We start from the raw sequence: 113,235 nt of genomic DNA, 5'->3' as shown, positions 1-113,235 counted from the left end.
TAATTGCAATCGCTAATTTGGATAGCTTAATGCGTTATTTACAGCAATCAAATGATCAGCAATTACAAACACATCTACCCGCAGTTCAAAATTACCGCGCTCGATACGGAATTTAAAGCGTATTTAAATCAATTTCGCCCTGATACACGGTTTGAGTGGGTCCGCGCATCAAAACAGGGGCATGGGGATTCTGAAAGCCATCCCACAAAATTTCGAGCTCCCCGCCACGGGTGCTTACCTTCACGGGGGAATCTAGCAGTCCGCGTCGAATGCTCGATACTGCTGCAGCACACGCTCCGGTGCCGCACGATAGGGTCTCGCCTACCCCACGTTCATAAACTCGTAATCGAATTGAATGGCGATCAATCACCTGCATGAAGCCAGCGTTGACTCGATTTGGAAAAGCAGGGTGTGACTCAATGAGAGCACCATCCGTTAATACTGGTGCGCTATCAATATCTTCGACCACTTGAACGGCATGAGGGTTACCCATTGATACAGCAGCAATCCAATCGGCATGTGCACCGCTATTGCGGCTAAGTGGAAGCGCATAAAGAGTTTCGTGTAATTCTTGTTTGCTTGTAAGGCCCGAGGGATCAAATGGAATATCGTGAGGGGCAAAGACGGGGCTGCCCATATCAACTTCTACATATCCGTTCGTTAAGCGTTTAAGCGTTAGAAGACCATTGCGCACCTCAACCCGGATTTGGTCTTTAGTGCTGAGGCCTTCTTCATGAACAAAGCGAACAAAGCATCTCGAACCATTGCCGCATTGCTCCACTTCACCGCCGTCTGCATTCAAGATGCGGTATTTAAAATCAACATCCGGCAGGTTACTTTGCTCCACGAGCAAGATTTGATCGGCCCCGATACCAAGTTGGCGATGTGCTAGCTTGCGCCAAATGCTTGGGGTTATCGATCGAATGTCTTGGCGAGTCGCGTCAATCACAATAAAGTCATTGCCGGCGCCATGCATTTTGGTAAAACGTAATCGACTCATAACATGCGTTCAGTGTATGTGACTAATCATACAAGCTTATCTCCCCTGGAGGGCGATATTTGAAGCGCTTATGAACCCAATAGTATTCAGCAGGCCGTTTACGAATTTCTTCTTCAAAGTATTGATTTAACCGAGCAGTGTCAGATACCGGGTCATCGCTTGGAAAATCGGGTAGCGCTTTATGGATTTTGCAAATGTATTTACTCTTATCCGCATTCAGTGTTGTGATCATCAAACATACTTCCGCATCACATGCTTTTGCTAGACGCGATATTGCAGTGATTGTATTGGTTGGTATGCCAAAAAAGGGTACAAAAACCGAGTCTTTAGGACCAAGATCAATATCGGGGGCAATGACGACAAAATTACCTTTACGAATTTCTCGAATTAAGTCAAAAAGTCTATTTTGTCGATTAATAGACTTCGCACCGAAGCGATTACGCCATTCAATAATTTTTTGATTGAAAAATGGGTTCTTCATATTTTGATAAAAGCCAGCACCACGCTGCCAGCCATTTTTTTCCCCAAGGGCGGAGAGCGCCATGAATCCACATTCAAAGCCGACAAAGTGGGGGATCACCAAAATCCGAGGTTTGTTATCTCCCAAAGGAATTTCGGTCTCAATGTCGACCATCGAGAAAATTTGTTCTGCACTGCCAAGCCAAACACGGCTGCGCTCAATCACTGCACGACCCAATAGGCGCCAGTGCTCATTAGCTAAGGTTTGTAGTTGATCGGTGGCGAGATTTGGAAAACACAGTTCTAAATTACGAAGAACAACATATTTACGTTGGTGAGGCAGTCGCCCAAATAGTGATCCGAGGCTGTACCCAATTTGAACGGTCCATGCGTAGGGCAGGAAAGCAAAAAGCTTAAGAATGCTCAGGCCAATGTAATTGAGGAGGGTATGTAGCCAGCTCATCGAGTGATTAGTCTTGGGGCGGAAGCTCGGCGCCCTCGGGGTGTTTATAACGGTTGTACGACCAAATAAATTGCTCTGGAGCCTCAAGAATAACTACTTCAATCGCCTCGTTCATTTGAGTGGCCGCCTGATAGGGATCTTCTGAAAATGCCTTTAGGCGTTGCGTTTTAATGATCCAGCCTTGGCCAAGCGATTTGCGAATGGCTGAAAACAAGATGACAGGGGTTTGATTGCGATTCGCTAACCGAGCGGGCAGTGGGGTCGTGTAAGCATAGCGATTAAAAAACTTTACCCACACCCCATCGCCGCCACTGGGCACCTGATCTGGAAGAATGCCAATCGCCTCGCCCTCTTGAAGGGCTTTGACCATTTTTCGCACTCCTTGCAGATTGGTGGGTACAAAGTGCATATTGGGATAGGCGCGCTGCTCTTCGATCAGATGATTTAACCATTCTTGACGGGCCGGCCGATACAAGATGGTGGCCGGGAAATGATTTGCCAATATGCGGGGAATGATTTCAAAGCCGCCAAGATGGGGTGTGAGCATCACCAAGCCCTTGCCCTCCTGAACTGCTTGATCGACTGGGCTCCAGTCTTGAATATGAGCGCGTGAAAGTGCTTTTTGGGGGTTATGCCAGATCCAAAGGCTATCGATAAAAAGCATGCCAGAGGCTGCAGCCGCTTTCCATGGATGAGTTGTCTTGCCATGAAGTTGCATCGCATAGCGATAGTTTTCTTGAAATAAGCCACGAAAATGAGAGGAAAAGGCATAGGCCATCATTCCGCCCAAGCCACCCAGAATCTGAGCCAAACTCAAGGGGAGACTGGCGATACCTTTTAGAATGAAATTCAAAGCCCACTGTGACATTTGCTAATGATATTCAATTCACTATGCGATTTGGCGGCCAGTCCATAGATGCGATAGAATTTAGTTATTCGCCGAGTTAAAGACAACTTGCGGGGCGAATTAAAAAAATCTGCTAAAGCGTCGCCGTTGTATTCCCCGGCACGTGGTGTTGTCAGTGCTTAATTAAATGGAGAATAGAATGGCTAATGATTATTTCTTTACCTCAGAATCGGTTTCTGAGGGACATCCCGATAAAGTTGCAGACCAAATCTCAGATTCAATTTTAGATGCGATCTTGGCACAAGATCCAAAGGCACGTGTTGCCGCTGAGACACTTTGTAATACTGGCTTAGTAGTTCTCGCTGGTGAAATTACCACCAATGCTAATGTTGATTACATTCAAGTCGCACGCAATACCCTGCGCGAGATTGGCTATGACAACACTGAATACGGCATCGATTACAAAGGCTGCGCAGTTTTGGTGGCTTATGACAAACAAAGTCCAGACATTGCGCAAGGTGTTGATAAAGCGCACGATGATGGCTTAGATCAAGGTGCAGGCGATCAAGGATTAATGTTTGGTTATGCCTGCGATGAGACCCCTGAGTTAATGCCCCTTCCAATTTATTTGTCGCACCGTCTAGTCGAGCGCCAATCTCAATTGCGTCGCGATGGGCGTCTAAATTGGCTACGCCCCGATGCAAAATCCCAAGTGACCTTGCGCTATGTCAATGGAAAGCCTGACTCGATTGATACGGTAGTGCTATCGACACAGCATGCTGCGGATATTCCTTTGGAGAAATTACGTGAAGCAGTGATTGAAGAAATTATCAAACCCGTTTTACCCAAGCATTTAATCAAGGGCGATATTAAATATTTAGTAAACCCAACCGGTCGTTTTGTGATTGGCGGCCCCCAAGGCGATTGCGGTCTCACCGGACGCAAAATTATTGTGGATACTTACGGTGGCGCAGCTCCTCACGGTGGCGGTGCATTTTCTGGGAAAGATCCATCCAAGGTGGATCGATCGGCTGCCTATGCTGGCCGCTATGTAGCCAAGAATGTGGTCGCTGCAGGTCTGGCAAGTAAATGCCTCATTCAGATCTCGTATGCGATTGGTGTGGCACGTCCTACATCGGTCATGGTTAGCACCTTTGGTACTGGCAAGATTGCGGATGAGCAGATTGCAAAACTTGTATCTGAGCATTTTGATCTGCGTCCGAAGGGTATTGTGAAAATGCTTGATCTCTTGCGGCCTATTTATAAAAAGACCGCTGCATATGGCCATTTTGGCCGCGAGGAGCCGGAATTCACATGGGAGCGCAAGGACAAGGCGGCTGCTTTGAAGGCTGCCGCAGGCCTCTAGTCCAAAATTGATTACAATTTAGGCAATTCCTTCAAGGAGCGTTGCAAGGGACGCATCGTCGCCCCCCAGGCTTGAAGGGGAGTTACTTAGTAACTTCATTGCAACTGCGCTCGCTAACCCGAATGCTGGCGGTTAGCGAGTCACTATTGGCTCCGCTGGCGTTCTTTAGCTGGAGCTATTCATGAATACCGTTGCTGATTTAAAGTTAAATGGCGATTTTGCAATTGCCGATATTGGCTTAGCCGACTTTGGCCGTAAAGAAATCAAAATTGCTGAAACCGAGATGCCTGGTTTGATGGCGATTCGTGAAGAGTTTGCCGCCAAGCAGCCATTGCGCGGCGCGCGCATCACCGGATCGCTACACATGACCATTCAAACTGCGGTTCTGATTGAAACGCTTGAGGCCTTGGGTGCCGAAGTGCGCTGGGCATCATGCAATATTTTTTCAACACAAGACCATGCTGCTGCCGCGATCGCTGCGAATGGCACCCCAGTATTTGCGATTAAAGGTGAGACCCTCGAGCAGTATTGGGATTTCACTCATAAGATCTTTGAGTGGGCCGATGGTGGATACAGCAATATGATCTTGGATGACGGTGGTGACGCAACCCTGTTGCTACACCTAGGCAGTAAGGCTGAAAAAGACCAAGCCGTTCTGAACCATCCAACGAGCGAAGAGGAACGTATTCTCTTTGCGGCGATTAAGAGTAAATTGGCGATCGACCCCACATGGTACTCAACCCGGTTAGCGAAGATTAACGGCGTTACCGAAGAAACCACAACGGGTGTGCATCGTCTTTATCAAATGCACGCCAAAGGCGAATTGCATTTCCCAGCCATTAACGTCAATGACTCAGTTACTAAGAGCAAATTTGATAATTTGTACGGCTGCCGCGAATCCTTAGTCGATGCGATCAAGCGCGCAACTGACGTGATGATTGCCGGCAAAATTGCTGTTGTCGCTGGCTATGGTGATGTGGGTAAAGGCTCAGCTCAAGCATTGCGAGCTCTCTCAGCTCAAGTATGGGTTACAGAGGTTGATCCAATCTGTGCGCTTCAGGCCGCGATGGAAGGATATCGCGTAGTCACAATGGAGTATGCTGCCGATAAAGCCGATATTTTTGTGACCGCGACCGGCAATTACCATGTCATCACACACGATCACATGAAGAAGATGAAAGACCAGGCGATTGTGTGCAATATCGGTCACTTTGATAACGAAATTGATATTGCTAGTATTGAAAAATACCAATGGGAAGAAATTAAGCCACAGGTTGATCACGTGATCTTCCCAGCAGCCAATGGCCTTCCAGAAAAGCGTCTCATTATTTTGGCCAAGGGCCGCTTAGTAAACTTGGGCTGCGGCACTGGACACCCCTCATATGTCATGAGTTCTTCGTTTGCTAATCAAGTGATTGCGCAGATTGAGCTCTGGGGTGCGGCAGGGACGAATAAATATCCTGTTGGGGTCTATACCTTGCCTAAGCATTTAGATGAAAAGGTTGCTCGTTTGCAATTGAAGAAGTTGAACGCACAGTTAACGGAGCTTTCGGATCAACAAGCGGCTTACATTGGCGTTAAGAAAGAAGGCCCATTTAAGCCCGAAACTTATCGTTATTAAAAAGCTAAAGGGTTTGCTATGGAATTAAGCGTCGAGTTCTTCCCCCCCAAAACCCCGGAGGGGGAGGCACGCTTGTTGCAAACGCGAGAGCGAATCACAGCGGCACTGCAGCCCGCCTTTTATTCGGTGACTTTTGGTGCGGGTGGTTCGACTCAATCGGGAACTTTGCAGACCGTTGAGGCAATTCATCGGGCGGGGGAGGTGGTAGCTCCTCATTTATCGTGTGTGGGTAGCTCTAAGGAATTAATTGGGAAACTTCTTGCACAATACAAGGTGTTGGGTATCAAACGAATTGTGGCCTTACGTGGTGATTTACCTTCTGGTATGGGGCAATACGGTGAGCTGCAGCATGCCAATCAGTTAGTGGAATTTATTCGCCAAGAGACCGGTGACTGGTTTCATATTGAGGTAGCCGCTTATCCCGAGACCCATCCGCAGGCGCAGTCGCCCAGCAAGGATGTCGCCTACTTTGCCCAAAAAATTAAGGCGGGCGCTAACTCAGCAATTACCCAATACTTTTTTAACAGCGATGCGTATTTTCGGTTTGTAGATGACGCTTATCAATTAGGTGTTGATGTACCTGTGGTTGCCGGCATTATGCCGATTACCAGTAGTACCCAATTGCTACGTTTTTCAGATGCATGCGGCGCAGAAATACCGCGCTGGATTCGTCTGCGTCTTTTGGCATACGGCGATGACAGCGCTTCGATTAAAGCCTTTGGCGAGGATGTGGTGAGCGCATTGTGCGAGCAACTTATCGTTGCTGGAGTGCCTGGACTACATTTTTACTCGCTAAACCAAGCAGAGCCCGTGATTCGTATTGCTCAGAATCTACAATTGGACCAAGCATCTAAGACTTAATCGAGCTTCGATAGATACCAGAGTTTGTGACCACCAAATCAAGCGCCTGATCATGAACCTCGGGGGTCCAGCGATCAAGATCTAGTGCCTGCCAGTCAAATGCGATGCCAATCGTTGTGAATCGATGCCCCGCCTGCTTCAAAGAAGCAATGGTACGATCAAAATAACCTCCTCCATAGCCAAGCCGCCAGTATTGGTTCTGATAATTGAGCCACCCAACACAGGGAATCAGGATGCAGTCGGGGGTCTTACTTTCCACACCGCTTGCAGTCGGATCGGGTTCCGCAATCCCATAGGTATTGAGAATCAGGGGGTCAGAGTCCGACCAGGTATAAAAGCTTAATTGCCGATCGGGTCTAACTTTGGGTAATAGGAGGTATCGATTCGGGTTTGAGGATCGCCATTCACGCAGGGGCTCGCGTAGATCAAGTTCGTCACGATAAGGCCAGCAAAATGCAATGGATTGATATGCCCCTGCTTCTTGAAGTAGAAATTGACTGAAATACGATAAAAAATGGGCATGTGCAGGATCAAATTCGGGGGATTGAGCAAATGATGCGCGCCGCCTCAAAAGATCCTGTCGAATTTGATGAATAGGGGTATGCATAGCACTTATTATCGGGTGAAAATAACAAAATGACCCAAAATTTTGCTTTTATGCCAAAACCTCCGATCAAGCATTTTCTTCTTTTTGCAATCCTAGTACTTTGCTTGGGAGGCTGGGAAAGTGGCTTTGCTAAAAAGCCAAATCTCAACAAATCTTCCCAAGGTCAGCCAACTCCTTTTGAGATCACAGAAGCTGATAAATTATTTATTGAGCTACGCGATGCTGCACGGCGTAATGATGTACCAAAAACCCAACAGCTCTCAGCGCAATTAAGTAACTATCCGGATACGGATTATGTGAGGTATTTTCGAATCAAACCCCAAATGTTTGATAGGGGAAATGAGGCGCGGGCAGATTCCTCGGTCGACGAAGAGGTTGGGGCTTTTCTAAAAACCTATGAGGGGACTGCGATTGGTGATCGCATGCGTAACGATTGGCTACTAGTTCTTGGCAAGCGAAAAGATTGGACCCAATTTGATCGAGAGTATCCAAAGTTTGTTTTGGATGACGATACGAATGTGAAGTGTTATGCGCTTCATTCACGGCTGATAAAGCAAGAGGACGCAAAGCGTGTTGGTCAAGATACACTCAAAATCATGGTTGATCCTCGCCAGTTTGGGTCTGCTTGCCAAGAGTTGGTGCCTGCATTAGTCCAGGCAAATGGCCTATCCAACTCTCAGGCAAGAGCGCTTGGTCGCGCTGCTGCTGAAATGAATTTTGAAACCGCAGGGCGACGCATCGGCGGAGAGGATCCGATTGCTAGCATAGTGCGTAGCGCAAGAGCAGACTCAACTAAAACGTATCGTGACTTCTTGCAAACTAGCTTGCGCTATAGCAAAGAAGATCAAGCGATGGCATGGGGTGTGATTGGGCAATTTTTAGCAAAGCGCTTAGATCGCAACGCATACGATGCCTATCGGCGTCAACAGCAATTAGGCTTTAATTCTTTACTATCCGCAGAAACTCAGGAATGGAAAGTTCGTACGGCTTTACGGGCTCACGATTGGCAGCTGGTGCGCGAGTCGATTGAATCCATGAATACGGTCGTTCGCGAACGCGATCCAGCTTGGACTTATTGGTACGGCAGATCATTAAAAGAGTTGGGCGATCCCGAGAAAGCCAATGTGCAGTTTCAGTTGCTGGAAGACCAATTTAATTTTTATGGACAGTTAGCCCGCGAGGAGTTGGGTAAGCCTATTGTGATTCCGCCCAAAGTGAAAGTTAGCGACGGGGAAATTAAGGAGATGGGTAAGCGCCCTGGGTTTACTCGGGCTGAGCGTTTTTACGCCATGAATCTTCGCTTTGAAGGAAATCGTGAATGGAACTGGGAGTTACGTGGCATGAGCGATCGCCAGTTATTAGCCGCTGCAGAATATGCCAAACGCATCCATTTATATGATCGTACGGTCAATACGGCCGATCGTACCAAAGGCGAGCATGATTTTGCCCTGCGTTATCCAATGCCCTTTAAAGATCAACTCAGTCCAATTGCTAAAAACATCGACTTGAACTTAGCCTGGGCTTATGGTTTGATCCGTCAAGAGTCTCGGTTCATTACCAACGCCTCATCATCAGTGGGCGCTTCGGGTTTGATGCAGGTGATGCCCAATACCGCCAAGTATGTTGCTAAGAAAATCGGTATGAATTCCTATACCAATGAACGTCTCAAAGAAACGCAAACAAATTTGACCTTGGGAAGCCATTACTTAAATATGGTTTTAAAAGACCTTGATGACTCTTGGGTATTGGCGTCTGCCGCCTACAATGCCGGCCCATCACGGCCAAAATCGTGGCGAGAGAGATTAAACCAATCCACTGAAGGAGCAATTTTTGTGGAATCGATTCCCTTTAATGAGACACGTACTTATGTGAAGAATGTACTCGCCAATGCGAGCTACTATTCACTTTTAATGGATGGACAAACCACTCCCATGAAACAACGCCTGGGAGTGATTGCTCCTAAAACTGCCGTATTGAGTGAACTACCATGAAACATGACATTTTATTAATTGGCGGGAGCGGCTTTGTTGGCAAGGCAATTAGCCAGAAGCTGCAAAGTAAAGGCTACTCCGTATTGATTCCATCGCGGCGTTATAGCGCTATGCGAGACCTACGGCTATTACCTAGTGTGACCTTAGTTGAAGCAGATGTAAATCAGCCTGGGGTTATTGAACGATTGTGCGGACACGTAAAGCCACACGGAGCGGTTATCAACCTAGTTGGTATCTTGCAAGATCAAGTAGCAAAACCATATGGCCCTGGTTTTAAAAGAGCTCATGTGGATTTACCTCAGATGATCATTGAGGCCATGAAAGCCAAAAAGCTCAGACGCTATTTGCACATGAGCGCTTTGGGTGCCGACTCGAATGGCCCTTCCATGTATCAACGCAGTAAGGGCGACGGTGAAAATCGGGTGCTAGCCAGCGGTTTAGATTGGACCATTTTTAGACCATCGGTCATTTTTGGAGAGCATGATCAGTTCATTAATACATTTGCTAATCTAGCGAAGGTATTCCCAGTGATTCCATTGGCATATTCACATGCCAAGTTTCAGCCGGTAAGCGTAAACGATGTTGCCAGTGCATTTGTCATGGCATTAACTCACCCTAATACCATTCATCAGACCTATGATTTGGTCGGTCCTGAAGTGTTCACGATGAAACAATTGGTTGAATTTGCGGCTCGCAAAGCGGGTAAGGATCGTCTCATTGTTTCATTGCCAAATTGGGTTGGATACCTTCAGGCATTGGCATTTGAGTTTGGCCCAGGCCCCACTTTAATGTCCCGTGACAATATTGCCTCCATGAGTATCCCCAATATATTGCCTGCGGGTGGAAAAGACGCTTTGGTTGATGAGTTTAGGATTGCCAAACAGCGTATTGAGAGTTTGCTGACTTGAAGATTTATCAAGTCGGCGGGGCAGTACGGGACCGTTTGCTTGGAAGAGCGGTTCATGATGTCGATTACGTGGTGGTTGGCGGAACTGCCGATGAAATGATGCAAAAAGGATTTCGGCCGGTGGGGAGTCATTTCCCAGTATTTTTGCATCCCATCACCAATGCAGAATACGCACTAGCTAGGACGGAGCGCAAGACAGCGCCGGGTCACCAGGGCTTTACTTTTCATGCAGATCCAAGCGTGACCCTAGAGGAGGATCTGCAACGGCGCGACTTGACCATCAATGCCATGGCCGAAGCAGTCAATGATGTCGGTGAGCCGGTCGGAGAGATCGTTGATCCCTATGGCGGTCAGGTTGATCTGAGGGCGGGCATATTGCGACATGTCTCAAATGCCTTTTTAGAGGACCCTTTAAGGGTATTACGCGTTGCCCGATTTGCAGCACGTTTTCCAGATTTTCATATCGCGCCCGAGACACTCGTTTTCATGGGGCGAATGGTTCGCACGCGTGAGTTAGAAACCTTATCAAAGGAGCGCATCTGGCAAGAGCTAGCGCGTGCCATGGAAGAAACAGATCCACTCCGCTTTATCGAAACACTTAATCAGTGCAATGCCCTATCGGATGTGTTGCCAGCTAGCTTTGAGAAACAGTGGCATCAGGAAGCTGCTCAAAAGAGCATTCGGCATTCAATGCATTTAGTTGTCGCGGCGCGCCCCGAGCTAAATCAGCGTATCGCCTGTTTATCAAGAACCATTCCTCCAGCCGAAATCCAGGAGTGGGCTCGTGGGTCGAAGGTGCCAAATGAGATTGCCGAATATTGCCAGATTGCGGCGGATTTTGAGTCAGTGCACTCCAAATTAATTCCAAACGATATTCTGGCATTTTTTAATCGGGCTGACTTATGGAGAAAGCCTCACCGTATCATGGAACTACTTAGTCTTTTTGAGGTGCTAGGGATTGATATAGCAGTTTGGCAAAAGCTGGTTAGCAAATTGATAGGTATTGATGCCGGACAAATTGCGAAGTCTGTAAGCCAACGCTCAGATGTCAATGAGTTAGGTAAAGCAATTCATACGGAGCTTGAGAGGGTGCGCCTCTTCACCATTCAAGAAGCGCTGTCTTAATAAACTCGGTTACGGCCCCCAAAGCCGGGGAGTGCATAGAGATCCAAATCAAGAGCTTTTAGGTGTTTACCGAAAGCCAATACTTTGAAGAGCTCTCCCATTTCAGCTTCTGAAATTAATTTCTGTATTCCATTCGATATGGCGATCATCTGCTGAGGGTCGCTTGGATCAGATTGCTGCAATACTAAATCGGTAATGCCAGCATCCAACAAGTACGATGCTTGGCTAGAAAAAAATGACTGTGAGTTTTCTTTGTTCTCTATTGAATGCAAAAGCTTCGAGAAATTGATGTGGCAGGTGATATCCGAGATACCGGGTAAGGCTAGCACATTGCTTAGTGCTTGATGATGGAAGTGCGCCATGAGTGTGCCGGTATTTCGTTGGGGGTGGTAATACTCGCGATCGTGAAAGCCATAGTCAATTATCAGCAATAAACCCTCATCGAGCCGATCAATCACTTTTGCAAACCAAGCCTCGGCCTGAGGGTGGATTTCAGTCATATACCCATTGCTCGCGCAGTTGATCAATGGTTGGACCTCTAGTTTTTCTCCGGGTACAGATATAAGAAATTGATCAGGCTCTGTTCCAAGCCCAACCCCAGCATAGTGCCAAGCATGGTCTTGATACACAATACGTTCACAGGGAATTGCATCGAGTACTTCATTGGCCAGAACGACGCCATGAAAAGAAGGCAATACCTCTGAATGCCACTGACAATGCGTTTCAATCCCATGACTGCGACATATGTCTAGCAGTAATTTTTGTTGACGTTCAGTTAAATTCGGTGACACATCAATGATGTGATATTCATCGAGCTTAAAGCCGCGTCGGTGCAGATCCAATAGGATCGTCTTGGCAAGCTGCCCTGTCCCCGCGCCGATTTCAATGATGCGGGTCTGTTGCCCCTGCTTTCTTAATCCTTCTAGTACGGGCAGAATCGTATTAACAATGGTTTGGCCAAAAAATGGGCTGATTTCTGGAGCGGTTATGAAATCACCAGAGCGTCCAAATTTTTCTAGGGCGCTGGTGTAGTAACCCAGGCTAGGCTGATACAGGGCGAGCTCCATGTAGCGTGAAAAGGGGATCCAACCACCCTTTTCCTGAATTTCTTGCGAAATTTTGGTTAGGATGGCCTCTAAATGTTCCGCTTGCGCCCGTGTCAGGTTAATATCCATAGCTCGCTAGTCTAAGTGAGTTTTTTCTACAGCACATGAAAACAATGGCAGATCGGACAGTTTTGGTCACCGGCGCAGCCAAGCGCCTTGGTCGAGAAATCGCCCTGTATTTTGCTCGCGAAGGCTGGAATGTCATTGTTCATTATGGCCAATCTACCCAAGAGGCAAAAGCCGTGGTTGCTGAGATTCATGGATTGGGAGTGAAGGCGATTGCGCTGCAGGCAAATTTGTCGCATCAAGCAGAAGTCGAATCTTTGATCGAAAAAAGCATCAATCAATTTTCAAGAATTGATTGTCTAATTAATAGTGCTGCAATTTTCGAATACGATCGACCCAGCCAGGACGATCATTTGGTGACTGCGGACTTAATTGAGCGCCATGCACAAATTAATCTTGCAGCCCCAATTCTGATGGCTCAAGCAATGTTTCATCATCTTAAGACTCAGCCAATCAGCAAAGACTTTGTTCCCGCAACCATTCAATTATTAGATCAAAAGTTAATCAATTTAAATCCGGATTATTTTTCGTATACGCTTTCTAAAAGTGCCTTATTAACCGCTACCGAAATGATGGCTCGCGATTTCGCCCCATATATGCGCTCTGTTGGTTTGGCCCCAGGGATTACCTTGCCATCGGGTGATCAAAATCAATCCGAGTTTGAGAAAGCCCACCAAGTTACTCCGCTGGGGCAATCATCTACCGCACACGACATTGCGAGCGCCGCATTTTTCTTAGCCAATGCTAAGTCGATTACGGGGACTACGCTGTATGTTGATGGCGGACAACATTTACTTGCATCCGATCGGGATGTGATGTTCAAAATTAAATAACAGCTTTTATGCACTCATTACTATCTCATCCAAGCCTGATTCATTGTCGACGTCTCTTTTTGAAAGACTACGAGGTTTATATCAATATTGGCGTTCATGATTTTGAGAAGCGCGCTGAGCAGAGGGTGATCTTCAATGTCGAGATTTATGTTCCCCTGGAACTAAATACCCCGAAGCAAGATCTTTTAGAAGAGGTACTTGATTATGATTTCATTCGAAAGACCATCGTAGAGCGTGTTAAACGCGGCCATATTCATTTACAAGAAACCCTCTGCGATGAGATCGTGGCAGCAATTCTTGAGCATCCAAATGTGATGGCGGTACGAGTTAGTACTGCAAAGCCCGATGTCTATCCGGATTGTGAAGCGGTTGGTGTTGAAGTCTTTAAGATGAAGCAAGCATCTGACTAATGGGAGCCGCCGATGGTAGACCCTCGTAAGCAAGCATTTGAAGAGAATAAGCTAGATAAAAAACTATGTCGCCTGGTTGGCCAAGCGATCGGTGATTTTGGCATGATTGCCGATGGTGATAAGGTGATGGTGTGTCTGTCTGGCGGTAAGGATAGCTATACCTTACTTGATATTTTATTGAAGTTACGTGAGCGGGCGCCGATTTCATTTGATCTGGTTGCTGTGAACTTAGATCAAAAACAACCTAACTTTCCCAGTGACACGCTACCTAATTATTTACGCGAACTCAATATCCCTTTTCATATTGAAGAGCAAGATACCTATAGCATTGTGAAGCGGGTGATTCCTGAGGGGAAAACAACCTGCGGATTATGTTCTCGTTTACGTCGTGGGATTTTGTATCGAGTTGCCGATGAGCTGGGGGCAACTAAGATCGCATTAGGTCACCACCGCGATGACATCTTAGAAACATTACTACTCAATATGTTTTATGGAGGCAAGTTAAAAGCAATGCCGCCTAAATTGCGCTCTGATGATGGACGTCATTTGGTCATTCGGCCTTTAGCGTATGTTCCTGAAAAATTAATCGAGCGCTATGCACAATCGATGCAGTTTCCAATTATTCCTTGTGATTTATGTGGCAGTCAGCCCAATTTGCAAAGGGCTGCCATGAAAAAATTACTACGGGAGTGGGAGAAGGAGTTTCCTGGTCGGATTGAAAACCTGTTTCGTTCCTTACATCACATTGTTCCATCTCACCTTTTAGACCAAGACGCTTTTGATTTTCAGAATCTATCCATTCACTCGGATTTGACCCATTTCGTTAAATCGTATGAGGGTGATCGTGCAATCGATGAGGGTATTGATGTGTGTGTCGCAACAGAGCCCGCTTGGTCATCGCTAACCTGGATCCATAAGGACTAAAGTACGTCCATCTGCATCACTAGCTTGCTTCTAAGCCCTATAATTAATCCCATGAATATCGTCATCTTGGCTGCTGGGCAAGGCAAGCGTATGAAATCCGCTTTGCCAAAGGTATTGCAGCCTCTAGCGGGAAAACCGTTACTACAGCATGTGCTTGAAACCGCATTAGCGCTTGTGCCCAAGGCCCAGCCGCTTGTTGTGATTGGGCATGGTGCACAACAGGTTCAAACATTCTTAGGCCATTTAGCTGATTTTGATCAGCGCTTTAATAAGGTCAAGACCGTTTTGCAAAAAGAGCAAAAAGGAACGGGCCATGCACTATTGCAAGCTTTGCCAAAATTAAATCCTGCGTTGCCCACACTCGTGTTGTATGGCGATGTACCTCTATGTTCTAAAGAAACCTTAAATAAGCTTGCCCGCTTAAGCGATGGAGCAGTTGGTTTACTAACTCACCGCATGCAAAATCCATTTGGTTATGGTCGTATTGTGCGCGACCTTGATGGCAATGTGCAAGCCATTGTTGAGGAAAGGGATGCTAATTCGACCATTCGCTCGATTTCAGAAATTAATACCGGCATCATGGTTTTGCCCACTAAGCAATTGGGCAAGTGGCTTAAAGGGATTAAAGCTAAAAATGCGCAAGGTGAATATTACTTAACGGATGTCATCGCCATGGCGGTTAAGGCGGGTGTGCCAGTGCGATCTGCCCAAGCGATCGATGATTATGAGATTCTGGGGGTAAACGACCGCATACAATTAGCGGAGTTAGAGCGCGTGTTGCAGCGTCAGATCGCTCAAGCGCTTTTAGAGAATGGTGTCACGCTTTTTGATCCTAATCGAATCGATGTTCGCGGTGAGTTGCGCTGTGGCAAGGATGTATGGATTGATGTCGGTTGTGTTTTTGAAGGAATCGTAACCCTAGCTGATCAGGTTCGCATCGGACCCTATTGCGTCTTAAAAGATACGAACATTGGAGAGGGCACCACGATCGAAGCATTTAGCCATCTTGACGGCGCTAGGATTGGCCCTGCTAATCGAATAGGACCCTATGCACGGATTCGGCCGGGCGCTGAATTGGCAAGCGATGTTCATATTGGCAATTTTGTAGAAGTTAAAAATAGCAAAATTGCATCACAGAGCAAAGCCAATCACTTAGCGTATGTGGGTGATTCGATTGTTGGATCACGCGTCAACATTGGCGCAGGCACGATTACTTGCAATTACGATGGAGTTAATAAGCACCAAACAGTGATTGAAGACGATGTATTTATTGGCTCGGATACGCAGTTGGTTGCCCCTGTAAAGGTAGGCAAAGGCGCCACGCTAGGCGCAGGCACTACACTCACCAAGGATGCACCTGCAGGAAAATTAACGGTATCGCGGGCAAAGCAAATTTCGATTGAATGGCAACGTCCCACGAAATTGAAAAGTGCGTCGCCAAAAACAAAAAAGATTGCTCGAAAGTAAATCCTTTTTATGTGTGGAATCGTTGGGGCAGTTGCCAAAACAAATGTAGTCGATACCCTAATCGAGGGATTGCGACGCTTAGAGTATCGTGGGTATGATTCCTGCGGATTCGCCGTGATTGATAGTCAGCAACCGGGCCATCCGATCGAGCGAGCTAGAACTACTGCGCGTGTGGCTGATTTGGCAAAGCAAGCACAGGAGTTTTGTGGTCAGGTTGGGATCGCGCACACGCGTTGGGCGACGCACGGCAGACCCGATACGCATAATGCGCACCCACATATTTCGAATGGTCAAATAGCGGTTGTGCATAACGGCATCATTGAAAATTATGAAGTATTGCGCGATCAGCTAAAAGCATCTGGCTATGTGTTTGAATCGGAAACTGATACCGAGGTCATTGCCCATTTAGTTCATCAGGAATTTATTAAGCTTGCTAAGCCAGATCTAAAGAACGCAGTTGCGCAAGCGATCGAACAATTAAAAGGTGCTTATGCGATTGCCGTCATTGCTCAAGCCGAGCCCCATCTCTTAGTGGGCGCTCGTGCCGGCTCACCGCTCATTATTGCAATCGGTGATGATGGCCACTACTTATCTTCAGATGCGCTTGCTTTAGCCGGTAAGGCCAAAACCATGGCTTATTTAGAAGAGGGCGATCTGGTTGCTATGACTATTAATGGATTTGAGGTTTGGGATCGAACCGGTCAGGCTATGAAGCGTGAAATTACACCGATGCCCGTTCAGGCGCAAGCAGTTGAATTGGGGCCCTATCAGCACTTCATGCAAAAGGAGATATTTGAGCAAGCCCGTGCGGTCTCCGACACGATTGCTAATATTGCTGAACTTGGCCCGGCTTTATTTGCTGCGGATCCGCAAGAGTGGCAGGAATTTGATCAGGTATTGATCCTTGCCTGCGGAACAAGTTATTACTCAGCCTGCGTCGCTAAATATTGGTTTGAAGACATTGCAAAGATTCCGACGCAGGTTGAAATTGCTAGCGAATACCGGTATCGACAATCGATTCCAAATCCAAGAACCTTGATTGTGGTTGTCTCCCAATCTGGAGAAACAGCAGACACCTTAGCCGCCTTACGTCATGCCAAAGAGCTAGGTCACCCACTAAGCTTATCAATTTGCAATGTAGCGTCGAGCGCGATGGTGCGAGAAACGAAATGGCACTTTTTGACACACGCCGGTACTGAAGTTGGAGTAGCATCTACTAAGGCCTTCACTACTCAATTAGTTGCTCTTTACCTGTTGGCTAATGCGATTGCCAAACGCTCGGGGCATTTATCACTTCTGGCCGAGAAGAAAGTATTCGATGATTTGCGCCATTTGCCACAAGCCATTCATGCTGTATTGGCATTAGAGCCACAAATCATTGCCTGGAGCCAGGCATTCGCGAATTGTCAAAATGCGCTTTTCTTAGGGCGCGGCTTGCATTTCCCGATCGCACTTGAGGGCGCCCTAAAGTTAAAAGAGATTTCTTATATCCATGCGGAAGCTTATCCAGCTGGTGAGCTCAAGCACGGACCGCTTGCTTTAGTGACTGAGGCGATGCCGGTTGTTACCGTAGCGCCTAATGACTTGTTGCTCGAAAAACTGAAATCGAATATGCAAGAGGTCAAAGCTCGCGGAGGTCGCCTTTATGTCTTCGCTGACCAGGGTACCGAAATTAGAAGTGAAGATGGTATTCAGGTGATTCGCTTACCAGAGCATTACGGTAATTTATCCCCGCTATTACACGTTATTCCGCTCCAGCTCTTGGCTTATCACACCGCAGTAGCCCTTGGTACAGATGTTGATAAACCACGTAATTTAGCTAAAAGCGTTACGGTCGAGTAATTCATCCAAAACTAAGCTCGTTGTGGTCAAATAATAGGTGTGAAGAGCCTTTTCGATTTTCAATATTCTCTTTGTCATTCCATTTCGCTAAATCCACTCAAGCATGGCTTTAGTCTTTTGGTTTGCCTTGGCTTAACGGCCTGCGCTGTGGGTCCAGACTTTAAAAAACCCGATGCTCCAAAAGTTGCTTCTTATACAGAAAAACCCGTTTCCTCAGAGTTGGCAACTGCACCAAGTATTGGTGGAACAAAACAGTCCTTAGATCCTGCTGCTGATATTCCAGCGGAGTGGTGGTCTCTGTATCGTTCCCCTGAATTAGATGCACTCATCAAGCAAGCTTTAAAGCGGAATCCAACCCTAGCCTCAGCTGATGCAACTTTGCGAGCTGCTCAAGAGAATGCGAACGCAGCCTTTGGATCTTTATTGTTTCCAAGTATTGGTTTGGGAGCATCAGCAACGCGCCAACAAATTACGCCGTCGACCTTTGGGCTCAGCTCAGGCAATCCAAACATATTCAATCTTTACAATACCTCGGTTTCCGTAAATTACAACTTGGATGTATTTGGAGGGGCGCGACGTGCCGTGCAGAGCGCCCAGGCTCAAGCAGAAATCACCGGATTTCAATTAGAAGGTGCTTACCTAAGTTTGACAGCCAATATTGTCACGACGGCAATTCGCGAGGCTGCACTTCGTGCTCAATATCAATCCAATTTAGAGATCTACGAGTCCCAGAAAAATCTGGCTGATCTAATTAGTAAGCAGTTAGAAATAGGAACAGCATCGCGCGTTGATCTAACTTCACAGGTTTCGCTTGCAGCCAGCTCACAAATTGATTTATTGAATATTGATAAGAATCTTTCGTTCACCCGAAATCAATTGGCAGTTTATGTGGGCGATTTTCCTGGTAATGCACAGTTGGCTAAGTTTGATCTAGCTAAACTGAACCTACCGGAGCGCATCCCACTTTCAATCCCATCGGATCTGGTTCGCCAACGTCCTGATATTCGTGCCGCCGAGGCATATATCAAGTCAACGAATGCGTTAGTAGGTGTTGCAACTGCTAACCTCTTGCCTCAAATCACCTTAAGTGGCGCGATGGGCTCGCAGGCTTTGACGACTGGCGCCTTATTTGGACCAAATGCTGCTATTTGGTCTGTGGCTGGCGGGGTATTTCAGCCTTTATTTCAAGGGGGTGCATTGCTAGCTCAACGGCGTGGCGCTATTGCAACCTATGAGGCTGCAGTATTTCAGTATCAAGCAACGGTATTGAATGCATTTCAAGAAGTAGCAAATGCGCTGCAAGCCCTTGAGAGTGACGCTCTTGCACTGCGGGCTGCTTCAGAGGCAGAGCGCAATGCCTTGGAGTACCTCAATTTATTAGAGGAACAATATAAACTCGGTACTGGTAGTTATCTCGCAGTATTAATTGCTCAGCGACAGTATCAGCAAACTAAATTCCGCTTGATTGATGTGCAAGCAAGTCGGTTTGCGAATACTGCCGCATTATTTGCTGCACTGGGTGGTGGCTGGTGGAATCGCAGTGGCCCCGCTTTTCAGGCCCAAGCCAGTGAGCAAGTTAATCCGCCTAAACAAAGTCATTAAGAGATCGATTCATGAATCTAGTTCATCAACTCATCGTATGGATAAAAAATTCGCTTCTCACTGAGAAAACCCTAAGGCTGATCTGGGCACCATTTGCTTGGATTGGGGCTCGTCTGCGCCCGCGTGAGCGTTTTGAAAAGACCAAAGCATACGCCGCTTTAATGCAAATGCCCCCCTTAAAGCGTCGCATGATAGTGATGCTGGTTGGGGTATTTATTTTGTTAGGTCTAATCTTCGGATTTAACCAATTAAAAACATTCATGTTTAATCGGTTTATGGCGGGCATGGGGATTCCTCCTGCGACGGTGACCACTACTGTTATTGAAAAACAAGAATGGCAACCCCGCATGAACAGTGTCGGTAATGTGCGCGCATTCCGGGGCGTTGATCTAAGTACTGAAGTTGGCGGATTGGTTGTAAAAGTTCCGGTAAAGTCCGGAGTGGATGTTAAAGAAGGTTCATTGCTTATCAAACTCAATGACTCCGCGGATGTCGCCCAACTGAACTCTTTAAAAGCGATGGCTGATTTAGCGAAGGTGATTAATGAGCGTGATAAGGCTCAATTAGCGATTCAGGCGATCAGTAAGAATGTCTATGACACCAGCACTGCGGATATGAAGGCAAAGCAAGCGCAGGTAGAACAGCAAATTGCTTTAATTGCCAAAAAGAATCTCAAGGCTCCATTTAGCGGTCGCGTTGGCATCGTCACGATTAATCCTGGCCAGTACGTCAATCCTGGTGACAAACTATTAACTTTGCAGACCATTGATCCTATTTTTGTGGATTTCACCTTGCCACAAAGCTCCGCCGGTATTATCGAGGTGGGTCAAACCATTGAGTTGCAGACCGATGCATTTAAAGAAACGCCATTTATTGGAAAAATTACGGCCGTTAGTCCCAAGGTGGAGCTCAATACTCGCAATATTCAGATTGAGGCTCAAATTAGTAATCCAGACAAGAAGCTCTTGCCTGGTATGTTTGCGAATGTCAACATTAATTTGGGCGATAAAGTTGAGTTGCTAACCTTGCCCCAAACCGCTGTTACCTACAATCCGTATGGCAGCACCGTATTTATCGCTAAGAAAACCAATCGCCTAGATAAAAAAGGCGCTCCTGTTCTTGAGGCGCAGCAGGTCTTTGTCACCACTGGACCCACCCGAGGCGACCAGGTTGCTATTCTTAAAGGTTTAGAGCCTGGTATGACCGTTGTCACCAGCGGACAGTTGAAATTGAAAAACGGTACCCCTTTAATCGTGAATAACAGCGTTTTACCAGCTAATTCACCGGATCCAAAACCACAAGAGCAATGAGCGAAGATTTTCAGCGCCATCAATGGACGGATTTATTTATCCGTCGCCCTGTCCTTGCTATCGTGGTCAGCTTACTGATTTTGCTATTGGGCCTCAAAGCAGTTGGTTCATTGCCTGTTAATCAGTATCCCCAAACCCAAAATGCAGTAGTCACGATCACGACGACCTATTTTGGTGCGGATCCAGAGACGATTGCTGGATTTATTACGCAGCCTCTGGAGGGAGCCATTGCTCAAGCTCAGGGTATTGATTATTTATCCTCTATCAGTATCAGTGGCGTCTCTACTATCACCGCTACTCTGCGCCTCAATTACGATGCTAATCAGGCGCTCACTCAGATCAATACACAGATTAGTTCGGTACGCAATCAATTACCGCCCCAAGCACAACAACCCATTTTGACTGTGCAGGTGGGGCAAACGACCGCGGCAATGTATATGGGCTTTTATAGCGACGACATTGCTAATAACAGCATTACCGATTATTTATTACGTGTTGTTAAGCCTAAATTGGATTCAATTAACGGCGTGCAAAATGCCGAGATCCTAGGTGGTCGTAAATTTGCCCTGCGAGCTTGGCTTGATCGTGACCGAATGGCAGGCCTTGGCGTTGCTCCAGACGATGTATATGCGGCACTGGCAGCCAATAATTATTTGGCTCCCGTAGGAAGTACTAAAGGGCAAATGGTTTCGGTGGATTTAGTGGCCAATACTGATCTCCATTCCTTAGATGAATTCCGTAAATTGATTATTAAGCGCAATGGCGCGGATATTGTGTATTTGGACCAAGTTGCAACAGTCACCTTGGGCTCTGAAGACTACAACAATAATGTCGCGTTTAATGGCAAGCAGTCGGTCTTCATTGGTATTAAGGTCGCACCCGATGCAAATCTTTTGGATGTGGCTAAGCGGGTTCGGGATACGTTCCCCGATATTCAGAAGCAATTGCCAACTGGATTAAATGCCAAGATTGTGTATGACTCAACCGACTTTATTAATACTTCCATTGAAGAGGTCGTTCAAACGCTCTTAGAAGCTTTGATTATTGTGACGGTCGTGATCTACCTATTTTTGGGTAGCTACCGTGCGGTTGCAGTACCTGTACTTGCCATGCCATTGTCATTGATTGGCACCTTTTTCATGATGCAAGTCCTTGGTTATTCGATCAACCTATTGACATTGTTAGCCTTGGTGTTAGCGATTGGCTTGGTGGTGGACGACGCCATCATCGTGGTCGAAAACGTTGATCGCCATATGAAAGAGGGTAAGTCACCGCTCGAGGCATCCCTGATTGCAGCACGAGAGTTGGGGAATCCAATTCTGGCAATGACAATCGTATTGATCGCTGTTTATATCCCGATTGGGTTTCAGGGAGGGTTAACGGGAGCCCTATTTACCGAGTTTGCATTTACGCTAGCGGGGGCAGTCGCGGTTTCCGGGGTGGTTGCATTAACGCTATCGCCGATGATGTGCTCACGATTATTTTCACAAGAGGAAGAGATGTCTCCTTTTGTGAAAAAGATCGATCGAGTGTTTGAGGGCGTGCGACATTCGTACCAAAACACATTGCGAGACCTGCTATCAACTTGGCAGGTCATCATCGTGATGGGCGTTTTATTGCTAATCGGGGTTGTGTATCTCTATGCAACCGCTCGCTCTGAGCTTGCTCCCACTGAAGACCAGGGTATCGTTTTGGTCTCAGCAGTTGGGCCGCCTAATTCCACTGTGAATCAAATGCAGGGGTATGCCGATCAAGTTTTTCAGATTGCGAGTAAAGAGCCCGAATACAAGCAAATGTTTCAGATCACGAGCCCAAATTCAAGTTTTGGTGGCGTGATTATGAAAGATTGGGGCGAGCGCAGTCGCAGTGCTAGTAAATTCCAAGAAGACCTGCAAAATAAATGGAATAGTATTGCTGGCACGCGTATTGCCGCGTTCCAATTTCCGGCGCTGCCAGGTGCTCAGGGCTTTCCGGTACAGGTGGTTATCAATACGACAGAGCCCTATTCCAATTTAAATGAGGTATCCCAAGCTGTTCTCGATAAAGCCAGACAAAGCGGCATGTTCTTCTTCGTCGATTCTGATCTAAAGATTGATAAGCCCCAAGATGTATTGCAAATTGATCGTGAGAAAGTGGCTACTTTGGGAATGACCCAGCGAGATGTTGGTAATGCTTTATCTGCCGCCTTAGGTGGTGGCTTTGTTAATTATTTCTCGGTTGCAGGCCGCTCCTATCGAGTTATTCCACAGGTAAAACAGGCGGATCGATTAAACCCTGATCAGATTTTGGACTATTACATTAAAACGCCGACAGGGGCGATGATTCAGGTGAGAACCATTGCGACGATACAAAGTCGCGTCGTACCCCAATCCATTAATCGTTTTCAGCAATTAAATTCAGCGACGATTAGTGGTGTCAGTACGCCATTTGTCTCGCAAGAGGAGGTCTTGGATTTTCTGGAGCAAACCATTAAAGAGGCTGCGCCATCTGGCTACTCGATTGATTACGCAGGGCCATCGCGTCAGTTTAAGGCTGAGTCGGGTGGATTTTTGGTGACCATGATGTTTGCTGTATTAATCGTCTTTTTGGTTTTGGCCGCTCAGTTTGAGAGCTTCCGTGATCCTTTAGTAATTCTGGTTTCAGTGCCGCTTGCATTATTTGGGGCATTAATCTTTATTAACCTTGGATTTACCACCTTAAACGTCTATACCCAGGTGGGATTAGTAACCTTAATGGGATTAATTAGTAAACACGGAATTCTGATGGTGGAGTTTGCCAATGAGCTTCAAGAAGCTGGACGTTCAAAGCTTGAAGCCATTATCGAGGCAAGCAGTGTGCGTCTGCGCCCAATTTTGATGACGACCGCTGCGATGGTATTGGGCGTTATTCCACTCGTGATTGCCTCAGGCGCTGGGGCGGCCGGCCGTCAATCAATGGGAATCGTGATCTTTACTGGCCTTGCTATCGGCACACTATTTACTTTATTTGTAGTGCCGGCGATGTATCTCTACATCGGTGCCGATCACCAACAAAAGAAATTTAAGCAGGTTTAATTACTGTTCAACCGCTTTGGTAAATTGAGTTGATTTACAAATTTGGTCGTACCAACGGGCAATATGGTTTAACTCTGCGCGTGGACCTGTTTTGTCTGGGTATTGATCGCTCAGCATGAACCAGCGCTTGACGCATAGAGTTAGAACAATGTCACCTAAGTGAAAGCTAGGGCCTGAGCAATAGGCTTGCTTGCTCAAAACACCATCGAGAATCCCCAGCAATTGATTGGACTCTTGGAATGCCTTATGGATTGCCGCGTAGTCCCTCTCGGCCTCAGGAATGCGCGTTAATCCTAAAAACGGGATACGAAGGGCTGGCCACAGGGTTGTTAATTGCCAATCGAGCCATTTATCAGAGGCTGCCATCGGCGCAAGTTCAACTGAGAAGCGCTTGCGATCAGCGTACTTGTGGGCTAGATAGCGCAAGATAGAATTTGATTCCCAAAGGATTAACTCACCATCTCGTAAAGTCGGTACTAAACCGTTGGGGTTCAGTGCTAAAAACTCGGGCGTTTTATTGACTCCAAAGTGTAGACCAGCATCGATCCGTTCAAAGTCGCGTCCCTCAACAAGCTCTAGTTCAGCAAGTACCCACAATACTTTTTGAACATTAATGGATGATTTTCTGCCCCAAAGCGTCATCATCAGAGGCTCCCTTCTGGATCAAATGCGAGTTGTGTAAATTGGCTATGTGCAAACAGCAATGGTTGTAAATCTGGATCGTGTTCAATCGCTAAAACGCGAGCTACAATAATTTGATGATCGCCACCATCATGTACTGCAACAGTCTCGCACTCGTAATAGGCGGCGCAGTCTGCGAGTTGATATAAACCACTACTATTGATGCTGTGATTTAGTTCAAGAATATTTTTCTTGATTTGCTTGGCAAAAATGAGAGCCAGATCCTTTTGATTGGCTTCTAGGACATGAATCAGCTGTCGTTGTCCAACACTAAAACAATCTTTCAGGTCAGATTGTTTTCCAATGCTCCATAAAATGAGGGGAGGCGATAGAGATACGGTATTGAATGAACTTATCGTAATGCCAATCGGTTTTTTATCTGAGCCAAGCCCCGTGATGACCGTGACACCAGTTGGAAAGCTAGAAAACGCTTGTCTTAACTCGAGGGATGAGAATTGAGTTTGCAATGAAAAAACTTTATTTAGACGGATTGATTTTGGTGGTGGGAATCGGAACTAGAGCTTCATTTTCATCGGCCCTGACACATTTAAACCGATAATCTTTGCCTGCTTTAGAAATAAAACTGGCGCCCATATAAAAGTCATCTTTACAGACTTTATTTGCAAAATCCATCACTTGCTGAGGATCGGCGCTCGAGCTAATTAAGCGCATATTGCCTAAAGACATCGTTAGCTCGGTCGAGGCGCAGGCGCTTAAAACAAGAGGGGTCACAACTATTAATACAATACGTTTCATGAAAAGCCCCATAATCGATCCTGACACAGTAGGATAAACGGTTTTATAAAGTACACGCATTCAATATTTAATCTATTTTGGAATCAGCTATGTTTAAAGCCATTTTAATTAATAAAGACGAACAAGGTTATCGTGCTCAATTAAGTGATCTTGATGAGAGCGCCTTACCCGCAGGGGATGTCCGGATTAAGGTGCATTACTCGACCTTAAATTACAAGGATGGCTTAGCAATTACGGGTAAGGGTCCAATTGTTCGGCAATTTCCGATGATCCCTGGAATTGACTTAACCGGAGAGGTCATTGAAAGTCAGAGTCCCGAGTTTAAGGTTGGTGATCTAGTGGTATTAAACGGTTGGGGTGTGGGGGAGTCTCACTGGGGCGGCTTGGCCCAGTTGGCAAGTGTGAAGTCTGAGTGGCTGATTCCCTTACCCAAAGCCTTTACACCTAAGCAATCCTTGGCGATTGGGACAGCAGGGTATACCGCCATGCTGTGCATTATGGCGCTTCAACAACATGGTCTGAAGCCTGCCGATGGTGAAATTTTGGTAACTGGTGCAGCAGGTGGAGTAGGTAGTTTTGCAATTAGTCTTTTGAATCAATTGGGCTATACCGTTGTCGCTAGTAGCGGCCGTCCTGAAGAAGCAAATTATTTGAAATCACTTGGCGCATCTGAGGTGATTGATCGTGCCTCCTTATCTCAGCCAGGCAAGCCTTTAGCAAAAGAGCGCTGGGCCGGGGTGGTTGATTCAGTAGGAAGTCATACCTTAGCGAATGCATGTGCTGCCACTAAGGCTAATGGTGCGGTTGCCGCATGCGGTCTAGCACAGGGAATGGATTTTCCGGCTACGGTTGCCCCATTCATTTTGCGGGGCGTTACCCTCTATGGAATCAATAGCGTTACTCAGCCAAAGCAAAAACGCATTGAGGCTTGGGCCCAGCTCGCATCCTTGTGTAAACCTGAGCAATTAATGACGATTGCTAAGGAAATTTCCTTGGGTGAGAGTATTCAATATGCTGAAGATTTGATGAACGGCAAGGTTCGTGGTCGCGTGATTGTGGACGTTAATCGTTAGACTTCGCAATCGCCTGGCGTAAGGTTAGCGACTGCCAAACCGCTTCTTTTTCTGCCTCGCTGAAGACAGACCAATTTGCGATTTCATCAATGCTTCGAAAGCAGCCATAACAGTAGTTTGAGGTAGGATTCATTTCACACCAGTTGACGCATGGTGAGCCAATGCTGCCATCTATGTTTCGAATCATCGGTAATTGTCCGGGAAAATATTTCTAAGCCGTAAGGACTGATCATACTCAATAAAGTCAGGAATTTCTCCTGCTAGTAAACGATTCTTATACGATTGCCACATTGCAGGTTGGAATAGATCAGCATGGTGTTTAAGTAGAAGATCACGAATTTGATCATTACCAAGCAAAAACGTTTTATAAGTCTCTGGAAAAATATCTTTAGGGCCAATGCGATACCAGGGCTCGCTCGCCATTTCATCATCTTCATTGCGAGGCGCAGGAACTTCTCGGATTTCGCAATCGGTTAAGTATTCAATTTCATCGTAGTCGTAAAAGGCGACACGTCCATAGCGCGTGACCCCAAAGTTTTTATAAAGCAAGTCGCCTGGAAAAATATTGGCCGCGATGAGATTTTTTATCGCTTCGCCATACTGAATCACACCGTCTTCAATTTCAGCGGGCGAGTCCTCTTGAAGGCGGATATTAAGAGGGGTCATGCGCCGTTCGATATAAAGATGTTTGATGACTAATTCGGCATCAGGGCCTTTTCCACCGCTGAACTCCAAAAGTGATGCACAGTGCTCCTCAAGCTCGGCTAGTAATTCCGGGGTAAACCGATTTAACGGAAAGGCAACATTGGAGAATTCCAGAGAGTCAGCCATTCGTCCAACCCGATCATGCTGCTTAACCAATTGGTATTTCGCCATAATTTGATCGCGCGAGGTCTCTTTGGGTGGCGGAAAATAATCTTTAATGAGCTTAAATACATAGGGATAGCTCGGTAGATCAAACACCAGCATCACCAGACCCCGTATTCCGGGGGCAATCCGAAATTGATCGGTGGAATGCATGAGGTGATGCTGAAAGTCACGGTAAAACAGATTCTTGCCGTGTTTTTGTAGTCCAACCATGTTGTAGAGCTCAGCCCGGGGTTTATGCGGTAAGAGGCTTCGCATAAACGTGACATAAGCCGATGGGACCTCCATATCGACCAAGAAGTAACTATGCGTGAAACTAAAAATAAGACGCAGGTCAACTTCCGAGAGCAAGATGCCATCAATAATCAATTCACCTTTTGGGTTATGCATCAGAGCCAGCGCCAATGGAGAAATCTTTTCTCCATTAATGATGCGCCCCATGATGTAGGCGGTCTTATTGCGAAAAAATAGTGTACTTAGAGCATGAATCTGAAAATCCGTTGAGCTCGTTGTGTTCAAGAGGGACTGCTTGATGAGTTTGGTTGTTAGCTCAAGATCACGATCCAAATTTTCAAAGGAGTTTTTAAGATCAAAACTAGTAACCAAACTTTTTAAGACAGCTTGAAGACCCCCAATATCGCCTGGGTAGTACGCCCGGTAGGACGGCTTTGAGGGGGCCTCATCGTTTTCTAAATATTCAGTGGATATGGTGGGGCGCACAAAGATAAATTTGTTATTGAAATACTTACTTGCCAGAATCCGTGTGGTGACCGAGTTAAAAAATGTTTCTGCTAACTCTGGCTGATGTAGATTCGATAAAAGTCCGATGTAATGTAATTTCACCTGCTGCCAAATTTCATCGGACAAGGCAGGTGCGTCAAACTCTTCCTCAAGGTGGCGGGCTGTTTCAAGAACCCGTTGGTCATAAAAGGTGATCCGATCCCGTAGTAGCTGGCGAATGCCATGCCAATCTTGGTTCTCAAATGCTGCCTTGGCTAAGCGGCCAGCATCTCTGAAAATGCTGTAATGGCGCATAAATCCTTGCAGTAGGGTTTGGGCCATATCAAAAGCGACTTGCGACGATAATAGTTTTGGAAACGGATTGTTCATACCAAGAGTGTATCTAGCAATTAATTAGGATTCAAAGATGACCCAGCCAGGCCCTACAGGCAACCATCATGTAATAAAGCAATTGGTCTATCCATATGGAGAGACCCTAGTGGCGCAGGGAGCAACCTTAGAAGTTGCCCCTGGCGTGTATTGGATACGGATGCCACTGCCATTTGCCCTTGATCACATTAATTTATGGCTCTTACGGGATCAATTGGATGGCCAAGAGGGTTGGACTATTATTGACTGTGGAATTACCAACGACCTTACGAAGTCGTGCTGGGAATCCATCTTTGCCAATCATCTCCAAGGTTTGCCAATTTTGCGAGTATTGGTAACCCATATGCATCCTGATCATATTGGACTTGCTCATTATTTATGTGAGCGCTGGCAGGTTGGCTTGTGGATCTCCATGAGCGACTTTCTAATGGCTCAATGGTTAAGTAGTAAAGAGGGTGGTGCTGCGATTGGTTCTACGCCAGGCAATGGCGGAACGGCTGATCACTATGCGCGCCATGGCTTGCAGCATGCCGAAGATCTCGAGCGCATTCGTAGCCGTGCAGACTATTACAGTCGCTTGGTGCCTGAAGTACCCAAACGGTATCGCCGCATCATGGATGGTGACCATATTCGAATAGGCCGGCATGATTGGATAGTATCGATGGGCTATGGGCATGCACCTGAACATGCCACCCTCTATTGCGCATCCTTAGGGATCTTTATCTCGGGTGATATGGTCTTGCCCCGTATCTCTACCAATGTCAGTGTCTACGATGCCGATCCCGATGCAAACCCCTTGGATCTTTATTTACGATCGATTGATCATTGGCGCTCATTGCCTGCTAAAACCCTCGTTTTGCCATCGCATGGTAAACCGTTTGTGGGCTTACATGAGCGGATTGAGCAGTTGCATGAGCATCACCGAGCTCGGTTAAGTGAGACCGTGATGGCCTGTCAAGAGCCGCGAACCGCTTATGAGATTGTTCCAGTCTTATTTCGGCGACCGCTTGATAACCATCAGCTTAGCTTTGCGATGGGCGAAGCTATTGCTCACTTGAACTATCTGTGGCACCAGAGGATCTTGCAGCGCTCTTTGAGCGCGGACGGGATTTGGCGCTTTTGCGCTCTCTCGATTTAGACTCTGAGGATTTTTTGGCACCCGATGGGCTGGGAGGATTGGCCATTGCATCACCAAATGATTTGATTGCCATGAGAGTGGCACGCTGCACCTCAAGGGTCTGAATGGTTGACTTTAGAACATTGAGGTTCATGCTCAGCCAAGACTCAACGCTTTTGAGATCTTTGATGCGCTTATCTAATTCCTCAATATCGAAAGTTGGCATGGCACCGTTAAAGCCTGGCATGCCAGCACTCATGTCTGGCATAAAAGAGGCTCCAGGAGCCCCAGTGGCATTCTGACCCCAGATCGTTTTGAACATTTCTAGGCTTTGGTTAAAGTCAGGTATTGCGCCAAACATATTCTCTCCTCGCGGGCTAAATAATCCCATTATCGATAAAATGATGGGTCAATGAAGATTAATACGAGTTCTGCGCCAATGCAATCCCAAGGAAGTCAATCGAAGTCTGGTTCGCCCTATACCCGGGGCGCTATTCTTCCTGCCTTATTAAGAGAACGAATCTTAATTCTGGATGGGGCGATGGGGACCATGATTCAGCAGAAAAAATTTACGGAAGAGGATTATCGGGGTTTAAAAACCACGCAGCGCTTTGCTAATCATCCGATTGATCTCAAAGGTAATAATGAATTACTGGTGATTACTCAACCAGAAGCCATCTTAGATATTCATCGGCAATACCTTGAGGCGGGCGCTGATTTGATTGAGACCAATACCTTTGGTGCCACTTCGATTGCCCAAGAGGATTACAAAATGCCAGAGCTGGCGCGCGAGATGAATGTGCAGGCAGCGAAGCTGGCACGTCAAGCCTGTGATGAATACTCAACGCCCGATAAACCTCGTTTTGTAGCTGGTGCCATTGGACCGACTCCCAAGACTGCGAGCATTTCGCCGGATGTAAACGATCCTGGTGCTCGCAATGTTAATTTTGATAGTTTGCGTGCTGCTTATCGCGAACAAGTCGAAGGACTCTTTGAGGGTGGTGTTGACTTGCTATTGGTGGAAACCATCTTTGATACCCTCAATGCCAAAGCCGCATTATTTGCAATTGATGAATTTTTTGAAGAATCCGGTGAGCGCTTACCGGTGATGATTTCAGGAACGGTCACCGATGCATCGGGTCGAATTCTTTCGGGGCAAACCGTTGAAGCATTTTGGAACAGTTTGCGCCATATTAAACCTCTGACGTTCGGATTAAATTGTGCTCTTGGTGCAGCATTAATGCGACCTTATATTGCTGAATTAGCACGCGTTTGCGATACAGCGGTCTCGTGCTATCCCAATGCAGGCTTGCCAAATCCAATGAGCGATACCGGTTTTGATGAGACTCCCGAAGTGACCTCAGGACTTGTTGATGAATTTGCTCGGGATGGCTTAGTCAATCTAGTTGGTGGCTGTTGTGGAACGACCCCGGATCACATCCGTCAAATCGCAAAGGCGATGACTAAACGAAAGCCTAGGCCCTTTCATAGTGATCGAACTGAGGAAGTGGCATGAGTAAAGTAACAATGCAGCCAATGCGCTTATCTGGCCTCGAGCCCTGCAATATCTCGCCCCAGATTGGCTTTGTGAATATTGGTGAGCGCACCAATGTGACCGGCTCAAAAGCTTTCTCACGCATGATTTTGAATAATCAATTTGATGAAGCTTTAGCAGTTGCCCGTCAGCAGGTTGAAAATGGCGCCCAAATGATTGATATCAATATGGACGAGGCCATGTTGGATTCAGAAGCGGCCATGGTGCGCTTTCTCAACCTGATTGCTTCCGAACCCGACATCGCTCGAGTGCCCATCATGATTGATTCGTCCAAGTGGACTGTCATTGAGGCGGGGTTGAAATGTATTCAAGGTAAGCCGATTGTTAATTCAATTTCGTTGAAAGAGGGCGAGGAGCAATTTAGGCAGCAGGCTAAATTAATTAAACGCTACGGAGCAGCAACGGTTGTGATGGCTTTTGATGAAAAAGGCCAGGCCGATACCTATCAACGAAAAATAGAAATTTGCCAACGTTCATACAAGATCTTGGTTGATGAGTTGGACTTTCCGCCCGAAGACATTATTTTTGACCCCAATATTTTTGCCATTGCAACGGGCATCGAAGAACACGATAACTATGCGGTCGATTTTATTGAAGCTACCCGTTGGATTAAAGAGCATTTACCAGCCGCCAAAGTCAGTGGTGGTGTATCGAATGTGAGCTTCTCTTTCCGGGGTAATGACCGAGTTCGCGAGGCTATTCATACGGTCTTTTTGTACCACGCGATTCAAGCGGGTATGGATATGGGAATTGTGAATGCTGGGCAGCTTGGTGTATATGCTGACCTAGACCCTGAGTTACGTGAGCGTGTTGAAGATGTCGTCCTCAACCGCTTTGTGGAGAAAGACGGCCAAACGCCGACGGAGCGATTACTAGCGATCGCGGATCAGTACAAGGGTGGGGGCATCAAGCAAGAAGAAAATTTGGTGTGGCGCGAGGCACCTGTGCGCGAGCGCTTAACCCATGCACTTGTTCATGGCATCACAAATTTCATTGTGGATGATACCGAGGAGCTGCGCGCTGAGATTATGGGATCCGGTGGAAGACCTATTGAGGTAATCGAGGGTCCACTCATGGATGGAATGAATGTGGTGGGCGATTTATTTGGTGCTGGCAAGATGTTCTTGCCTCAAGTGGTCAAGAGTGCTCGCGTGATGAAGCAGGCTGTGGCCCATCTAATTCCGTATATCGAGGAAGAAAAGAAGCAATTAGTTGCGGCTGGCGGGGAGAGTAAAGCCAAGGGCAAAATTGTGATAGCAACGGTCAAAGGTGATGTGCACGATATTGGAAAGAATATTGTGACGGTAGTCTTGCAATGCAATAACTTTGAAGTGGTCAATATGGGGGTGATGGTTCCCTGCGACCAAATTCTAAAGAAGGCGAAGGAAGAAAATGCCGATATCGTTGGCTTATCTGGATTAATTACCCCCTCCTTAGAAGAGATGACCTATGTTGCCCAAGAAATGCAACGGGATGCGCATTTTCGGGAGAAAAAAATCCCATTACTAATTGGCGGTGCAACAACTTCGCGTGTCCATACAGCCGTTAAGATTGCACCACACTACGAAGGTCCAGTAGTTTACGTACCGGACGCATCTCGTTCTGTTTCGGTTGCATCGAGTTTGCTCTCCGATGAGGGGGCAAAGAAATTTGTGCAGGATTTGCTGACCGATTATGAGCGTATTCGTCAGCAGCACGCGAATCGAAAGAGTACCCCTTTAATTAGTTTAGAGGCTGCCCGTGCTAATCGTGAATCGATTGATTGGACGAGCAGTCAGCCAGCCAAGCCAAAATTTATTGGCCGACGGGTCTTTAAAAATTACTCATTAGCTGAGATTGCTAAGTTTATCGACTGGACTCCATTTTTTCAGACTTGGGACCTCGCAGGTAAATTCCCTGCTATTTTGGACGATGAGGTTGTGGGGGTTGAGGCCCGCCGTGTCTACCAGGATGCGCAGGCTATGCTGGAGAAACTGATTAAGGGCCAATGGCTTCAGGCGGATGCGGTGATTGGTCTTTTCCCTGCCAATAGTGACGGCGACGATATTTTGTTTTATGCCGATGAGGAGCGCTCACAGCCATTCCTTGTATGGCATAACTTAAGACAGCAAGCCGAGCGCCCCATCGTTGATGGTGTGATGCGACCCAATCGGTGTTTAGCAGACTATGTCGCCAGTAAGGCCAGTAGTGTGCGCGATTACGCAGGTTGCTTTGCGGTGACTACAGGTCATCGGGTTGACGAAAAAGTCGCTCGATTTATGGCCAACCATGATGACTACAGCGCCATCATGCTCAAAGCGCTGGCCGATCGTTTAGCGGAGGCATTTGCGGAGCTCATGCATTGGCGGGTCCGGACCGATCTTTGGGGGTATGTAGCTAATGAGCAACTAAGCCCAGATGATTTAATCGATGAAAAGTATCAAGGGATTCGTCCGGCTCCTGGTTATCCAGCCTGCCCCCAGCATGATGTCAAGCTAGCGATGTTTGCTGCCTTAAAAGCAGACGAAATTGGCATGAGTCTCACAGAATCATTGGCCATGAATCCTGCATCGAGTGTGAGCGGTTTCTATCTGGCCCATCCGAATGCCCAATACTTCAATGTCGGTAAGATCGGGATGGATCAGGCAGATGATTTAGCCAAGCGAAGCGGACAATCGCTTGATCAAATTAAGCGATCGCTTGCCAGTTCTTTGGATCAGTGATTTACACGCCCCAGACTATGGGCTCTTGGTCTTTTAGCGCTTGACGCAGCAGTTCAAGAAACGGGTAAGCCCTTCGTCCTAGAGGGTCCGATTCAGACGACTGATCCTCGTCATCGTTTGCACCGTCTGAGCTAGGCGCCTTATCTTGTTCAGCATCAATCGCGGTCTGCAGTCGTTCGATATATCCCGGAATTTGTTCTGGGAGAAAAATACCCTGATTCTCAAAAGGGCGTCCAATCGCATTAAAAATCCGATGCGTTAGGTCATCTAGCATGATGACGGGAGCTGCATTTTTGGTCTGAAATTGATGAATCATCCATCAAGCATACCATCACTGATAAACTTTCATTTCTATGTTGTCTAGCCAAAAAACTCAGCTTACGCAATGCATCACGAATGCTTTGAATGCCCTAGCGCAAGAGCGTGGACTCGCAGCCGGTGAGTTTCCGATTCCGCATCTGGAGCGGCCTAAGGTGGCTGACCATGGTGATATTGCTTGCAATATTGCCTTGCAAATTTCGAAGGCATGGAAGACCAATCCGCGAGAGTTGGCACAAGCCATTCTTAGCCAATTAAATCAATTTCCTGAATACGGACAACTGATTGCAAGCGCTGAAATTGCTGGGCCTGGATTTATTAATTTTCGTTTGAGTCTTGCGGCCAAGTCTGCGGTGGTGGGGCTTATATTGCGTGAGGGCGCGCGTTTTGGCCGTCGGGATCGAATGGGTAAAGCAGACCCGAGCTTGCCTAAGCGGGCCATGATTGAATTTGTATCTGCTAATCCCACCGGACCTTTGCATGTTGGACACGGGCGTCAGGCAGCTCTCGGTGATGCATTGGCCAATCTTTTAGACAGCCAAGATATTGATGTGCATCGGGAGTTTTATTACAACGATGCCGGAGTTCAGATTCATAATCTCGCGCTATCGGTGCAAGCACGTTTACAGGGTTTAAATCCCGAAAGTCCCAATTGGCCCAAGGAGGCCTATAACGGTGAGTATATTGCTGAGATTGCTGAGTCTTACCAAAGTACTGGCCATGATCTGTCTGATTTAGAACAGATTCGTCAGTATGCAGTTGCCTATTTGCGCAAAGAGCAAGATATTGACTTGAAAATCTTCGGTGTGCAATTTGACAAATTTTATTTGGAATCCTCTTTGTATACCGATGGAAGCGTTGAGCAAGTGATTAGCGATCTGCAGGCGGTTGATAAAACTTATGAGGCTGATGGCGCTTTGTGGCTAAAGACGACCTTAGATGGTGACGACAAAGACCGCGTAATGCGTAAGTCCGATGGTAGCTATACCTATTTTGTTCCAGATGTGGCTTATCACATCAATAAATGGAGCCGCGGTTTTGAAAAGGTGATTAATGTTCAGGGCAGTGATCATCATGGCACGATTGCTCGAGTTCGCTCTGGAATACAGGGAGTAGCACAAAAACGTAATTGGCCAATTCCAACCACCTATCCCGATTATGTGTTGCATAAGATGGTCACGGTCATTCGCGATGGCGAAGAGGTCAAACTCTCCAAGCGTGTTGGCTCCTATGTCACGTTGCGAGATTTGGTCGAGTGGTCTGGTGGTACCCATCCAGACATGAGCAATGATGAGCGCAATTTAGCCTTGCAACGCGGGCGCGATGCGGTCCGCTTTTTCTTGATCTCACGTAAAGCAGATACCGAATTTGTATTTGATGTAAATCTAGCTTTGCAACAAAATGATGAGAATCCCGTCTTTTATGTGCAGTATGCTCATGCACGGATTTGTTCGATTCTTCAGCAATGGGGCGGGTCCTCTAGCGCCCTAGAGCATGCGAATTTAAGTCTGTTAGATAGTAAGGCGGCCGATCACTTGCTACGGAGATTATCGGAGTATCCAGAGGTATTAGCTAATGCTGCGTACGATTTGGCTCCACACGCTATTGCCTTCTATCTGCGCGATCTTGCCGGGGATTTTCATACTTTCTACAACGCCGACCGCGTTTTGGTGGACGACGAACAGTTGAAGTTAGCGCGCTTGGCATTACTAGCTGCCACACGCCAAGTCTTGGAAAATGGCCTAAAAATATTAGGGGTTAGTGCCCCACAAAAGATGTAATTTGAGCGGCTTGCTCGCATTTTTGAGCAAAGGTTAAGATAGAGGTCATGAATGACATTAAATCATCTGACGCACTAGAAAAGCGATCTGCTACCCAACTACTGGGCTCATCTGAGTCGGGCGGAATGATTATGGGTGTTTTGATTGGCGTTTTTGTTGGGGTTGGTTTAGCGCTGATTGTGGCTTGGTATTTAATGAAATCGCAGCCGCAAGAAAAGCCAGGAGTTCGGGCCCCAAGCGCGCCCGCATTTATGAAGCCGCTCCCACCAAAATCAGACAAAGAGACCGAGGAAGAGACTGCGGTTGCCGCACCTCAGCTTGACCTTAATAAGCCGCTACAGACTAAAGTTCCTGGCATTGGCGGAGCCGACCCCGCACGCGATCCAATTGCAGATATTGCAGCGGGTAAGACCCCCGAAGCGAAGCCTGAGCCTAAAGCCGATACGATGTTTTATGTTCAGACCGGAGTATTTAATCAGCGCACTGAAGCCGATGCACAAAAAGCAAATTTAGCGATGCAGGGTATTCAGGCGCAACTGAGTGAAAGCGCAGTCGATGGAAACTCAGTTTGGCGTGTTCGTATCGGCCCATTTGGTAGTATCGAAGATACCACTACTGTGCGAAGTAAATTAACCATCCTTGGAATCAAACCAACCGTTATTCGTGTAAATCGATCATGAAATCGTTATTCAAATCCCTTGTCCTGATCTTGACCTTATTTGGCCTGCAATCATTTGCGCTTGCTCAAGCCCCGATTAAGGTTGAAGAAGGTTTTGATTACCGCGTTTTACCAATTGCCCAGCCAATTGATGTGAAAGGTAAGGTCGAGGTGATTGAATTTTTTTGGTATGGTTGCCCGCATTGCTTTGAGTTTGAGCCCGATCTAAAGGCTTGGTTAAAGCGTCAGAATAAAGATGTCGTATTTAAGAAAGTGCCCATTGCCTTTCGTGATGAACTCATGCCCCACAGCTTATTGTTTTATGCCCTCGAGTCTTTAGGAAAAGGTGAAGCGCTTAATGACAAAGTGATGTTTGCCATGCATCGTGAAAATAAGCGACTCCTGAATGAAAACGAAATTGCCGATTGGGTCGCCGCTCAAGGCGTTGATCGTAACGCATTCTTAGCAGCCTATCGCTCGTTTGCTGTTCTTTCAAAAGCGCGTGCTGCTAATCAGTTAGGGAATGCCTACCGAATTGATGGTGTTCCAACCGTGGCGATTCAGGGGAAATACATTACATCGCCATCGATTGCTGGGTCACGCGCCAAGTCCATTCAGGTGATGGATTTCTTAGTGAATAAAGTCCGCAAAGACGGCTACAAATAGATTTAGATCTTCACAAACTTACGCAATATCCAAAAGTAGATTGGGTAGGGCAAGATGCGTAAGAACTTTAAAAAGCCTGAAAAGCGTTTAGGGAAGTGAATATCAAATTCTCCGCGCGCAATTCCATCTAGGATCTCATTAGCAGCGGTCTGAGCAGAGATGAGGGCTGGCATTTCAAAGTCATTTTGTGCGGTTGCTTCTGTTTCTACAAAGCCCGGAGAAATCATATGAACCCCGATACCCTTGGGCTGCAGATCATAAAACAAGGTTTCGCAGAAGTTAATCATGGCTGCCTTTGTGGGCCCGTAAGCCAAGGCCTTGGGTAAACCACTATAGCCTGCAACACTGCCGACAATGGCAATATGACCGCTACCGCGGGCAAGCATGGCCGGCAATACAGCCCCAACAGCACGCATCGGACCCAAGAGATTCGAATCGACAGTTTTCTCAGCATCGGCCATATTGAAAGTATCGGCTCGCATCGGAATATAAATTCCGGAGACAAAAAGCAGTAAATCAATGCCGCCCCATTCTTTCTCTATCTTTTGATAGGCTCCTTGGATATCCGCCTCGCGCATGACATCAACGGGCAGAATTAGATAATCATCCTTAGCATGATTCTGCACAATTGCCTCAAGGCGTTCGACGCGACGACTAGATAGTGCAACACGAGCACCTTTTTGAAAAAGAGCCTTAACGCAAGCCTCACCGATGCCACTCGATGCCCCAATCACCCATACGCGTTGTTGCTGATAGTTAGTAATCGCTGGTTGCTTCATTGCTTGACCTATTTCGGTTGGTGGCTTAGCGTGAATTGAACGACATCAATATTTTGCTCTTTGAAGCCGGCTGCACAGTACATCAGATAAAAGTTCCATAACCGAATGAAGGGTTCATCAAACCCAAGCTCTCGGATTTCAGGCAGTTTTTGATTAAAGTGCTCATACCAAATACAAAGGGTTTTGGCATAGTCATGCCCAAAGGCGAATTCACATTCGATCTGGAGTCCCGCTTGTTGTGCATAGTGTTTAAATGCTTCTCGGGATGGCAACATCCCACCCGGGAAAATATATTGCTGAATAAAGTCTGTACTTTTACGATAGCGGTCAAATAGGTTTTCAGCAATCACAATCGTTTGAATGCATGCTTTGCCATTTTGCTTCAGGCAGCGAGCAATCGTTTCAAAATACATTGACCAATATTGTTCGCCAACCGCCTCAAACATTTCAATGGAGGCGATTCCATCAAATTGATCCTTACAATCCCGATAGTCTTGAAGTCGTACTTCATGGCGATTGGGCCATTGTCGATTGACGCGGTCAATTGCAAATGACTGCTGTTCGGTTGAGAGGGTGAGTCCGGTAACCCGGTGACCGGCAAGGGCTGCTTCTTCCATAAATCCACCCCACCCACAACCGATCTCTAGAATCTTGCTATTGGGTTGAAGTGCTAGAGAATTTAGGATATTGCGATATTTTGCCCGTTGCGCAAGCTCTAAACTGGCATTCGAGTCAGCCCCAAACCAAGCGCTCGAATAGGTCATGCTGGGATCAAGCCACAGGCGATAAAAGGCATTGCCTAGATCGTAGTGCGCATGAATATTCTTTTTGCTGCCCGCCTTATTGTTTCGGTTTAGAAAATGCCTAAATCGATATACTAGGGAACCAAACCAATTGCCATAGATGGCACGCTCGAGAACATTTCGGTTCTTCACGGCAAGATCGAGTAACTTCTCAAGATGAGGGCTGTCCCAATCTCCGCGGATATACCCTTCAGCAAAGCCAATATCACCATGCCGCAAGATATCTTGGAATGCAGACCAGCGATGGAAGCGAATCTCAGCATGTAAGGAATCGGTTCGATTTCCAAACTCACGCTGCTCACCATTTGGAAAAGTCATCACCAGATGACCGATGGATAACTGTTTTAGGAGGCGCTCAATGGTCCGGGCGGCAAGACTTAGTTTTCCATCTGCCGGGATTTTTTCAGTACGCGATACCGATAATTTATGAAGCAGGGATTGTCCGGGTCGAATCATGAGCTCACTTCAATTCTGGGGGGCGTTGGTTTTGAGTGAAATGGTACCCCCTTTAGCCAAAGTTTGAGGGCTTGCCAATGAATGCGCGCAATCACGCCAAAGGTCATCATTGGGTAGCGAAGCTTTGCACGGTTTAGAGCAGAGCGTGACAGGGGAAAATCTTGACCACTAATGCTGGTGTAGATCAGTGGCTGATGATCGGTATAAAGCTCAATGCGACATACCGAATCCATTTTGCGTTGGCTGTCTTTGGAAAAAAGAAACCGAAACTGATACTCACCAGAAACATCACAAAATGGCGATACATGGAAAATTTTATGACTAATCAGTGTTTCACCTGAAAAAATCTCACCGCCATCTTTTTTGTGAAGCAGGTAACAATGCCGCTCACCAAAAGTGTTATTCACTTCAGCTAAGATCGCTCGTACGGCTTGATATGCATCCGTGTAGATCCAAAAGCTGACAGGATTAAAAACGTAACCCAACACTCTTGGAAATGTTTGTAGCCAAATTTCACCATCAGGAATTGAAATACCCTCTTGCTCAAAAAGAGACTCTGCCCAGGCCAAAGAATTTTCCGTACCGTGACCATGATCGCGATCGTAAAACGAGTAAAAGGCCCATTGGTTATCGCCCATGCCATATTGCTTGAGAAGCTCGGGGTTGCGATTGCGCTCTCGCATCGGGATCTTTAATGTAAAGACTCCATAACTAAAGCGATTAACTACCGGTCTTAAGCGGCTATGCTTGACTTGACCAAAATTAATCAGTGGATGCGCCATCGCTTGCAATACCAATCTTTATCTTAGTTAGCCGATTGCAATGGCGGGCGCTTAAGCGGAGCATGGAGCGAGGCAACAAGGTCAGCTGCGACTAATTCTCCCGAGCGAAGACCGTCCTCATGAAAACCATATCCAGTCCACGCGCCACAGAACCAAATTCCCGCCTTACCTTGAATTAATGAAAGGTTCTTTTGTGCCGAAATCGCTTTGGCATCAAAAATAGGATGTGAATAGGCAATTTCTTTAAAAACAAATTCAGGTTTTGGTTCAACTAGAGGGTTAAGGCTCACAATAATGGGTTCTTGACCCAATGCGGCTGGTAGGGGCTGTAGCTTATTGATGAGATAGTCCACACTGACCGATTGGATCTGATTTTTGGCGTAAGTGGTTTTATAGTTCCAGGCCGCCCAGCAGCGCTTGGTCTTCGGCAAAAGGCTGGCGTCGCGGTGCAACACTGCACGATTTGCTTGATAGGGGATGGCCGCCAAAAGAGAGCGATCAAACTCGTCAATCCCATAGAGTAGTTTTAGGCTCTCATCACTATGGCAAGCCATGATGACTTCGTCAAAATAATGAATTCCCTGAGAGCTAATCAATTCAATGCGTTTATCTGGGCTTTGTGCGTCTGGCACATTCACTTTTTTGACTGACTCGCGAATTAACTTGAATCGCTCTGGATGCATAGCGTTGATTAGTCTTGCCACATACTCTTTCGATCCGCCCTTCACTGTTAGCCATTGGGGACGATTGTTGACCTGTAAGAGTCCATGGTTATGACAAAACCGCACCATCGTTTCGATCGGAAATTCGAGCATTTGTTGGGTGGGGCACGACCAGATCGCACCAATCATTGGTAAAAAATACCACTCCCGAAACGATTGACTAAAGCCATGTTCATCCAGAAATGATGCGATTGATTGCAACTGATTTGGATCGGTGCTGTGCCCAGCGCTAACTTGCTTTGTTGCTAGCGCAGTTGCTAAGCGATTAAAACGTACGATATCAGCAACCATTCTCCAAAACGCTGGGCGAAGTAGATTCTTTCGTTGCCCAAATAAAGTATTCACGTTATCGCCCGACCATTCGAGGGAGCGATCAATGGAAACCGAAAAGGTCATTTCCGATAGGGCAATTGGAACCTGCAGCTCCTCGAATAAACGTGTTAGGCGGGGATAGGTTTTTCGGTTAAAGACTAAAAACCCAGTATCCACGGCGCACTTGATCGCACCATTACGACCTGGAACCTCGATATCAACCGTGTTACTGTGTCCACCAATATGAGATGCCTCCTCAAACAGCGTGACATGAACCCCTGCATTTTTTTGTAATGCATATGCGCAACCTAGGCCAGAAATACCAGCTCCAACAATTGCAATTTTTTTGGGGTAGGGATGAGAGGGAGCGTTCACGAGGCCTTAGACTTTAATAGTTTTTCAATTTCAGAAGTAATCGATTTGCTATCGGGTTTCGTCAGGCTATTAAAGGAATCCACAATATTACCGTCGCGATCAATCAGGTATTTGTAAAAATTCCACTTCGGCATGGTGCCCGTTTTGGCAATCAACATCTTGAAGAGGGGATTCGCTTCTTTGCCACTAACAGAGCTTTTAGCAAACATCGGAAATTTTACATCGTAAGTATTTTTACAAAACTCAGCGATTTCTTTATTCGACCCCGGCTCCTGTTGCCCAAAATCATTTGATGGGAAGCCCAGAATTACAAAGCCACGATCTTTATAACGGGAATAAATTTTCTCAAGTGACTCATATTGGCTGGTAAAACCACAAAAACTAGCCGTATTCACGACCATGATGACCTTACCTTGGTATTGGCAAAGACTTTGAGGAATTTCATCCTGCAGCCTTGGAAAGGTATGTGACAGAGCGGGGCTGCACTTATTCGCCGATGGGTTGGCGTGGGCATCATTTGGACTTAGCATGGTCGTTGCACCAAATAGGGAAATCATGATTAACCATTTCATCAAGAATCCTCACTTTTAATCTAGAAACCTTGAAGTCTACCGTCTTCCGCCCTCTTTTGTATTTTGGGAAGAATTACCCCTTTAATTCAGGATCAGACAGGGTTTTGGGTTGGAATCATCTAGAATTTGGCTTATGACAGAGCCAATCTTGAAGCCCCCTGCTTTTGAAGCAAAACTATGTGCCACTAGTGGGGATTTAGAGCAAAAGCTAAAGTCCTTGGCTCGTCCTATGGTTTTTACAAACGGCGTATTCGATCTTTTGCACCGGGGACATGTCAGTTACTTAGCGCAAGCCCGCCAGCTTGGCGGTAGTTTGGTCGTGGGCGTTAATTCAGATGCATCGGTGCGAATGTTGGGAAAAGGTTCTGATCGCCCGATTAATGGTCAAGAAGATCGAATGGCCCTCTTAGCGGCATTAGAAAGCGTTGATTTGGTGGTTTTATTTTCAGAGCAGACCCCTGTCGAGTTGATTCGTAAGATCCGTCCAGACATTTACGTCAAAGGCGGAGACTATGCAATTGAGACTTTAGAGGAGACGAAGGTTGTAAACGCATGGGGTGGAAAAGCATACGCGATCCCCTTTATTCATGAGCGCTCTACTACAAACCTACTTGGTAAGATTCGTTCTTAGTTCCTTGCGACTTGGGTATTGAGCCAAGCCCAGAGTCCTCGAAGTACCAAACCCGGCATTTTTTCTGCGGGGATTTGATTTTGAATCAGTCCTTCGAATAAGGTATTCGCATGGCCACCATCAATCCATATACGGGTAACGGCTTGATGCCGCTGTTTAGCAAAATTGATTGCCTGTGTAATGGCTCCCAAATGGGCTAGCCGCGATCCTTCATCAATCGCGCTTGCAGTATCTAATCCAATGCCAGTGAATGCTTGATCAAGGCTTGCTACATTGAGACCAGCGGTATGTTGCAATAGGCTTTCACGCATCAGTCCTAGGCCCGGTAGAATCCAACCGCCATAGTGCATTCCATTGCCACCCAAAAAATCAATGGTTGTTGCGGTACCGGCACTAATCACTAAGGTGTTGTCATTGGATAGTTCACGTGCCGCAATTAACGCAGCCCAGCGATCAGCGCCTAGGGTGTGGGTGTTTTGGTATTGCGTACGCAGAGATGGGTATGATGAGTTTCCGAGTAGACGAAACTGGGGACAGTGTTGCCAGGGCTGAAGTAGCTCATTGATCTGTTGGACTGCAGATTCTGTCGCCACACTGCAAAGACCAATCGCACTTGGGGTTGGGATGGTATTGAGAATGTAGTGAGCCAGCTCATCACGGTGCTCTTTTGAGCCTAGTAACTTAGTATCAATCGCACCGGAGTGATCCCATAATTTTTTATCGCGCTCGACGGGATTGCGTTTGCTATTCACACTTGCCCACTTTAAGCGCGAGTTACCAATATCAATCAGTAAGAATGAGCTCATAGATGCTTTCTTAAAGAGACATCTCCGGCGTAGATCGCCGTTAATTCGCTATTACCGGGCACTTGCAGTAAAAGTGCGCCCTCTTCATTAATGCCATGGGCAATGCCTGTTTGCTTAACTACGCCTGACTCCGAAATACTCACTGGTTGATCGCGATAGGCATCCCAAAAATCCCATTGAGAACGAAAAGGCGCAAATCCTTTTTTGGCAAAGAGTTCAAGATAGTCGCCCAGAGCGTTGAGAATGGCGAGCCAAACCAAATCAGCCTCTATTGGCATGTGCTTGTGATTGAGTTCTGAGAGAGCGCTAATCGGCAGTTGCGCAGCGTTCTCTAAGGATTTGGAATGGCTTAAGTTCATGCCAATCCCAATGATCATCCAAATTCGCTCATTTGGATTGGAGCCCGACAGTTTTCCGCCCTCAATTAGAATCCCACCTAATTTGCGTTCCTTGATCAAAAGGTCATTGGGCCACTTTAGTGAAAGACCGTGCTGACGCAGACTCATTTCATCAAGTCCAAGACTCTTGGAGATCCCCTGGATCACCGCGAGTCCGCAAACAAGACTTAGCCCACGCAGCGATTGTTGTGTTTGATCAAAGGGATAAGCGAGCGAAAACGATAAAGAAGCATTTGGCTCTGTAAACCAATGTCGCCCAGATCGCCCTTTACCCTTGGTTTGGTTTTTGGCCAAACGGGAGATGGGGTCGATGAGCGCCCCAGAGCGCCATCGCGCCATGAGATCGTCGTTGGTTGATTCAGTTTGAGCAACGCGCTCAAGAATGCAATTCCAGTTCATTTGTCTATTGTAGAAAGGTCTCGATAGAATGGGTACTTATGTCAGGCAAAGCCAAAAAAGACCTTACTCAAGAACCTACTGATACGCCAAGAGTGCCTCAGCGTATCCATTGGCCTTTGCAGGCAATGCCGCTGGCTCGGGCAATCGCCATCATTTATGTCTTGCTCATTGGCTATGGATGTTTAAACCCTTTTAATGTGGATTGGAAGTTTGGTTTGGATCCATTTGCGTGGTGGTCGGGCCCCCTGCCTAAATACATTACCTTATTTGATGTGACGATCAATGTCTTGGGATACATTCCCTTGGGCTTTATTTTGGTGTTCGCTCTTTATCCTCGCTGGCAAGGATTTCGAGCAATTGCCATTGCCTTAGTATTCAGCGCCCTTCTATCGGGTGCGATCGAGAGTGCACAAAGTTGGTTACCCACCCGAGTACCGACACAAATTGATTGGATCGCTAATTTAATGGGTGCCTTAATTGGTGCACTATTAGCTCAACCTTTAGGCCCACATTGGTTATCTGGAACCGCACTGCGTAAGCGCTTTGATTACTGGTTTGGTACACGTTGGTTAAGTGTTGCCCTATTCATTTTGTTTCCGTTCGCACAAATTTATCCCCAAAGTGCATGGTTAGGCATGGGCTTTTTAGGTCTAGGTATCAATCCGGTTGCAAGCTGGGGTTTGGATGGAATGCACCACACGATTTATGAGGCTTTAGTAACCGGTCTTAGTTGGTTTGGCGTTTGCCTATTCTTTTCTTTAGCACTTCGCAACAATATTCCTAAACTACCAATCCTTGCAGGATTATTAGCGATTACGATCACGATCAAATCCTTATTTACCTCTCTACAGTTTGGTTCGGACTTTGGCTTTGTGTGGTTAAGTGCGGGTGCAATTTGGGGGATGGTGCTCAGTAGTCTTTTGACTAGTATTTTTATGCGCTGTTCAACTAGCATTCGGCTCATTGCCTGTATCAGCGCTTTAGTTGCTCTTATGATTTTAGTGAACTATTTCCCAGATAATCCCTACTTCACCATTAGCTTGCCTCGATGGAATCACAGCCGTTTAGCCCATCTCAACGATTTAATGCAATGGCTGTCTTGGCTGTGGCTGCCAGTGGCATTCATTTGGCTGATTCATTACGCCCGACGCGCAAATCAGTGAGTTCGGCTAGAAGCCTCATCCATCGATATAATTTCTAGGATGAGCTATCAATACCACCTATTCTTTTGTTTAAACGAGCGGAGCAATGGCGATGATTGCTGTGCTCGGCACAATGCCCAAGCCTTGTTTGATTTCACTAAAAAACGAGTCAAAGAATTGGGACTCAACGGTGCAGGCAAGGTACGTGTGAATAAAGCAGGTTGTTTAGATCATTGTGCGAACGGCCCTGTTATGGTGGTTTATCCCCAGGGTGTGTGGTACTCGATGATCGATACCGAAGATGTAGAAGAAATTATCGACTCTCATTTGATGCAAGGTAAGCCTGTCGAACGTTTAATGATTTAACTAAGCGATTAGGCATTGCATGAACAGTCGGACTCAAATCATTACGATCCCAGGCCCAGTTGGCCAGATTCAGCTCTCGATTGATTTGCCAGAGAGCCTCAAACATAATCCCCACACTGAGTTGCGAGGATTGGCCTTGATTGCTCACCCCCATCCCTTACTCGGTGGCACCATGGATAACAAGGTAGTGCAGACCTTAGCAAGAACGTTTAATCAGTTGGATTATGTATGCGTGAGACCAAATTTTCGGGGGGTTGGTTTATCAGAAGGCGTCCATGATGAGGGGCGTGGTGAGCTTGACGACCTGATTTGCATTAGTGATTGGATGCGCACGCCAGGAGCTTGGACGCAAAGCCTGCCAAATGCTAATGAGCAGCTTTGGATTACCGAAGTCAATCAATTGCCATTGGTGCTAGCCGGTTTCTCCTTTGGTAGTTATGTGGGCACCCATTTAGTTCAAAAACTAGCTGAGCTTGGACGACCGGTAGAGCGCTTTGTCATGGTGGGTAGCGCAGCAGGCAAGTGGGAGCTGGCCGAACGTGTTCCCACCGATACGATTGTGATTCATGGGGAAAATGATGAGACCATTCCGTTGAGTGCGGTATTTGATTGGACTCGTCCTCAAGAATTAACTGTGCATGTGGTACCAGGAGCCGATCATTTTTTTCATCGCAAGTTGCACTGCATACGCAATATTATTTTGTCTAACTGGTTGGGCTTTCCGAGAACATCATCATGAACACCAATACTCCCGCAGAGTCCCTGATTCAGTACCCATGTGATTTTCCAATCAAGGTAATGGGTAAAGCAGCCCCCGAGTTTTTGCCAGCCGTGATTCATATTGCCAAGCAATTTGATCCGGATTTTCAGGAGACAAGCATTGAAGAGCGGCCATCGCGTGATGGTAATTATCTGGGTCTAACCATTACAGTGCATGTAACCAGTCGTGAGCAGCTCGATGAAATCTATCGAACACTATCCACCCATCCCTTGGTGAGCGTCGTACTCTAGTGAGTTGCTATGCAGGCTAGCCCAGTACAAATTCGGTTCTTGGGCATGGTGGGATACCAAGAAGCTTTTGAATCCATGCAACGGTTTACACAAGAGCGCTCTGCGACGACGATTGATGAAGTGTGGGTCTTGCAACATCCTCCGGTCTTTACCTTGGGCTTGGCTGGAGAGCCAAGTAATTTACATACTCCGATTGATTCTATTCCTCTTATTGAAGTTGATCGTGGCGGTGAGATTACCTATCACGGGCCAGGCCAAATCGTGATTTATTTATTACTTGATCTTAAGCGTAAGAAGCTCTATGTCAAAGAGCTGGTTTCGCGCATTGAGGAAGCGCTTATCCAGACCCTAATTGATTACAAGGTAATCACTGAGCGTAAGTCCGGTGCTCCTGGCATTTATCTTAGTGAGCAGCCTCAGGTATCACCGTCCCTTTGGGGTGCCAAGATTGCAGCCCTAGGGCTTAAAATTACTAAACAATGTAGTTACCACGGTCTAGCACTGAATATTGATATGGACTTATCACCCTTTGAGGCAATCCACCCCTGTGGCTATGAGGGCTTAAAAACGATTGATCTCAAGTCGCTTGGAATCAGCGAGAATATCGATACCGTTGCAGGAAATTTACTGAATCACCTACAACAGCAGTTGCAACTGGAACCTGTTTGATGAGCGATCTAAAAAAAGAATACGATCCCCTGCAAAAACAAAAATCGGCAGACAAGACTGCGCGGATTCCAATTAAGATCGTGCCTCTAGCCGAGACCTTAAAAAAGCCGGACTGGATTCGGGTGAAGGCCGCATCGAGTAGTTCGCGCTTTAATGAGATTAAACAGATTTTGCGTGAGAACCAGTTGGTCACTGTATGTGAAGAGGCAAGCTGTCCTAATATTGGTGAGTGTTTTGGTAAAGGCACAGCCACCTTTATGATCATGGGCGATAAATGTACGCGACGCTGCCCGTTCTGCGATGTGGGGCATGGCAGACCTGACCCCTTGGATACGCAAGAACCGATTAATCTCGCGAAGACAATAGCTGCACTCAAACTTTCCTATGTGGTGATTACAAGTGTTGATCGTGATGACCTGCGTGATGGCGGCGCACAGCATTTTGTCGATTGCATCCGACGAACCAAAGAGCTTTCACCGTCAACTCGTGTTGAGGTTTTGGTGCCTGATTTTCGGGGACGACTTGAGAAGGCTCTCGATATATTTGCTAGTGATCCACAAGGCTTGCCTGATGTCATGAACCATAACCTGGAAACCGTACCGCGCCTATATAAGCAAGCGAGACCAGGGTCAGACTATGCACATTCATTAAAGCTATTGAAAGACTTCAAAGCACGCTTTCCACAGATACCGACTAAGAGTGGTTTGATGGTTGGATTGGGCGAAACCGATGAGGAGATCTTGGAGGTCATGCAGGATATGCGCGCGCATGATATTGATATGCTCACCATTGGTCAGTACCTTGCCCCCTCAAATCACCACTTACCAGTATTGCGGTATGTACACCCAGATACATTTAAAGAGTTTGAGCAAAAAGCGTATGCGATGGGTTTTAGCCATGCAGCGGTTGGTGCGATGGTGCGCTCAAGTTATCACGCTGATCAACAAGCCCATGAGGCTGGCGTTGTATAGGGCAATACGCATATTTGGGCTAGCTACCCTTTGTACTCTCATCGTAGCGTGTAGCCCTAAATTTGATTGGCGTACCATTAAAAACGATGCGCAGGGTTATTCGGTGATGTTTCCGAGTAAGCCCCAACTAATTGAGCGCGACATTACCTATCAAACAACGTCTCTAAAGCAAACTCTGGAGTTCGCCAAAGTCGATGAGGATGTATTTGCTGTGATGACCACACAAATCCCAGCCACGATTGCGACCCAGGTTACACAGGTTGAGCAGATGTTAAAAAATACCCTGCTACGACAGGCAAACACAACCCAATTTAATCTGGTCAAAGATGCTACCAGCCGAATTGGCCCAGCAGGTCAAGCTAAACAAGTCACGCAAGACTATTATTTAAGCCTTCCTGAGAGTAAAAAGGTGATGCGGGTGCGGTGGTTAATTAGGCCGGCTGCCAATGATTCTGTGAATCTTTATCAAATCAGCGTCATTCGGACGGGGCAGTCCAGTCAATTAGAGTCTCTCCTTAGTCAAGAGAACATCACTATATTTTTTGATGAGTTTCGACCAAACTAAGTACTAAATGAGTCGGGCGAATTATTCCCATTGGTATGGCAGACCCAATGATCATCTAAGGCTACCCTTAGAGGGTGGCTTTGCATTGCGGATTTTCTTATGCTTTGCTATGGCCTACTTTATGTCGTATGCATTTCGTACGATCAATGTGGTGATCGCTCCAGATCTTGTGCGCGATCTTCAAATTAGCAATGCCGATTTAGGACTCTTGTCTTCAGCTTATTTTGTTGGATTTGGAATGACACAAATTCCCCTGGGTTTGGCGCTTGATCGCTTTGGCCCACGGATTACTGAAGTCTGGGTGATGACCCTCGCTGTGATTGGCGCCATTATTTTTGCCTTGGCTGAGAACTTCAACACATTAGTGATTGCACGGGTCTTAATTGGAATGGGGGTGTCCGCCTGTCTAATGGCTGCATTCTCAGGATTTAGGGCTTGGTACGCACCCTCTCAACAAGGACAATTAGCTTCAGCCATGTTGGTGTTTGGTACCAGCGGTGCCCTAGCAAGCACATGGCCTGTACATTTGGTCACACCCTATATCGGTTGGCGCGGAGTCTTTTTGGTACTTGCTGGCTTGTCATTTCTGGCAATCCTGATTCTGTACTTTGGTTTGCCGGTACGAAAACAAAATCAGCAAAATCAGCAACATCAGCTCACAAATCACGAAGTACCCAGCGCACAAGCGAATTTATCGTGGCAAAGTTATCAGCCAATTTTGACCAATCCATTTTTCTGGCGGATCCTGCCACTGGGCACATTTTGTTATGGCGGATTTATTGCGATACAAACCTTATGGTTTGGCCCATGGCTAATTGAGGTGATGGAGTATCGCCCAAGCACTGCCGCACAAATCGTATTTGGATTTAACACCGTACTCCTCTTTGCCTATCTCTTTAATGCTTGGATCTTGCCAAAATTAGCCAAGCGCGGAGTTGATACGATGCGCTACATGACCTGGATGGTTGGCGCATCGATGATCATGCAGGCCTGCGCGTATTTTTGGCAAACGCCCTTGGTATGGATCTGGTGGTATCTATTTGCGATTACCTGCGCTTCGTTTGTGTTGGCGCAGAGCATCATTGTTTTGTACTTCCCGAAACACTATTCGGGAAGAGTCAGCACCACCTATAACCTAACACTTTTTATTGGTGCCTTCATTGTGCAATGGGGTATTGGCCATTTGTTAGATTTAGGCATTGCCTTGGGCTGGAACAAAACGAGTGCTTATGATTTGGCGCTAGCGGTATTTCTAGTGGTGCAGATTGCTGGCTTTATTTGGTTCTTGATTGCACCCAAATATTTTCCAGCCACCTTCTTTCGAGATGATGAAGCTGAAGATGAAGCTATAAAGATTTAAGCAGTTGTAACTTATCGATTACGACTTGTTTTCAAGGGCCGCTACTTTTGCTTCAAGCGCCTCTAATTTCTCACGGGTCCTAGCCAAGACCTTGGACTGAATATCAAACTCTTCGCGTGTAACCAAATCCATGCGCTGAAAACCCTGGGTCATCATGGCCCGAACATTTTTTTCAATGTCTTTGGCAGGTGAGTTACGTATGACCTCACCGATCTTGTTTTGCATATCGACCGCAATGGTCTGCATTTGCTCGAATAATTGACTGGGTTTTTGCATAAAACAAATTGTAGGGCGAACCCAAAGACCTTGCATGCTCAAAGGTGGTGCACAAAATGACCCCAAATGATGCATTGATTTGGTGCAAAGGCCCACAAAAACCCCAGATATTCACCAAAATAAGCACCAATTAAGTCAAATCCAAAGCCAAAAAATTAAATAAATACTTGATTTAAAACAATATTTAATAACCTGGCACGCTTATTGCATTACTAAATGTGTAGTGCATTTTTTCATTCAACCAGAAGGGAGTATTTATGAACACTTTTAAGAAAACCACACTCGCTCTAGCGATCTCAGCATTGGCGGGTGGCGCCATGGCGCAATCGGCACCAGCACCCGCTCCAGAAACGAGCCCGATCACTGCGAACGTAACACTCGTGAATGACTATCGCTTCCGCGGAATCAGCCAAACAAACTATCAGCCCGCTATTCAGGGTGGGTTTGATTACGCCCATGAGAGCGGACTCTATATTGGTAACTGGAACTCGACAATTAACTGGGTTTCAAATACGACAAGTGGCTATTCAACCCCCTCGGTTAGCGCACCCCTCGAGATGAATTTCTACGGTGGATTTAAGAAAGATTTAATTGCGCCAGGATTTGCAACCGATCTTGGTGTACTCCAGTATTTTTATCCACAGAAGGGAAGTTATCCTGCAGGGTCGATGTTAAATCCAAACACCACTGAAATCTATGTTGCCCAAAACTATACATTTGGTTCTTTGAGTGGATTTGGAAAAATTAACTATGGACTCACAAACATTTTTGGTATCCCGAATAGTTCAGGCTCCTATTACTTAGATCTAACATCTAATTTTGATACTGGTATCTGGGGATTAACAGTTAACGGACATATCGGTTATCAATATGTTGCAGGTCAACCCGCGACCCCGTCTGGTTGGTCGGCTTCGACCCCAAACAATATTAGCTACACCGACTGGAAACTCGGCCTAACTAAGGATTTTGGAGGTGGCCTAAGTTTATCGGCTGCCTATGTAAGTACCAATGCAAATGCAAGTTGGTGGAATACGTGGACACCTAATTCCTATGGTTCCGCCGGCCGCGGTGGTGCTGTTGTTGCTCTCACCAAAACCTTCTAATCCCCCTCACTATCTAGGAGATATGCATGAAAATGATTACCGCAATCATCAAGCCTTTCAAGCTTGACGAGGTGCGTGAGGCTCTCTCAGAAGTTGGGGTTTCAGGCATCACCGTTTCAGAGGTGAAAGGCTTTGGTCGACAAAAGGGTCACACCGAGTTGTATCGCGGTGCTGAGTATGTAGTTGATTTTTTACCCAAGGTTCGTATTGAAGCTGCGGTAGAAGACGGCATTCTCGATCGCGCCATTGAGGCGATTGAGAAATCAGCACGCACGGGCAAGATTGGTGATGGCAAGATTTTTGTCTCTTCAATCGAACATGTCGTTCGTATTCGTACCGGTGAAACCGGTACCTCAGCACTATAAGGGGTTAAACATGTTGAATTGGATAAAAAAAGTCCTAACGAGTGGCGCAGTGGCACTAGCCATTGGCGTCACTGGTGTAGTGGCAACATCTGCTGCATTGGCTGCTCCTGAGCCAATCGCTGCCGCCGCTGCTACTGCTGCAGCCGCTGCTCCAGAAGTAAAAGCGACTGTTGAAAAAGCAGATATTGCTTGGATGATGTTAAGTACCATCTTGGTCATCATGATGGTTGTTCCAGGCTTGGCCTTGTTTTATGGTGGCTTGGTCCGCAGCAAAAACATGCTCTCGGTCTTGATGCAGGTCATGACGGTGTTTTCATTGATTGCTATCTTGTGGGTGATCTATGGATACTCCTTGGCATTTGGTGGCGAAGGGCTATTTATTGGTGACTTTAGTAAGCTCTTTTTATCGGGCGTTACGATCGAGTCCTTATCGGATACTTTTACCGACACCTCTAAGATCCCTGAATTAATTTTTATTGCTTTTCAGGCAACCTTTGCCGGTATTACTGCCTGTCTGATTGTTGGCTCGTTTGCTGAGAGAATGAAATTTGCAGCAGTACTTTTGTTCTGTGCAATCTGGTTCACCTTCGCCTACCTCCCAATCGCTCACATGGTTTGGGGCCCAGGAGGCTATCTGCTTGGTAAGGGCGATCTCGACTTTGCTGGCGGTACCGTGGTTCATATTAACGCTGGTATCGCTGGCTTAATTGGTGCCTACATGATTGGCAAGCGGATTGGTTACGGTAAAGATGCAATGACGCCGCATAGCCTGACCCTGACCATGGTTGGTGCATCACTTCTCTGGGTGGGCTGGTTTGGATTTAATGCGGGCTCAAACTTGGAAGCAAATGCAACCGCAACCTTGCCATTCATTAACACCTTGCTTGCGCCTGCTGCTGCAGTCTTGGCTTGGAATATCGCTGAAACTATGTTTAGAGGTAAGGCCTCGATGTTAGGTGCAGCATCTGGTGCGATTGCAGGATTGGTTGGTATTACTCCAGCTTGCGGCACAGTCGGTCCAATGGGCGCAATTGTGATTGGACTTGTTTGCGGATTCGTTTGTTTCTGGGGTGTGAGTGGTTTGAAGAAAATGCTCGGCGCAGATGATTCCTTAGACGTGTTCGGCGTTCACGGTGTAGGTGGCATCATTGGTGCGATCCTAACCGGAGTGTTCACGGCTCCAAGTCTGGGTGGAACAGGCGATGCGGATTTCTCAATCGCTAGTCAAGTATTGATCCAGGCTGAAGGTGTCGGTATCACTATTATCTGGAGCGCAATTATTTCTGCGATTGCGTACAAGATTGTTGATATCGTGATTGGTTTACGTGTAAACGAAGATCAAGAGCGTGAAGGTCTCGATCTTGTCTCGCACGGTGAGACCGCTTATTCAAAATAAGCATTCTGATGTAATGGGTTTGGTGGTTTTTAGTGATTCCAGCAAACCCAGACATCAAATAGTAGTTGGTAGTGTGGCATAGCAATAGTGATTTGTTGTTTTTTACCCCTCACTAGGCGGCACTGGTTGGTTGCCTAGTTTTTAAGCGCGGAATCGCAAGATTCCGCGTCTTTCTTTCAAAAAACTTACAATGCGGATATGGTCCCGCATCTTATTACCGCCTTAAGTGGCCCTCTCTTAGAGCTCGAGTCGAAAGTACTCGAAGCAACCCCAACGATTGAGCGCTGGTTTCGCTTGGAGTGGCAGGAGCATACTCCACCGTTTTATTGCTCGGTCGACCTGCGAAATTCTGGATTTAAGCTCTCTCCAGTTGATACCAATTTATTTCCGGGTGGGTTTAATAATCTATCTCCCGAAATGTTGCCTTTGGCCGTTCAGGCTGCGATGGCAGCGATTGAGAAAATCTGCCCAGAGGCCAAAAATTTATTGTTGATCCCTGAGCGGCATACTCGTAATACCTTCTATCTACAGAATATTGCTTGCTTATCATCGATTCTGCGCCAAGCGGGATTAAATGTTCGTTTGGGTACCCTATCGGACGATATTAAAAAACCAACCACCATCGAGTTGCCAGAGGGTGGCAAATTAGTTTTAGAGCCACTAACGCGCCTAGGTTTACGCAAGACCCGTTTGGGACTCAAGGATTTTGATCCTTGCTCTATTTTGCTTAACAATGATTTATCCGCGGGCATTCCGCCAATCCTCGAGAATGTGTACGAACAGTACTTGCTCCCAGGGCTGCATGCCGGCTGGCCGATTCGTCGAAAGTCCAATCACTTTCAGGCGTATGAAGAGTTAGCCAAGAAATTTGCCAAATTAATCAATATTGATCCGTGGATGATTAATCCCTATTACGCCCGTTGCACTGGGATGGATTTTCATGAGCAAAAGGGTGAAGAGCAATTGCTCGCAGCCGTTGATCAAGTTCTTAAAAAGACCGCTAAGAAATACCGTGAGTACGGCATTAAAGATAAGCCCTATGTGGTTGTTAAGCCCGACGCTGGAACCTATGGAATGGGCGTGATGATTGCGCACGACCCCAATGATTTAAAGAACTTAAATCGCCGTGATCGCAATAAGATGAGCATCGTTAAAGAGGGTCTTGCGGTCAGTGACGTGATTGTTCAAGAAGGTGTTTATACCTTTGAGAAGGTTAATGAGGCCGTGGCCGAACCTGTGGTTTATATGATCGATCGTTATGTTATTGGGGGTTTTTATCGGGTTCATACCGACCGTGGACCCGATGAGAATTTAAATGCACCTGGCATGCATTTTGTGCCGCTCGCGTTTGAGCAAAACGCCATGCCCGATATGAAAGCAAAGCCAGGTAGCGCAGCACCAAACCGATTCTACTTATACGGCGTTGTCGCGCGTTTGGCTCTGCTGGCTGCATCACTTGAGCTTGAGCGCACCGATCCGGATGCTGAGGCCGCTTAAGTCTGGCCATGAAGTTTTTGTTTATTGCTGATCCACTCGATTCGTTTAAGGTCGAGAAAGATAGCACTTTAGCCATGATGCGTGCCGCACAGGCTGCTGGGCATGCGATTTGGTATACCCAAAGCCATGACTTGGTTTGGGGACAAGGCAAGGCCAGAGCACGTTGCCAAACAATTGAACTTTTGGATGGTGAGCATTGGTATGCCCTAGGTTCATTTGAGGAGTATCCGTTGGAATATTTTTCAGCGGTCTTAATGCGCCAAGATCCACCATTCACGGTAGAGTATTTGACGAGTACCTGGATCCTATCGGCAGCTGTTTTGCAAGGGGCCCGGGTATTTAACTCACCGGATGCGGTTCGCAATCATTCTGAAAAACTCTCGATCACGGAGTTCCCGCAATTTATCCCCCCGAGTTTAGTGACGCGCGATATTCATGCGATCCGCGATTTTCATCGACTCCATCACGACATTGTTATTAAGCCACTCGATGGTATGGGTGGCATGGGCGTATTTCGGGTGGGACCCGATGGCCTTAATTTAGGAAGCATTGTTGAAACCCTTGGTGAGAACGGCGCACGTACTCTAATGGCCCAACGTTACTTGCCCGAAATTACCTCGGGCGATAAGCGCGTTTTGCTCATTGGTGGTGAGGTCATGCCTTATGCTTTGGCGCGTATACCGCAGGGCTCAGAGATTCGCGGGAACTTAGCTGTTGGTGGCAAAGGTTTAGCCATGGCTCTGACCGCACGCGAAGAGGAAATTGCCAATCATTTAGCCCCTATTCTGGCTAAGCGTGGCTTGTTCTTAGTGGGCCTCGACATGATCGGCGGTTACTTGACCGAGATTAATGTGACAAGCCCCACCTGTTTTGTGGAAATTACTCAACAAACCAATTTGGATATTGCTCAAAAATGGCTTACATTGCTTGAAAAGGAGCTCATTTAAGGTGCCAGGAATCCTAATTGTTGCCCACACCCCAATTGCCGGATCCATGCTTGGTTTTGTTGAGCATACCTATGGCAAGGTGCCGGTTCGTATGGCTGCGGTTGATATTCCCCCACACGAAGATACCAAGATTAGTTTTGAGCGCGTCTATGAAGCGGCCACTCAGGTTCAAAGTGAATATGGCATATTGGTTTTAACAGACGTTATGGGTGCTACCCCAGCGAATGTTGCCACTCGGCTTGCCAAATCTGGACTCTTTTCATGCAAGGTGATTGTGTTAGCTGGCGTGAACTTGCCAATGCTTATGCGGGCGATTTCTTATCGAGGTACCGGAGTTGAATCGGTTGCTCTTAAAGCCATGCAGGGTGGTCAAAATGGCATTATTCGTTTAGGAGCGCCCTCTTCAATGACCGATGCCGAGCTTATGTTGAATCAGAATGCAGGAACGAGCGATGCCAAAACTTGATATTGAAATCATTAATAAGCTTGGCCTGCATGCACGCGCGTCCGCAAAGTTATCGCAACTCGCTAGTGAATACCCGTGCGAGGTATTTATGAGCAAGAATGGCCGACGCATTAATGCGAAAAGCATTATGGGTGTAATGATGCTTGCTGCTGGCATGGGTAGTACCGTTTCGATCGAGACCGTTGGCGAGAAAGAAGACGAAGCCCTAAAGAAAATTTGTGAGCTGATTCAAGACCGATTTGGTGAGGGCGAGTAGGAATGACCTTTGCTCTTCACGGTATTGCCGTCTCTAAAGGTATTGCGATTGGTAAGGCCGTATTAATTTCAAGAGCCGCCCTTGAGGTTAGTCACTACCTGATTGAGCCTGGGACCGAAGAAGCCGAAGCGAATAAATTACTCGAAGCGTTTGATTGCGTGCGCCAAGAACTCAATACCCTTAAAGCCGCTTTACCAAAAGATGCTCCACAGGAGATGGCAGCATTTTTGGATGTTCATCAATTAATCCTCTCGGACCCAACCTTAGCTGAGAAGCCCTTAGCCTTGATTCGGCAAAAACGCCTAAATGCTGCTTGGGCCCTGACCACCGAGCTCAATGATTTGCTTGAGCAGTTTGCTGAAATGGACGATCCGTATTTAAAGGAACGTGGCAATGATATTCGGCAGGTCGCTGAGCGAGTCTTAAAGGCATTGCAGTCGCATAACCGTCAGACTGTGGTTGGTGGCGAAGGACTGATTACAGGACACTTTGAGGATGACACGATTGTGGTGGCGCATGATATTGCACCTCATGATATGTTGCGCTTTAAAGAGAATGCGCTGGGTGGATTTGTAACCGATTTAGGTGGCAAGACCTCTCACACTGCTATTGTGGCGCGTAGCTTAGAAATACCAGCAGTCGTAGGTATACGCCATGCCAGCGACATGATTGAGCACGGCGATTGGATTGTGATTGATGGGGACCGCGGCATTGTGGTGGTTGCTCCCGATGAGATGCTTCTGGCTCAGTATCGAAGTCTTCAGGCTGAAAAACGCCTGGAGTCTGAAAAGCTACAAGAGCTTAAGTACAGCCCAACCCGCACCAAAGATGGTGTTGAGATCGAGTTATTTGCCAATATTGAGTTACCAGAAGATGCAAAACATGCTCTGGAATTAGGTGCGGTTGGCATTGGATTATTTCGGTCTGAGTTCTTGTTTATGAACCAAGAACATGGTCTTCCGGATGAAGAGAAGCAATATCAGGAATACACCCGTGCGGTGGAGGCAATGTTTGGTTTGCCAGTGAATATTCGTACGATTGATATTGGCTCTGATAAAGCAGTCGCGGGAGCTGAAACTGGTTCTACTGGAACATCTCCTCTGGGTTTGCGCGCCATTCGTTGGTCGTTGTCTGAGCCTGAGATATTTTTAACTCAATTGCGCGCCATATTACGAGCGTCTGCACATGGCCAAGTTCGACTGTTATTGCCAATGTTGGCGCATGCACAGGAGATTCATGAAAGTTTGCGGCTCATTGAAAAGGCTAAACAGCAATTACAAGAGCGGGGCAAGGCGTTTAATCCAGATATTCAGGTAGGAGCAATGATTGAGATTCCAGCCGCCGCCTTGATGATGCCGCTCTTTGTCAAACACTTTGATTATTTATCAATTGGTACCAATGATTTGATTCAGTACACCTTGGCGATTGACCGTGCCGATCATGCGGTTGCTCACCTATACGACCCATTAAATCCGGCAGTACTCAATTTAATTGCCGGAATTATTCGTGAGGCAAACCGAGCCAATGTGCCGATTGCAGTATGCGGCGAGATGGCGGGTGATCCTGCCTTGACAAAGCTCTTATTGGCGATGGGATTGACCGATTTCTCAATGCACTTTAGTCAGCTCTTACTGGTTAAGCGCGAGATCATGCAGGCCGATACCCGCAAGTTGAAGATGCATATTGATGAGTTACTGGCGGCTTACGAGCCAGTTGAGCAAAGCATTCTATTTAATCGACTAAATTCAATTCATTAGTGCGTGCCTGGTCCGCACACTGGACAAGCGTGATGGCGTGCGAGTTTAATTTCATCGATCTGGGTCGTGCGGGCATTCCAGATCAGCAAGCGCCCGATTAACGGCTCTCCAAAACCAATAATGACTTGCAGAGTTTGCGCCGCCTGAATAGTTCCAATAATGCCTACTAGAGGTGCAAAGACCCCCATGCTGGCACAGTGGGTTTCAACATAATTAGGATCTGGTGGGAAGACGCAGGCATAGCATGGTGAGTTTGGATCTCTAAAATCAAATACGCTCACCTGACCATCAAAGCGTAATGCGGCGCCTGAGACCAATACTTTTCCATGGGTAACGCATACCCGATTAATCAGGTGTCGGGTCGAAAAGTTATCAGTACAGTCAACCACTACATCAACATCACCAAGCAGCTCTTTGAGTAAGGGTTCATCAAGTCTCTTTTCAAGCGCTTGAACCTGACAGCTGGGATTTAAGCTTTTCAGAAAACGTTCACCCGAGGCCACCTTACTCATGCCAATGCTATTGGCTTGATGCATGATTTGACGCTGAAGATTGGTAAGTTCGACATGATCATGGTCGATTAGAGTAATTCTTCCAATGCCAGCGGCAGCTAGATAAGGGGCGCACGCAGAGCCTAAACCACCAGCGCCAATGATCAGTACGTGGGAACTTAACAGGCGCTCTTGACCTACGATGTCAATTTCATCGAGTAGTAGATGACGCGAATAGCGAAGGAGTTGCTCGTCATTCATGAGCAACTCAATTACTCGAGTTTAGAAGCCGAGCGCTTGACAGTTTGACCGTTGAGAAAGGCAATGGCTTGTTGCAGCATGAAGTCATCATTGCTACCAAACTCAGGTGGGCGACGATTCTTTTCTTTCTCACGCTCCTCTGGCGTTTTCTTTGCATTGCGCTCTTCAATTAACTGCAATTCTTGCAGACGCCGTTTCTCGCGATCTTTGATCAATGCTTCTTCTGAGGATTGTTTATTACGCAAGTGCTTTTCGCTATCAATCTCTCGTGTAATTAATACATCTTCAGGGTCGCCGTCCTTATTCTGATCTACCGGAATATCGGGTTTAATCCCAAATGCTTGGATTGAGCGACCATTGGGCGTGTAGTAATAAGCGGTAGTAATTTTGAGCGCTGAGTCGCTGCTGAGTGGCCGAACAGTCTGCACGGATCCCTTACCAAAGGTGGTCTTTCCCAGAATAGTGGCACGTTTGTAATCTTGCAGTGCACCCGCAACGATTTCAGAAGCAGATGCGGAGTAGGCATTGACAAGCACGACCATTGGGATTTTCTTAAAAAGCGGAGGCACCTCATCGAGTGGATCATTCGATTCACTTAATTTATACATGGCGGGAACCGCATTAAATACTTGGCGCGAATCTGGCGCTTGGCCTTTGGTTGAGACAATCACTGAGCCCGGGGGCAAGAAAGCGGCTGCAACACCAACTGCGCCTTGCAGTAGTCCACCACCGTTATTACGCAGATCTAATACCAGCCCTTTTAAGCTCGGATCTTTAGCGGCAAGCTCTGCTAATTTCTTAGCAAGGTCTGGAACAGTGCGCTCTTGAAAGCTGGTAATGCGAACCCATGCAATATTGTTATCTACAATTTTTGCTCGAATCGACTGTACTTTGATCTCAGCGCGGGTGATGGTGACGGGAAAAGTGCGCTCTTCACTTTTTCTGAAAATCGTTAAAGTAATTTTGGTACCTGGGGTACCACGCATGGTACGAACCGCTTTATCGAGTGACATGCCACGCACTGGTTTATCGTCTAGGCGGGTAATGAGATCGCCTGCTTGAAGACCGGCTTTAGCAGCAGGAGAGCCTTCGATTGGATTAAGAACTTTTACTAAACCGTCTTCAGAGGTAATTTCAATACCAAGCCCTGCAAACTTTCCAGCAGTTTGCTCTTGCATTTCTGCAAAATCTTTTTTGTCAAGATAAGCGGAGTGCGGATCAAGACTGCTGACCATTCCTTTAACTGCATCAGTGAGTAATTGTTTGTCGTCAATGGGTTCTACATACTCACGCTTAATTTGCCCAAAAACATTTGAGAGTGTGCGTAACTCATCGAGCGGCAAGGTGCTGGCACCCTGCTGCGCGGTCGCCGAGAACTGGATGGTTGCCGCAATTCCGGCAATCAGGCCAATACTAACTAAGACAATATTTCTAAATAACTGACGCATTTAGCTATTTTGCCTCTAAATAGAAATGTTGTATTGGGCGAAGCTCATCGTCCAGTTCATAAATGAGGGGATTGCCGTTAGGCACATTGACCTCCATGATCGCCTCATCCGACACCTGATCAATGTGCTTCATCAGGGCGCGGATGCTATTACCGTGGGCGACCAGAATAACGCGTTTTCCTAGCTTGAGAGCTGGGGCGATGGACTCATTCCAGAGGGGCAAAACCCGACCGACGGTGTCTTTTAGGCACTCCCCTTGAGGAATATCCTCATGAGTGAGCTTGGTATAGCGGGGGTCCTTGGCGAGTTCAGCGCGTTGCTCTGGGCTTAATGGAGGTGGGGCGATGGCATAGGAGCGCCGCCAAATGTGGACTTGCTCGTCACCAAACTTGGCTGCAGTCTCTGCCTTATTAAGTCCGGTAAGCGCACCGTAGTGCCGTTCGTTTAATCGCCAGCTATGAACCACGGGCACCCACATTAGATCCATGGCATCTTGGATGTTCCATAAGGTTCGGATGGCGCGCTTTAGAACCGAGGTATAGGCAATATCAAAGTCATAACCAGCATCCCTCAGAAGCTGGCCAGCCCGTTGGGATTGCTCAACGCCTGTTGGCGTTAGGTCAATATCGGCCCATCCAGTAAACCGATTCTCAAGATTCCAGGCGGATTGTCCGTGGCGGACTAGGATGAGTTGTTTCATAGATGCATTCTATAATCTGATAATGGACTTCTTAGCTCAAACAGACAACCTCGTACTGGCCGCCTTAATGATCATTTCGGGCACGGCTTTATTCATGCCAACATTATCAACCCTAATTAGTGGCAAGGGTCTAACCCCCACCGATGCGACCATTTGGATCAATCGTCGCAAGGCCAATGTGATCGATTTACGAACCGAGGAAGATTTTAAATTAGGCCATTTGCCAAATGCCAAAAATATCGCCTTGGAGAGCTTAGGCGCTAGCTTGAAAACCATGAAAATCGATCAAAAATATCCTGTTGTGGTGATTGGTCGGGGTCCGGCTCATTCTCAGAAAGCAGCTAAAGAGCTTCGCAATCTTGGGTATACCGAAGTGGGTGTTTTAGAGGGCGGTATCAACGCTTGGCAAACCTCCGGGTTGCCGCTGATTAAATCCTAATGGGGAAGCGATGCCAGACGTTTTGATGTACAGCACCCGCGTTTGCCCTTACTGCGTGATGGCTGAGAAACTTTTACAAAAAAAGGGTGTTCAGAATTTACAAAAAATATTAATTGATGTCGACCCAGCCAAGCGAGAAGAAATGATGACTCGCACAGGTCGCAGGACTGTTCCACAAATTTATATCGGTGATCGTCATATTGGCGGTTACGATGATCTAGCAGCATTAGATCGTGCAGGCGGTCTTGATCCGCTTTTAGCCTAACCATTTCTAATTGGAAAGAGAGTTTGTATGAGTGATGCTGCAACGAATTCAGCCACAGGTTCAAATGAGCCTTCGTTTGTCATCCAACGTGTTTATCTAAAAGATTTATCACTCGAGCAACCCAATGCCCCCGGTATTTTGTTGGTTGCGAGTGAGCCACAGATTCAGGTGGAATTGGATATTACGGTTGATCGCCTAAGCGACGAGTTATTTGAGGTTGCCCTCTTGAGCACAGTCACCGCTCGCGTTGAAGGCAAGGTCATGTTCTTGGTCGAAGCTAAGCAAGCCGGTATTTTCGAGTTTAAGAATATCCCGATTGAGCAAATTGACCCAATGCTTGGCATCACTTGCCCAAGCATCATCTTTCCGTATTTGCGCTCAAACGTTGCCGACATTATTAGTCGCGCCGGCTTTCAGCCTATTCATCTTGCCGATATCAACTTTCATGGCATGTATGAGCATCGTTTGGCTCAGGCTCAGGCAGCTCAGGGAGCGCAAGCCGGTAATGGTGAGGCAGAGAGCAAAATTATTTTGCCCAACTAATGAATATATCGGTCCTAGGGGCAGGAGCATGGGGTACAGCCATTGCTATATCCGCTGCTAGTCACCATTCGGTTTGCTTATGGGCGCGCAACCCAAATGCCGCCGATGCCCTTCGCAGGGATCAAGAAAATAAACAGTATTTACCAGCTATTGCGTTACCCAAATCATTATTGATTGAGTCGGATTTTGAGAAAGCTGTTAACAGATTAGGGGCTGATGACCTATTAGTGATTGCGACCCCAATGGCTGGGTTAGCAGCTACGGTAGCTGATGTTTTTAAAACGGCACAACACCCTTTCAACATTTTGTGGCTTTGCAAAGGGTTGGAACCCAAAACCTCCCTACTTCCCCATCAGGTTGTTGGCCGCGAACAAGAACGATTCGCCACCCATGCGCATGCAGTGGGTGTTTTGTCAGGCCCTAGCTTTGCCCGTGAAGTTGGCGAGGGTTTGCCTTGCGCTTTGACGGTTGCAAGCACTGCATCTGAATTTTGTCAGCGCGTACAAACTGCGTTTCACCATGGAAATATTCGGGTGTATGCAAGCGATGATTTGATTGGGGTTGAGCTTGGTGGCGCCGTTAAAAATGTATTAGCAATTGCTGCCGGAATTGGCGATGGCTTGGGCTTGGGTATGAATGCCCGCGCTGCCTTGTTAACCCGAGGTCTTGCAGAAATGATGCGGCTAGTTAAAGCTGTCGGCGGTAAGAGCGAGACCTGTATGGGACTCGCTGGCTTGGGCGATCTTATTTTGACCGCAACGGGTGATTTATCGCGTAACCGTCGTGTGGGTTTATCGCTTGCCGCTGGGGAGCCATTGGACCGGGTATTAGCCGCGCTTGGTCATGTGGCTGAGGGTGTCTTGTGTGCGCAAGCCGTGAGTGATTTGGCTAAACAACATCAGGTTGAGATGCCAATTTGTACAACGGTTAGTCACGTACTTAATGGTCAACTGAGTCCCGAGGATGGAGTTCGGACCTTAATGGGCCGCGGGCCTAAATCGGAAACTTAAGTCCCACCCTGGAATTGGTGTTGGCGCCATGCTTCATAAACCACGACCGCTACAGAGTTTGAGAGATTTAAGCTGCGACTATTAGCAAGCATTGCCAATCGAAGGTGATTCTCGCGAGGAATGCTAGCGCGTACCTGATCGCTAATGCCTTTGGTCTCTGATCCAAATACAAAGTAATCGTTTGAGTGAAATTCTGTATGAAGAAGTGAGCGCTGCCCCTTAGTCGTTAAAGCAAAGACACGCTGCAAATCGGCCTTTGTGCTTGTTAGAAAATCGGACCAGTTCTCATACAGCTTGAGATTGGCAAACTCATGGTAATCCAGGCCCGCGCGCTTCAATTTGGCGTGTTCAAGAGGAAAACCAAGTGGTTTGATGAGATGCAATTGCGCACCCGTATTGGCACATAGGCGGATGATGTTCCCAGTATTCGGTGGGATCTCAGGTTCAAATAAAACGACATTAAACATAGCAGCATCATATTGCACTTAAGACTCCCAAGGAGGCGTGCGAAGCATGGTCCATGCGCTCACCCGCTTTGCCCCAGACTTTTTGAGAGTTGTTGCTAACGAGTGGATCGTTGAGCCGGTGGTCATGACATCATCAATAACCACGATATGTTGGTCATGAATCATAGAAGCTGCACCAACTTTCAATTCAAAACGGTCTCGCATCGATGCAGTGCGCTCGGCACGATTAAGACTTGCTTGAGCAGTGTGGGTTGGGTGGCAAATCACTAGGTTTGGAATGCGTCTGATGGATTTCGGAAGATCAAACCGTTTCGCGATTTCCCATGCTTGATTAAAGCCGCGCGCTGCTAATTTTGTTGGATTTAGCGGCACTGGAATTAAAACATCCGCATCGCATGCTTTGAGAGTATGTTGATGAAATATATTCCACAAGAGGGCAAAGCCACTAGCGCATGCTAGCCTCTTTTGGTACTTTAAAAGGTGAAGCGTTTGACTTAATGGTTCCTGATAGAAGTCGAGATAAGTCACGTGATCAAAGGCCGGTTTTACCTGTTCACACGCAGCACAAAGTGATTGATGCGGCCCGATTGGTAGCGCACAAATCTGACAGGATGGACCAAATTGCAAGCGGTTTTGAGCAATGCGATCGCGACATGGAAAGCATACAATTTCAGCTTGTGCTTGCTCGCACACCATGCACAGTGTCGGAATTAAATATTGGGTTGCAGTACGAAGCCAGCTCATCGGGGCGCTGAGTATACTGATTTGATGACCACTTCTCTTTCATGGCTTCGAACTGAGATTCAAGAGCGAATGCTTGATAAGTTAGCGCCCATCAAGCTGTTGCCGAAACACATTTTGCTCGAACCCGATTTTTCTGGCTTAAATCGCAGGGCATTTGCGAAGCGTTTTCCTAGTGCGCAAATTGACACCATTCTTGATCCTCAAATTCAGGGAAGGATTCCATTGGGGATCAAACTTAAACAGGTACTCAGTCGCACTTTGTTGAACTCAGGCCGATTACTGGATCAGGGGATTCCAGACAATGCATCCTACGATTTGATCCTCAGTAATTTATGTTTGCAAAATCTCAATAACCCGAGCGCTTGGATGGCGAGTTGTCACCAGCATCTGAAAGAAGGCGGTTTGATTTCATTTGCCTATTTGGGCCCTGATACAGGTAAGGAACTCCGGGATGCCAACCCGGATGGTAGTCAAATGCAAACCTTGCCAGGCGCCCTCGATATGCACGATATTGGGGATGCCTTGGTTCAAAACCGCTATTCGGACCCGGTGATGGATATGGAATATCTTCATTTGGAGTACGAAACTGGGCAGGCTCTTTATAAGGATGGCCTAGCTCTGGGGCTCATTTCTGCGGGTACGCAACTCCATCAACTTAGGGTTCCTGACCCCCTAAAACTGACCCTGGAAATCGTTTATGGACATGCTTGGGTTTTGGCAAAAAATCTCAGTACTGGGGATGCTAAATCAGCATATATTCGCGTAGATGCAATTAAACGTAAATAGTTCCATAGCTAATTTATAAGTAAGTACTTACATTTAATTATCTATATATAGGGTTTGCCCCAAAGGAAATCACAAAATGACTTCTGTCAAGCAAATCATCCTATAATTCAGTGTCTAATTAGTGACTAGTGGCTGGACAAGCGACCAGACTTTATTAGGTGCGCTGCTCTTAAATTTGAGAAAAAAATGAATATTCGTAAATTGCTGACAAAAATTTGGCTTGCCCTTGGTTTTGGAATCTGGAGTTTTGCTGTTGCGGCGCAAGATATGCCAGGCGGCCCCAAAGTAAATCAACTCAATTTCCCCGCCCCTGCAACCAAAATTATGGAAGAGATTCATTGGTTGCACTGGATGATGATGATCATTTGTTTGGTGATCTTTATCGGCGTTTTCTCAGTGATGTTCTATTCGATTTACAAGCATCGCAAATCCAAAGGTGCCCAGCCCGCATCGTTTCATGAGAGTACTTCGGTTGAAATTATTTGGACTGTCATTCCTCTGCTAATTGTGATTGGTATGGCTCTTCCCGCCACCAAAACAGTAGTTGCGATGAAGGACACCACCAATGCAGACATCACCATTAAAACCACTGGTTATCAGTGGAAGTGGGGTTATGACTACATTAAGGGCGAGGGAGAAGGTATTAGCTTCCTTTCGACCATGTCGACTTCACGCGAAGCGATTAATAATCTCGCGCCCAAGAGCCCAACCTATCTGATGGAAGTCGATCATGAGATGGTTGTCCCTGTGAATAAAAAAATTCGTCTAATCACAACTGCGAACGATGTGATTCATGCATGGACCGTTCCTGCATTTGGCGTAAAGCAAGACGCAATTCCTGGCTTTGTGCGTGATACCTGGTTTAGAGCTGAAAAAATTGGCACCTTCCGTGGACAATGTTCTGAGCTTTGTGGCGCGCAGCACGCATTTATGCCCATCGTAGTTAGAGTCGTTTCTGATGAGGACTACACCAAATGGGTTGCTGAAAAGAAAAAAGAAATGGCTGCTAATGCGGATGATCCGAGCAAGGTTTACACCTTGGCTGAGCAAATGGATCGTGGTGCTAAGGTGTATGCCGCCAATTGCGCTGCTTGCCATCAAGCCAACGGTAAGGGCGCCGGCGCTTTCCCTGCATTAGATGGCAGCAAAGTTGCCTTGGGTCCGAAAGCAGGCAACTTCAATATTTTGATTAACGGTAAAGGTGCGATGCCTAAATGGGGTGGCGTTATTTCTGATGGAGATTTGGCAGCTGTAATGACCTATTACCGAAATGCATGGAGCAATAAGACGGGTGAAGTTGTTCAAACCCAGGAGTTCGCTTCTGTTCGTGCTGGCAAATAATTGAACTTATATAACGAATTGAATTAAACCGGAGCAAATCATGAGCACCATATCCACAACCCACGATCACGCACACGATCATGCCCACGACCATCCCCATGGATGGCGTCGTTGGTTGTTTGCAACCAACCACAAAGACATCGGTACGATGTATTTGATCTTCGCCTTCGTGAGCCTTCTGGCTGGCGGAGTGATGGCGCTTGGTATTCGTTTGGAACTGTTTCAGCCTGGGTTGCAATATTTGCGCCCCGAGTTTTTTAACCAGTTAACCACCATGCACGGCTTGGTGATGGTGTTCGGTGCCATCATGCCGGCTTTCGTGGGTTTTGCAAACTGGATGATTCCTTTGCAAATCGGCGCGTCTGATATGGCATTCGCCCGTATGAACAACTTCAGTTTCTGGATTTTGCCAGTTGCTGCATTGTTATTGTTCGGTTCATTTTTAGCACCAGGTGGTGCGCCCTCAGGCGGCTGGACCTTGTATGCACCGCTCACCCTGCAAATGGGGCCGGGGATGGATATGGCTATCTTTGCACTTCATTTGTTAGGCGCCTCGTCCATTATGGGTTCAATTAACATCATTGTGACCATCTTGAATATGCGCGCACCTGGCATGACACTCATGAAGATGCCAATGTTCTGCTGGACCTGGTTGATTACTGCCTATTTGTTAATTGCTGTGATGCCTGTGCTAGCCGGCGCGATCACTATGGTTCTCACTGACCGTCATTTTGGAACCAGCTTTTTCTCTGCAGCTGGCGGTGGCGATCCCGTGATGTATCAGCATATCTTCTGGTTCTTCGGTCACCCAGAGGTTTACATCATGATCTTGCCCGCGTTTGGCATTATCAGTGAGGTCGTTCCTGTATTTGCCAGAAAGCGTTTGTTTGGCTACGCATCGATGGTTTATGCCACATCATCCATCGCAATCTTGTCATTTATTGTTTGGGCTCATCACATGTTTACCACTGGTATGCCGGTGACTGGTCAGCTCTTCTTTATGTATGCCACGATGCTAATTGCAGTTCCAACCGGGGTAAAAATTTTTAACTGGGTTGCGACCATGTGGAAAGGGTCAATGACCTTTGAAACCCCGATGCTATGGGCGATTGGATTTATTTTTGTGTTCACGATCGGTGGTTTTACTGGGCTGGTTTTGGCGATGGCCCCAATTGATATTGGTCTACAAGACACCTACTATGTGGTTGCCCACTTCCACTATGTGCTAGTGGCGGGTTCGCTCTTTGCGATGTTTGCAGGCTTTTATTACTGGTGTCCAAAGTGGACTGGTCGTATGGCCGATGAGTTCCGCGGCAAGGTTCATTTCTGGGGCTCAATGTTCTTCTTTAACCTCACCTTCTTCCCAATGCATTTCTTGGGTTTAGCAGGCATGCCACGTCGCTATGCAGATTACCCAACCCAGTTTGCTGATTTCAATTTAATTGCTTCGATCGGTGGTCTTGGCTTTGGCTTAATGCAGGTTTATTTCCTGCTGTTTGTTGTGCTCCCTGCATACCGTGGTCATGGCAAGAAGGCTCCGGATAATCCATGGGAGACAGCCAATACCTTGGAGTGGACGGTTCCATCTCCCGCGCCATTCCACACATTCGAGCAGCCGCCCAAAGTTAGCTAATGGCACTTGACGTGACCGAGCGATCGAATCCTTTGATGAGCAACCGCCGCCTAGCGGCGGTCTTGTTATCGATTGCGTTGACTTTTTTCTTGGGCATCGTATTGAAGTATTGGATCTTAGGTTAGTCACATGGCAAACAATCTAGGCGCTCTTAATAAGCAAATCCTACTGAAGCTTCTTTTGCTTGCTGTATTGATGTTTGGATTTGGTTATGCATTGGTGCCTTTATACAAAGCCCTTTGTGAAGTGACTGGCATTAATGTTGTCACTAGTAAAAATAATTATGGTGTGCGTGCTTATGGAGCTAGCAAGCCAGGTAATACCCAAGTAGATTACAGTCGAACGATCACGATTGAGTTTGACTCCAATAGTCGTGGACCATTTGCTTTTAAGCCGGTTAAGAACTTTCTTGAAGTTCATCCAGGCGAGATGCACGAGATCGTTTATGAAGTAGTTAATACTTTGGATCGACCTGTCGCTGCTCAGGCAATTCCCAGCTATGCTCCAAAGACCGCAACGGAGTTTTTTACGAAGATCGAATGCTTTTGTTTTCAAGAGCAAGCCCTGACCCCACATCAGATTCGGCAAATGCCAGTGGTATTTATTGTTGATCCCAATCTTCCAAAAGACGTTAAAACAATCACCCTGTCGTATACCTTTTTTGAGACCGGAATACCTAAGCCTGTTGCAAATGTCAAAGAATCTAAGAGCAAAGTGTCACTATGAATAAGCAACCTAGTTTTTTTCGTTCAATGCGTGCCGTTTTGTGGGCGTTTTTAGGGATTCGCAATAAAGCAGGATTGCAAAATGATGTTGCAAGCTTGAGTTTTGTGCACATCATCATTGCTGGTGTATTGGGCGCCGTACTATTTATGGCGATCCTTTTGTTGATTGTGAATTTAGTGGTAACCAATTAATTTTTAGTTAGAAAGAGCGCGATGTCATCAAACTCCACACCGTATTATTTTGTTCCGGGCCCCTCAAAATATCCCGTCCTTGCTAGCATTGGACTGCTTGGCTTTGGCGGCGGCATGTCCGCTTGGGTCAATGGCCTTTCATGGGGAGGACCGCTGGTCCTAGCAGCAGTTATTTATGTGCTGTTTGTGCTGTACGGTTGGTTTGGTGATGCAATCTCGGAGTCCAATACCGGCAAGAACGGTGTGAACGTCGATGTGTCCTATCGCTGGTCGATGAGCTGGTTCATCTTTTCCGAGATCATGTTTTTTGCCGCTTTCTTTGCGGCCCTGTTCTACGCTCGCAGTATTACAGTGCCCTGGCTTGGTGATGTGGACAATAAACTCTTATGGCCTGATTTTGTAGCTGCATGGCCAACCGTTGGTCCTGCTGATTTGGTTCAAAAATTTAGTACTATTGGCCCTTGGCCAATTCCAACGATTAATACGTTATTGCTCTTGAGCTCAGGGGTTACCGTGACCTGGGCACATCATGCTTTACGAGAGGGAAATCGTCAGCATGCCATTTATGGATTATTTGCGACCGTATTTCTTGGGCTTATTTTCTTGGGTTTTCAAGCTTACGAATACATCCATGCTTATAACGACCTGAACCTGAAGCTCACTTCTGGAATTTACGGATCAACCTTCTTCATGCTGACCGGTTTTCATGGATTCCATGTGTTCTTGGGTGGCTTGATGTTGGCGATTATCCTGCGCCGTTTGATTCGTGGTGATTTCACCGCCGAGAATCACTTTGGTTTTGAAGGTGCCGCTTGGTATTGGCACTTTGTTGACGTCGTCTGGCTAGGGCTTTACATCGTCATTTACTGGATGTAATGGCCAATAGGCGGCAGCGTTGGTTGCCGCCTAGCCTATTGAGGCACTTTCAGGCCAGTGGACTCAATGAGTCCAAAGTAATGGGCAATCCAAATGCCAATGAATAGTGCAATCGATAAACCAATTCTGAGCATCAGCGAGTGAACCATCCTGGAGCTATTGCCTTTGTCTTTCATCATGAAATACAGCGCCGATCCTAAGCTAGCGATGATGACCAACAAAATTAAAACAATTAGCCATTTCATATTGGTGCCAAACCTTTGAGTTTATTTCGAGTTCTTATTGTAGAGCGAAGAGTCGCAACCATTGCGATGCTAGTCGTTCTTGCAATTGGCATTATGGCGGGTCGTTGGCAACTGGGTCGTGCGGATCAGAAAATAATCCTGGCTAATCAAATTAGCGCCATGGCGGCTCGAGAGCAGATTGACCTCAATGCCAAAAATTGGACTCTATCAGAAACTGAGTTTAGGCCGGTGCGAGCGCGTGGTCGTTTTTTGCCCAATGAGGTCGTTTGGCTTGATAATCGCCCCAGTCTAAAGCCACAAACAGGGCAGACCCAATCCGGGTTTTATGTGCTGATGCCATTTTTACTTGATGGTCAGGAAAAGCGCCTTGTTTGGGTTAACCGAGGGTGGGCCCCCAGAAATAATCAAGATCGATTGATATTGCCAAGCATTACAACGCCTAAGGAGAGTGTAGTGATCGAGGGTATTGCATTGGCTGGGCCAGGGAGGGTATTAGAGCTTGGCAATCAACCCAATAGTCAAGCTTCACCCCGGATTCAGCAAAATTTAGACCTGACCTATGAAGCGGGCCGAATGGTATATCCACAATTACCCTTCATTATTCGCCAAAATGACCCAGATGAAGGTGATGGATTGTCCCGAATTTGGCCTGTGGCAACGACAGGCGTCGATCGCCATTATGCTTATGCTTTCCAATGGTTTTCTTTAGGTGCGGCCGCGCTAGCATTTTGGTTCACAACTGGTTTTATGCGCTATCGCAATCAAGGTAAATCAAGTTCATAAAGGTTATATAGCAGTGAGCGATCAAGATTTATTAATTCCAGCGAGTCAGCTTGATAAGAAGGCATTGGATGCCAGAACTCGTCGCGGCCGGATTCAAATGATACTGGTGCTACTCGCATGCGCATCGCCAGTAATCGCATCGTATTTGGCCTATTACGTTTATAAGCCTGAGGGCGGAAAGACCAATTATGGTACTTTGATTGTGCCGCCACAGCCAATTAATCCCAGCTGGTTTGAGATTCCATTTAACGGTAAGTGGACCCTGATGGTGGCAAGACCGGCAAGCGAGTGCAAAAAAGGCAATGATGCTTGTGTTGAGGTTTTATATCTGATGCGTCAGGTACGCTTAGCTCTTGGTAAGAATAAAAATCGTCTGCAATTGGTTTGGGTTGTGAATGATCGCGGCCCAGTTGAGGATGATATTCAGAGGGCCTATGATCAAGAGAATGCTGGTTTTTATATTATTCCCGCTCCTGATCCAAAAAATGAGGCTGCTTGGCAAGCTTGGTTGAATACTCAAAATCTAGGCCAAGGAATCGCTCTGATTGATCCAAGTGGTGAGAAGATGATGGTCTTTCCCGACAAAACCAGCTCGAGTGACTTTGTGAAGATTCGTAAAGACGTTGAGCGTCTTCTAAAGTTAAATCGCAAGGGTGAGAAGATATGATGTCTGAAATGGCTCTAATGGTTTTAGAGCTTGCCGGAATCGCTCTATTGATTGCTGGCTTACCGCTGGCAATCCTTTATTTTAAAAAAGGAATGGGGCTATTTCAAAAGCTCAATTGGACCATCGTCTTCCTAACCTTTGACCTCATTTTGTTTGGTGCATTTACTCGTTTAAGTGATTCTGGTTTAGGTTGCCCAGACTGGCCAGGTTGCTATGGCACATCCAATCCCTTTCGCGCCATCGAAGAAATTCGGGCGGCAGAAGCTGCAATGCCCACAGGGCCGGTAACGGTTTTTAAAGCATGGGTTGAAATGATTCATCGTTACTTGGCGATGAGCGTTGGGTTTTTAATCATTATTCAAGTCATCATGGCATTTAAGCAGCCAAGCGCAGGCCGCTCCTTAGCCATTAAAGGCAGTTTGTTTTTACTGGTCTTAGTTTGTCTACAAGGCGCATTTGGAGCCTGGACCGTGACCCTTAAGCTGCAACCAATCATTGTTAGTATGCATCTCATCTTGGCATTGATCTTATTTGCCAGCATGGTCTGGTTCGCGCAACGTAACGATGCCCTCTGTTCAAGTGATTCCAAGACGATTTCAAGCTTATCTGGCGGCCTTGTATTAATCGCTATTGTTGCGCTCTTTGCTCAAATTTTTCTAGGTGCGTGGGTTAGTACTAACTATGCTGTGTTGGCTTGTCCTGATTTTCCAACTTGTATGGGTGTTTGGTATCCCAATATGGATTGGCAAAATGCTTTTTTCTTATGGCGCGATTTGGGTGAGGCTAAATCGGGTGAGATGATCCCGATGGCAGCGCTAGTCACAATCCACTGGACCCATCGTGTTGGTGCTATTTTTGCCTCCGCTATTTTGCTTTTCGTTGCTATAAAAGTAATTCGACATCCAGAGCCAAAGGTTCAATTTTGGGGGAAGGCAATCATTACATTGCTTGCATTACAAATCGCCACCGGTATATCCAATGTAGTCTTTCAATGGCCATTAGTAGCGGCGTTGTTGCACACCGGTGGTGCGGCAGCTATTTTATTTTGCTTGGTGCGTTTAAGTGCGTGGAGTAATAACTATTTTTTATCCGGTAAGCCGCCCCAGCGAGGGATTGCATGAGTACTGATTTTGTTCGTCCTCCTATGCCTCGCTGGAGACAATATTGGGTATTAACTAAGCCAAGAGTGACTCAGCTCGCAGTATTTTGCGCGATTATTGGCATGTTTTTGGCAACCCCTGGGATGGTTCCCTGGTCGATATTACTTGGTGGATCGATCGGCATTTGGTTGTTAGCGGGCGCGGCATTTGCGGTGAACTGTCTGATAGAGCAAGCGGTTGATGCCAAAATGCGTCGAACCGCATGGCGCCCCTCAGCAACGGGCGAGATTACCCCTTGGCAAATTATTATTTTCTCTTGCATTTTGGGAGCCGCAGGGATGGCAGTACTGTGGATTTACACCAATCCCCTCACGATGTGGCTTACTTTTGCAACCTTTGTGGGGTATGCCGTTATTTATACCTGGTTCTTAAAGCCAGCAACGCCCCAAAACATTGTGATTGGCGGGCTTTCTGGTGCCATGCCACCTGCATTGGGTTGGGTAGCTGTTACTAATCAATTATCGGCAGAAGCCTGGTTATTGGTGCTCATCATTTTTGTGTGGACCCCACCGCATTTTTGGGCATTGGCACTCTACCGACGCGAAGATTATGTACAGGCGGGCTTACCAATGTTGCCGGTCACTCACGGTGAGCGATTTACCTTACTTAATATCTTGCTCTATACGCTCATCCTATTGGCGGCCTCGATTCTTCCTTATGTCTATGGAATGAGTGGCTTATTCTATTTGGTATGTGCACTGATTCTTAGCGGTATTTTTGTAATGTATGCAATCCGTCTTTACCAACACTACAGCGATCAGTTGGCTCGTAAGACATTTAAGTACTCCATTACTTATTTAGCTCTACTATTTGCTGCTATTTTGATCGATCATTACATATAGCCCATGAAAAAATTAGTCCTTTTATGCGCCGTGTTTTTATTGGCCGCTTGTTCAAAGCCTAGCTTCAAGAATGTTGATATTACTGGCAGTAAATCATTTGGTTCTAATTTTGAACTTTTGGATCCTAATGGTCAGGTGAAAACCATGGCTGATTTCAAAGGTAAGGCTGTATTAATTTTCTTTGGCTATACCCACTGCCCAGATGTTTGTCCTGCGACATTAGTTGAAATGCAAGAGGTCATGAAAACCTTAGGCCCATTATCTGATCGGGTGCAAGTTATTTTTATTACAGTTGACCCGCAGCGAGATACTGCAGAGCTAATGGCGCAATACCCCCCCGCTTTTGATCCTCGTTTTATTGGGCTGAGACCGGCTAACGACGAGGCGCTGGCTAAGGTCGCTAAAGATTTCAAGGTGTATTACAACAAGGTGCCGGGCAGTAATCCTAAAAATTACACGATCGACCATACTGCTGGAAGTTACGTGTTTGATCCAAACGGTAATTTACGCCTCTATATCAAGCATGGGCAAGGCGCCGAGCCGATTGCCCATGACCTAAAACTACTACTTCAATAAGTCTTAGTGAAGCCTTGGGTTTTCATCTTTTAAGAGCGTACGCAACTTCTTAAAAGCAGCGACCTCTATCTGACGTACCCGTTCAGCAGAGATCCCAAATTCCTTAGCAAGATCATGCAAAGTCTTGCCGCCTTGGCCTTCTGCGTTAACTGCCAACCAACGGCTTTCAACAATCGCACGACTGCGCTCATCTAGAGTATGAAGTGCTTGCAAGAGTTTTGGACCATGCAAAGAGTAAGATTCGTTTTGCTCAATAACCGCAGTTGGTTCTTGGCTTTCATCACTGAGCCAATGAATTGGCGCAAAGCTTTCCTCATCTTGGCAATCCCCCTCGATCGAGACGTCTCCCCCAGCAAGCCGCATTTCCATTTCTTTGACATCGGCACCGCGAACATCAAGGGCTTTAGCTAATGACTCAATTTCATCATTGCTCAAGGCATTTGCAGAAAGTTTATTGCTACGTAAATTGAAAAACAGTTTGCGTTGCGCTTTGGTAGTTGCTACTTTGACTAAGCGCCAGTTCTTGAGAATGTATTCATGGATTTCTGCTTTGATCCAATGAATGGCGTACGAAACGAGTCGTACCCCTTGGTTGGGATCGTAGCGTTTGACTGCTTTCATCAAACCAATATTGCCTTCCTGAATGAGGTCGGCATGCGGAATGCCGTAACCCAAGTATTGACGAGCGACCGACGCAACCAGTCGCAAGTGAGACAAAACCAGTTGTCGCGCAGCATCTAAATTGTCGGAGCGGCGATATTCCTGCGCCAGGGTGTATTCCTGGGCAGCACTTAACATTGGTAAGCGATTAATGTGTGCCAAATAGGCATCAATCGTACCGACTCCAAGGGCTGGTAGAGCAGGCATTGCAAGAGCAATACTAGACGAGCCCGTTTTTCGAGTATTCATGAGGGTGTTCAAAGTCATCGTTGATAGATTAATTTGAGTTTAGATTGAATTATTTTAGCACTCTTGTCAATAGAGTGCTAATGCGTCTAATAATCTACAAGATATTGATTTGTATAGCTATTCTACAAGCTCTTGGGCATAAGCCTTAGCAGAAAATAGCTCCAAATCACCTAATTGCTCACCCTTGCCAAGTGCATAAACATAGGTTTTTGGGCCCTGGGTTTGGGAGGAGCTTTGCAACTCATTGCGAAGTGCGCAAATTACCCCGCCTTTAGCGGTGCCATCCAATTTGGTGACGATAAGGCCGTGTAGTCCAATTGCGTTCCGAAAAGCCAAAACTTGGGCAATTCCATTCTGACCCGTATTGCCATCAAGGACCAAGACAATTTGATGGGGGGCATCGGGGATCAACTTGGAAATGACTCGCTTGACCTTCTTTAATTCCTCCATCAGATTCGCTTGAGTAGCGAGTCGGCCAGCCGTATCAATTAGTACAACGTCAACTTGCCGAGACAAAGCGGCTTGGATAGCATCATGCGCAATCGCGCCAGCATCGCCACTCTCTTGGCTGAGCACTTGCACTTGATTGCGCTCACCCCATTCCTTGAGTTGATTGCGCGCCGCCGCTCGAAATGTATCCCCAGCAGCGAGGAGCACCGACTTTCCTTGAGCCTGGAAGTGATGACATAGTTTTCCAATCGATGTGGTTTTGCCAGCACCATTGACCCCTACAATTAGCCAAATTTCTGGCTTAGGATGCGTAGCACTTGGGCTTAAAGGATTTTCTGGGGACTCTAAGTCACTCAAAAGATGGCTGAGCTCATCAACTAGAACTGCCTTTAAATCCTCAGAATTTGTAATGGAATGCTGTTTGGCCGATTTGCGTAGACTAGCTATTAGAGCGGTTGATGTCGAAACACCAACATCGGCTTTGATCAGTAATTCTTCTAAATGATCGAACCAGGCTTCATCCACTCGGTTACGAGTAAAGAGTGAGCTAAGTGTTTTACGTAAACCAAACATTGTCGATACAATCCAAAAGAGTGATCTTAACTAGATAATTCATACATCTAAACTATTCATGATAGCGAAATTCCAGTTTAGCAACCCAATATTGAGAGCCATCAGGTCGGCATTGATTGCCTTGGCCGCTATTTGCTTGCCTGTCTCAGGGAATGCTTTTGCGACTCAGTCCGATACGCATGAGTATCAACTCAAGAATGGCTTGCGCCTGATCGTTCGCCAGGATCATCGTGCACCGACCGTTGTTCATATGGTCTGGTATCGGGCTGGATCCATGGATGAGGTCAATGGCAAAACCGGCGTTGCCCATGTGCTTGAGCACATGATGTTTAAGGGAACGAAAACGGTCAAATCAGGTGAATTCTCGCGGATGGTGGCGGCCGTGGGCGGACGTGAGAACGCCTTTACAGCCCGTGATTTCACCGGATATTTTCAGCAGATTGAGAAATCAAAGCTTGCCGAAGTGATGCGGCTTGAAGCCGATCGAATGGCAAATTTGCAATTTTCCGATGAGGAGTTTGGGCGAGAGCTTCAGGTGGTGATGGAAGAGCGACGCTTACGTACGGAAGATAATCCATCGAGTTTGATGCGTGAGCTATTGATGGCAACCGCATTTATGAGCTCTCCGTACCGACATCCTATTATCGGCTGGATGAACGACTTAGAAAATATGCAGCCTGCCGATGCGCGACAGTGGTATCGCGACTGGTATGCACCAAATAATGCCGTGGTTGTGGTGGCGGGTGATGTTAATCCATTGGCAGTGAAAGCATTGGTCGAAAAGTACTACGGACCTATATCAGCAAAAAAATTACCTGAACGCAAACCTCAGCTCGAACCTGAGCAAAAAGGCGAGAAGCGCGCTGTTTTGAAGGCTCCTGCTGAGAGCCCGCAAATCATGATGGCGTGGAAGGTTCCTAAACTAGATCCTAAAAAAATGGATGAGGTGGATCCGTATGCCTTACTCGTTTTATCTGCCGTCTTGAGCGGGCACGATAACTCAAGGTTAAATCGAGAGTTAGTTCGTAATCAAAGACTGGCTAATAGCACCGGGGCAAGTTACGAACTAATTAGCCGTGGGCCAGAGCTTTTTGTGATTGGTGCAACTGCCGCCAAAGGTCAAACAGTGCAGGATCTTGAGAGAGGCATTATGAAGACCTTAGGAGACATTGCTAATCAGGGGGTTACTGAATCCGAGTTAAAGCGTATCAAAGCACAATTGCTTGCTTCACAAATATATAAACGCGATTCAATTTTTGCTCAAGCCATGGAGATTGGTAGTTCAGAGATGGCGAATGTCTCTTGGCGTGACTTAGATCGCATCATTGAGCGAATTCAGTTGATTCAATCGGATCAAATCCAACGTGCAATTAATACGTATTTTGTCAGCGATGGTTTAACCATTGTGACTTTAGATCCCCAGCCACGTTCAATGCTTGCGAAGCCGCGTGGAATGTCAGGTAGTTTGCGTCATTAAAAGGGAACACAATGCAGCGTAATCATCATCTTATTAAGGGGCTAATTGTCTTAATTGCGACGTTTATCGCAGCTCATGCCCAGGCAGTATTGCCAATCCAAGCGATTCCCTTAAGCAATGGTACAAAAGCCTATTTGATTCAAACGAACGCCATACCAATGGTCGATATTGAAATTAGTATTGATGCAGGAAGTCGCTACGACCCGAAAGATCAAAGTGGTCTGGCATCCTTGACCGCTGCGCTGCTGACCCGCGGCATTCAGTGGCAGGGCGGCATTTTGAATGAGGCCCAACAGGCAGATGCAATTGCTGAGTTGGGAGCTACTATTAGTGCGTCCGCTTCAGGTGAGAGAGCCATCGTGCGCGCTCGATCACTGAGTAAACCCGATATTTTTGATCCACTCCTGCAACTTCTAGTAGCTAGTGTATCGAAACCTATTTTTGATGCATCGATTTTGATGCGTGAGAAGCAGCGCGTTAGTGCCGCGATTCAGGAGGGCGATACCAAGCCAGAAGTCGTTCTGCAAAAACGGTTTCGTCAAGAGGTATTCGGAAACTATCCGTTGGCACGATCCCCTAATATTGAATCAATTGCAGCAATTAAGGAGGGTGACCTAAAGCGATTCCATCAGGATTTCTATCGCCAAGACCGAGTCATTGTGAATATTGTGGGCAATGTCGATCCAGCCAGAGCAAAGCAAATCGCCGAACAAATTATTACAGCATTACCCGCTAAGGGACCAGTGATTCCTGCATTGCCACCTTTAGAGCGCTCACCAATAGAGCCAGAATCCAAACGTTTGATCCGAATTCCATTTCAAACACAGCAAACTCATATTGCAATGGGTATGACCGCCATCACTCGTGACAATCCTGACTACTTCCCTTTGCTTGTCGGAAACTATATTTTGGGTGGCGGGGGCTTTGTATCGCGCTTGGTTGGTGAGGTTCGAGATAAGCGTGGATTTGCGTATAGCGTATTTAGTTACTTTCAGCCGGGGCGCGATACCGGAACTTTTGAAGCGGGCTTACAAACCCGTAATGACCAAGCAGATCAAGCTCTCAATGTATTGCAAGAGACGATTGCACGCTTTATTGAAGATGGCCCAAGCGATGCAGAATTGGCTGCTGCTAAGGCAAACTTAATCAATGGCTATCCATTGCGACTCGATAGCAATCGTAAATTGCTTGATAACCTCTCAGCAATTACTTGGAATCAGTTACCACTCAATACTCTCGATGTGTGGACACAACAAGTTGCAGCGGTCAAAAAAGATGATGTGCGCAATGCGTTTAAACGACACCTGGATATGCGTAGAATGATCAGTGTTCTTGTTGGAGGCACACCCTAATTGGCACAAAGCCACCGAATTCGGATTATTGGTGGTGTGTGGCGCAGCCGGCAGATTCAGGTTTTGGATCAACAGGATTTGCGTCCTAGCTCTGATCGGGTTCGTGAAACGCTTTTTAATTGGATAGGCTCAGACCTCGGTGGCTTAAAAGCAATTGATGTGTTTGCTGGTTCTGGAGCACTTGGTTTTGAGGCCGCCTCCCGATCAGCCGATGAGGTCATATTCATCGAGAAAGATAAACGAATCTATCACCAGCTTCTGACCCAGCATCAGCTCCTCAATTCTTATCCAATTCGCGGGGAAGTAAAAATCCTTCATGGGGATGGAATTTCTTATTTACAGCGTGCTGATGATCAGTCGGCCCAGCTGATTTTTCTGGATCCTCCATTTAGTCAACCCGACTTACTCGTTCGCGCAGCACAAGAGGCCGGTCGCGTGTGTCACGATCAAGGGCAGGGCGGAATCTATATTGAATGCCCCAATCCCTTTGATCTAAGTCGATTGGAAAGGGTACTGCCCAATTGGACTCTTGTTAAGTCGATGGAAACAGCCCAAGTCAAAGCCGTATTGTTTCGCCGCAGTTCGAGCTAAACTCCTGTTTATCCATATAAATAAGGGGGTCTTTATGACCATTGCTGTCTATCCAGGAACCTTTGACCCATTTACCCGTGGTCATGAAGATTTGGTTCGGCGTGCTTCAAGTATTTTTACCAAGCTGATTGTCGGAGTGGCTGATAGTAAAAATAAGCGTCCTATTTTTACACTTGATGAACGGATTGAAATCGCCAAAGAGGTGTTGAGTCACTACCCGAATGTTGAAATCGCAGGATTTTCTGGATTACTGAAAGACTTTGCTCGAGAGCATTCTGCTCGAGTGATCGTACGGGGTTTGCGTGCCGTTTCAGATTTTGAGTATGAGTTTCAGATGGCTGGTATGAATCGGTACCTACTGCCAGATGTGGAGACTTTATTTTTGACCCCATCAGATCAATATCAATTTATTTCTGGTACCTTTGTCCGAGAAATTGCGCTCATGGGCGGCGATGTGAGTAAGTTTGTTTTTCCCTCAGTGGAAAAATGGTTACAAAAGAAGAACGCCCAAATTAAATCCACTTAAGCTATTCTGATCATTCTTTTAGGGATATCAATATGGCGTTAATGATTACAGACGAGTGTATCAATTGTGATGTCTGTGAGCCAGAATGCCCAAACGATGCGATTTATATGGGGATTGAGATCTATGAGATCGATCCCAATAAATGCACCGAGTGCGTGGGGCATTTTGACGCTCCTCAATGCCGTCAGGTCTGCCCGGTCGATTGTATTCCGCTCAATCCCGCTTATTCTGAAACCCAAGAGCAGTTACTTGAAAAATATAAAGTCTTGAGTGCTCTCAAGCAGACCAATTAAATGATTTAATTTGCGCTGTGCAGGATTTGCATGGCATCTTGTGTATTGCCTTCAAGAACCAGGGGCAAAATGCCAATTGCTTTTGTGATGGCCGCATCTAATTTCTCTTGCTCATCCGAGCTCGGTTTCTTTAGTACATAATCGGCTACATCCATTTTTGCTAGATTGCCAGGTAGGTCGCGTGGGTGACCAATTCCAAAACGGAGTCGCCAGAATTCGGGGCTTGATAAATGCTGTTGGATATCTTTTAGGCCATTGTGACCGCCATTGCCCCCGCCTTTTTTTAGACGCGCCGTGCCGGCTTTGAGGTCCAGTTCGTCATGGACTACCAGCACTTCACTTACCTCGATCTTATGAAAGCGACACAGGGGGCCAACGGCTTCCCCACTGAGATTCATATAGGTATCTGGTTCCAATAAGTAAATATCATGACCTTTGATTTGGATTTTTGCGATTCGACCATTAAATCGCTTTTCAGGCTGAAGAAATTGTTTATGTTGAGCAGCAAGACGATCGACAAACCAAAACCCTGCATTGTGACGGTCGGCCTCATGCTTTGATCCAGGATTTCCGAGTCCAACAATTAAACGAATCATTTTTATCAGTCGATTGAGGCTAAGTGATCCAACTATAAACGACTTCAATTGGGCAATAAAAAACCCGCATCAAGCGGGTTTCTATGAGAGTGAAACGATTTAGCTCTTCGCTTCTTTGTCAGCGGCTGGTGCAGCCTCAGCGGCTGGTGCAGCCTCAGCGCCTGGTTCGGGTTCCGCTTTAACCGCTGGAACGCGAGCGTTTGCGATCACAGGGTTTTCTTGCTCGACATGAAGAACTAGGCTAACGCCTTTGGGTAGCGCAACGTCTTTGGCATGAATCGATTGACCAACCACGATTTTGCTCAGATCCACCTCTAAGAACTCAGGAAGGTCACCGGGCAAGCAAGTGATTTCGATTTCATTGGCGACGTGGCTAACAACCGCTCCACCAAACTTCACTGCTTCTGATTCTTCGGCACCCTTAAAGTGCAGAGGAACGCGCATATGAATTTTTTCACTGGCAGATACACGCTGGAAGTCAACGTGCAACACCAATGGTTTAAATGGATGCATCTGGTAATCACGCAATAAGGCCTTTTGTGATTTACCGTTTAATTCGATATCCAAAATGGATGAATGGAAAGCTTCTTTCCGCAAAGCATGGAATAAAGCATTGTGGTCTAACTCGATTGCGCAGGGAGATTCTTGCTTTCCGCCATAGATAATTCCGGGGGTTTTCCCAGAATTGCGCAGGCGGCGGCTCGCACCAGTGCCCTGTACGCTTCGTTCAAATGCAACAACTTTCATGATGACTCCAAATTAAGGGTTAATTTCCGTCCGCGACCAAACGGAAAGCCTTAAATTATAGCTTGAAAGAGTAAAAATTCGGTAGAAATCAGTTGCTTAGGAAGCTATTCGGCAAAAAGTGACATAACTGAGTCGCCTTTGGTAATCCGCGAGATCGTCTCCGCTAGTAGTGGAGCAACACTTAACTGCCTGATTTTATTGACTGATTTTGTATCTTGTTTCAATGGAATCGTGTCAGTAACCACTAACTCATCAATTTCAGATCCTGCAATGCGGGCAGCTGCACCTCCAGATAGAACCGGGTGGGTGCAATAGGCTGTCACGCTTTTGGCACCCCGTTCCTTAAGAACCTCGGCTGCCTTACACAGAGTGCCACCCGTATCAATAATGTCATCCATGATGACACAGTGGCGGTTTTCTACCTCACCAATTAAATGCATCACCTCTGAGACATTGGGCTTTGGTCTGCGTTTATCAATAATGGCCAGATCACAGCTTAATTGCTTGGCAAAAGCCCTGGCGCGTACTACACCGCCAATGTCGGGTGAGACCACGGTCAGGTCAGGCTGATTTTTTGCCCGTAGGTCCCCTAAGAGGACGGGGGAGGCATAGATATTGTCGACCGGGATATCAAAAAATCCTTGGATTTGATCTGCATGTAGATCCATCGTCAGAACGCGTTCAACGCCGGCAACCGATTGCAGCATATTGGCCACAATTCTGGCCGAAATCGCAACCCGCGCAGAACGGGGGCGGCGGTCTTGACGGGCATAACCAAAGTAGGGGATGACCGCAGTAATTCGGTTGGCCGATGCCCTTTTGAGGGCATCAATCATGATCATGAGTTCCATCAGGTTATCGTTGGTCGGATCACAGGTCGACTGGATTACGACGACATTCTTGCCGCGCACGTTTTCTTGGATTTCAACCTGGATTTCGCCATCAGAAAAGCGGCCAACGAAGGCTTTTCCTAGCTGCAACTGCATTTGGCTAGCAACCGCCTGTGCAAGTGTGGGATTGGCGTTGCCAGTAAAAATGGTGAGCGCGTCAGAGTTCATGGTCTTAGCTAGTCTTGGTTATCCATCATAACAATGGCAGGGGAGGAAGGACTCGAACCCTCGCATGCCGGAATCAAAATCCGGTGCCTTGACCAACTTGGCGACTCCCCTACTGCGTCATACTGATAAAACCGAATTGTAAGCGGGATTTTGTTTTAGACCCCGAACAAGCCGACCCACCCACCCTGAGGGAAGATTGAGCAAGCGTTGTTCCAGATCGCGTCGATTGATCGATCCTGGAAGGACGGCAAACACACTACTACCCGATCCAGACATCTTACGAGTAGCATCTGGGAGCGTTTGCGCCAACCAATTTAATGCTCGATTTACTTCAGGGCAGAGCTCACAAGCAACTGGTTGGAGGTCGTTTGTAAACTGACCAACTTCACCAGTGTTTGCAAGGAAGTCTGCTATTGTAATCGGAGCATGGTTTCGGGTCAATTGATCGGATTGAAACACAGTCTCGGTAGCAATTGACTCTCCTGGAAAAATGATTAAGAAGTCTTGATCGGGTAGATCAATGGATTCGAGTTGCTCGCCGATGCCTTGTACAAATGCGTTTTGACCAAATAAAAAGAATGGCACATCGGCACCTAGCTTTAATCCTAGCTCACTCAGTTCGGCCGGGGGAAGATGAAGACCCCAGAGATGGTTCAAACCAATTAATACTGTGGCTGCATCTGATGATCCGCCACCTAAGCCTGCTCCTATAGGGATATTTTTCTCAAGATGAATTTCAATCCCGCATGGATAGTTCGTATGGTTTTTCAATAACTGAGCGGCCCGAACAACCAGATCATTCTCTGGGGAAATCTCTTGATTACCGCCGTGCCGAATAATTGTGCTGTGCTCGAGCCGAGTTAAAGAAATGCGGTCACACCAATCGACCAATTGAAATACGGATTGAAGTTCGTGATATCCGTTTGGACGTCGACCGGTCACATGAAGAAACAAATTGATTTTGGCTGGAGCAAGGAGCTCGAGGCGATTACTCATTCACTTGATCAAAAATTAGGCGTACATCAATCGAGCCCGTGTTTGTATTTCTAGTCATGGTAAGACGCTCAATTTTCTTACTCTCACTCCACACATAGGCTAAATCCCAGCCGTCTTGCAAGATCCGTTTGACTTGACCTTGATTATCGCGTTCGAGCTTAGCAGGGCTGCCAGCACGTAATTGTCCATTTAGCCAATTGGATAAACCACGCGCAGGCAATGGTAGGCCCAAGGTATTTTGAATTAAGGTATCGGCGTCAATCGCACTTACTTTTTTGCCATCGCGTTCTAGGATAGCCTCACCTGGGTTAATTGTGATCTTGGCAATTGCACCTCCCATCGGCCCCCGAATTTCTAAAGTGTCACTTAAGCCATTTTTGGTGAGGGTAAAGCTACCCGATCCACCTTGATTATTGTTGGTGGGTCGATCACTTGCTTTAACGGCAAAACGACCATCCCACTGACTAGCAACTACATCCATCGAGATCGCCCAAGATGGTTTTAGACGCTTTAAGGTCTCGCGCAGAGTAGCATTGTTGGCATCGATTAATTCACCTTGTCGCCAAGCATCCTCTGCCTCAATGGGTCGATTAAGCGTCCAGAGGACTTCACCTAAATGGGCAGCAATATCAGCCTCAGGCTTGATACGAAATGCGTCTTGCAGCTGCTTTAAGGCAAGCTCATTGTTCCCTAAACGAAAGTTAACCCAGCCTAAACTATCCAAAATAAACGGATCTCTAGGATCAAGGTTGTGCGCTTTCAGAATTAGTTCATACGCCTCCTTCAGCTTGACATTTCGGTCGGCTAAGGAGTAGCCGAGTGCATTGAGTGCCTGAATATCATTTGGATTGCGTTCAATCAGAGATCTTAAGGTTTTCTCCATCACCTCAAACTGACCGGATTTCTCGGCTGCTAAAGCATAGGTATACAAAATTTGAGGATTGGATGGAGGTGGAACGAGGGCCGCAACAATTTTGTAATAGGCGTTTAAAGCCGCCCCCTCATCTTGGGCCCGACCCAATAGGCTTTGCCACTGGAGCAAAATCTGCTCGCGCTCTCTGATATTTTGTTCCTTAAGAAGGGCGATGGCTGGTGTAACAGCATCAGACCAGCGTTGATTGAGCATGAGTAGGGTGACCAACACTTCCTTGGGCTTACTTTGACCAGGTGGTGATAGCTCATCCCAAGTTTGTGCGGCGATTAAGGCGAGATCTGCTGCGTTTGCGGCAATCGCGATTTCCATTGCACGTTGAGCTAAAGCAGGATCCCCGGTTTGTCGTGCCAGACTCAAATAGGTTTGATAGGCCAACCCAGCTTCACCGCGTTGTAGGGCAATTTCAGAAGCAAGTATTTCAAAGACTTGCTCGCTGGTAGCTCCTTTGGTCTGAGCTGAGGCAGGCACTAGGAGGCCAAAAGAGCAGCAGCAAATAGCCCAAAGCAATGCACGCTTTAGATAAGAATTTGCCAAAATAAAAGTCAATTGATAGCCCATCAGCACATTCTAATCCCCGAATCTACAATGTACCGATGCCAGAACTACCAGAGGTTGAAGTCACGCGTTTGGGGATTAAACCCCATCTAGAAGGGCGCCAGATCACGCATGTCGATGTGATTGATGGACGACTGCGTTGGCCTGTTCCCAGGGGCTTGCCAAAAATTCTGAAGGGGCAACGACTCAATACGATCGAGCGCCGAGGGAAGTATTTATTACTCAAAATGACCGATGGCTACTTGATTATTCATTTAGGCATGACTGGGGTATTGCGCGTTCTACCCCATAAAGACCCCCTAAAGCCACACGATCGAGTCTCAATTCATTTTGATGATCTGAGTTTGCGACTTCATGACCCCCGAAAATTTGGCGCCGTCTTGTGGCATCCATTCACCAAGGGCGACGTGTTAGAACATCCTTTAATTCAAAAATTAGGGCCAGAGCCTCTCGCCGAGGAGTTTGCGGGGCAGTTGGGCGCAACACGTTTGTACCAGTGTTCCCGAAAGCGAACGATTTCGGTAAAGGCATTTTTATTAGCCGGGCAAGCGGTGGTTGGTGTTGGCAACATCTATTGTTCTGAATCCTTGTTTGAGGCCGGTATTCATCCAGGCTTACCCGCTGGCAAATTAAGTAAAGCTCAGTGTGAGCGATTGGCCGAGGCGGTACGAACCATTTTAAAAAGAGCGATTGCAGCCGGCGGGAGCAGTTTGCGTGATTTTGTGGATGCGCATGGTGATCCAGGTTACTTCATGATGCAAACCAAAGTCTATGATCGCGCAAATGAACCCTGTCGAGTCTGCAAAACACCGATTCGGCAAATCACCCAGGGTCAGCGCTCGACCTATTATTGCCCTTACTGTCAGAAACGATAGGTATGGGATTTCATTTTTCCCAGGCTTTAATTCGTTGGTCAAAGCATTATGGTCGTCAAGGCCTGCCCTGGCAAGGTCATCAAGATCCATATGCAGTTTGGGTATCGGAGATCATGTTACAGCAGACCCAGGTTAGCACTGTGATGCAGCGCTATCCACAATTTATGCGTCAACTTCCAACCGTCAAAGCGTTAGCCAGCGCAGATCTTGATGCGGTTATGGCTCTGTGGAGCGGATTGGGGTATTACTCGCGCGCACGTAATCTCCATCGTTGTTCCCAAGAGATCATGGCAAAGTATGCGGGCCAGTTCCCCAGAACGGCAAAAGAACTTGAGCAACTGCCCGGCATTGGCCGATCGACAGCAGGCGCAATTGCTGCCTTTGCATTCGAGGAGCGCGCCCCAATCCTAGATGCCAACGTGAAGCGGGTCATCAGCCGATTTTTTGGTGTTACTGGCGATCAACAAAGCCATGAGACAGTGCAATTACTGTGGGAACATGCAACAGCGCTTCTTCCCAAGTCAAAGTCTCAAATGCCTATTTACACACAAGCACTAATGGATTTTGGGGCTACCTGGTGCACCCCGAAGGCTGCTAAATGCCAAAGTCAGGATCAGATGTGCCCAATGAAGAGTGAGTGCAAAGCGTATGAGCTTGGTCAGGTCGACCTTATTCCAGCGAAAAAGAAGAAAAAAGAATCGCCAACATTTACAACAAATATCTTTTTGATTCGTTATCAGGATGAGATATTGCTTGAGAGGCGAGCTCCAAAAGCGATTTGGGGCGGACTCTATTCCTTAATCGAAACCCCATGGGAGCCGATCGAACCGAAAATAAATCGTTCAAAACCAAGTGACGTCACGAGCTTACTAAATCAAACTGTTCTTTCAAAGCTTTTATCAAAAAGCGATTTAGGGTCGATTGCCTCAGTTGAAAAAGCCCATGTAATCGAGCATGTATTTAGTCATCGACGGCTACGAATGCAACCATGGATCATTCATCTCAAGCGGAAATGGTCGCACTTAAGCGCTACGCTCGATTGGATTTGCACAAGACGATTAAAAGAATACGGCCTGCCTCAGCCAATCCGGGTCTTCTTGGAATCGAGTTCTCGATGACGTTCTAAGACATATACATCTTTGATGGCTGCCTGAGAGAATAATTGATTCAATTGATGTACGAGGTAAACCGATCGGTGTTGACCGCCTGTGCAACCAATCGCTACCGTGAGATAGCTGCGACCATCTTTTAAATAGTGTGGCAACCATTTTTCGATATGTGTCGCAATATCAGTGAGCATTTGTGTGACCTCAGGAAACTGACACAAATAGTCCGCCACCGCTTGATCTAAGCCAGTTTGATCTCGTAGGGGCGCTTCGTAATGTGGGTTTGGGAGGCAGCGAACATCAAACACAATATCTGCCTCACTGGGTACGCCACCTTTGAATGCGAAGGACTCGAATATCAACGCTAGCCCAATGGGCCGCTCTTTTAATTGATCGGAGATCCAGTGCCGTAGTGTGTGGGCAGGAATGTGCCCAGTATCAATTTGTTGAGCTTCGCTTGCTAAAGGAGCGAGTAATTCTCGTTCCCTCTCAATCGCATCAATTAAGGTGGTCGATTGCGTTGGGTGGGAGAGTGGATGACGGCGGCGCGTTTCTGAGAAGCGCTGGACCAAGGTATTGGTGTCCGCGTTTAGAAACAACACATCAACCTGATGCTTGTGGCGTAGCTTTTCCAGAAGCGCAGGTAATTGAGAGATCGATTCACCGCGTCTAGCATCAACTGCAATTGCAATATGCTGACGTTGTTCGCCCTCCATGGTCTTTACCAATTGCTCAATTAAAGACACTGGTAAGTTATCAACGCAATCGTAGCCAGCATCTTCAAACGCACGTAATGCTACTGATTTTCCTGAACCAGAGATGCCAGTAATGAGTTGGATGCGCATCTTACAGGAGACGGCCTTGGGATTTATTATGTTCGCTATCGAGATTCATTTGATTGCGTTGACGCTCAATAAAATCTTTGAGAGTATCAATGCCTCTCAGTTGCAAAATGGTGTTACGAACAGCAGCCTCAACGAGAACTGCTAAGTTTCGTCCAGCAGCCACCTGAATTTTCACGGTGCGAATTGGGATATCAAGAACCTCGACAAACTGGGATTCAATCGGCAAGCGTTCGAACTCACCATCATTGCGACGAACCAGCTGCACAATTAAGCGGAGTTTCAACTTCCGTCGAACCGCGGTTTCACCAAAGATCGTCCGAATATCCAGTAAACCTAAACCACGAACTTCGAGAAGATCGCGCAAAATCTCAGGACAGCGACCTTCAATGTAGTCTGGCCCGAGTCGTGTAAAGTCAACTGCATCATCGGCTACTAAACCATGACCACGAGAAATTAGTTCGAGACCGAGCTCGCTCTTGCCTAAGCCGGATTCACCAGTGATTAAGACGCCAAGACCTAAGATGTCCATAAAAACGCCGTGCATCGTAATGCAAGGTGCCCCAATCTTGGTTAAGTAAAACCGCAGGTGATCAATGACCTCTGCAGCAGAAGTATTGGTCGCAAAGAGGGGAGTGGAGGAACGTTGGCAATAGAGTTGTAATTCTTCATCTGCTTTGCAACCGTCGGCCACAATAATGCAGGGCGGCTTACTCGCGATCAGAGAGGAAATTTGGGTTTGACGTTCAGCGCTTGGTAGTTTGGCGTGATAGTCAATCTCTTGATTCCCGAATATCTGAATTCGGCTTGGATGAATCATATTTAAATGCCCAACCAAATCAGAGGAGGCGGCCGCAGACTTGACGGCATCAGCGTTGAATTTTCGGTCAGCGCCCTCGAGGCCGCTGATCCAAGACAGCTTTAAATCCCCAATATTTTCATCGAAGATCTGTTGGGCTGTGACGTCTTCCAGTAAAAGTTGCTGGCTCATTGCAAAGCCTCCCAGTGGCAAATCAAGTCCCTAACTTTCTCAGGATCAGTCTCATTTTGCAACTGGTCAAGGGTTTGGGGGTTGGTGAGTAGCTGAGCAATGACCGCTAGGATTTCAAGATGTTCCTGGGTTGCCTTTTCTGGAACCAATAGAAAAAGGAGGAGTGAAACGGGTTTGCCGTCTGGGGCCCCAAACTCAATTGGGGTTTGGAGCTTAAAAAGAGCCGCACATGGCTCTTGTAAGCCTTTAATTCGTCCATGAGGTATGGCTACACCGAATCCAAGACCAGTTGAACCCAGAGCTTCCCGGGCATTTAGGAAACTTAAGACAGTCTCGCACGGAATTTGAAGTTTGGTCGCAAAATACTGACCAGCATTTTCGAATGCCTGCGCCTTGTTAGACGCTTGTGCATTCAAATTAATGCTGTCAGTAGTAAATAGGCGACTAAGAACATTCATGACCCCTGATTATAGGGGTCAATACACTTAATTTTGCAGCTGATGTTTATCGTGATGGTGATCTTGGATTCGCTCTTTATGCTTGATAACTTGTCGGTCGAGTTTATCGATGACGGCATCCATTGCGTGATACAAATCTTCGTGATGCGCCTGAGCAAATAACTCCTTTCCCTTGAGATGAAGAGTCAATTCAGCCGTTTGTCTTAATCCTTTTTCTTTTGCTTTATCAATCATGAGAAATGCAGAGGCATCAATCACATGATCAAAATGCTTACGAATTCGTTCTAGACGATTTTCTAAGTGATCACGAATGCCTGGAGTAACTTCGAGATGACGGCTGTTGATGCGTAAATTCATTACAAACCTCCATGATTAATGCCTACGCAAATGCATGGCTGGGATGCGCAGTGAGTCCCGATACTTCGCTACTGTGCGCCGAGCAACCGCATACCCTTGGTTTTCTAAAATCATTGCAATCGAGTGATCAGAGATTGGTTTACCAGGAGACTCATTGGCCACGATACGACGAATAATTTCATGAACCGCGGTTGTGGAGACTCGATCACCTTGCTCTGAGGTAATGGAATGACTAAAGAAATGTTTTAGTTCAAATAAACCCAAGGGGCAACTTAAGTACTTTTGCTTCGTTACACGAGATACAGTAGATTCATGCAACTCTAGGTTATCAGCGATTTCTCGTAAAACCAATGGGCGGAGTGCAATATCCCCAGACTCAAAGAAGGATTGTTGCCGTGCAACGACCTCAGAAGCCACGCGCAGTATGGTTTCTTCCCGTTGTTGAATATTTTTTAATAACCATTTTGCTTCTGTCATTTTTTGGCGCATTGCACCAATATCGGCATGGTCACGGTGTTCAGAGATGATGTTGATATATTCTTGATTTAATGAGACCTTTGGAACGGCTTCCTCATTACGTTTAGCAAGCCATAGGTTGCGCTTTTTGTAAACGACAATATCTGGGGTCACCAAGTGATCAGTGCCATGGTCATAATTGGCTGCCGGATGATAGTTAAGCGTTTTAATTTTCCGAATTGCCGCCTCAATACTGCCTTCAGATTTGCCCAAAAGAACCTTTAACTTTGCATACTCTCGATTTGCCACCTTACTTAAGTGGGATTTACAAATTTGTAGGGCGAGTGAAAGAACGACTCTTTCTTCAGATCGTATGGTGGGTTGATTAAACTCTTCTTGAAGTTGGATACACAGACATTCACTCAGATCGCGTGCGCCAACACCAATAGGCTCTAATTGCTGTAAGTGGCCTAATGCTATTTGTAATTCAGCGAGGGTGTACTGCTCCTGAAAACGTTCAGCGATTTCAAGGGTGATGATTTCAAGGCTTTCAGTTAGAAAGCCGCGCTCATCGAGACATGCTGCCAAGTAGTGAACTGCCGCTTTAAGTCTCGGGTTGATATTCATTACCCGAATTTGTTCAGCGAGGGCAGTTTGAAGCGAGATTTGATTCGGTATTTGTTCAAGTCCATCACCCTCACTACGCGTGGAGTGATGAGCCGCGCCAGGTTCAAATTCGATGATTGGATTATCGAGAGCGGCTTTTTCAAGCTCTTGCTCAAGTTCGAGATTCGAGAGCATTAAGAGCCTCACAGCTTGTTGAAGTTGTGGGCTGAGGCTGGCTTGTTGGCCTAGGCGGGGGCTAATCGAAAAGCGCATGAATCCATTCTAGGAAGGCTTCACGGTCGCCAATCGCAAAAATTCACCAAATTGGTGCACTACATGCGGAAGTTTTCTCCCAAATAAACCCTTCGAACCGCATCATTTTGAATAATTTCATCAGGCTTACCAGCGGCGAGAACGCTTCCCTCGCTAATAATGTAAGCGTGGTCGCAAATGCCGAGAGTCTCGCGCACATTGTGATCGGTGATCAGAACCCCAATTTGGCGGTCCCTTAGAAAACGCACAATCCGTTGGATTTCGCCTACAGCAATAGGATCAACACCTGCAAACGGCTCATCGAGCAGGATAAATTTAGGTGAAGAGGCAAGTGCCCTCGCAATTTCAACTCGCCGCCGCTCCCCCCCTGACAGGGAAAGGGCTGGATTATTGCGCAAGTGACTAATTTGTAATTCGCCAAGTAGCTCATCTAAACGAGCCTGAATTTGCTTTTTGCTTAATGGTTTGCCATTCGTTTCTTGAAGCTCTAATACGGCTTGTATATTTTCCGCCACATTCAATTTACGAAAAACAGAAGCCTCTTGGGGTAAATAAGATAGTCCCATTCGAGCACGCTGGTGAATCGGAAGATGGCTAATTTTCTTTTGATTTAAGCGAATATCCCCACCATCGAGCGGGACCAAGCCAACAATCATGTAAAACGAGGTTGTTTTGCCAGCACCATTAGGTCCCAATAAGCCAACGACCTCACCGCTTGCGACCTCAATACTGACATCACGTACAACTGTGCGAGAGCCATACCGCTTTTGCAGCGATGTCGCTTGAAGAACGGAGGGAGAAGCCGAGGTCATCTTATTGAACAAGCACTTTTTTTCTGGGGGCCAAGATTGCCCTTGATTGCGGGGGACGATTTAAATCTAACTTTTGTGGCTTGATTTGATAACTCTCTTTAACATCTTCATATTCGATCTGCCAACCTTGGAGTTGATCGAGCATTTGCATATTGAGTAGGCGCTTGACGGTGGCATTACCGACCAACAAAAGCCTTTCCTTCTGATCATCATAAAGAATATCTTTGGCGATCCCTTGCATAAACTCATCTTGCAGGGTTTCGCGACGTTGGCGCATTGAGGCTGGTAAATTAGACTTTCCGTTTAGGTCAATCATTTGATAGCCCTCTGGGGTGACTAGGACAAAGCCGCGCTCACCCGTGCCGACCATGCTGCCGCGTACTAAAAGAACATCACCGGTTAGAGTGTATTTTTGCTTTAGATCATCAAGATCAACTTGATCGGCATTAATAATGAGTGGCTTGTCTCGATCAGCCTGATTGGCATTGGCAGACAGAGAGAGCGCACTAAGAGCCAGGATAAAAATCAGGGTTCTCAATTACGACCCTTTTGCTCAGCTGGCTCGATTCGACCACGTACTTGCCCTTTAAGGCTTGCGCTGTGATCGACGTTATTAAACGTTCCACCACCACTTGAATTCATGATCGACATTCCCTGTTGAAGCTCTAATGGTTTATCGGTACGCACAATATCATCATTAATTAAAACTTGGAAGTAACTTGAGCGGGCCAGTAATTGGGGCGCAGCCTTACGATCCCCCAAAGCCTCTTGAGCCGGACGAAAAATTTCACCATTCTCATACAGATCCAAGATCGTTAAATCACCATCAATATGACCACGCTCGGCCCGTACTGTAACGGGTGCGCCCTGATCTTGAAAGATACGAATCCGCGGACGCTCTAGATCGATCGATGCATCATCTTCATAGTGAATTAGTTTTCTTCCCAAAACACGGTATTTTGTTTGTCCTTGCTCATCGAGATTGGATAGAGTTGCATTTTTGAGAATGTAATCCGGTACGTGTTGTGGCACGCGTGCCAGTGCAAGCGACTCAGGCGGTGTACTGCGCTTGACTAGCCAGAAGGTGGCCAAAGTTAGCGAGCCCATTAACAAAAAGGGTAGGACACGTAATAAACCGCGTACGATCCATAAATAAATAATGTGCCGAGAAAGTCTCATGAAGAGTTTGCCTAGCCTCTGGCTTTGGCTAGTAGCGAATCGTAATGCCCCTGGGCTTTGAGGATTAAATCACAGGCTTCACGAACCGCACCAAAGCCACCTTTAGCCTGCGTGACATAGTGAGCGGTTTGACGGACCGCTTCGTGGGCCTGAGCAGGAGCAATTCGCAAGCCCGCAGATTGCATGATCGATAAGTCAGGCCAATCATCTCCCATCACTGCTAGGTCGATGGCAGGATTAAAGGTAACCCGTTGTTGTAATTCTAGGAGTGCTAATTTTTTATCACTGACACCAGTAAATGCATGCGTAATACCGAGTTCATCACAGCGCCCAAGCACCATTTTTGAGTGACGACCGGTAATGACGGCACACTCAACCCCAACGCTTTGAAGAAGTTTGATGCCAAAGCCATCCTGAATATCAAAGCCCTTGATTGATTCTTTTCCGTCTGGCCCAAAAAAAACCTGACCATTGGTGAGAACGCCATCGACATCAAGTACCAATATACGAACTTGCGCTGCTCGCTCGAGTGCTTGAGGATAGTTAGTTAATGGGTTTGTAGTGTGTGATTGAAGAGTCGGTGCCATCAATTAAATTACCTTAGCTGCAAATAAGTCATGCAAGTTGAGGGCGCCTAGTAAGCGTTTTTCAGGATCAGCCACAATTAAGTGATTAATCCGATGTTGCTCCATCATTGCGATGGCTTCTTCAGCAATTAAATCAGGCGGTATGGTTCTTGGGTTAGGGGTCATGGCGTCTGCCAGACTAATTGAGTCGATGTCTGCCTGTTTTTCGAGCAAACGACGTAGATCCCCATCGGTCAGAATACCTAATACTTGGTTGGTGTCATTCACAATCACGACCAAACCCATCTTTTGACCACTCATTTCTGCAAGTGCTTCTACAAACGATGCCTTTACATTAATTTTGGGAGTGCTTGAGAGATCACGCATGACCTCTGAGACATGGGCAATTAATTTTCGACCCAGTCTTCCGCCGGGGTGAGAGCGTAAAAAGTCTTCCGCTTTAAAGCCTCGCGCATCCAATAGAGAAACAGCGAGTGCATCACCCATAGCCAGGGCTGCCGTCGTGCTAGTGGTTGGTGCCATATTGAGCGGGCAAGCTTCTTTGTCAACACTAATATCAAGATGTGCATCTGCCAATTTAGCAAGTGAAGAATTAGGATCCCCTGTTAAGGCAATTAATTTTGCGCCAGTTCGTTTAATGATGGGGACAATCGTGAGTAATTCGTCGGTTTCACCGGAGTTTGAAATCGCTACGAATACATCATCACGAGTGACCATGCCTAAATCACCATGACTTGCCTCGGCGGGATGCACAAAAAATGCGGGAGAACCGGTTGATGCAAAGGTGGCGGCCACTTTTCGAGCGATATGACCTGACTTGCCGATTCCTGAAACAACAATCCGGCCTCGGCATTGTTCGAGAAGCTGAACCGAAAGCAGCAAGGCTGACTGCCCATCTTGGGCTAAGCGATCCCGCATTTTGCGAATCGCATCCGCTTCTAAATCAAGGGTGGTGCAGGCTAATTCCAGAGCGCGTTGGTTCTTTGCATTCATGGGGATAAGTATATGCTGACTACCCCCTTGCAGGATCTAAAGCCCAAGTTTTTCGAGATCTTTTTTCTTGATGGGGCTTGAATTAGCCTGCTTTTTAAGGAGGGGCTTTAAGTATTTTCCGGTAAAGCTAGCAGGGTGATTTGCGACCTCTTCAGGAGTACCAGTGGCAATAATTTGACCACCGCCAGCGCCCCCATTCGGTCCAAGATCAATTAACCAGTCAGCGGTTTTGATCACATCCAGATTGTGCTCAATGATCACCACGGTGTTCCCTTGCTTTTTCAGGGTATGAATCACCTCAAGCAATAGTTTGATGTCATGAAAATGCAATCCCGTGGTTGGCTCATCAAGGATGTAAAGGGTCCGCCCCGTATCCCGCTTGGAGAGCTCTAGCGAGAGCTTGACACGCTGCGCCTCACCCCCAGAAAGGGTGGTGGCACTTTGGCCCAGGCAGACATACCCTAAACCAACATCGAGCAAGGTCTTAAGTTTTCGTTTAACTACCGGAACGGCTTCAAAGAATTCATGGGCTTGCTCCACCGTCATAGACAGAACTTCATGAATATTCTTGCCTTTATAGCGAATATCCAAGGTCTCACGGTTATAGCGCTTGCCATGACACACATCGCAAGGTACATAGACATCGGGCAAGAAATGCATTTCGACCTTGAGAACGCCGTCACCCTCACAGGTTTCGCAGCGGCCACCTTTGACATTAAAGGAGAATCGACCTGCTTCATATCCCCGTTCACGAGCAGCTGGGACCCCAGCAAAGAGTTCTCGGATCGGAGTAAATAGGCCCGTATAGGTTGCGGGATTCGAGCGTGGTGTGCGGCCAATCGGCGATTGATCCACATTAATCACTTTGTCAAAGTGTTCAATACCGTCGATATGATCATGTTCAGCTGGTTCAGCGCTCGAGCCATAAAGGTGTTGGGCAACCGCATGATGCAAGGTGTCGTTAATTAAAGTTGACTTACCAGAGCCAGATACGCCAGTGACACACGTCAATAAGCCGACGGGGATGTGTGCATCCACTTTTTGCAAATTATTACCACTCGCACCGATGATGCTTAAAAAGCGCCCATCATGTTCGGTACGTTTTTGGGGAACTGCAATTTTTTCTTGGCCAGATAAGTAGGCACCTGTTAATGAATTAGGATGATGTTCGACTTCGCTTGGCGTTCCAGTGGCAACAATTTTTCCACCATGTACGCCCGCCCCAGGTCCAATATCGATAACATAGTCTGAGGCCCGTATCATGTCCTCGTCGTGCTCTACAACCAATACGCTGTTACCAAGATCGCGCAGGTGTTTGAGGGTTGCAATTAAGCGATCGTTATCGCGTTGATGTAAACCAATTGAAGGTTCATCGAGTACATACATCACGCCTGTGAGTCCAGAGCCAATTTGTGAGGCAAGCCGGATTCGTTGTGCTTCGCCACCCGAAAGGGTATCGGCGCTTCGTTCTAAAGATAAGTAATCTAGACCCACGTCATTTAAAAAGCGCAAACGCGAGGCGATCTCTTTAATGATTTTGTCAGCAATTTCGCGTTTAGCACCCTTTAATTGGATGGTATTGAAATAGTCTTGAGCTTCACGCAAAGGTAGGGCACTGATTTCATAAATGGCGCGCGCTTGCTGACCATCGCCAACTTTGACAAAGCGTGCCTCCTTGCGTAAACGGGTACCGCCGCAATCTGGACAAGCACGAATATTTTGATAGCGCGCTAATTCTTCTCGAACAGCCGACGAATCAGTTTCTCGATAGCGCCGCTCAAAATTAGCAAGGATTCCCTCAAAGGCATGTTCGCGCACAACCGAGCGACCCTTTTCATTCAGGTACTCAAATGGAATGGTTGTATCCCCGGATCCGTAGAGGATCAGGTCCTGGGCTTTTTTGGGTAATTTCTCAAAAGGCTTTTCAAGATCAAAGCCGCCAAACTTCGCTAAGGTTTGCAAGAGCTTGAAGTAAAACTGGTTGCGGCGATCCCAACCCTTGATGGCTCCTGCTGCGAGCGACAAGTCAGGGTGTGCCACAACCCGCTTGGGGTCAAAAAAGGAGATGTGACCAAGTCCATCGCAGCTAGGGCAGGCGCCCATCGGATTATTAAAGGAAAACAGACGGGGTTCAAGTTCTTGTAATGAGTAGGAGCAAATGGGGCAAGCAAATTTGCTAGAAAAGATGGTTTCTTCCCCAGTGTCCATATTGACTACCATGGCCTTGCCATCAGCGAGTCGTAGGGCAGTTTCAAAGGACTCCGCAAGCCGTTGTTGAATATCCTCTTTGACGCGAATTCGATCAACCACCACTTCAATCGAATGCTTATCATTTTTCTTGAGTTGCGGCAGACGATCAGCTTCAACGATCTCGGCTTTGGCGGCGTTACTCGTGCCACCGCCAGAGCGAATGCGAAAACGCACAAACCCCTGAGCTTGGAGATTTTCAAATAAGTCAAGGAACTCACCTTTGCGTTCACTCACCACAGGAGCCAAGATCATGAGTTTGGCATCAGCTGGCATTGCCAACACCGTATCAACCATTTGCGAGACGCTCTGTGCTTCAAGAGGTAGAGCATGATCTGGGCAGTAGGGGGTGCCCGCCCGTGCGAAGAGTAGACGCAAATAATCATGAATCTCGGTGACAGTGCCAACGGTAGAGCGCGGATTATGGCTAGTTGCCTTTTGCTCGATGGAGATTGCGGGTGATAAACCCTCAATCACATCCACGTCGGGTTTTTCCATCAACTGCAGAAATTGGCGCGCATAGGCCGAGAGTGATTCAACATAGCGACGCTGTCCTTCGGCATAGAGCGTATCGAAAGCCAAAGAGCTTTTGCCAGAACCGGATAAGCCGGTCAACACCACCAGCTTTTCGCGGGGGATATCCAGATTGATATTTTTTAGGTTGTGGGTTCGGGCCCCACGAATTTTGATTTCGTTATTCATGATTTTTCAGCGTAACTTGTTAATATAGCCTTTTCCCATGAACTCTTCCGAACTACGCTCAACCCTTGCCCTTGCCGGTATCTTTGGCTTGCGGATGCTGGGGCTTTTCTTGCTGTTACCCGTTTTCTCCTTGCATGCCAAGGATTTACCGGGGGGAGAGAATGCCTTATGGGTCGGTTTGGCCCTTGGGATTTTTAATATTGTTCAGGCCTTTTTCCATATTCCCTTAGGCATTCTTTCGGATCGGGTGGGTCGTAAGCCGGTTGTTTTATGGGGATTGAGTTTATTTATTGCTGGCGCATTGATTGCAGCCAGTCGCGATGATTTGTTGTGGATTGCGATCGGGCGAGGGCTCATGGGAGCAGGGGCAATCTCTGCCGCAGTGTCTGCTTGGGTGGCGGATTTAACACGCGAGCAAGTGAGAACTGCGGCAATGGCGATTGTGGGTGGAAGTATCGGTATCTCATTTGCCCTTTCATTAGTGATTGCGACGCCAATTTATCGAGCGATTGGCCTTGATGGCATGTTCTTGTTATTAGCAGTGTTGGGCTTGATTGGCTTTTTGGTTGCCTGGCTCTTGGTGCCAAGTCCTCCTAAGCAAATTCGGGGTGAGCATCAGCCGCTCATACAAATTTTTCTAAGACCTGAATTATTCCGGCTCAATGTGGGGGTGTTTGTTCTCAATGCCACCCAAGTGGCCATGTTCCTGGTTGTGCCGCGCTTACTCGTGGATGCGGGTATGCCATTGGATGATCATTGGAAAATTTACTTTCCAGTGGTCGTTGTTTCATTCTTTTTGATGTTGCCAGGGATTATTTATGGAGAAAAGAAAAAGAAACTACGGCTTGTATTGCTAACAGCCGTTGTCATCCTTTTGATTGCACAAATCATCTTCTTGCAAGCTCATTCCATTACAACTATTGTCAGTGCTCTGTTGATTTACTTTGTCGGATTTAATTTACTTGAAGCCTTGCAACCCTCGATGGTATCGCGTTGGGCCAAAGATGAAAAAGGAGCGGCCTTGGGCATCTACAACACGACTCAGTCTGTCGGATTATTTACTGGCGCAGCGCTCGGCGGACTCATGATGCAGCTTTTTGGAAACCTTTCGGTATTCATTGGCGGCACCGTTTTGATCATTGCCTGGCTTATAATTGCCTGGCCAATGCGTGATATTCCATCGTCGCAAACCGCAAAGTAGCTTTAGCCACACTTTTTATTTAATTTTCTTCGGGAGACAAAATGGCTTCAGTCAATAAAGTCATCATCGTTGGTAATGTTGGGCGTGACCCAGAAACACGGTATATGCCCAGCGGTGACGCCGTCACCAATATTTCAGTAGCCACTTCAGATCGCTATAAAGATAAGCAAACAGGCGAAATGAAAGAGAACACCGAATGGCATCGCATTGCCTTTTTCGGTAAGTTAGCTGAAATTGCGGGTCAATATCTCAAAAAAGGTTCACAGGTTTATGTCGAGGGTCGCTTGCGGACTCGAAAGTGGACGGATCAAAGTGGACAAGAAAAGTATTCCACTGAGATCATTGCTGACAGCATGCAAATGCTCGGCGCTCGAATGGCTGGCTCTGGAGAGGAATCATCAAGCAGTCGTTCTAAGCCTGCTGAGGGCACATCAAGTTCAAGCGCAAATGCACTTGATGCAGTGGATGACGATATTCCGTTCTAGTATTACTGCCTGGCGTGACGAATATTGTTGGGCCAGGCAGCATTGAAATCCGCCCGAAACGGATTAATGTCTAAACCACCCCGCCGGGTGTAGCGCGCATAAACTGAGAGCTTCTCGGGTTGGCAGCGAGCCTTAACATCGCAAAAGATTTTTTCAACGCAGTGTTCGTGGAATTCACCAAGCTGACGAAAGCCAATCAGGTAGCGTAATAGTCCTTCCTCATCGATGGGCCGTCCCTGGTAATAAATTTTTACACTGGCCCAATCGGGTTGACCGGTAACCGGGCAATTGGATTTCAGTAAATGCGAGACCAGAGTTTGTGTAATAGGGGCTGAGTTTTGATCTGCACTTAGAAATAGCGGGTCAGCAATCTGTGTTTGATTGACTTCAATATCAAGGCGATCGAGAAGTTGACCATCTAGTTCTTGCATTGATGGGTATTTTTTTTGGTCTTGTATCTGGGATGGGTCAAGCAACTTGATTTGCAATGAACTACCAAGGGCTATGGCTAAATCACGGCTTAAGCACTCGCGAACAGCGCCAATATTGTCAAAGTGATGTTGATTGAGGCTATTGAGGTAGAGTTTGAACGACTTCGACTCAATCATGTATGGCGACTCTGCAGGAATCGCAAATTCAGCCAATGCGATTTGTGGTTTGCCTTTGGGGTTTAGCCAGCTCAATTCAAAAGCATTCCAAAGGTCAACTCCTAAAAACGGTAGAGGTGAGCCCTCCTCAATGCCTAGTTTCTGGCGATTCTCGGCACGAGGGATGGGAAAGAGCAGACCTGGATCATACTGATTAGGGTAAGCACTTTGCTGACCGAGAATAAATTTAGACATAGAAAAATTTAGGCTTTGGACCGGTTGGTATTGCTGACCCCAGAAATTACATGCCCCGTTGGGGCGACACTGGAGGCAGCATTGCAATGACCGGTTTGATCATCAAAGAAAAAGTCAGGCTCGAACTCTTTCAGAAACTCGCGCTTGGATAGGCCCCCAAGAAACATCGCCTCATCCACATCAATTCCCCAGTTCATCAAAGTGCGAATGGCACGCTCATGAGCTGGTGCCGAGCGGGCTGTGACTAATGCAGTGCGGATGCGCATTTCATTTTTAGGTTCAGCTTCGGTTTGCAGTTGGTGAAGGGCGGCAAGCAAGGGCTTAAAGGGACCGGGTGGCAATGGAATGGCAGCACGTTGACTCTCATGATCAACAAATGCTTGTAGACCTTGATCCTGAAAAACTTGTTCGGCCTCATCTGAAAATAAAACAGCATCTCCGTCAAAGGCGATACGGATTTCATTAGGGTTGTTCTCGGCCATTTTGGTGGATTCTGGGTAGACGCGCGCCGCCGGAAAGCCGGCATCGAGTGTGGCGCGTACATCTTCTTCATTTGCTGATAAGAAGAGGTTGGCTTGCAGCGATTTTAAGTAGTGATACGGTGGCCTACCACGGGTAAAGACACCGCGTTCAATACTAAGCCCATGGTGTTTGGCAGAACGAAATACGCGTAAACCACTGACCGGATCGTTACGTGACAGGATCACAACTTCGACACGCGGCTGATCTTGATTAAAGCGCAGTAATTTTTTAACGAGAGGAAAAGCAACACCCACTTGGGCTGGAATCGCTAAGCGTTCAAGCTGTAATTTCATGTAGGCACTGTCATCACTTTGTTCAAACAGGCGGTTTTCCTCTTCAAAATCAAAGAGTGCTCTCGATGAAATGGCAACGACTAGTTTTCCAGCGAGGGTATAAGACATCTTATTTTAGAAATAGGCGGTACGCAGGATTCTTGCTTTCATCCCAATGAGGATAGCCTAAAGTCTTCAAAAATTGTTTAAAGGCCGGCTGTTCGTTCTTCGGTACCTGGATTCCTAATAAGATTTGTCCATAATCGGCCCCGTGATTACGGTAATGAAACAAACTAATATTCCAGTTCGGGGCTAGGCTATCCAGAAAGCGCATCAGTGCACCGGGGCGTTCTGGAAACTCAAAGCGGTAAAGTAGTTCATCTTTGGCCAAGGCGGAACTACCGCCAACCATGTGTCTTAGATGCGTTTTGGCCAACTCATCATGGCTTAGATCAATGGTTGCAAATCCGGCTTTACGAAAGGCGCTGGCAATAGTTTTGTTATCACCCGCCCGTTGGGTTCCAATGCCAACAAAAATATGCGCTTGATCGGCATGAGCGATGCGGTAGTTAAATTCAGTGACATTGCGTTTACCAAGCATTTTGCAAAACGCTTTAAAAGATCCTCGCTCTTCAGGAATGGTGACCGCAAAGATCGCCTCACGAAATTCACCTACATCGGCACGTTCAGCCACAAATCGTAGACGACTGAAATTCATATTGGCGCCGCACGCAATGGCTACCAGAGTTTTCTTTTTGAGGTGATGTTTCTCAACATATTTCTTTAAACCAGCGATAGCGAGTGCGCCTGCGGGCTCCAAAATACTGCGCGTATCAGTAAAGACATCGTTGATCGCAGCACAGATTTCATCGGTATCGACTAAGACAATGTCGTCAACTACCTGTTGGCAGATCTTAAAGGTCTCCTTGCCCACCTGCTTGACCGCGGTGCCATCTGAGAACAGACCAACTTCCTTCAGTTCAACGCGCTTACCAAGTTGTAAAGACTGTTTCATCGCATCTGAGTCAACCGTTTGCACACCAATCACTTTGATCTTTGGCCTAACTGATTTGATGTAGGCGCCGATTCCTGAGATTAGGCCTCCTCCGCCAATTGCCACAAAAATGGCATCAATTGGATCGGGGTGTTGATCGAGGATTTCTTTAGCAATCGTGCCTTGACCAGCAATGACGTCTGGATCATCAAAAGGGTGGATAAAGGTGTACCCCTTCTTTTTCTGAAGCAGTTGAGCTTCTTGATAGGCATCGCTGTAAGAATCACCGGTCAAGACCAGTTCCACCCACTTGCCACCGTGAGCCTTCACTGCATCAATTTTGACTTGAGGGGTAGTGATTGGCATCACGATCACCGCCTTGCATTTGAGTTTAGCGGCGGACAGTGCAACACCTTGCGCATGATTACCGGCAGAGGCGGCAATCACCCCCTTTTTAAGAGCCGCCGGGCTCAATCCGGCCATTTTGTTATATGCACCGCGCAACTTAAATGAGAAGACCGGTTGACTGTCTTCGCGCTTTAAAAGAATCGTGTTTTGAAAGCGTGCGCTTAGATCCCGAGCCTTCTCTAATTCTGTTTTGCGTGCAACATCGTAGACCTTGGCGTTCTCAATTCGGCTTAAATAATCATTTTTCATCACGAAAGCGTACCATGCTTAGTACATAAGTCCTTAAATTAATTCAATATTGTGCCAAATCGATTGGTAACGGGAATGATCAAGCTCATCTAAAATAGAGCTTTAATCGATTGGCCACTATGAACGCACCTATCTCCTTAGATAGTTTGTCTGAGATCGATACGCAATCCCATCGTCTTCGTGAGATTCCGTATAACTACACCTCATTTTCTGATCGAGAGATCGTCATTCGTCTTTTAGGGGCGAAGGCTTGGGAAATTTTGGAGCAGTTGCGTGGTGTGCGACGCACGGGCCGCTCTGCCAGGATGCTGTTTGAGGTGCTGGGCGATATTTGGGTCGTCGAGCGTAATCCCTATTTACAAGATGATTTATTAGATAACCCCAAACGACGCGAGGCACTCATTCAGGCCCTATGGCATCGTTTGGGTGAGGTTGAAAAACGGATCTCTGGAGATTTTGCTGAACAGGTCAACGATTTGCTGTCAGCCGCTCGCACTGCAGTGGAATCCTTTGCGAATAACTTTCAAACCGTATCGCAATTGCGCAAGCAGGCCAAGAGGATATTTAGCAAATTTACACATGTTGACAATATCGCATTTGACGGAATGTCACGCGTTGCGCACGTTACCGATGCAACCGATTGGCGAATCGAGTATCCATTTGTTGTTCTCAAGCCAGATACCGAAGCAGAAATTCCAAACTTGGTCAGAGCTTGTATTGAGTTAGGGCTGACCATTGTTCCGCGCGGAGGTGGTACGGGTTATACCGGTGGCGCCATTCCAATGGTGGCAATGTCGGCAGTGATTAATACAGAAAAGTTAATTGATCTTGGAGCGGTCGTACATTCTGTATTGCCTGGCCTAAGTGCTCCGGTCCCTACGATTTTCTCTGGGGCGGGCGTGGTGACCCGTCGTGTAGCAGATGCCGCAGAAAAACAAGGACTCGTTTTTGCTGTCGATCCAACCTCAGCGGATGCCAGCTGTATTGGCGGAAATATCGCTATGAACGCAGGTGGTAAGAAAGCAGTCTTATGGGGAACCGCTTTGGATAATCTGGCTAGTTGGCGCATGGTGGATCCCGATGGAAATTGGCTCGATATTGAGCGGCTCGACCATAACCTTGGCAAGATTCATGATCAAGGCGTTGCTCGGTTTCGTTTGATCTGGTCGGATGGCAAGGCAGCACCTCAAGCCAAGGTTTTACGTTCCGAGGTTTTAGAAATTGAGGGCGCTAAATTTAGGAAAGCAGGTTTGGGTAAAGATGTTACGGATAAATTTTTATCTGGCTTACCGGGTATTCAAAAAGAAGGTTGCGATGGTCTGATTACGAGTGCCACCTGGATTTTGCATCGCATGCCAAAGCATATGCGTACCGTTTGTTTGGAGTTTTTTGGCCAGGCACGTGAAGCCATTCCAAGCATTGTTGAGATCAAAGCGTATTTGGATGATTTAAGTAAAAAAGGTGGACCCCTATTGGCGGGACTCGAGCACCTCGATGACCGCTATTTAAAAGCGGTGGGGTACTCCACAAAATCCAAACGCAACGGTTTGCCCAAAATGGTACTCATCGGTGATATCGCTGGAGAGGATGAGGAGGCCGTTGCTGCTGCGACTAGCGAAGTGGTGCGTATGGCCAATCGGCGTGTAGGCGAAGGCTTTGTAGCAGTGAGCGCTGAAGCGCGTAAGAAGTTTTGGTTGGATCGAGCGAGAACGGCGGCAATTGCAAAGCATACCAATGCATTCAAGATTAATGAGGATGTGGTGATTCCGCTCGAGCGAATGGGCGAGTACACCGATGGAATCGATCAAATTAACATCGAGCTATCGCTTAAAAATAAAATTCAGTTACTTGATGCCCTCGAGCAATATATCAATCAAGCAACACTCCCGATTCGTGCAAATGACGAGATTGAGGATATTTCACGAGCAGAAATGGTGGGCGATCGCGTCATTCAGGCCCAGACACTGCTGCGTGAAGTAAGGACTCGCTGGGCAGAGTGGTTAGAGAAAATAGATCAGTTTTTCCCACAGTTGCAAGATGGTACCCTGCGCGCTTCATGGAAAAACGAATTGCTTGCCCCACTGCAAGTCATCTTTGGTGGCTCCACCTTTGATTTGGTATTAAAAGAAATTAAATCAATTCATCAGAAGATATTACGCAAACGCGTATTTGTTGCCTTACATATGCATGCTGGAGACGGCAATGTTCACACCAATATTCCGGTGAACTCGGACGATTATGAGATGTTGCAAGATGCCCACCGTGCAGTTGATCGCATTATGGTTTTGGCACGCTCCTTGGACGGCGTGATTTCGGGTGAGCATGGCATTGGTATTACAAAATTAGAGTACCTCACGGACGAGGAACTCAAAGAATTTCGTTCTTATAAAAGTCGAGTGGATCCAAACAACCACTTTAATAAAGGCAAGCTAATGCCAAATGCCAATCTACAAATGGCATATACCCCAAGCTTTGGACTCATGGGTCACGAATCGATCATCATGCAACAAAGCGATATCGGAGCGATTGCTGACAGCGTAAAAGATTGTTTGCGGTGTGGAAAGTGCAAGCCAGTCTGTGCAACTCATGTGCCTCGAGCAAATTTGTTGTATAGCCCCAGAGACAAAATTCTTGCCACTTCATTATTAATCGAAGCATTTTTATATGAAGAGCAAACCCGCCGCGGGGTATCGATTCGGCATTGGGAAATGTTTGATGACGTTGCTGCGCACTGCACCGTTTGTCATAAGTGTTATACGCCCTGCCCAGTCAAAATCGATTTTGGCGATGTCACCATGAATATGCGTAATTTGTTACGTAAGATGGGGCAGCGCCGCTTTAATCCAGGTACTAGCGCATCGATGTTATTCCTCAATGCAACTAATCCCGAAACCATCCGAATGAGTCGTAAGGTGATGATTGAATGGGGTTATGGCTTGCAGCGCTTTGCCCATCAATTATTCAAAAAATGGGCCGTTCAGCAAACACAATCACCACCTGCGACAGTTGGTAAGCCTGCTTTGAAAGAGCAGGTGATTTATTTTGTGAATAAGAAGATGCCCGGCAATTTACCCAAAAAGACTGCCCGCGCACTTTTGGATATTGAAAACGCGGACTATGTACCGATTATTCGTAATCCTTTGGAGACGAGTGTTGATACGGAAGCTGTTTTCTATTTCCCAGGATGCGGTTCGGAGCGACTATTTTCACAAGTGGGATTGGCGACTCAGGCGATGCTTTGGCATGTTGGTGTGCAAACCGTACTACCCCCTGGGTATTTGTGCTGCGGTTATCCACAAAAGGGAAACGGCGACTTTGATAAAGCCGAGAAAATGATTACGGATAATCGAGTGCTATTTCATCGGGTGGCTAATACCTTGAACTATCTCGATATCAAAACAGTCGTGGTCTCCTGTGGCACCTGTTACGATCAACTAGCAGGCTATCAGTTTGATCAAATCTTCCCAGGCTGTCGAATTATTGATATTCATGAGTACCTGCTCGAGAAAGGGCTAAGACTTGAGGGTGTTGAGGGAGTTCGCTATATGTATCATGATCCATGCCACACCCCCATGAAGCTTCAGGACCCTTTGAAGACAGTCAATGAGCTGATTACACTTGAGGATGGCACGGCAATTGTGAAGAACGAGCGTTGCTGTGGTGAGTCCGGTACGCTAGCAATTACTCGGCCAGATATTTCAACTCAAGTGCGTTATCGCAAGCAAATTGAAATGGAAAAGGGTGCGACCGAACTAAGGAAAGACTTTGCTGGTGAAGTTAAAGTATTAACCAGTTGCCCATCGTGCTTACAAGGCTTATCGCGTTTTGATGGCGATAGCGAGACCAAGGCGGATTACATTGTGGTTGAAATGGCCAAGCATTTATTGGGTGACAATTGGCTTGAAAGCTATATAACTAAGGCCAACCAAGGCGGAATTGAAAGGGTATTAGTGTAATGATTCCAAGCAATTTAATCGTGCATGAAAACTCAAAGGTTCTCGAGCTTCAATACGAGAATGGAAAGAGCTATCGTTTACCTTTTGAGTTTTTGCGTGTTTACTCACCATCAGCCGAGGTACGTGGTCATGGACCAGGGCAGGAGGTCTTACAAACGGGTAAGCGAGACGTTGGCATCGTAAACATTGAGCCAGTTGGTCATTACGCAATTAAGCCAACTTTTTCAGATGGTCATGACTCGGGTCTTTATTCATGGGACTATTTGTATGAGTTATGTGAAAACCAAGAGTCTTTGTGGAAAGATTACCTTGAGCGCTGCAAAATCGCCGGTATTGATCGCGATGCTGCGATGGTGACTAAATCCCATGGTTGTGGGCACTAAATATGTCAAAGACCCATTTTGGATATCAAAGTATTGATGAGTCTCAAAAGGCCGAGAAAGTTGCCGAGGTCTTCCATTCGGTAGCTTCGAAATACGACATCATGAACGATCTGATGTCGGCCGGTTTGCATCGCCTCTGGAAAAAATTTACCTTAGCCCAAGCGAATGTTAAGGCCGGCGACCGGGTGCTTGATATTGCTGGTGGGACTGGCGACCTTGCCTACTCTTTTGCGCAATCTGCGCAATGGGGCATTCATCCTGAGGCTGAGGTGTGGTTAAGCGATATCAATGCATCCATGCTATCGGTAGGTCGAGATCGACTTTTGGATCGCGGTCTTGCAATTCCATGCATTCAGTTTGATGCAGAACAGATCCCCTTCCCAAATCACCATTTTGATGTAGTGAGCGTTGCATTTGGTCTGCGGAATATGACGCATAAAGAGCGTGCCTTGTCGGAGATGGCTAGGGTGATTCGACCTGGGGGTAAGGTTTTGGTTTTGGAGTTTTCCAAGCCAGACCCACTCATAGCCCCAATTTACGACCTATATTCCTTTAAGGTGCTGCCATGGCTTGGGGACAAGGTTGCGAAGGATGCCGCTAGTTATCAATACTTGGCAGAATCAATCCGCATGCATCCAGATGCCCAAACCCTCAAAGCCATGATGGAGAGCGTTGGGTTTGATGAGGTCCATACCCATAGGATGACTGGGGGTATCGTCGCCTTGCATATTGGTATTAAATACTAGATATTCACTGTAAAGTAATACTTACAGATCGTAGATGGGAGACTGATTCAATGAAAAGTACTTATTTAAAAGCCGGTGTTTTTGCACTGTCCTTTGCTTTTTTATCGGTTGGGCATGTCGCTGTTGTTGACGCAAAGCGTTTGGGCGGTGGGTCGAACATCGGTCGCTCAGCCAACGCGCCTAAGCAAAAACAAGCACAACCTCCGGCCCAGCAAAAACCAGCACAGCAAGCGCAGCAACCTGCTGCGGCACCTGCTCAAGCTGCTGCGCCAGCCGCTGCAGCTAAGCGTTCGGGCTTAGGTGGAATGTTAGGCGGTCTAGCAGCAGGTCTTGGAATTGCTTACTTGCTTTCGCATTTTGGTTTAGGTGAGGCCGCTGCTTCATTTTTGACAGGACTCTTATTGGCCGTCTTAGTTGGTTTTGTATTGTTATTCGTGTTGCGCCGCTTTATGCCAGCCAGCGCTAAAAATATGCCAAGCCCAGTGCCTGCCTCTAATGGAATGCAACGAACCGCGAGGCAAGAGCCTGCCTTTACGCCTAGTCATCCAGTGAATGCTGGATTTGGATCGCCAAGCCCAATACTTGATGAGGCTCCTGCTTATCAACTGCCTGAAGGCTTTGATCAAATCGCATTTTTGGCCAATGCAAAACACTACTTCACACGTTTGCAAAAGGCTTGGGATGCTGGCGATCTTGAGGCATTGCGCGAATTTACAACCCCCGAAATGTTTGCCAGCTTGCAACGTGATCTGCAGGGCCGTGCTGAAGGTGTAAATCATACCGATGTAGTCACGCTAAACGCTGAACTCTTGGGTGTTGAGACCGATGCGAATACCTACCTGTGCAGCGTTGAGTTCACTGGCATGATTCGGGAACAGGCAGATGGACCCGCTGAACCATTTAGGGAGGTTTGGAATTTATCGAAGCCCGTCAATGGTCCTGGAGGCTGGGTTCTAGCTGGTATTCAGCAATTGGTTTAAGCTTTAACTTTTCCCCGATTGGAAAACCCGCCTTGTGCGGGTTTTTTACACTATGAACCTGCGTTTTGATTTCCCAAAAACGGCTTTGGTGCGCGCCATTAATCATGTCCTTGAGCGTGAGCAGTGGGCTTTGCGTGATTTAAGTAATCATCAAGGGCAGGTAATCGAGTTAATTTTGCCAATCGGGTCAATGCAATGGCAAATTCAGGACGACTCGTTTATTGCTCTTTTATCTGAAGTGCATCCGCATCCTAATTTGGTTTTAGAAGTTGATGCCAACAGCTTTTCAGCGCTTAGCGCCCCGCAGGGAACCATCAAAGACCGGGCGATGAGAGCCGTCAAAATAACGGGCGATGCCCAATTGGCTCAATTGATTGCTAAGCTTTCAAATCAATTGCGTTGGGAGTACGAGGAAGATTTAGCCAGAATTATCGGTGATGCACCCGCACACTATATTAGTACGCAAGCCAAACGCTTTGCTAAAGCGACAGAGAAAGCAATCCTTGATTTGCAAGGGAATATGGTCGAGTACCTAAGTGAGGAAAAAAAAGTCTTATTGCATCAACGCGATTTTGTTTCTCATAAAATGGAGATTCAGGCAGTTCGTGATGCGGTTGAGCGCCTTGAAAAGCGAATTTCTTTTTTACAAAAAAGTCGGGATTAACTGTGAGCCGTATTGTTCGCCTAAGCATTATTTTCTATACGGCTTGGCGCTTTAATTTATTTGGGCTGATTCGCGATAATTTGAGACCCGGTGTGCGCCGGTTCTTTCTTGGACTCATTGCATCAACCTCCCCAAGTCAGTTACCTCGTGGCGAGCGAATTCGCTTAGCACTTGAGGCGCTTGGCCCAATTTTTGTTAAATTTGGTCAGGTCCTATCGACCCGTAGGGATTTATTGCCCGATGATGTTTCTAATGAACTAGCGAAGCTTCAAGATCGTGTCCCGCCTTTTTCTAATGAGCAATCCAAGGCGATTATTGAAAAAGCATTAGGCCACCCGATCGAAGTGATTTTTTCATCGTTTGATGCAACGCCAGTGGCGAGTGCATCGGTCGCGCAGGTTCATTTTGGAGTCTTGCGAGGTAACGAGACGCATCCCGAGTGGGCTAATAAAGAGATCGCCATCAAAGTATTGCGCCCTGGTATTTTGCCGGTGATTGAGAGCGACTTGGCTTTAATGCATGACTTGGCACGCATTGTCGAGAAAGTTTCAGAAGATGGTCGACGACTCAAGCCACGAGAGGTAGTTGCTGAATTTGATACCTATTTGCACGATGAACTTGATCTGATGCGCGAAGCGGCTAATGCTAGCCAATTGCGCCGCAATTTTGCAGACTCCGACAAACTCATGATTCCTGAAATGATTTGGGATTTATGCCATACCAATGTGATTGTGATGGAGCGGATGTATGGCGTCTCAATTGGTAAAACGCATGAGTTGCGCGCTGCAGGAGTTGATTTTAAGAAGTTGGCTATCGATGGGGTTGAGATCTTTTTTACTCAAGTTTTTGAGTATGGCTTCTTTCACGCGGACATGCACCCAGGAAATATCTTAGTCAGCTTGGACCCCAATACCTTTGGTCGATACATCTCCCTCGACTTCGGGATTGTTGGAAATTTGAGCGAGTTTGATAAGAATTATTTGGCCCAGAATTTCTTGGCATTCTTTAATCGCGACTATCGGCGCGTTGCCGAGTTACACATTGAATCAGGTTGGGTTCCAGCAAATACTCGATTAGAAGAGTTGGAGGGCGCAGTGCGCACCGTTTGCGAACCCTATTTTGATCGACCACTGAAAGATATTTCTTTGGGTATTGTGTTGATGCGACTCTTTCAAACATCACGTCGCTTTAAGGTTGAGATTCAACCCCAACTTACTTTATTGCAAAAGACCCTCTTAAATGTGGAGGGCCTGGGTCGTCAATTGGACCCTGACCTCGACCTTTGGAAAACAGCAAAACCCATTTTGGAGCGCTGGGTGAGCCAGCAGCTTGGATTGCGAGGACTCATTGATGGGCTAAAGAAAGAGGCGCCAAATTGGGCGAAGATTTTGCCTACCTTGCCACGTCTGATTGCTGAAAACCTGGAACAGGTTCACCGTAAAGAGCAGCGCCCTGAGTTGGATTTGCTGAAACAGCTGTTAATCGATGAGCGACGCAAACGTCGCCAATGGCTCGGAATCGCTTTATTCCTCAGCGGTTTCTTAGTCGGCGCTCTTTTGGTTTTGGTCCGAATCCACTCCATTTAAGGCAAATCCGCCTGAATTGGCCTTAACTCGCTAAAATAGCGGGTTAGGCACAAATTCTCATGAAAAAATACTTTATTGCTGGCATTTTGGTTTGGATTCCGATGGCGGTCACGATTTGGGTGATCACATGGGGGCTGGGTGTCATCGATCAAATTTTTGGTTGGGTAATGTCGGCCATCATTACGCTTTCGCCTGGTCAATTTTCAGGGGAATTACGGCATTTCCGTGAAATCCCGGGGCTTGGGATTCTGATCGTATTGGCAGTGATTGGATTTACGGGCTTCCTTGCAATTAATTTTGCGGGCCAATGGTGGCTCAAGCTCTGGGACCGAACCGTGACCCGTATCCCAATCGTGCGCTCCATTTATTCGAGTGTGAAGCAGGTTTCCTCCACTTTATTTTCTGGAAATAACCAAGCGTTTCGTAAAGCTCTGTTGATTCGTTATCCACATCTTGAGTCATGGGTAATCGCTTTCCAAACCGGCACCGCAGCGCCTGAAGTGAACAATAAGTTGGGTGGTGAATATGTCAATGTATTTTTGCCCACCACACCAAATCCAACCTCCGGCTTTTTTATGATTGTGCCGCGTGCCAATGTAATCGAGCTGGATATGAGCGTGCAAGAAGCGCTCAAGCATATTGTGTCGATGGGTTCGGTGGCACCTCGAATCGCTCAACCCAAGACCCTCAATCAACCTCATTAGGAATACTTATGTCGATGCGCAGTCATACCTGTGGTCAGGTTACTGATTCTTTAATTGGTCAAGAAATTACCCTCGCTGGCTGGGTTAATCGCCGGCGCGATCATGGCGGCGTCATTTTTATTGATCTGCGCGATCGAGAGGGATTTGTACAAGTGGTTTGCGACCCAGACCGTCCCGATATGTTTAAACAGGCCGAAGAGGTCCGTAACGAATACTGTATTCAAATTAAAGGCTTGGTTCGCGCAAGACCGGCTGGAACCGAGAACCCAGATTTAATCAGCGGTAAGGTTGAGGTTCTGTGCCATGACTTACATGTATTAAATGCATCGGTAACCCCACCATTTCAGCTTGATGATGACAATCTTTCTGAAACGACGCGCTTGACCCATCGGGTCTTGGATTTACGTCGTCCGCAAATGCAAAAGAATTTGCGTTTGCGTTATCAGGTTGCTATGGAAACAAGACGTTATTTAGATGCGGCCGGATTTATTGACATTGAAACGCCAATGCTTACGAAGAGCACCCCAGAGGGCGCACGCGATTATCTGGTGCCGTCACGCGTTCACGATGGTCAATTTTTTGCTTTGCCCCAATCGCCTCAATTATTCAAGCAATTATTGATGGTGGCCGGTTTTGATCGCTACTACCAAATTACGAAATGCTTTCGTGATGAAGATCTGCGTGCGGATCGCCAACCTGAATTTACCCAAATTGATTGTGAAACCGCATTTTTAGACGAGCTTGAGATCCGCTCTCTCTTTGAAAATATGATGCGACATATTTTTAAAACCGTGATGAAGGTGGAGCTACCCAATCCATTCCCTATCATGCCGTATTCAGAGGCGATGGCGCGTTATGGTTCCGATAAACCCGATTTACGGGTTGCAATGGAATTTACTGAATTAACTGACCTGATGCGTGATGTTGATTTCAAAGTATTTTCGGGACCCGCCAATCAAGAGGGTGGTCGGGTTGTAGCCTTATGCGTTCCTGGCGGAGCAGAAATCAGCCGTAGCGAAATCGATGATTACACGCAATTTGTATCGATCTATGGCGCTAAGGGCTTGGCATGGATTAAGGTTAATTCAGTTGCAGAAGGGCGCAATGGATTGCAGTCGCCGATTGTAAAAAATCTACACGATGCTGCAATTGCCGGAATATTAGAGAGAACCAAAGCAAAAG

At 46.8% G+C, this 113,235-nt stretch carries 118 protein-coding genes, 1 tRNA gene, 1 pseudogene and 1 riboswitch (2 of these 121 cut by a window edge); of the genes and pseudogenes, 72 read left to right on the top strand and 48 right to left on the bottom strand.

Features of this window, described 5'->3' with window-relative positions; all coding sequences use genetic code 11:
- A protein-coding gene (gene pyrE, locus QUE66_RS08880; protein WP_286223671.1) for an orotate phosphoribosyltransferase crosses the window boundary here: on the top strand, positions 1-116 show its 3' end. 556 nt of this gene lie to the left of the window's left edge; only the last 116 of its 672 coding nucleotides appear in the window; its start codon lies off the left edge, out of view; it ends in the stop codon at positions 114-116.
- On the opposite strand, the gene dapF is transcribed toward pyrE, so the two are convergent.
- From dapF to QUE66_RS08865, 3 genes are read right to left on the bottom strand one after another with little or no spacing between them, the layout of a single operon-like run.
- Positions 113-1,000, bottom strand: a complete 888-nt coding sequence (dapF, locus tag QUE66_RS08875; RefSeq protein WP_286223670.1) for a diaminopimelate epimerase — start codon at positions 998-1,000, stop codon at positions 113-115. The genes pyrE and dapF overlap by 4 nt on opposite strands.
- Before the next feature lie 22 nt (positions 1,001-1,022).
- On the bottom strand, positions 1,023-1,922 hold the full coding sequence (locus tag QUE66_RS08870; RefSeq protein WP_286223669.1) for an LpxL/LpxP family acyltransferase: 900 nt from the start codon (positions 1,920-1,922) through the stop codon (positions 1,023-1,025).
- 7 nt (positions 1,923-1,929) lie between these two features.
- Positions 1,930-2,790 carry a lysophospholipid acyltransferase family protein gene (locus tag QUE66_RS08865; RefSeq protein ID WP_286223668.1) on the bottom strand — a complete coding sequence of 287 codons (861 nt, stop codon included), beginning with the start codon at positions 2,788-2,790 and terminating at the stop codon, positions 1,930-1,932.
- Between the two features lie 178 nt (positions 2,791-2,968).
- Here QUE66_RS08865 and metK point away from each other — a divergent pair, with 178 nt between their 5' ends.
- From metK to metF, 3 genes are all read left to right on the top strand, one after another.
- On the top strand, positions 2,969-4,135 hold the full coding sequence (gene metK / locus QUE66_RS08860) for a methionine adenosyltransferase (RefSeq protein ID WP_286223667.1): 1,167 nt from the start codon (positions 2,969-2,971) through the stop codon (positions 4,133-4,135).
- A gap of 27 nt (positions 4,136-4,162) precedes the next feature.
- A riboswitch (S-adenosyl-L-homocysteine riboswitch) is annotated at positions 4,163-4,254 on the top strand.
- A 62-nt stretch (positions 4,255-4,316) separates the two neighbouring features.
- Positions 4,317-5,756: an adenosylhomocysteinase gene (gene ahcY / locus QUE66_RS08855; protein ID WP_286223666.1), complete on the top strand. Its 1,440-nt coding sequence runs from the start codon at positions 4,317-4,319 to the stop codon at positions 5,754-5,756.
- Positions 5,757-5,774: 18 nt separating this feature from the next.
- Entirely contained in the window at positions 5,775-6,617 is an 843-nt protein-coding gene (metF, locus tag QUE66_RS08850) for a methylenetetrahydrofolate reductase [NAD(P)H] (protein WP_286223665.1), read from the top strand.
- On the opposite strand, the gene QUE66_RS08845 is transcribed toward metF, so the two are convergent.
- Positions 6,607-7,224, bottom strand: coding sequence for a 5-formyltetrahydrofolate cyclo-ligase (locus QUE66_RS08845; protein WP_286223664.1), 618 nt, complete (start codon positions 7,222-7,224; stop codon positions 6,607-6,609). The two genes, metF and QUE66_RS08845, sit on opposite strands and share 11 nt — an antisense overlap.
- 29 nt (positions 7,225-7,253) lie before the next feature.
- Between QUE66_RS08845 and QUE66_RS08840 the strand changes: the two genes are divergently transcribed.
- The 3 genes and pseudogenes from QUE66_RS08840 to QUE66_RS09290 form a co-directional block, all read left to right on the top strand.
- Positions 7,254-9,215 carry a lytic transglycosylase domain-containing protein gene (locus QUE66_RS08840; RefSeq protein ID WP_286223663.1) on the top strand — a complete coding sequence of 654 codons (1,962 nt, stop codon included), beginning with the start codon at positions 7,254-7,256 and terminating at the stop codon, positions 9,213-9,215.
- On the top strand, positions 9,212-10,123 hold the full coding sequence (locus QUE66_RS08835; protein WP_286223662.1) for a complex I NDUFA9 subunit family protein: 912 nt from the start codon (positions 9,212-9,214) through the stop codon (positions 10,121-10,123). The genes QUE66_RS08840 and QUE66_RS08835 overlap by 4 nt, the downstream gene beginning before the upstream one ends.
- A pseudogene (locus tag QUE66_RS09290) lies at positions 10,120-10,755 on the top strand (hypothetical protein); the annotation flags it as partial. The gene QUE66_RS08835 and the pseudogene QUE66_RS09290, both read left to right, overlap by 4 nt.
- A 488-nt stretch (positions 10,756-11,243) precedes the next feature.
- Here the strand turns inward: QUE66_RS09290 and QUE66_RS08825 are convergent.
- The gene (locus QUE66_RS08825) at positions 11,244-12,422 is read right to left on the bottom strand and encodes a class I SAM-dependent methyltransferase (RefSeq protein ID WP_286223660.1); all 1,179 of its coding nucleotides are present in this window, start codon (positions 12,420-12,422) and stop codon (positions 11,244-11,246) included.
- A gap of 35 nt (positions 12,423-12,457) precedes the next feature.
- On the opposite strand from QUE66_RS08825, the gene QUE66_RS08820 reads away from it, so the two are divergent.
- The 8 genes from QUE66_RS08820 (at position 12,458) to QUE66_RS08785 (ending at position 23,860) form a co-directional block, all read left to right on the top strand.
- Positions 12,458-13,252: an SDR family oxidoreductase gene (locus QUE66_RS08820; protein ID WP_286223659.1), complete on the top strand. Its 795-nt coding sequence runs from the start codon at positions 12,458-12,460 to the stop codon at positions 13,250-13,252.
- A gap of 8 nt (positions 13,253-13,260) precedes the next feature.
- The gene (locus QUE66_RS08815) at positions 13,261-13,662 is read left to right on the top strand and encodes a dihydroneopterin aldolase (RefSeq protein ID WP_286223658.1); all 402 of its coding nucleotides are present in this window, start codon (positions 13,261-13,263) and stop codon (positions 13,660-13,662) included.
- 12 nt (positions 13,663-13,674) lie between these two features.
- A complete protein-coding gene (ttcA, locus tag QUE66_RS08810; protein WP_286223657.1) occupies positions 13,675-14,586 on the top strand; it encodes a tRNA 2-thiocytidine(32) synthetase TtcA in 912 nt (303 codons plus the stop codon).
- Positions 14,587-14,637: 51 nt separating this feature from the next.
- Positions 14,638-16,053 carry a bifunctional UDP-N-acetylglucosamine diphosphorylase/glucosamine-1-phosphate N-acetyltransferase GlmU gene (gene glmU, locus QUE66_RS08805; protein ID WP_286223656.1) on the top strand — a complete coding sequence of 472 codons (1,416 nt, stop codon included), beginning with the start codon at positions 14,638-14,640 and terminating at the stop codon, positions 16,051-16,053.
- A gap of 9 nt (positions 16,054-16,062) precedes the next feature.
- Positions 16,063-17,895, top strand: coding sequence for a glutamine--fructose-6-phosphate transaminase (isomerizing) (gene glmS, locus QUE66_RS08800; RefSeq protein WP_286223655.1), 1,833 nt, complete (start codon positions 16,063-16,065; stop codon positions 17,893-17,895).
- 39 nt (positions 17,896-17,934) lie between these two features.
- Complete coding sequence (locus QUE66_RS08795) at positions 17,935-19,497, top strand: efflux transporter outer membrane subunit (protein WP_286223654.1); 1,563 nt, start codon at positions 17,935-17,937, stop codon at positions 19,495-19,497.
- 167 nt (positions 19,498-19,664) lie between these two features.
- A complete protein-coding gene (locus QUE66_RS08790; RefSeq protein WP_286224772.1) occupies positions 19,665-20,807 on the top strand; it encodes an efflux RND transporter periplasmic adaptor subunit in 1,143 nt (380 codons plus the stop codon).
- A complete protein-coding gene (locus tag QUE66_RS08785; protein WP_286223653.1) occupies positions 20,804-23,860 on the top strand; it encodes an efflux RND transporter permease subunit in 3,057 nt (1,018 codons plus the stop codon). Before QUE66_RS08790 ends, QUE66_RS08785 begins: the two co-directional genes overlap by 4 nt.
- Here the strand turns inward: QUE66_RS08785 and QUE66_RS08780 are convergent, their stop codons facing one another.
- The 3 genes from QUE66_RS08780 to QUE66_RS08770 are packed head-to-tail and all read right to left on the bottom strand — an operon-like array spanning position 23,861 to position 25,297.
- The gene (locus QUE66_RS08780; protein ID WP_286223652.1) at positions 23,861-24,505 is read right to left on the bottom strand and encodes a glutathione S-transferase family protein; all 645 of its coding nucleotides are present in this window, start codon (positions 24,503-24,505) and stop codon (positions 23,861-23,863) included.
- Positions 24,505-25,008: a flavin reductase family protein gene (locus tag QUE66_RS08775; RefSeq protein ID WP_286223651.1), complete on the bottom strand. Its 504-nt coding sequence runs from the start codon at positions 25,006-25,008 to the stop codon at positions 24,505-24,507. Before QUE66_RS08775 ends, QUE66_RS08780 begins: the two co-directional genes overlap by 1 nt.
- Before the next feature lie 10 nt (positions 25,009-25,018).
- Positions 25,019-25,297, bottom strand: coding sequence for a hypothetical protein (locus tag QUE66_RS08770; protein ID WP_286223650.1), 279 nt, complete (start codon positions 25,295-25,297; stop codon positions 25,019-25,021).
- An 89-nt stretch (positions 25,298-25,386) separates the two neighbouring features.
- Here QUE66_RS08770 and acuI point away from each other — a divergent pair, with 89 nt between their 5' ends.
- On the top strand, positions 25,387-26,370 hold the full coding sequence (gene acuI / locus QUE66_RS08765) for an acrylyl-CoA reductase (NADPH) (protein ID WP_286223649.1): 984 nt from the start codon (positions 25,387-25,389) through the stop codon (positions 26,368-26,370).
- Here acuI and QUE66_RS08760 read toward each other — a convergent pair.
- Both QUE66_RS08760 and aceK read right to left on the bottom strand, forming a co-directional pair.
- Positions 26,360-26,557 carry a DUF1289 domain-containing protein gene (locus QUE66_RS08760; RefSeq protein ID WP_286223648.1) on the bottom strand — a complete coding sequence of 66 codons (198 nt, stop codon included), beginning with the start codon at positions 26,555-26,557 and terminating at the stop codon, positions 26,360-26,362. The two genes, acuI and QUE66_RS08760, sit on opposite strands and share 11 nt — an antisense overlap.
- On the bottom strand, positions 26,554-28,347 hold the full coding sequence (gene aceK, locus QUE66_RS08755; RefSeq protein WP_286223647.1) for a bifunctional isocitrate dehydrogenase kinase/phosphatase: 1,794 nt from the start codon (positions 28,345-28,347) through the stop codon (positions 26,554-26,556). The genes QUE66_RS08760 and aceK overlap by 4 nt, the downstream gene beginning before the upstream one ends.
- 37 nt (positions 28,348-28,384) lie before the next feature.
- On the opposite strand from aceK, the gene QUE66_RS08750 reads away from it, so the two are divergent.
- Positions 28,385-29,485: an MBL fold metallo-hydrolase gene (locus QUE66_RS08750; protein WP_286223646.1), complete on the top strand. Its 1,101-nt coding sequence runs from the start codon at positions 28,385-28,387 to the stop codon at positions 29,483-29,485.
- Here QUE66_RS08750 and QUE66_RS08745 read toward each other — a convergent pair.
- A complete protein-coding gene (locus tag QUE66_RS08745) occupies positions 29,391-29,825 on the bottom strand; it encodes a PhaM family polyhydroxyalkanoate granule multifunctional regulatory protein (protein WP_286223645.1) in 435 nt (144 codons plus the stop codon). The genes QUE66_RS08750 and QUE66_RS08745 overlap by 95 nt on opposite strands.
- Before the next feature lie 78 nt (positions 29,826-29,903).
- On the opposite strand from QUE66_RS08745, the gene QUE66_RS08740 reads away from it, so the two are divergent.
- Complete coding sequence (locus QUE66_RS08740) at positions 29,904-30,980, top strand: homocysteine S-methyltransferase family protein (protein ID WP_286224771.1); 1,077 nt, start codon at positions 29,904-29,906, stop codon at positions 30,978-30,980.
- The gene (metH, locus tag QUE66_RS08735; protein WP_286223644.1) at positions 30,977-33,721 is read left to right on the top strand and encodes a methionine synthase; all 2,745 of its coding nucleotides are present in this window, start codon (positions 30,977-30,979) and stop codon (positions 33,719-33,721) included. The genes QUE66_RS08740 and metH overlap by 4 nt, the downstream gene beginning before the upstream one ends.
- A gap of 1 nt (position 33,722) precedes the next feature.
- Here the strand turns inward: metH and QUE66_RS08730 are convergent, their stop codons facing one another.
- Positions 33,723-34,037 carry a DUF1840 domain-containing protein gene (locus QUE66_RS08730; protein ID WP_286223643.1) on the bottom strand — a complete coding sequence of 105 codons (315 nt, stop codon included), beginning with the start codon at positions 34,035-34,037 and terminating at the stop codon, positions 33,723-33,725.
- 37 nt (positions 34,038-34,074) lie between these two features.
- On the opposite strand from QUE66_RS08730, the gene argS reads away from it, so the two are divergent.
- Genes argS through QUE66_RS08715 form a run of 3 tightly spaced genes read left to right on the top strand, consistent with a single transcriptional unit; the run spans position 34,075 to position 37,144 of the window.
- Complete coding sequence (gene argS, locus QUE66_RS08725) at positions 34,075-35,820, top strand: arginine--tRNA ligase (protein ID WP_286223642.1); 1,746 nt, start codon at positions 34,075-34,077, stop codon at positions 35,818-35,820.
- A 47-nt stretch (positions 35,821-35,867) separates the two neighbouring features.
- The gene (locus QUE66_RS08720) at positions 35,868-36,500 is read left to right on the top strand and encodes an SPOR domain-containing protein (protein WP_286223641.1); all 633 of its coding nucleotides are present in this window, start codon (positions 35,868-35,870) and stop codon (positions 36,498-36,500) included.
- Positions 36,497-37,144 (top strand): thiol:disulfide interchange protein DsbA/DsbL, encoded by a 648-nt coding sequence (locus tag QUE66_RS08715; RefSeq protein WP_286223640.1) that lies wholly within the window; start codon positions 36,497-36,499, stop codon positions 37,142-37,144. The genes QUE66_RS08720 and QUE66_RS08715 overlap by 4 nt, the downstream gene beginning before the upstream one ends.
- A gap of 2 nt (positions 37,145-37,146) precedes the next feature.
- Here QUE66_RS08715 and QUE66_RS08710 read toward each other — a convergent pair whose 3' ends face one another.
- The 5 genes from QUE66_RS08710 to QUE66_RS08690 are packed head-to-tail and all read right to left on the bottom strand — an operon-like array spanning position 37,147 to position 41,945.
- Positions 37,147-37,923, bottom strand: a complete 777-nt coding sequence (locus QUE66_RS08710; RefSeq protein WP_286223639.1) for an SDR family NAD(P)-dependent oxidoreductase — start codon at positions 37,921-37,923, stop codon at positions 37,147-37,149.
- An 8-nt stretch (positions 37,924-37,931) separates the two neighbouring features.
- On the bottom strand, positions 37,932-39,182 hold the full coding sequence (locus QUE66_RS08705; RefSeq protein WP_286223638.1) for an SAM-dependent methyltransferase: 1,251 nt from the start codon (positions 39,180-39,182) through the stop codon (positions 37,932-37,934).
- A complete protein-coding gene (locus tag QUE66_RS08700; RefSeq protein WP_286223637.1) occupies positions 39,179-39,964 on the bottom strand; it encodes a DUF1365 domain-containing protein in 786 nt (261 codons plus the stop codon). Before QUE66_RS08700 ends, QUE66_RS08705 begins: the two co-directional genes overlap by 4 nt.
- Before the next feature lie 23 nt (positions 39,965-39,987).
- Positions 39,988-41,373, bottom strand: a complete 1,386-nt coding sequence (locus QUE66_RS08695) for an NAD(P)/FAD-dependent oxidoreductase (RefSeq protein ID WP_286223636.1) — start codon at positions 41,371-41,373, stop codon at positions 39,988-39,990.
- Complete coding sequence (locus QUE66_RS08690) at positions 41,370-41,945, bottom strand: glutathione peroxidase (RefSeq protein WP_458574876.1); 576 nt, start codon at positions 41,943-41,945, stop codon at positions 41,370-41,372. The genes QUE66_RS08695 and QUE66_RS08690 overlap by 4 nt, the downstream gene beginning before the upstream one ends.
- 133 nt (positions 41,946-42,078) lie before the next feature.
- Here QUE66_RS08690 and rfaE2 point away from each other — a divergent pair, with 133 nt between their 5' ends.
- Complete coding sequence (rfaE2, locus tag QUE66_RS08685; protein ID WP_286223635.1) at positions 42,079-42,576, top strand: D-glycero-beta-D-manno-heptose 1-phosphate adenylyltransferase; 498 nt, start codon at positions 42,079-42,081, stop codon at positions 42,574-42,576.
- Here the strand turns inward: rfaE2 and QUE66_RS08680 are convergent.
- A complete protein-coding gene (locus tag QUE66_RS08680) occupies positions 42,573-43,382 on the bottom strand; it encodes a type III pantothenate kinase (protein WP_286223634.1) in 810 nt (269 codons plus the stop codon). The genes rfaE2 and QUE66_RS08680 overlap by 4 nt on opposite strands.
- A complete protein-coding gene (locus QUE66_RS08675) occupies positions 43,379-44,179 on the bottom strand; it encodes a biotin--[acetyl-CoA-carboxylase] ligase (RefSeq protein WP_286223633.1) in 801 nt (266 codons plus the stop codon). Before QUE66_RS08675 ends, QUE66_RS08680 begins: the two co-directional genes overlap by 4 nt.
- 38 nt (positions 44,180-44,217) lie before the next feature.
- Here QUE66_RS08675 and QUE66_RS08670 point away from each other — a divergent pair, with 38 nt between their 5' ends.
- The 8 genes from QUE66_RS08670 to QUE66_RS08635 all read left to right on the top strand — a co-directional run bounded on the left by QUE66_RS08670 (position 44,218) and on the right by QUE66_RS08635 (position 50,263).
- Entirely contained in the window at positions 44,218-45,342 is a 1,125-nt protein-coding gene (locus QUE66_RS08670; RefSeq protein ID WP_286223632.1) for a VanZ family protein, read from the top strand.
- 39 nt (positions 45,343-45,381) lie between these two features.
- A complete protein-coding gene (locus QUE66_RS08665) occupies positions 45,382-45,687 on the top strand; it encodes a (2Fe-2S) ferredoxin domain-containing protein (protein WP_108509177.1) in 306 nt (101 codons plus the stop codon).
- 19 nt (positions 45,688-45,706) lie between these two features.
- Positions 45,707-46,426, top strand: a complete 720-nt coding sequence (locus QUE66_RS08660) for an alpha/beta hydrolase (RefSeq protein ID WP_286223631.1) — start codon at positions 45,707-45,709, stop codon at positions 46,424-46,426.
- Entirely contained in the window at positions 46,423-46,698 is a 276-nt protein-coding gene (locus tag QUE66_RS08655; RefSeq protein ID WP_286223630.1) for an HP0495 family protein, read from the top strand. The genes QUE66_RS08660 and QUE66_RS08655 overlap by 4 nt, the downstream gene beginning before the upstream one ends.
- Before the next feature lie 9 nt (positions 46,699-46,707).
- Positions 46,708-47,367 carry a lipoyl(octanoyl) transferase LipB gene (gene lipB / locus QUE66_RS08650; RefSeq protein WP_286223629.1) on the top strand — a complete coding sequence of 220 codons (660 nt, stop codon included), beginning with the start codon at positions 46,708-46,710 and terminating at the stop codon, positions 47,365-47,367.
- Positions 47,367-48,338 (top strand): lipoyl synthase, encoded by a 972-nt coding sequence (gene lipA / locus QUE66_RS08645; protein ID WP_286223628.1) that lies wholly within the window; start codon positions 47,367-47,369, stop codon positions 48,336-48,338. Before lipB ends, lipA begins: the two co-directional genes overlap by 1 nt.
- 106 nt (positions 48,339-48,444) lie before the next feature.
- Entirely contained in the window at positions 48,445-48,903 is a 459-nt protein-coding gene (locus tag QUE66_RS08640; protein ID WP_286223627.1) for a hypothetical protein, read from the top strand.
- Positions 48,904-48,910: 7 nt separating this feature from the next.
- The gene (locus tag QUE66_RS08635) at positions 48,911-50,263 is read left to right on the top strand and encodes an MFS transporter (protein WP_286223626.1); all 1,353 of its coding nucleotides are present in this window, start codon (positions 48,911-48,913) and stop codon (positions 50,261-50,263) included.
- Positions 50,264-50,281: 18 nt separating this feature from the next.
- Here QUE66_RS08635 and QUE66_RS08630 read toward each other — a convergent pair whose 3' ends face one another.
- The gene (locus tag QUE66_RS08630) at positions 50,282-50,539 is read right to left on the bottom strand and encodes an accessory factor UbiK family protein (RefSeq protein ID WP_286223625.1); all 258 of its coding nucleotides are present in this window, start codon (positions 50,537-50,539) and stop codon (positions 50,282-50,284) included.
- 257 nt (positions 50,540-50,796) lie between these two features.
- Between QUE66_RS08630 and QUE66_RS08625 the strand changes: the two genes are divergently transcribed.
- The 8 genes from QUE66_RS08625 to ptsP all read left to right on the top strand — a co-directional run bounded on the left by QUE66_RS08625 (position 50,797) and on the right by ptsP (position 58,326).
- Complete coding sequence (locus tag QUE66_RS08625; protein ID WP_286223624.1) at positions 50,797-51,642, top strand: TorF family putative porin; 846 nt, start codon at positions 50,797-50,799, stop codon at positions 51,640-51,642.
- A 26-nt stretch (positions 51,643-51,668) separates the two neighbouring features.
- On the top strand, positions 51,669-52,007 hold the full coding sequence (locus tag QUE66_RS08620; protein ID WP_108509169.1) for a P-II family nitrogen regulator: 339 nt from the start codon (positions 51,669-51,671) through the stop codon (positions 52,005-52,007).
- Positions 52,008-52,017: 10 nt separating this feature from the next.
- Entirely contained in the window at positions 52,018-53,403 is a 1,386-nt protein-coding gene (locus tag QUE66_RS08615) for an ammonium transporter (RefSeq protein ID WP_286223623.1), read from the top strand.
- A gap of 198 nt (positions 53,404-53,601) precedes the next feature.
- On the top strand, positions 53,602-54,900 hold the full coding sequence (gene gshA, locus QUE66_RS08610) for a glutamate--cysteine ligase (protein WP_286223622.1): 1,299 nt from the start codon (positions 53,602-53,604) through the stop codon (positions 54,898-54,900).
- An 8-nt stretch (positions 54,901-54,908) separates the two neighbouring features.
- On the top strand, positions 54,909-55,847 hold the full coding sequence (gene gshB / locus QUE66_RS08605) for a glutathione synthase (RefSeq protein WP_286223621.1): 939 nt from the start codon (positions 54,909-54,911) through the stop codon (positions 55,845-55,847).
- 1 nt (position 55,848) lies between these two features.
- Positions 55,849-56,313 (top strand): PTS sugar transporter subunit IIA, encoded by a 465-nt coding sequence (locus tag QUE66_RS08600; RefSeq protein ID WP_286223620.1) that lies wholly within the window; start codon positions 55,849-55,851, stop codon positions 56,311-56,313.
- Entirely contained in the window at positions 56,300-56,569 is a 270-nt protein-coding gene (locus tag QUE66_RS08595) for an HPr family phosphocarrier protein (protein WP_286223619.1), read from the top strand. Before QUE66_RS08600 ends, QUE66_RS08595 begins: the two co-directional genes overlap by 14 nt.
- 2 nt (positions 56,570-56,571) lie before the next feature.
- The gene (gene ptsP / locus QUE66_RS08590) at positions 56,572-58,326 is read left to right on the top strand and encodes a phosphoenolpyruvate--protein phosphotransferase (RefSeq protein ID WP_286223618.1); all 1,755 of its coding nucleotides are present in this window, start codon (positions 56,572-56,574) and stop codon (positions 58,324-58,326) included.
- Here the strand turns inward: ptsP and QUE66_RS08585 are convergent.
- The 3 genes from QUE66_RS08585 to gpmA are packed head-to-tail and all read right to left on the bottom strand — an operon-like array spanning position 58,323 to position 61,226.
- Complete coding sequence (locus tag QUE66_RS08585) at positions 58,323-59,078, bottom strand: HesA/MoeB/ThiF family protein (protein ID WP_286223617.1); 756 nt, start codon at positions 59,076-59,078, stop codon at positions 58,323-58,325. The two genes, ptsP and QUE66_RS08585, sit on opposite strands and share 4 nt — an antisense overlap.
- 11 nt (positions 59,079-59,089) lie before the next feature.
- Positions 59,090-60,526 carry a S41 family peptidase gene (locus QUE66_RS08580; RefSeq protein WP_286223616.1) on the bottom strand — a complete coding sequence of 479 codons (1,437 nt, stop codon included), beginning with the start codon at positions 60,524-60,526 and terminating at the stop codon, positions 59,090-59,092.
- Between the two features lie 4 nt (positions 60,527-60,530).
- Positions 60,531-61,226, bottom strand: a complete 696-nt coding sequence (gene gpmA / locus QUE66_RS08575; protein WP_286223615.1) for a 2,3-diphosphoglycerate-dependent phosphoglycerate mutase — start codon at positions 61,224-61,226, stop codon at positions 60,531-60,533.
- 94 nt (positions 61,227-61,320) lie between these two features.
- Here gpmA and QUE66_RS08570 point away from each other — a divergent pair, with 94 nt between their 5' ends.
- The 4 genes from QUE66_RS08570 to QUE66_RS08555 are packed head-to-tail and all read left to right on the top strand — an operon-like array spanning position 61,321 to position 63,483.
- Positions 61,321-61,665 carry a rhodanese-like domain-containing protein gene (locus tag QUE66_RS08570; protein WP_286223614.1) on the top strand — a complete coding sequence of 115 codons (345 nt, stop codon included), beginning with the start codon at positions 61,321-61,323 and terminating at the stop codon, positions 61,663-61,665.
- A gap of 10 nt (positions 61,666-61,675) precedes the next feature.
- Positions 61,676-61,930: a glutaredoxin 3 gene (grxC, locus tag QUE66_RS08565; protein ID WP_286223613.1), complete on the top strand. Its 255-nt coding sequence runs from the start codon at positions 61,676-61,678 to the stop codon at positions 61,928-61,930.
- Between the two features lie 27 nt (positions 61,931-61,957).
- A complete protein-coding gene (secB, locus tag QUE66_RS08560) occupies positions 61,958-62,473 on the top strand; it encodes a protein-export chaperone SecB (protein WP_286223612.1) in 516 nt (171 codons plus the stop codon).
- A complete protein-coding gene (locus QUE66_RS08555) occupies positions 62,473-63,483 on the top strand; it encodes an NAD(P)H-dependent glycerol-3-phosphate dehydrogenase (protein WP_286223611.1) in 1,011 nt (336 codons plus the stop codon). Before secB ends, QUE66_RS08555 begins: the two co-directional genes overlap by 1 nt.
- On the opposite strand, the gene trmL is transcribed toward QUE66_RS08555, so the two are convergent.
- Positions 63,480-63,950 carry a tRNA (uridine(34)/cytosine(34)/5-carboxymethylaminomethyluridine(34)-2'-O)-methyltransferase TrmL gene (trmL, locus tag QUE66_RS08550; RefSeq protein WP_286224769.1) on the bottom strand — a complete coding sequence of 157 codons (471 nt, stop codon included), beginning with the start codon at positions 63,948-63,950 and terminating at the stop codon, positions 63,480-63,482. The genes QUE66_RS08555 and trmL overlap by 4 nt on opposite strands.
- Positions 63,951-63,968: 18 nt before the next feature.
- Positions 63,969-64,694, bottom strand: a complete 726-nt coding sequence (locus QUE66_RS08545) for a ComF family protein (RefSeq protein ID WP_286223610.1) — start codon at positions 64,692-64,694, stop codon at positions 63,969-63,971.
- Positions 64,695-64,718: 24 nt separating this feature from the next.
- Between QUE66_RS08545 and QUE66_RS08540 the strand changes: the two genes are divergently transcribed.
- From QUE66_RS08540 to QUE66_RS08510, 7 genes are all read left to right on the top strand, one after another.
- On the top strand, positions 64,719-65,480 hold the full coding sequence (locus QUE66_RS08540; RefSeq protein ID WP_286223609.1) for a methyltransferase domain-containing protein: 762 nt from the start codon (positions 64,719-64,721) through the stop codon (positions 65,478-65,480).
- A gap of 267 nt (positions 65,481-65,747) precedes the next feature.
- A complete protein-coding gene (gene coxB, locus QUE66_RS08535) occupies positions 65,748-66,821 on the top strand; it encodes a cytochrome c oxidase subunit II (RefSeq protein ID WP_286226208.1) in 1,074 nt (357 codons plus the stop codon).
- A gap of 40 nt (positions 66,822-66,861) precedes the next feature.
- Positions 66,862-68,454, top strand: a complete 1,593-nt coding sequence (gene ctaD, locus QUE66_RS08530; RefSeq protein ID WP_286223607.1) for a cytochrome c oxidase subunit I — start codon at positions 66,862-66,864, stop codon at positions 68,452-68,454.
- Positions 68,454-68,579 carry a cytochrome oxidase small assembly protein gene (locus QUE66_RS08525; protein WP_286223606.1) on the top strand — a complete coding sequence of 42 codons (126 nt, stop codon included), beginning with the start codon at positions 68,454-68,456 and terminating at the stop codon, positions 68,577-68,579. Before ctaD ends, QUE66_RS08525 begins: the two co-directional genes overlap by 1 nt.
- Positions 68,580-68,583: 4 nt before the next feature.
- Positions 68,584-69,180, top strand: a complete 597-nt coding sequence (locus QUE66_RS08520; RefSeq protein ID WP_286223605.1) for a cytochrome c oxidase assembly protein — start codon at positions 68,584-68,586, stop codon at positions 69,178-69,180.
- Positions 69,177-69,371 carry a DUF2970 domain-containing protein gene (locus QUE66_RS08515; RefSeq protein WP_108509149.1) on the top strand — a complete coding sequence of 65 codons (195 nt, stop codon included), beginning with the start codon at positions 69,177-69,179 and terminating at the stop codon, positions 69,369-69,371. Before QUE66_RS08520 ends, QUE66_RS08515 begins: the two co-directional genes overlap by 4 nt.
- A 21-nt stretch (positions 69,372-69,392) precedes the next feature.
- Positions 69,393-70,247: a cytochrome c oxidase subunit 3 gene (locus QUE66_RS08510; RefSeq protein ID WP_108509148.1), complete on the top strand. Its 855-nt coding sequence runs from the start codon at positions 69,393-69,395 to the stop codon at positions 70,245-70,247.
- Positions 70,248-70,282: 35 nt separating this feature from the next.
- Here the strand turns inward: QUE66_RS08510 and QUE66_RS08505 are convergent, their stop codons facing one another.
- Entirely contained in the window at positions 70,283-70,492 is a 210-nt protein-coding gene (locus tag QUE66_RS08505; protein ID WP_108509147.1) for a twin transmembrane helix small protein, read from the bottom strand.
- 66 nt (positions 70,493-70,558) lie between these two features.
- On the opposite strand from QUE66_RS08505, the gene QUE66_RS08500 reads away from it, so the two are divergent.
- From QUE66_RS08500 to QUE66_RS08480, 5 genes are read left to right on the top strand one after another with little or no spacing between them, the layout of a single operon-like run.
- The gene (locus QUE66_RS08500) at positions 70,559-71,275 is read left to right on the top strand and encodes an SURF1 family protein (RefSeq protein ID WP_286223604.1); all 717 of its coding nucleotides are present in this window, start codon (positions 70,559-70,561) and stop codon (positions 71,273-71,275) included.
- A gap of 13 nt (positions 71,276-71,288) precedes the next feature.
- Entirely contained in the window at positions 71,289-71,942 is a 654-nt protein-coding gene (locus tag QUE66_RS08495; RefSeq protein WP_286223603.1) for a hypothetical protein, read from the top strand.
- Positions 71,939-73,063 (top strand): COX15/CtaA family protein, encoded by a 1,125-nt coding sequence (locus tag QUE66_RS08490; RefSeq protein WP_286223602.1) that lies wholly within the window; start codon positions 71,939-71,941, stop codon positions 73,061-73,063. Before QUE66_RS08495 ends, QUE66_RS08490 begins: the two co-directional genes overlap by 4 nt.
- Positions 73,060-73,944 carry a heme o synthase gene (gene cyoE, locus QUE66_RS08485; protein WP_286223601.1) on the top strand — a complete coding sequence of 295 codons (885 nt, stop codon included), beginning with the start codon at positions 73,060-73,062 and terminating at the stop codon, positions 73,942-73,944. Before QUE66_RS08490 ends, cyoE begins: the two co-directional genes overlap by 4 nt.
- Positions 73,945-73,947: 3 nt before the next feature.
- Complete coding sequence (locus QUE66_RS08480) at positions 73,948-74,520, top strand: SCO family protein (RefSeq protein WP_286223600.1); 573 nt, start codon at positions 73,948-73,950, stop codon at positions 74,518-74,520.
- Positions 74,521-74,523: 3 nt separating this feature from the next.
- On the opposite strand, the gene rpoH is transcribed toward QUE66_RS08480, so the two are convergent.
- Both rpoH and ftsY read right to left on the bottom strand, forming a co-directional pair.
- Positions 74,524-75,429 carry an RNA polymerase sigma factor RpoH gene (rpoH, locus tag QUE66_RS08475; RefSeq protein WP_458574875.1) on the bottom strand — a complete coding sequence of 302 codons (906 nt, stop codon included), beginning with the start codon at positions 75,427-75,429 and terminating at the stop codon, positions 74,524-74,526.
- A gap of 117 nt (positions 75,430-75,546) precedes the next feature.
- Entirely contained in the window at positions 75,547-76,452 is a 906-nt protein-coding gene (ftsY, locus tag QUE66_RS08470; RefSeq protein WP_286223599.1) for a signal recognition particle-docking protein FtsY, read from the bottom strand.
- A gap of 58 nt (positions 76,453-76,510) precedes the next feature.
- On the opposite strand from ftsY, the gene QUE66_RS08465 reads away from it, so the two are divergent.
- The 5 genes from QUE66_RS08465 to QUE66_RS08445 are packed head-to-tail and all read left to right on the top strand — an operon-like array spanning position 76,511 to position 80,691.
- Entirely contained in the window at positions 76,511-77,929 is a 1,419-nt protein-coding gene (locus tag QUE66_RS08465) for a M16 family metallopeptidase (RefSeq protein ID WP_286223598.1), read from the top strand.
- 11 nt (positions 77,930-77,940) lie between these two features.
- Positions 77,941-79,281: a M16 family metallopeptidase gene (locus QUE66_RS08460; protein ID WP_286223597.1), complete on the top strand. Its 1,341-nt coding sequence runs from the start codon at positions 77,941-77,943 to the stop codon at positions 79,279-79,281.
- The gene (gene rsmD, locus QUE66_RS08455) at positions 79,282-79,872 is read left to right on the top strand and encodes a 16S rRNA (guanine(966)-N(2))-methyltransferase RsmD (protein ID WP_286223596.1); all 591 of its coding nucleotides are present in this window, start codon (positions 79,282-79,284) and stop codon (positions 79,870-79,872) included.
- A 34-nt stretch (positions 79,873-79,906) separates the two neighbouring features.
- Positions 79,907-80,398 carry a pantetheine-phosphate adenylyltransferase gene (coaD, locus tag QUE66_RS08450; protein ID WP_286223595.1) on the top strand — a complete coding sequence of 164 codons (492 nt, stop codon included), beginning with the start codon at positions 79,907-79,909 and terminating at the stop codon, positions 80,396-80,398.
- Between the two features lie 32 nt (positions 80,399-80,430).
- Positions 80,431-80,691 (top strand): YfhL family 4Fe-4S dicluster ferredoxin, encoded by a 261-nt coding sequence (locus QUE66_RS08445; RefSeq protein ID WP_286223594.1) that lies wholly within the window; start codon positions 80,431-80,433, stop codon positions 80,689-80,691.
- A gap of 5 nt (positions 80,692-80,696) precedes the next feature.
- On the opposite strand, the gene pth is transcribed toward QUE66_RS08445, so the two are convergent.
- From pth to QUE66_RS08415, 6 genes are all read right to left on the bottom strand, one after another.
- Positions 80,697-81,287: an aminoacyl-tRNA hydrolase gene (gene pth, locus QUE66_RS08440; RefSeq protein ID WP_286223593.1), complete on the bottom strand. Its 591-nt coding sequence runs from the start codon at positions 81,285-81,287 to the stop codon at positions 80,697-80,699.
- Between the two features lie 99 nt (positions 81,288-81,386).
- Positions 81,387-82,034 carry a 50S ribosomal protein L25/general stress protein Ctc gene (locus tag QUE66_RS08435; protein WP_286223592.1) on the bottom strand — a complete coding sequence of 216 codons (648 nt, stop codon included), beginning with the start codon at positions 82,032-82,034 and terminating at the stop codon, positions 81,387-81,389.
- A gap of 104 nt (positions 82,035-82,138) precedes the next feature.
- Positions 82,139-83,092, bottom strand: a complete 954-nt coding sequence (locus tag QUE66_RS08430) for a ribose-phosphate pyrophosphokinase (protein ID WP_286223591.1) — start codon at positions 83,090-83,092, stop codon at positions 82,139-82,141.
- A 34-nt stretch (positions 83,093-83,126) separates the two neighbouring features.
- Positions 83,127-83,203: transfer RNA gene (locus QUE66_RS08425), tRNA-Gln, on the bottom strand.
- A gap of 6 nt (positions 83,204-83,209) precedes the next feature.
- Positions 83,210-84,088 carry a 4-(cytidine 5'-diphospho)-2-C-methyl-D-erythritol kinase gene (ispE, locus tag QUE66_RS08420; RefSeq protein ID WP_286223590.1) on the bottom strand — a complete coding sequence of 293 codons (879 nt, stop codon included), beginning with the start codon at positions 84,086-84,088 and terminating at the stop codon, positions 83,210-83,212.
- On the bottom strand, positions 84,081-85,490 hold the full coding sequence (locus QUE66_RS08415) for a lipoprotein insertase outer membrane protein LolB (RefSeq protein ID WP_286223589.1): 1,410 nt from the start codon (positions 85,488-85,490) through the stop codon (positions 84,081-84,083). Before QUE66_RS08415 ends, ispE begins: the two co-directional genes overlap by 8 nt.
- A gap of 125 nt (positions 85,491-85,615) precedes the next feature.
- On the opposite strand from QUE66_RS08415, the gene mutM reads away from it, so the two are divergent.
- Both mutM and mutY read left to right on the top strand, forming a co-directional pair.
- Positions 85,616-86,452, top strand: a complete 837-nt coding sequence (gene mutM / locus QUE66_RS08410) for a bifunctional DNA-formamidopyrimidine glycosylase/DNA-(apurinic or apyrimidinic site) lyase (protein WP_286223588.1) — start codon at positions 85,616-85,618, stop codon at positions 86,450-86,452.
- Between the two features lie 2 nt (positions 86,453-86,454).
- Positions 86,455-87,570, top strand: a complete 1,116-nt coding sequence (gene mutY / locus QUE66_RS08405) for an A/G-specific adenine glycosylase (protein ID WP_286223587.1) — start codon at positions 86,455-86,457, stop codon at positions 87,568-87,570.
- Here mutY and rapZ read toward each other — a convergent pair.
- Genes rapZ through uvrA form a run of 11 tightly spaced genes read right to left on the bottom strand, consistent with a single transcriptional unit; the run spans position 87,531 to position 98,061 of the window.
- Complete coding sequence (rapZ, locus tag QUE66_RS08400) at positions 87,531-88,403, bottom strand: RNase adapter RapZ (RefSeq protein ID WP_286223586.1); 873 nt, start codon at positions 88,401-88,403, stop codon at positions 87,531-87,533. The genes mutY and rapZ overlap by 40 nt on opposite strands.
- Position 88,404: 1 nt before the next feature.
- Positions 88,405-89,391, bottom strand: a complete 987-nt coding sequence (hprK, locus tag QUE66_RS08395; protein WP_108509129.1) for an HPr(Ser) kinase/phosphatase — start codon at positions 89,389-89,391, stop codon at positions 88,405-88,407.
- Positions 89,388-89,849 carry a PTS sugar transporter subunit IIA gene (locus QUE66_RS08390; RefSeq protein ID WP_286223585.1) on the bottom strand — a complete coding sequence of 154 codons (462 nt, stop codon included), beginning with the start codon at positions 89,847-89,849 and terminating at the stop codon, positions 89,388-89,390. The genes hprK and QUE66_RS08390 overlap by 4 nt, the downstream gene beginning before the upstream one ends.
- A 27-nt stretch (positions 89,850-89,876) precedes the next feature.
- Positions 89,877-90,206 carry a ribosome hibernation-promoting factor, HPF/YfiA family gene (gene hpf / locus QUE66_RS08385; RefSeq protein WP_286223584.1) on the bottom strand — a complete coding sequence of 110 codons (330 nt, stop codon included), beginning with the start codon at positions 90,204-90,206 and terminating at the stop codon, positions 89,877-89,879.
- 15 nt (positions 90,207-90,221) lie between these two features.
- Positions 90,222-91,541 (bottom strand): RNA polymerase factor sigma-54, encoded by a 1,320-nt coding sequence (rpoN, locus tag QUE66_RS08380; RefSeq protein ID WP_286223583.1) that lies wholly within the window; start codon positions 91,539-91,541, stop codon positions 90,222-90,224.
- 59 nt (positions 91,542-91,600) lie between these two features.
- Complete coding sequence (gene lptB / locus QUE66_RS08375) at positions 91,601-92,353, bottom strand: LPS export ABC transporter ATP-binding protein (RefSeq protein ID WP_286223582.1); 753 nt, start codon at positions 92,351-92,353, stop codon at positions 91,601-91,603.
- Position 92,354: 1 nt separating this feature from the next.
- The gene (locus tag QUE66_RS08370) at positions 92,355-92,891 is read right to left on the bottom strand and encodes an LptA/OstA family protein (protein ID WP_286223581.1); all 537 of its coding nucleotides are present in this window, start codon (positions 92,889-92,891) and stop codon (positions 92,355-92,357) included.
- Positions 92,888-93,532: an LPS export ABC transporter periplasmic protein LptC gene (gene lptC / locus QUE66_RS08365; protein ID WP_286223580.1), complete on the bottom strand. Its 645-nt coding sequence runs from the start codon at positions 93,530-93,532 to the stop codon at positions 92,888-92,890. Before lptC ends, QUE66_RS08370 begins: the two co-directional genes overlap by 4 nt.
- A gap of 11 nt (positions 93,533-93,543) precedes the next feature.
- Positions 93,544-94,119, bottom strand: a complete 576-nt coding sequence (locus tag QUE66_RS08360) for a KdsC family phosphatase (RefSeq protein WP_286223579.1) — start codon at positions 94,117-94,119, stop codon at positions 93,544-93,546.
- A gap of 3 nt (positions 94,120-94,122) precedes the next feature.
- The gene (locus tag QUE66_RS08355; protein WP_286223578.1) at positions 94,123-95,112 is read right to left on the bottom strand and encodes a KpsF/GutQ family sugar-phosphate isomerase; all 990 of its coding nucleotides are present in this window, start codon (positions 95,110-95,112) and stop codon (positions 94,123-94,125) included.
- Positions 95,113-95,148: 36 nt separating this feature from the next.
- A complete protein-coding gene (gene uvrA / locus QUE66_RS08350) occupies positions 95,149-98,061 on the bottom strand; it encodes an excinuclease ABC subunit UvrA (RefSeq protein WP_286223577.1) in 2,913 nt (970 codons plus the stop codon).
- A 37-nt stretch (positions 98,062-98,098) separates the two neighbouring features.
- Here uvrA and QUE66_RS08345 point away from each other — a divergent pair, with 37 nt between their 5' ends.
- The gene (locus QUE66_RS08345; RefSeq protein WP_286223576.1) at positions 98,099-99,262 is read left to right on the top strand and encodes an MFS transporter; all 1,164 of its coding nucleotides are present in this window, start codon (positions 98,099-98,101) and stop codon (positions 99,260-99,262) included.
- Between the two features lie 41 nt (positions 99,263-99,303).
- Positions 99,304-99,747 carry a single-stranded DNA-binding protein gene (ssb, locus tag QUE66_RS08340; protein ID WP_286223575.1) on the top strand — a complete coding sequence of 148 codons (444 nt, stop codon included), beginning with the start codon at positions 99,304-99,306 and terminating at the stop codon, positions 99,745-99,747.
- 2 nt (positions 99,748-99,749) lie between these two features.
- Here the strand turns inward: ssb and queF are convergent, their stop codons facing one another.
- The 3 genes from queF to ilvA are packed head-to-tail and all read right to left on the bottom strand — an operon-like array spanning position 99,750 to position 103,034.
- Entirely contained in the window at positions 99,750-100,589 is an 840-nt protein-coding gene (queF, locus tag QUE66_RS08335; protein WP_286223574.1) for an NADPH-dependent 7-cyano-7-deazaguanine reductase QueF, read from the bottom strand.
- An 8-nt stretch (positions 100,590-100,597) separates the two neighbouring features.
- Entirely contained in the window at positions 100,598-101,512 is a 915-nt protein-coding gene (locus tag QUE66_RS08330) for a 5'-nucleotidase (RefSeq protein WP_286223573.1), read from the bottom strand.
- Between the two features lies 1 nt (position 101,513).
- On the bottom strand, positions 101,514-103,034 hold the full coding sequence (gene ilvA, locus QUE66_RS08325; RefSeq protein WP_286223572.1) for a threonine ammonia-lyase, biosynthetic: 1,521 nt from the start codon (positions 103,032-103,034) through the stop codon (positions 101,514-101,516).
- A 119-nt stretch (positions 103,035-103,153) separates the two neighbouring features.
- On the opposite strand from ilvA, the gene QUE66_RS08320 reads away from it, so the two are divergent.
- The 8 genes in view from QUE66_RS08320 to aspS are tightly spaced (at most 59 nt apart) and all read left to right on the top strand, a layout consistent with a single transcriptional unit that may run on beyond the window.
- A complete protein-coding gene (locus QUE66_RS08320; protein ID WP_286223571.1) occupies positions 103,154-106,990 on the top strand; it encodes a DUF3683 domain-containing protein in 3,837 nt (1,278 codons plus the stop codon).
- On the top strand, positions 106,990-107,373 hold the full coding sequence (locus tag QUE66_RS08315) for a gamma-butyrobetaine hydroxylase family protein (protein WP_286223570.1): 384 nt from the start codon (positions 106,990-106,992) through the stop codon (positions 107,371-107,373). Before QUE66_RS08320 ends, QUE66_RS08315 begins: the two co-directional genes overlap by 1 nt.
- A gap of 2 nt (positions 107,374-107,375) precedes the next feature.
- Positions 107,376-108,119, top strand: coding sequence for a bifunctional demethylmenaquinone methyltransferase/2-methoxy-6-polyprenyl-1,4-benzoquinol methylase UbiE (gene ubiE / locus QUE66_RS08310; RefSeq protein WP_286223569.1), 744 nt, complete (start codon positions 107,376-107,378; stop codon positions 108,117-108,119).
- A gap of 50 nt (positions 108,120-108,169) precedes the next feature.
- Positions 108,170-109,099, top strand: a complete 930-nt coding sequence (locus tag QUE66_RS08305) for a Tim44 domain-containing protein (RefSeq protein ID WP_286223568.1) — start codon at positions 108,170-108,172, stop codon at positions 109,097-109,099.
- A gap of 52 nt (positions 109,100-109,151) precedes the next feature.
- On the top strand, positions 109,152-109,763 hold the full coding sequence (locus QUE66_RS08300) for a ubiquinone biosynthesis accessory factor UbiJ (protein WP_286223567.1): 612 nt from the start codon (positions 109,152-109,154) through the stop codon (positions 109,761-109,763).
- Positions 109,764-109,765: 2 nt separating this feature from the next.
- On the top strand, positions 109,766-111,349 hold the full coding sequence (gene ubiB, locus QUE66_RS08295; RefSeq protein ID WP_286223566.1) for a ubiquinone biosynthesis regulatory protein kinase UbiB: 1,584 nt from the start codon (positions 109,766-109,768) through the stop codon (positions 111,347-111,349).
- A gap of 59 nt (positions 111,350-111,408) precedes the next feature.
- A complete protein-coding gene (locus tag QUE66_RS08290; protein WP_286223565.1) occupies positions 111,409-112,053 on the top strand; it encodes a DUF502 domain-containing protein in 645 nt (214 codons plus the stop codon).
- 8 nt (positions 112,054-112,061) lie between these two features.
- Positions 112,062-113,235, top strand: the 5' portion of a protein-coding gene (aspS, locus tag QUE66_RS08285; protein ID WP_286223564.1) for an aspartate--tRNA ligase. The gene runs 626 nt beyond the window's last position; only the first 1,174 of its 1,800 coding nucleotides appear in the window; the start codon lies at positions 112,062-112,064; its stop codon lies off the right edge, out of view.

The sequence above is a fragment of the Polynucleobacter sp. HIN6 genome (genome assembly GCF_030297575.1).
Classification (GTDB): Bacteria; Pseudomonadota; Gammaproteobacteria; order Burkholderiales; family Burkholderiaceae; genus Polynucleobacter.
The sequence above is the reverse complement of the archived record's forward strand: the minus strand, read 5'-3'. Positions and strand labels throughout refer to the sequence as shown.

Excerpts from the sequence above, each read along its gene's own strand:
- ftsY (WP_286223599.1), bottom strand. The coding sequence starts at position 76,452 with ATGTTTGGTTTACGTAAAACACTTAGCTCACTCTTTACTCGTAACCGA.
- QUE66_RS08835 (WP_286223662.1), top strand. The coding sequence starts at position 9,212 with ATGAAACATGACATTTTATTAATTGGCGGGAGCGGCTTTGTTGGCAAG.
- QUE66_RS08740 (WP_286224771.1), top strand. The coding sequence starts at position 29,904 with ATGCAATCCCAAGGAAGTCAATCGAAGTCTGGTTCGCCCTATACCCGG.
- QUE66_RS08330 (WP_286223573.1), bottom strand. The coding sequence starts at position 101,512 with ATGTCTTATACCCTCGCTGGAAAACTAGTCGTTGCCATTTCATCGAGA.
- QUE66_RS08290 (WP_286223565.1), top strand. The coding sequence starts at position 111,409 with ATGAAAAAATACTTTATTGCTGGCATTTTGGTTTGGATTCCGATGGCG.
- hprK (WP_108509129.1), bottom strand. The coding sequence starts at position 89,391 with ATGAGCCAGCAACTTTTACTGGAAGACGTCACAGCCCAACAGATCTTC.
- mutM (WP_286223588.1), top strand. The coding sequence starts at position 85,616 with ATGCCAGAACTACCAGAGGTTGAAGTCACGCGTTTGGGGATTAAACCC.
- QUE66_RS08580 (WP_286223616.1), bottom strand. The coding sequence starts at position 60,526 with ATGCGTCAGTTATTTAGAAATATTGTCTTAGTTAGTATTGGCCTGATT.
- QUE66_RS08675 (WP_286223633.1), bottom strand. The coding sequence starts at position 44,179 with ATGAACTGGAATTGCATTCTTGAGCGCGTTGCTCAAACTGAATCAACC.
- QUE66_RS08710 (WP_286223639.1), bottom strand. The coding sequence starts at position 37,923 with ATGAAGCAACCAGCGATTACTAACTATCAGCAACAACGCGTATGGGTG.
- QUE66_RS08445 (WP_286223594.1), top strand. The coding sequence starts at position 80,431 with ATGGCGTTAATGATTACAGACGAGTGTATCAATTGTGATGTCTGTGAG.
- gpmA (WP_286223615.1), bottom strand. The coding sequence starts at position 61,226 with ATGAAACAACTCATCCTAGTCCGCCACGGACAATCCGCCTGGAATCTT.
- hpf (WP_286223584.1), bottom strand. The coding sequence starts at position 90,206 with ATGAATTTACGCATCAACAGCCGTCATCTCGAAGTTACTCCAGGCATT.
- QUE66_RS08705 (WP_286223638.1), bottom strand. The coding sequence starts at position 39,182 with ATGATTCGACCCGGACAATCCCTGCTTCATAAATTATCGGTATCGCGT.
- lptC (WP_286223580.1), bottom strand. The coding sequence starts at position 93,532 with ATGAGACTTTCTCGGCACATTATTTATTTATGGATCGTACGCGGTTTA.
- argS (WP_286223642.1), top strand. The coding sequence starts at position 34,075 with ATGTTGTCTAGCCAAAAAACTCAGCTTACGCAATGCATCACGAATGCT.
- QUE66_RS08595 (WP_286223619.1), top strand. The coding sequence starts at position 56,300 with ATGCCAAAACTTGATATTGAAATCATTAATAAGCTTGGCCTGCATGCA.
- QUE66_RS08355 (WP_286223578.1), bottom strand. The coding sequence starts at position 95,112 with ATGAATGCAAAGAACCAACGCGCTCTGGAATTAGCCTGCACCACCCTT.
- QUE66_RS08435 (WP_286223592.1), bottom strand. The coding sequence starts at position 82,034 with ATGAAAGTTGTTGCATTTGAACGAAGCGTACAGGGCACTGGTGCGAGC.
- pth (WP_286223593.1), bottom strand. The coding sequence starts at position 81,287 with ATGATTCGTTTAATTGTTGGACTCGGAAATCCTGGATCAAAGCATGAG.
- QUE66_RS08760 (WP_286223648.1), bottom strand. The coding sequence starts at position 26,557 with ATGATTCGAAACATAGATGGCAGCATTGGCTCACCATGCGTCAACTGG.
- QUE66_RS08870 (WP_286223669.1), bottom strand. The coding sequence starts at position 1,922 with ATGAGCTGGCTACATACCCTCCTCAATTACATTGGCCTGAGCATTCTT.
- QUE66_RS08745 (WP_286223645.1), bottom strand. The coding sequence starts at position 29,825 with ATGTTTGGCGCAATACCTGACTTTAACCAAAGCCTAGAAATGTTCAAA.
- QUE66_RS08480 (WP_286223600.1), top strand. The coding sequence starts at position 73,948 with ATGAAAAAATTAGTCCTTTTATGCGCCGTGTTTTTATTGGCCGCTTGT.
- QUE66_RS08360 (WP_286223579.1), bottom strand. The coding sequence starts at position 94,119 with ATGGCACCGACTCTTCAATCACACACTACAAACCCATTAACTAACTAT.
- lipB (WP_286223629.1), top strand. The coding sequence starts at position 46,708 with ATGCAGGCTAGCCCAGTACAAATTCGGTTCTTGGGCATGGTGGGATAC.
- QUE66_RS08525 (WP_286223606.1), top strand. The coding sequence starts at position 68,454 with ATGGCACTTGACGTGACCGAGCGATCGAATCCTTTGATGAGCAACCGC.
- QUE66_RS08820 (WP_286223659.1), top strand. The coding sequence starts at position 12,458 with ATGAAAACAATGGCAGATCGGACAGTTTTGGTCACCGGCGCAGCCAAG.
- QUE66_RS08865 (WP_286223668.1), bottom strand. The coding sequence starts at position 2,790 with ATGTCACAGTGGGCTTTGAATTTCATTCTAAAAGGTATCGCCAGTCTC.
- ctaD (WP_286223607.1), top strand. The coding sequence starts at position 66,862 with ATGAGCACCATATCCACAACCCACGATCACGCACACGATCATGCCCAC.
- QUE66_RS08545 (WP_286223610.1), bottom strand. The coding sequence starts at position 64,694 with ATGAGCTGGCTTCGTACTGCAACCCAATATTTAATTCCGACACTGTGC.
- QUE66_RS08520 (WP_286223605.1), top strand. The coding sequence starts at position 68,584 with ATGGCAAACAATCTAGGCGCTCTTAATAAGCAAATCCTACTGAAGCTT.
- rapZ (WP_286223586.1), bottom strand. The coding sequence starts at position 88,403 with ATGCGCATCCAACTCATTACTGGCATCTCTGGTTCAGGAAAATCAGTA.
- QUE66_RS08665 (WP_108509177.1), top strand. The coding sequence starts at position 45,382 with ATGAGCTATCAATACCACCTATTCTTTTGTTTAAACGAGCGGAGCAAT.
- coxB (WP_286226208.1), top strand. The coding sequence starts at position 65,748 with ATGCCAGGCGGCCCCAAAGTAAATCAACTCAATTTCCCCGCCCCTGCA.
- acuI (WP_286223649.1), top strand. The coding sequence starts at position 25,387 with ATGTTTAAAGCCATTTTAATTAATAAAGACGAACAAGGTTATCGTGCT.
- QUE66_RS08730 (WP_286223643.1), bottom strand. The coding sequence starts at position 34,037 with ATGATTCATCAATTTCAGACCAAAAATGCAGCTCCCGTCATCATGCTA.
- coaD (WP_286223595.1), top strand. The coding sequence starts at position 79,907 with ATGACCATTGCTGTCTATCCAGGAACCTTTGACCCATTTACCCGTGGT.
- QUE66_RS08840 (WP_286223663.1), top strand. The coding sequence starts at position 7,254 with ATGACCCAAAATTTTGCTTTTATGCCAAAACCTCCGATCAAGCATTTT.
- dapF (WP_286223670.1), bottom strand. The coding sequence starts at position 1,000 with ATGAGTCGATTACGTTTTACCAAAATGCATGGCGCCGGCAATGACTTT.
- QUE66_RS08505 (WP_108509147.1), bottom strand. The coding sequence starts at position 70,492 with ATGAAATGGCTAATTGTTTTAATTTTGTTGGTCATCATCGCTAGCTTA.
- ubiE (WP_286223569.1), top strand. The coding sequence starts at position 107,376 with ATGTCAAAGACCCATTTTGGATATCAAAGTATTGATGAGTCTCAAAAG.
- ilvA (WP_286223572.1), bottom strand. The coding sequence starts at position 103,034 with ATGAAAAATGATTATTTAAGCCGAATTGAGAACGCCAAGGTCTACGAT.
- metK (WP_286223667.1), top strand. The coding sequence starts at position 2,969 with ATGGCTAATGATTATTTCTTTACCTCAGAATCGGTTTCTGAGGGACAT.
- QUE66_RS08690 (WP_458574876.1), bottom strand. The coding sequence starts at position 41,945 with ATGAAATGGTTAATCATGATTTCCCTATTTGGTGCAACGACCATGCTA.
- QUE66_RS08630 (WP_286223625.1), bottom strand. The coding sequence starts at position 50,539 with ATGCAAAAACCCAGTCAATTATTCGAGCAAATGCAGACCATTGCGGTC.
- QUE66_RS08345 (WP_286223576.1), top strand. The coding sequence starts at position 98,099 with ATGAACTCTTCCGAACTACGCTCAACCCTTGCCCTTGCCGGTATCTTT.
- QUE66_RS08615 (WP_286223623.1), top strand. The coding sequence starts at position 52,018 with ATGTTGAATTGGATAAAAAAAGTCCTAACGAGTGGCGCAGTGGCACTA.
- QUE66_RS08770 (WP_286223650.1), bottom strand. The coding sequence starts at position 25,297 with ATGAAACGTATTGTATTAATAGTTGTGACCCCTCTTGTTTTAAGCGCC.
- QUE66_RS08460 (WP_286223597.1), top strand. The coding sequence starts at position 77,941 with ATGCAGCGTAATCATCATCTTATTAAGGGGCTAATTGTCTTAATTGCG.
- gshA (WP_286223622.1), top strand. The coding sequence starts at position 53,602 with ATGGTCCCGCATCTTATTACCGCCTTAAGTGGCCCTCTCTTAGAGCTC.
- QUE66_RS08780 (WP_286223652.1), bottom strand. The coding sequence starts at position 24,505 with ATGATGACGCTTTGGGGCAGAAAATCATCCATTAATGTTCAAAAAGTA.
- QUE66_RS08640 (WP_286223627.1), top strand. The coding sequence starts at position 48,445 with ATGTTTCCGAGTAAGCCCCAACTAATTGAGCGCGACATTACCTATCAA.
- QUE66_RS08680 (WP_286223634.1), bottom strand. The coding sequence starts at position 43,382 with ATGAGCTCATTCTTACTGATTGATATTGGTAACTCGCGCTTAAAGTGG.
- aceK (WP_286223647.1), bottom strand. The coding sequence starts at position 28,347 with ATGAACAATCCGTTTCCAAAACTATTATCGTCGCAAGTCGCTTTTGAT.
- metF (WP_286223665.1), top strand. The coding sequence starts at position 5,775 with ATGGAATTAAGCGTCGAGTTCTTCCCCCCCAAAACCCCGGAGGGGGAG.
- metH (WP_286223644.1), top strand. The coding sequence starts at position 30,977 with ATGAGTAAAGTAACAATGCAGCCAATGCGCTTATCTGGCCTCGAGCCC.
- glmU (WP_286223656.1), top strand. The coding sequence starts at position 14,638 with ATGAATATCGTCATCTTGGCTGCTGGGCAAGGCAAGCGTATGAAATCC.
- ahcY (WP_286223666.1), top strand. The coding sequence starts at position 4,317 with ATGAATACCGTTGCTGATTTAAAGTTAAATGGCGATTTTGCAATTGCC.
- rpoN (WP_286223583.1), bottom strand. The coding sequence starts at position 91,541 with ATGCGCTTTTCGATTAGCCCCCGCCTAGGCCAACAAGCCAGCCTCAGC.
- QUE66_RS08655 (WP_286223630.1), top strand. The coding sequence starts at position 46,423 with ATGAACACCAATACTCCCGCAGAGTCCCTGATTCAGTACCCATGTGAT.
- QUE66_RS08720 (WP_286223641.1), top strand. The coding sequence starts at position 35,868 with ATGAATGACATTAAATCATCTGACGCACTAGAAAAGCGATCTGCTACC.
- QUE66_RS08500 (WP_286223604.1), top strand. The coding sequence starts at position 70,559 with ATGCTAGTCGTTCTTGCAATTGGCATTATGGCGGGTCGTTGGCAACTG.
- QUE66_RS08320 (WP_286223571.1), top strand. The coding sequence starts at position 103,154 with ATGAACGCACCTATCTCCTTAGATAGTTTGTCTGAGATCGATACGCAA.
- trmL (WP_286224769.1), bottom strand. The coding sequence starts at position 63,950 with ATGTTTAATGTCGTTTTATTTGAACCTGAGATCCCACCGAATACTGGG.
- QUE66_RS08750 (WP_286223646.1), top strand. The coding sequence starts at position 28,385 with ATGACCCAGCCAGGCCCTACAGGCAACCATCATGTAATAAAGCAATTG.
- QUE66_RS08625 (WP_286223624.1), top strand. The coding sequence starts at position 50,797 with ATGAACACTTTTAAGAAAACCACACTCGCTCTAGCGATCTCAGCATTG.
- QUE66_RS08620 (WP_108509169.1), top strand. The coding sequence starts at position 51,669 with ATGAAAATGATTACCGCAATCATCAAGCCTTTCAAGCTTGACGAGGTG.
- cyoE (WP_286223601.1), top strand. The coding sequence starts at position 73,060 with ATGAGTACTGATTTTGTTCGTCCTCCTATGCCTCGCTGGAGACAATAT.
- rpoH (WP_458574875.1), bottom strand. The coding sequence starts at position 75,429 with ATGAATACTCGAAAAACGGGCTCGTCTAGTATTGCTCTTGCAATGCCT.
- QUE66_RS08660 (WP_286223631.1), top strand. The coding sequence starts at position 45,707 with ATGAACAGTCGGACTCAAATCATTACGATCCCAGGCCCAGTTGGCCAG.
- QUE66_RS08490 (WP_286223602.1), top strand. The coding sequence starts at position 71,939 with ATGATGTCTGAAATGGCTCTAATGGTTTTAGAGCTTGCCGGAATCGCT.
- QUE66_RS08305 (WP_286223568.1), top strand. The coding sequence starts at position 108,170 with ATGAAAAGTACTTATTTAAAAGCCGGTGTTTTTGCACTGTCCTTTGCT.
- glmS (WP_286223655.1), top strand. The coding sequence starts at position 16,063 with ATGTGTGGAATCGTTGGGGCAGTTGCCAAAACAAATGTAGTCGATACC.
- QUE66_RS08570 (WP_286223614.1), top strand. The coding sequence starts at position 61,321 with ATGCCAACATTATCAACCCTAATTAGTGGCAAGGGTCTAACCCCCACC.
- queF (WP_286223574.1), bottom strand. The coding sequence starts at position 100,589 with ATGTCTAAATTTATTCTCGGTCAGCAAAGTGCTTACCCTAATCAGTAT.
- ttcA (WP_286223657.1), top strand. The coding sequence starts at position 13,675 with ATGGTAGACCCTCGTAAGCAAGCATTTGAAGAGAATAAGCTAGATAAA.
- secB (WP_286223612.1), top strand. The coding sequence starts at position 61,958 with ATGAGTGATGCTGCAACGAATTCAGCCACAGGTTCAAATGAGCCTTCG.
- ispE (WP_286223590.1), bottom strand. The coding sequence starts at position 84,088 with ATGAGTAATCGCCTCGAGCTCCTTGCTCCAGCCAAAATCAATTTGTTT.
- QUE66_RS08825 (WP_286223660.1), bottom strand. The coding sequence starts at position 12,422 with ATGGATATTAACCTGACACGGGCGCAAGCGGAACATTTAGAGGCCATC.
- grxC (WP_286223613.1), top strand. The coding sequence starts at position 61,676 with ATGCCAGACGTTTTGATGTACAGCACCCGCGTTTGCCCTTACTGCGTG.
- QUE66_RS08540 (WP_286223609.1), top strand. The coding sequence starts at position 64,719 with ATGACCACTTCTCTTTCATGGCTTCGAACTGAGATTCAAGAGCGAATG.
- QUE66_RS08315 (WP_286223570.1), top strand. The coding sequence starts at position 106,990 with ATGATTCCAAGCAATTTAATCGTGCATGAAAACTCAAAGGTTCTCGAG.
- QUE66_RS08555 (WP_286223611.1), top strand. The coding sequence starts at position 62,473 with ATGAATATATCGGTCCTAGGGGCAGGAGCATGGGGTACAGCCATTGCT.
- QUE66_RS08635 (WP_286223626.1), top strand. The coding sequence starts at position 48,911 with ATGAGTCGGGCGAATTATTCCCATTGGTATGGCAGACCCAATGATCAT.
- lptB (WP_286223582.1), bottom strand. The coding sequence starts at position 92,353 with ATGACCTCGGCTTCTCCCTCCGTTCTTCAAGCGACATCGCTGCAAAAG.
- QUE66_RS08585 (WP_286223617.1), bottom strand. The coding sequence starts at position 59,078 with ATGAATGACGAGCAACTCCTTCGCTATTCGCGTCATCTACTACTCGAT.
- QUE66_RS08430 (WP_286223591.1), bottom strand. The coding sequence starts at position 83,092 with ATGAACTCTGACGCGCTCACCATTTTTACTGGCAACGCCAATCCCACA.
- QUE66_RS08390 (WP_286223585.1), bottom strand. The coding sequence starts at position 89,849 with ATGAATGTTCTTAGTCGCCTATTTACTACTGACAGCATTAATTTGAAT.
- QUE66_RS08815 (WP_286223658.1), top strand. The coding sequence starts at position 13,261 with ATGCACTCATTACTATCTCATCCAAGCCTGATTCATTGTCGACGTCTC.
- QUE66_RS08510 (WP_108509148.1), top strand. The coding sequence starts at position 69,393 with ATGTCATCAAACTCCACACCGTATTATTTTGTTCCGGGCCCCTCAAAA.
- gshB (WP_286223621.1), top strand. The coding sequence starts at position 54,909 with ATGAAGTTTTTGTTTATTGCTGATCCACTCGATTCGTTTAAGGTCGAG.
- lipA (WP_286223628.1), top strand. The coding sequence starts at position 47,367 with ATGAGCGATCTAAAAAAAGAATACGATCCCCTGCAAAAACAAAAATCG.
- ptsP (WP_286223618.1), top strand. The coding sequence starts at position 56,572 with ATGACCTTTGCTCTTCACGGTATTGCCGTCTCTAAAGGTATTGCGATT.
- QUE66_RS08715 (WP_286223640.1), top strand. The coding sequence starts at position 36,497 with ATGAAATCGTTATTCAAATCCCTTGTCCTGATCTTGACCTTATTTGGC.
- QUE66_RS08670 (WP_286223632.1), top strand. The coding sequence starts at position 44,218 with ATGTCAGGCAAAGCCAAAAAAGACCTTACTCAAGAACCTACTGATACG.
- QUE66_RS08700 (WP_286223637.1), bottom strand. The coding sequence starts at position 39,964 with ATGGCGCATCCACTGATTAATTTTGGTCAAGTCAAGCATAGCCGCTTA.
- QUE66_RS08300 (WP_286223567.1), top strand. The coding sequence starts at position 109,152 with ATGAACCTGCGTTTTGATTTCCCAAAAACGGCTTTGGTGCGCGCCATT.
- uvrA (WP_286223577.1), bottom strand. The coding sequence starts at position 98,061 with ATGAATAACGAAATCAAAATTCGTGGGGCCCGAACCCACAACCTAAAA.
- QUE66_RS08515 (WP_108509149.1), top strand. The coding sequence starts at position 69,177 with ATGAATAAGCAACCTAGTTTTTTTCGTTCAATGCGTGCCGTTTTGTGG.
- rfaE2 (WP_286223635.1), top strand. The coding sequence starts at position 42,079 with ATGACAGAGCCAATCTTGAAGCCCCCTGCTTTTGAAGCAAAACTATGT.
- QUE66_RS08790 (WP_286224772.1), top strand. The coding sequence starts at position 19,665 with ATGCCCCCCTTAAAGCGTCGCATGATAGTGATGCTGGTTGGGGTATTT.
- mutY (WP_286223587.1), top strand. The coding sequence starts at position 86,455 with ATGGGATTTCATTTTTCCCAGGCTTTAATTCGTTGGTCAAAGCATTAT.
- QUE66_RS08845 (WP_286223664.1), bottom strand. The coding sequence starts at position 7,224 with ATGCATACCCCTATTCATCAAATTCGACAGGATCTTTTGAGGCGGCGC.
- QUE66_RS08465 (WP_286223598.1), top strand. The coding sequence starts at position 76,511 with ATGATAGCGAAATTCCAGTTTAGCAACCCAATATTGAGAGCCATCAGG.
- ssb (WP_286223575.1), top strand. The coding sequence starts at position 99,304 with ATGGCTTCAGTCAATAAAGTCATCATCGTTGGTAATGTTGGGCGTGAC.
- QUE66_RS08785 (WP_286223653.1), top strand. The coding sequence starts at position 20,804 with ATGAGCGAAGATTTTCAGCGCCATCAATGGACGGATTTATTTATCCGT.